This window comes from Sulfurivermis sp. (assembly GCF_059410345.1).
In genome coordinates this window covers 1-109,622 of the sequence record NZ_JBLJDO010000003.1, presented here as the reverse complement: position 1 = coordinate 109,622, position 109,622 = coordinate 1, and the positions used below count along the sequence as shown (strand labels likewise).

Below are 109,622 nucleotides of genomic sequence, written 5' to 3'. Positions count from 1 at the left end.
GCGGCAGGTCCAGTCCCTTCAGTTCGCTGCGCAGGGTGAGGTTGGTCTTGGCGGTAAACGGCCGAATTTCGCCGCGCACGTCCATGGCGGTGTATTTGCCGGCACGGCCGCTCAGTTGGAACTGGGCGGGGACATCGTGCGCGCGGTTGTCGATGCCGGTGATCTCGGCCTTGGTGATGTGCAGCGTCTGGTGGAAGGCGGGTTTGAGCGACAGGTCGCGGAAGTCGATGGTGTTGTCGCCGTCGAGAATGACGCGGGCAATGCGCAGCGCCGGCCCGGGGCGGTCTTGTGCCGGCGGCGCGGTTTCGGCCGCCTTCGTGGCCGGCAACAGCAGGCGGCCGTCGGCCGCGCGTTGCAGCATCACCTGCAATCCTTGCAGGTGCATGGTTTCGATGGCGATGTCGTCGCTGCTGCGCAGCTCGATACCGCTTGCCTCCATGCCAGACAGAGTGAGCAGCGCCTCTGCTGCCTGCGCATCGGCAAGCGCCGCTCCTTGCAGCACCGCACGGCCTTGCGCCGTTAGTACCGCCAGGCCGCCATGCTGCAGCGCGAGTGCGAGTTGGCCGTCCCATTGCAGACGCTCGCCACTGATCCGCCAGGGTTGAACGGTGACGGTGACAGCGTGCAGGCCCAACCGGCCTTGTTGCGTCAGTTGCAGGGCCTCGTTGTCGACACGGACACCGAAGTTGCTGTCGACCGCCAGCCGCGCCTGTACCGCCGGTATGCCGGCCGGGGCCAGGGCCAGGAACGGTGTCAGGTCGAGGGGTTGCAGGGTCAGGTGTGCGGCGGCCGTGATGCTGCCGGCCAGCGGCGCGGCTTCTGCGGTGAGGACGAAGCCGCTGTCATTGAGTCGTCCCTCGGCGTGCAGCCGGGTGTGCTGTTGGGGCAGCCAGGTGTAGAAATCCTCCAGCACCAGGGTATCGAGGGTGAGGCTGGTGGTGAGGTCGGGCAGCGACAGCTCAAGGCGAATACCCTCCATATCGGCCTGTTGCAGACCGACACCCCAGACCGGCGTTTGATCGCTGGCGTCGGCGGGGGATGCCGGTGGCGGCAGGTCGATGCCGGCGAGGCGCCAGCGCGCGTTCGCTGTCTGACGGATATCCAGCTGGGTACCGCGCAGCGCCAGCGATTCAATCATGAGCTGTTTTTGCCACAGCGGGCGCCAGGCCAGACGTACTTGCAGTTGTTCAACATGCAGCACCGGTCGCCCCTCGCGCTCGGCACGCAACTCCTCCAGCTTCAAACGCAGGGTGAATACATTGAAGTCGATGTTGGCGATGCTGACTGCCTCCAACCCCTGTTCGCGTAACGCATATTCGAGGCCGAAGCGCATGCCTACCGGGATCAGGGCCAGCAGGGTGGCGGCAGCGATGATGCCGAGCAGCAGGGCGCGCAGCCAGCGCGGGAAATGATGGTGGGGTACGGCAGTGGTTGGGGCGGCGGCTTCCATGGCGGCAGGGTCCTGCTTGTCCTTATTCATGTATAGAGTATATGCAAAGTGCCCCGCCTTGCTTTCCTGCCGTTCAGCCGCATAGTTTGAGCATGATACCTCGCGAGGTCCGGCCACGATGAGCGATACCCATAAACTTCACATGCCTACGCCGGAGGAGGCGCTGCCCGGGCGCGTCGTGCCCATGCCGGTGCCGATCAATCATTACGTCAGTGGCAACCGTATCATCCCGCCGTTTCCGGCCGGCACGGTGCTGGCCCTGTTCGGCATGGGCTGTTTCTGGGGCGCCGAGCGGCGCTTTTGGCAGCTGCCCGGCGTGTACTCCACCGCCGTGGGTTATGCCGGCGGCTACACGCCCAATCCCACCTATCGCGAGGTGTGCAGCGGCATGACCGGGCACAATGAGGTGGTGCGCGTGGTGTATGACCCGCAGCAGATCAGTTATGAGACATTGCTGCGGGTGTTCTGGGAGTCGCACGACCCCACCCAGGGCATGCGCCAGGGCAATGACGTCGGCACGCAATACCGTTCCGGCATCTATGTCTACGACGCGGCGCAGCGGGCCGCGGCCGAGTCCTCGCGCACGCAGTTTCAGCAGCGCCTGAACGCGGCGGGCTTCGGCGCCATCACCACCGAGATCGTCGATGCGCCGCAGTTCTACTATGCCGAGGACTACCATCAGCAATATCTGGCGAAGAACCCCGGCGGCTACTGCGGCCTGGGCGGCACGGGTGTGTCTCTCGCCTAGGGGGGCATGATGCAACAGTTTTTATTGGCCCAGGCGACGGGCGGCGACGGCCCCGCGTTGCTGGAACGTTGCCTGGCGCAACTGGGCAGTGTGCCGCCGGAGGCCAGCCTCGGCTTTGTGTATGCCAGCGATGCGCTGGCGGGACAGTTGCCGGCGGTGCTGCAACGCCTGCGTGCGGTATTGCCGCGCGTGCAATGGGTGGGCACGCTGGGCATGGCGGTGTGCGCCAGCGGACAGGAGTATTACGACACCCCGGCGCTGGTGCTGTTGGTGGGCGATGTGCCGGCAGAGGACTTTCGCCTGTTGCCGGCCTTCATCCAGCCGGAGGCGGCACTGACAGCGGAGTTGCAGGCCTGGGCTCAGCAACAGGGTTACTGTTTTGCCCTGCTGCACGGTGACCCCGCCAACACCGCGACGCCGGCCCTGGTCGAGGCGGTGGCCGCGGCGCTGCCGGCGGCCTTCGTCAACGGTGGACTCACCTCATCCAACACCATGAATCATCAGATTGTCGGCGACGCGGTGATCAGCGGCGGCGTGTCCGGCGTGCTGTTCGGTCCCGGGGTGAATGTGGTGACCGATCACACGCAGGGATGCACGCCGCTGGGCGCTTCCCATGCGATCACCGAGGCCGAGGGCAATATCGCCATCACGCTGGATTACCAGCCGGCGCTGGAGGTGATGAGGCAGGAGATCGGCGAGGTGCTGGCGCGCGATCTGCAACGCATCGCCGGTTACATCTTCGTCGGCCTGCCCATCGTCAATTCCGACACCGGAGACTACATGGTGCGCCACCTGATGGGTGTCGACACGCGCAACGGCCTCATCGCAGTGGGCGACTATCTCGACGGCCAGGAGCGGCTGATGTTCTGCCGCCGCGACGGTAACACCGCGCGTGCCGATATGCGCCAGATGCTGGAGCGGATCAAGGGCCGTGTCGGTGGCCGCGCCATACGCGGCGGCATCTATGTCACCTGTCTCGGCCGTGGCCGCCACCAGTTCGGTGACGACGCCGAGGAGTTGCGCATGATCACCGAGGTACTGGGGGATTTTCCCCTGGCCGGTTTCTTTGCCAACGGCGAGCTCTATAATGGCCGCCTGTACGGATATACCGGTGTATTGACCCTGTTCGTGTAGCGGCAAAGGAGCGGTGATGCAGGACTTTCTGACCATACTGGTGCCGCTGCTGATCATCATGGACCCGCTGGGCAACCTGCCCATCTTCCTGCTGTTTACCCGCGACAACACCCTGGCCGAACGCCGCCGCATGGCCCTGGTGGCGGCCCTTGCCAGCGCCGTGATCCTGGTTCTGTTTGCCCTCAGCGGCGATGCCCTGCTGCGCTTCTTCCACATCAGCATGCCCGCCTTCCAGCTGGCCGGCGGTTTCATCTTCTTCATCTATGCGCTGCAGATGCTGGCACTGATCCCGAGCGGGATCAAAACCAGCGCCGAAGAGGAGCAGGAGGGGATCCGCAAGGAGAACATTGCCCTGGTGCCGCTGGCGGTCCCGTTGTTGGCCGGGCCGGGCGCGATTACCACCGTGCTGGTATGGCGCCAGCAGCTCACGGCGCCGATGCAGCAGGTCGAATTGTTGGCGGCGATCCTGGTGGCCTGTGTCATCGTCTACGTCGCGTTGTTCTTTGCCGATGCCTTGCGGCGTCTGCTCGGCGTCAGCGGTATCCGTGTCGTCACCCGCCTGATGGGGCTGCTGCTGGCGGTGATCGCCGTACAGTTCATGGTGGATGGCTGGAAGCAGATCTGAGCGCCGGGGTCCGGCGATCTTCAATGCAGCATCTGGTGGATGGCTGAACTGACGGTATGGGCCTCGCGCAGGATGGCGAGGCCGTGCTGTGGATCGAACTCGCCCAGATCGAGCTTGCGGTAGGCGGGGGTGGTGTCGATGCGCGGCAGGTGCTGCATCTGCGGTGTGCCGAGATAACTGTGCAGTTGCGCCACGATGAGCAGGTCGGCATAGTCCGGCGCCTCGTGTTCATCGCGCAGCCAGTCTTCCGCCTGCTCGGCGGCAGTGATCAGATCGTCCTCGAAACCGAGCCGGCTCAACACCAGATGTCCAGTGATGCGGCGCAGGTTGCTGATGGTTTTGTCCAGCTCGGCGGCGTCGTGTTCGAGGGCGCCGTGCCGGGCGGCGAAGGTGAGGATGGGGATCACGCCGATGTCGTGCAGCAGGCCGGCCAGCAGGCCGCGCTCGGCATTGAAGCCGTGGCTGTGGCGCGCCAGCACGTAGGCGATGCTGGCCACCTGGCTGCTGTGGTTGTACAGCGCCTGCATGTGCTGTTGCAGCAGCGGGGCATCGGATTTGAACAGGTGCTTGAGCGCCAGGCTGATGGCGATGTTCTGCGCGGCGGCGAGTCCCAATCGCGTGACGGCCTGGTAGACCGTGGTGGCCGGGGTGTCGCGCCGGTAAGCGGCGCTGTTGGCCACATGGATCAGCCGGGCCGAGAGCACCGGGTCGGCCAACACCATCTTGGCCACATCCTTCACCCCGACGTTGGGGTCGCGGATGGCCTCGCGGATACGCAGGGCGATATCGGGCAGGCTGGGCAGCTCCAACTCGTCGTGTTGGTAGGCCTGGTAGATACGCTGGTAGAGCGGACTCTCTGCCGCCCCTATGCTATCCATGATGATCTCATCGTTGCCGCCGTGGGCGGCGCTGCGCTCCGCCGCCGTCAGGGTATGCTGCAGGGCGCGGCTGAAACGGACCACCACGCTGGCCACATCGGCCTCGGCGTACAGGCCGGGGGGATGGATGCGGAACAGGGGCAGGCGGGCGCGCGGCGAGTTGGCGTGTATCGCCTCCTTCTCGCCCTTGTCGGAAACCAGGGTCAGCTCGCCCCGCACCAGATAGGTAAGCCAGGCGGCATCGTCGACGGCGGCCAGGCGGGCGTGCGGCTTGAGCAGGTCGAGACGGCCCTGGTCGGCCAGGCGGCGGCGCGACTCGGCACCCAGTTCGCACACCGGATACACCGCCTCGGCGACGCGGATCAGCACACGCGGATCGTTGCTTTCCATAGCCTACCCTTTGGATTTTGAATGGATCCAAAAAAAGACACCGACCGCTTGCCGTCGGGTTCGCCGCGAAACTGATGGTGGCGAATTGGTCGTTACATTGCGTTTTCGCAAGGGCTCATCCGCTGCTATTGGCTAGAATGGCCCCGACCGTTTGGAAGCATATCACAGCGCCCGGCTCACCAAACTTTGCGCCCATTCCCACGAGGATTGCCATGCTCTACGCCATCGACGACGCCCTGAAGCGCCAGGCCCGCACCCCGCACGAGTTGCTGATGATCAATCTGGCCGCCTTTCACCTGTTGCTGGCGCCCGCCTCCATCGCCCTCGGCATCGGTGCCTGGGGCCTGCTGTTGCCGCCGCTGTTTTCCGCCCTGGTGATCGCCTACATCTATGTGCGTGCCCATCGTCCCACGGCAGATACCCCCTGGTTCGTAGTGATGCACTGGCGGCTGGCCTGGCGCCGTTGCCGCCTGCTGCTGATGGGCTATGCCGGTTCGGCCGTGATCATCGGCGGCGGTTCCCTGCTGGCGCTCACCGCGCAAAAGCACAGCATGCAGGAGATCATCTTCACCATCGCCACCCGCGTCGGCGTGATGCCCACCATCGTCATGGTGCTGGTATTGTTTGTGCTGGCCAACAGCGGCCTGGAGCTGGCCGGCAAGGGCGAAATCCCGGAAGGTCTGCTCAAGCTCTATCATCCTCCTGCCGAAACAGAGCAGAATTGACGCTGCGCCCGGCCCAGGGCGCGTCCCAGGGGGAGTCCAAACAACATGAAAAAAAGCATATTGCGCAATCTGCTCTATGCCTTTCTCGCCTTCGGTCTGGCCATGGGCCTGATCTTTCCTGTCTATGCCCAGTTCTTCGTGGAGTGGAAGGAAGGCATGCGGGCCTGGTTCATCGTCGGCTGTCTGGTGGCCGGCACCTCCATCGGCATCTTCAATTACGTGCTGGTGAGCGTGGTGCTGATGAACAAGGTACGGCGTATCGCCGATGTGGCGCAGGCCGTGAGCGAGAATGATGTATCGCATCAGTGCACCCTGGAGAGCGCCGATGTCATCGGCGAGATCGTCGCCAGCGTCAACCGCATGACCGCCAACCTGCGTGAGATGCTGGGCCAGATCAGCGGTTCCACTACCGCCCTGAGCGGTTCCATCGCGGCGTTGGGCACGACCAGTCACGATGTCAGTGCCCGCGCCCGGCACCAGCAGGCCGATACCGAACAGGCGGCGCAGGCGCTGGCCGAGATGACGGCCATGGTGCAGGCGGTGGCGCAGCAGGCGCAGCAGGCCGCCGCCGCGGCCGGTGAGGCGGATCAGGCGGCGCAGGGCGGCAAGCTGGTCATCGGCCAGACCATCGATGCCATCTTCGCCCTGGCGGAGAACGTCGAGCAGGCCGCCACGGCGTTGCAGCAACTGGAACAGCAGAGCCAGAACATCGGCATGGTGCTGGACGTGATCCGCGGCATTGCCGAGCAGACCAACCTGCTCGCCCTCAATGCCGCCATTGAGGCGGCCCGCGCCGGCGAGCAGGGCCGCGGTTTTGCCGTGGTGGCCGACGAGGTCCGTACCCTGGCCACTCGCACCCAGCAGTCCACCCTGGAAATCCAGGGCATCATCGAGCAGTTGCAACAGGGCGCGCACCGCACCGTGCAGATCATGAGTGCCGGCCGCAGCCAGGCCCAGTCCAGCGTGGATCAGGCACGCAGGGCTGCCGATGCCTTGGGCACCATCGCCGGCGCCGTCAGCGGTATCGCCCGCACCACCGGCGACATCGCCGCCGCTGCCGATGATCAACAGCGCGTTGCGGAGCACGCCAGTCGCAATGTGGCCAGCATCAGTGCCGATGCCGCCGCCACCGCCGCCGGCGTGGCGCAGCTGGCCGCGGCCGGCAGTGATCTGCAACGGCTGGCGGCGCAATTGCAGGAACTGGTGGCCCGTTTCCGCCGCTAGGCCCGGGCGGGGCGCTTGTGTCGCCCCTGCGTCGGCCCCATCTGTTTCTCTCCGCCCCACCGCCGCCGGGAGGCCGCATGGCCGAGTCCCCCCATCCCACCGAGATCGTGTTGCACCGCGAGGAGCGCCTGTTGGAGATCGCCTTCGACGACGGCGCGCGCTTCCGGCTGCCCTGTGAATACCTGCGGGTGTATTCCCCGTCCTCGGAGGTGGCCGGCTATCACCGCAAACGCCCGGCGCTGCAGGTGGGCAAGGAACTGGTGAACATCACCGACATCGTGCAGGTCGGCCATTACGCCGTGAAGCTGGTGTTCGACGACGGCCACCAGAGCGGTCTGTATACCTGGAACTATCTCTACGACCTGGGCGCCAACCAGGCCGCCCACTGGGCGGACTATCTGGCGCGCCTGGCGCGGGCCGGTCGGCAACGCCAGCGCTGATTCCTCACCTCCTTCCCGCTGGCGGGTGTTCGCTCCGACCGCTCAGTCCTGCCTCCGCGGGCCGCTGGAAGTACATGTTGACTTCTTAATGCGAATCATTATCATTTGAGACTTGTTGAAAATACACTAAGGCTACTCGGGGTGTTCCCATGAGTGACAAGCACACCCCCGCCGGGAAACGGGCAGGGGGGGAGGGGGCGGAAAGCCGCCGGCGCCTGGCCAGCAGCGAGCTGCTCGGGCGGGACAATGAACTGATCATCGCCCATGGCTCCGAGGAATACCGCCTGCGCCTGACCCGGCAGGGCAAGCTGATTCTGACCAAGTAAGTATTTACCAATCACCCGTCGCCAGCCCGACCTTCCCTTTGGGACATGGTCCAGCCAGCCAGGAAATCACCCGTTGATTCTGGGGAGCTGAACCCATGCCGTCTACGCAAAGAACCACCCTTGCCGCCCTGCTGGCCGCCGTCTGTCACGGCGCCCAGGCCGAAACCCCGTTGTTGTTGGTCGAGGCCACCCGGTTGCAGGCGATTACCGTGCACGCCGAACAGGACGACTTCGACGCCCGCCGCGCGTCCTCTTCCACCCGCCTGGTCTACGGCCGTGAGGAGTTGGACCGCATGAACGAACTGAGCGTGGGCGACTACCTGCGCCGCCTGCCCAGCGTCACCTTCACCGGTCCTCCGGGCACACCCAAGGATGTACGCATGCGCGGTATGGATAAGGGCTACACCCAGATCCTCATCGACGGTGAGCCGGCGCTGTCCGGCACCAAGGAGCGTCAGATCCAGGTGGACCGCATCCCCCTGGATATGGTGGAGCGCATCGAGATCGTCCGCGCCCCCACCGCCGACATGCCCAACGAGGGCGTCACCGGCACCATCAACATCGTTTTGCGCGAGGCGCCGGCGCAGCATATCGCCGGCGCGCGCCTGGTCTCCGGCCGGGTGTTCGGCGAGAAGACCGACATGGACACCTGGAACCTGTCTGGCCAGTACGGCGGCGCCAGCGAGCGCGTGCGCTGGCTGATCAATGCGTCCGCCGGCGAGGTAGGCGCCCTCAAGACCAAGAGCAAGAGCGAACAAAGCTTCAACGGCGGTACCGGCATGCGCACCGCCTGGAAGGACGAGTTCGAAGATGAGCGTGTCAGCACACACACCATCGACCTCGCGCCGCGACTCGACATCCGCCTCGACGATGGCGACGAACTGAGCCTGACGCCGTGGTTCACCCGGAGCGACGAACGCAAGACCAAGGCGGTGGACAAGTTCAAGTACAACGATTTTGTGGCCGGAACCGGCTACGTGGCCGATGGCCGCAAGGATGAGGCGGAGGGCAAGCTGCGCGAGACCAGCCGTCTGCGTGCCGAATGGCGCCGCCCCCTCGGCAACGATGGCCGGCTTGTATTCTACGGTGCGGACCAGCACGGTGGTGAGGACAAGGACAAGACCGTGTGGGAATACAATGCCGCTGGCGTCCTTACCAAGACCACATTGGAGACCGATCGCAAGAACGAACGCGAATGGTATGCAGGCGCGCGTATCGACCGCTCCGTTGGCCGCCACAAGCTGGGCGCCGGTGTCGAGTACAGGGACAAGGCGCGTAAGGACACCAAGACCACGCTGGAGAACGGGATGCCCAAGGCGGCGGGCCGTGGCGACAATTTCGACATCACCGAAACGCGCTGGACGCTGTGGTTGCAGGATGAGGTGGGCCTGGGCGGCGGTCACATCCTGACACCGGGAATGCGTTTGCAATGGCAGGAGCAGCATGCGGTGGACGGCCGGGGCGAAGAGCGCGGCGGCGATAGCTACACGGCTGCGCCCTCGCTGCATTATCTATGGCAGGTGAATGCGCGCAACAACCTGCGCGCCAGCGTGAGCGAAACCCTCAAGCCGCCCAAGTTCGATGATCTGTCCACCGTCACCGAGACCAAGACCGGCACCCTGGGCGACCCCGACAAATCCGGCAACCCGGAGTTGAAACCGGAGCGGGCACTGGGCGTGGAACTGGGCTGGGATCACTTCCTGCCGCGCGGCGGCGGTGTGTTAGGCGTCAACCTGTTCCACCGCGACATCAGCGACATGGTGGAGAAGCGCACAGCGCTGGAAGGCAGCCGCTACGTGGAACGTCCTTACAACGTCGGTGACGCTCGCGTGTGGGGCGCCGAACTGGATGCGCGTGCCCGCCTGGACGTGCTCGGTCTGCCAGAGGCCATGCTGCGCTTCAACTACACCTGGCTCGATTCAGAGATCAAGGACAGCGCCACCGGCCTGACCACGCGCATCAAGGATCAGTCTCCCTACGTCTACAACATCGGCTTCGACTGGCAGCTGCCCGCCTGGGATGGTGCCTGGGGTGTCAATTACAACTACACGCCAAGATATCGGAAGAACCCCACCGAGCCGCTCAAGGCCGACGACGAGGCGGAGCAGAAGCTGCTCGACATGTACGTGATGAAGCACCTCGGCAAGGGCCTGTCGCTGCGCGTCACGGCGGCCAATCTGCTCGACATGGTGAAGGAAAAGGACAAGTACGAATACAACACCGCCGGGCAGAAAACCAAGTACATCCGGGAGGAAGAGCGCGGCGGCCGCGCCATCCATGTGGCGCTGGAAGGCCGTTTCTGACCGAGGGCAAGACCATGCAACTCAATCTCAAGGCACGCGACTGGCACAATTGGACTTCGGTAATCCTGGTGGTCCCCATGCTGCTGGTAGGTTTCACCTCGTTTTTCCTGGCGCACAAGAAATCGCTGGGACTCAACGACATCGATCTCACGCCCTACGTGGCCTGGCTACCCGGCTATGGCGCCAGCGGCCTGCGCGCCCGGCAACTGGAGTTGCGCAGCGCAATCATCCTGCACGATGGTCGCCGCTATATAGGCACCAACTGGGGCCTGTTCGAGATCACCCCGGCCGGGCCGGTGGTGGTCGAGGCCATGGCCGGCATGCAGGTGCGTGATCTGGCGCCGCTGGGCGCCGGCGTGCTGGCCGCCACCAGGGAAGGGCTGTGGCTGGAACGGGACGGTCGCTGGCAGCGCGTGCTCAAGGGAGATGCGTGGAACGTCACCGCTGCCATGGACGGCAGCGTCATCGCTGCGCTGAAGGATCGTGGCCTGCTGATCAGCTACGACGGCGTGCTCTGGCACAGCGCATCATCAACCGCGGAACTGATGGCGCTGCAGCAGCTTCCAGACGACACGCTGCCCTATGAGCGTGTCACCCTCGGCAAGTTGATGATCGACATGCACACCGGCAAGGCCTTCATGGGCAAGGATAATGAATGGGTGTGGATCGATCTGCTGGCTTTGGTCTGGGTATTTCTCGGTTTCACCGGCCTGTGGCTATGGTGGCGCGCCCAGACCAAGCGCCATGACGCGGCGCGGAAGCGGGCACATGCCGTGAGCAAGGCCCATGGATGAGAAAGCCCCCTTTCTGCTGAATCTGCTAATTGGGCTCGCCGTGGTTGGTCTGTTGGCCGGTATGATCTTGCTCTGTCACGGCCTGTGGGTGCGACGGCAGACGGCAAAATGGAACCGCATCGCCCCGCCGCCGTCGAAGCGTCAGACTGACCACTGATATATTACGATAGACCGGTCACCCAGATCGCTGAGTGGGCCACGGGTAGCGCCAGGCCAATTCCTTTGGCGGCCTGCGGGTTCTTTGTGACGGTTGTTTGGAGTCGTGCCGCTGGACCGCTGGAAGTGTTGAAAATATATGGCTCTATCGAAGGTCTTGGCGTGACACGCATGACCCGCCGGGAAGCAGGCCGTGGAACAGAGGGCGGAGCGCCGTCCGCATATCTCTCACCTTCACATTTCTTTGCAATCCTTTTAGCCCGCAATCGTCTAGCCTAGGTCTGCACACGCTATAGTGGTACCACGGCCTTGCTTGCCGCCAGCCATGTCTGCGATGGGTATCGACCATGCATAAACCCAAGGCGTTTTCATGAACATGATGTCATTTCTCAAGGTGCCCCGCCGTCGCTATGCGGCCGTCATTCTGCTGCTGGTGCTCGGTGCCGGTGCCTACCTGATCTGGCGCCAGTTTTTTGCGGCTGCGGGCAGTGGCGCGGCGCAGAATGTCGTCGTGGTACAGCGTGGCGATATCGAAGAGGTGGTGACCGCCACCGGCCTGTTGCAGCCGCGCGACTATGTGGACGTGGGCGCCCAGGTGTCGGGCCAGTTGCACAGGATTCATATCGAGGTGGGCAGCGAGGTGAAGGAGGGCGATCTGCTGGCGGAGATCGACCCGACGCTGTTCATGGCGCGGGTGGATGCCAGCCGCGCCCAGTTGCGCTATCAACGGGCGCAGCTCCAGGATCGCGAGGCGCAGTTGTCGCTGGCGGAGATTCAGCACACGCGGCAGAAAAATCTGCTGGCCGAGGATGCCACCACCACCGAGTCCGTGCAGAACGCCGAGGCCGCGTTGCGTTCTGCCCGCGCCCAGATCGAAATGCTCAAGGCGCAGATCGAGCAGACCGAATCATCCCTGCGCGCCGACGAGGCCAATCTCAATTACGCGCGCATCTACGCGCCCATGTCCGGCACGGTGGTTTCCATCAGCGCGCGCCAGGGCCAGACCCTGAATGCCAACCAGCAGGCGCCGATCATCCTGCGCATCGCCGATCTGTCCACCATGACGGTGCAGACGCAGGTGTCGGAGGCGGATGTATCGCGTCTGCGCCTCGGCATGGAGGCCTACTTCACCACCCTGGGCAGCCAGGAGCGGCGCTGGTACGGCAAGCTGTACCGCATCGAGCCGACGCCCACGGTACAGAACAACGTGGTGCTGTACAACGCGCTGTTCGATGTGGACAACGCCAACCGTGCCCTGATGACGCAGATGACGGCGCAGGTGTTCTTCGTTGTCGCCCAGGCCAGGGATGCGCTGCTGGTGCCGATGTCGGCGCTGGCCATGATGCCGCGGCGTGAGCGTCCGGCCGGCGCGGATGCCGCGGCAGCCGGGCGCCCGCCGCACAAAGCCACTGTGCAGGTGCTGGCCGGTGACGGCAGCACCAGCCTGCGCGAGGTGGAGGTGGGGGTGAGCAATCGCATACAGGCGCAAGTCCTCTCCGGCCTGAACGAAGGCGAGCGCGTGGTCGCGGCGCCCATGCAAGGCGGCCAGCGCGGAGCCCAGGGTGCTGTGCCAGGCATGCCCAGAATCCGCTGATGTCCACGCCGCTCATCGAACTGCACGGCGTCACCAAGACCTTCCGCAACGGCGAGCTGGCGGTGGAGGTGCTGCATGGCATCGACCTCGCCATCCATCCGGGCGAGTTCGTCGCCATCATGGGCGCTTCCGGCTCCGGCAAGTCCACCCTGATGAACATCCTTGGCTGTCTGGACCGGCCCACCTCCGGCAGCTACCGCTTCATGGGGCGCGACGTTTCCGCCTTGGAGCGCGACGAATTGGCGCGGTTGCGGCGCGAGGAGTTCGGCTTTGTGTTCCAGAGCTACAACCTCATCGGCGGTGGCACGGCGCTGGAAAACGTCGAGGTGCCGGCGGTGTATTCCGGTATGCCGCCCGAGGAGCGTCACGCGCGCGCCAGCCGGCTGCTCACCGAGCTGGGGTTGGGCGATCGCCTGCATCACCGCCCCAATCAATTGTCCGGCGGCCAGCAGCAGCGTGTGTCCATCGCCCGCGCGCTGATGAACGGCGGCCGCATCATTCTGGCCGACGAACCCACCGGCGCGCTGGACAGCAAGAGCGGCGCCGAGGTGATGCGGCTGTTGTCGGAACTGTCGGCGCAGGGCCATACAGTGATCCTCATCACCCACGAGCGCGAGGTGGCCGAACACGCCAGCCGGGTAATCGAGATCCGCGATGGCAACATCCTGTCCGATCCCGGTCCGCGGCCACGCACCGCCTCGGCGGTCGATTTCATGCCGCATGTGGACCGTAGCTCGCGCCTTACCGATCTGGTGGAAGCCACGCGCACCGCCCTGCGCGCCTTGCGCGCCAATGTGTTCCGCGCCATCCTCACCCTGCTCGGCATCGTCATCGGCGTAGCCTCGGTGATCGCCATGCTGGCCATCGGCGACGGTGCCAAGCAAGCGGTGGTGGACAGCATCAGTGCCATGGGCAGCAACCTGCTCACCATCCGCCCCGGCGCGCCCAACATGCGCGGCCGCGGAGGCATCACCACACTGGTGCCGGAGGATGTGGTGGCGATCCGCGGGCTGCCCAACGTGTTGGCGGCGGTGCCGGAACAGGGTAGCGGCGTCACCGTGCGTTATGCCGGTGCCGATCATCGCACCGAAATCAATGCCACTTCCGCCGACTACATCCGCGCCCGCACCTGGCAGCCGGCAGTGGGTACCTTCTTCACTGTCGACGACGAGCGCAGCTACGCCACTGTCGCGGTATTGGGCCAGACGGTGAGCAAGGCGCTGTTTCCCGCCGATGACGCGCTGGGCCGCTTCATCCTCATCAACAACATTCCATTCCAGGTCATCGGCATCATGGCGCCCAAGGGGGCCACTGCCTGGGGTATGGACCAGGACGATGTGATCTTCGTGCCCTATACCACCGGCAGCCTGCGCCTCACCGGCCAGCGCCATTTGCGCAACGTCACGGTGGCGGTGGAAGACGTCAAGCGCATCGACGAGACACAAGAGGCGGTGCATGCCCTGCTGCTCACCCGCCACGGCAGCGAGGATTTCCAGATCCGCAACATGGCGGCGATCATCGACAGCGTATCGGAAACGCAGAACACCATGACCATCCTGCTCGGCTCCATCGCCGCCATTTCGCTCTTGGTGGGTGGTATCGGTGTGATGAACATCATGCTGGTGTCTGTCACCGAGCGCACGCGCGAGATCGGCATCCGCATGGCCACCGGCGCGCGCATGCGCAACATCCTGCAACAGTTTCTCATCGAGGCGCTGGTGGTCACCGCCGTGGGCGGTGTCATCGGCGTCGCCTGTGGCCTCGGTGCGGCGGCGATCGTGGCGACCTTCGATACGCCGATACAGTATTCCGTGGCGCCGGTGCTGCTGGCCTTCAGTTGTGCCTTCGCCACCGGACTCATCTTCGGCTACCTTCCGGCGCGCAAGGCGGCGCGGCTCGACCCGGTAGTGGCGTTGGCGTCGGAATGAGTGTGTGGAGTTCTAAGAGCATGAGGAAAAGGCATCTGGTTTATCTGCTGCTCGGTAGCATACTCGCGCTGGCCGGCTGCGCTACCAGCGATACCATCGAACGGCCGCAGTTGCCGATGCCCGAGAATTGGGCGGAGGTGGTGGATGTGCAGGCCATAGCAGCCAGTACCGAATGGTGGCGGCATTTCAATTCGGCGCAACTGGAGAAGTTGGTGGAAGAGGCCATGCAGACCAGCCCCGATCTCGCCGCCGCGGCCGAGAAGGTGATTCAGGCCGAGTGGCAGGTGCGCCAGAGCGGGGCCTCGCTGTTTCCATCGCTCAACCTCAGCGGCAGCACCGGACGCAGCCGCAGCGAGCCCCATGGCGGTGTCGCGTCGGAGAGTGATTCGACCCGGCTTGCCCTCGGCGCCAGCTATGAAGTGGATGTGTGGGGGCGTGTCAGTGCCGGCGTGAGCGCGGCGGAGGCAGCGCTGGCAATGGCGCAATACGACTATGAAGCCGCGCGCCTCAGCCTGGTGGCCGCAGTAGCCAACGCTTATTTCCAGACCCTCGCCCTGCGCGAGCGCCTGACCATCGCGCGCGAGAATCTCGCCATTGCCGAGCGCGTACTGCGCATCGTCGACGCGCGTTATCGCAACGGCGCCGCTTCCGCCCTGGATCTGACGCGCCAGCAGACGGCGGTGCTGACTCAGCGCACGGCGCTGCTGCCGTTGGAGGTGCAGGAGCGTCAGACGCAGACGGCGCTGGCGATCCTGCTCGGCCGTGTGCCGCAGGGATTTGCCGTGACGCAGGAAGGGTTTGCGCAATTGGACATTCCGGCGGTGGCGCCGGGTCTGCCGTCGGAACTCCTGTTGCGTCGCCCGGATCTGGCGCGTGCCGAGGCGCAACTGGCAGCCGCCGATGCCAACGTGGCGGCGGCGCGTGCCGCCCTGCTGCCGTCCATCTCGCTTTCGGCCTCCGCCGGTGTCGCCAGCAACGCACTGCTGTCATTGTCCGCCGCCACCACCAGCTACAGTCTCTCCGCCGCCGTCGTGCAGTCACTGTTCGATGGTGGCCGCCTGCGCGCCCAGGTGGGCATGGCGGAGTCGCGCCGCCGCGAACTGGTGGAGAACTATCGTGGCGCGATCCTCACCGCCCTCAAGGAGGTGGAGGATGCCCTTGGCAACGCGGAGCGTAACATTCGCCAGGAGGCGGCACAGCAACAGATCGTCGAACACGCGGCACGTACGTTGCGCCTGGCCGAACTGCGCTACCGCGAAGGCGCCGATGACCTGCTGTCGGTGCTCGACGCCCAGCGCACCCTGTTCCAGGCCCAGGACAGCCTGGTGCAATTGCGCTTGTCCCGCCTCGGCGCAGCGCTGGACCTGTACAAGGTGCTGGGTGGGGGATGGCCGGTATAACACCGACACTCCAAGGCATGGATACAAAGCGCGTAAACCACTGCGTACAGGTTTGTGCTTCACACTTCTTAACCTTTTAGCGCGGTTTTGGCGGTCCCATGTTGCCTTCGGGGGGCGTACACTTATCCCCTGCCGTAACCCCCCTGTTCGGAGCCGTCGATGAACTTGCCGCGTATTCCCCGCAAGCTGGCGCCAGCGGTAATAATTGCCGCGGCTATCCTGGTGTTTTTCCTGTTGGTGGCCACCCGTCCGGCCAAGATGCCGGCCGAGGTGCGCGAGCGTGTCTGGCCGGTAGCGGTGGAAACGGTGACACCGGCAAGTCTCGCGCCGATGCTGACGCTGTACGGTGCGGTGGACAGCCCGCGCGCCGCGGTGCTGACCGCGGCGGTGGCGGCCTATGTGGCGGAGGTGCCGGTGCGCGAGGGCGCGGTGGCGGCGCTGGGAGCGCCGCTGGTGCTGCTGGATGAGCGAGACGCGCGGCTGGTGCTGGCACAGCGCGAGGCGCAGGTCACCAGCGCCAGGCACAGCCATCGTAACGATGTGCAGGCGCTGGAGCGCGAGCGTGAACTGCTGCGCCTGGCGGAGCGCGCGGCGGAGCGGGCGCAGACCATGGTGGCGCGCAATCTCGGGCCGCAGTCGGCCCTGGACGAGGCCCATGCCGCGCTGGAGCGCCAGCGTCTTTCCCTGGCCACGCGCGAACTGGCGGTGGCCGACTATCCACAGCGCCTGGCACAACTGGAGGCACAGTTGGAGCAGGCGCGCCTGGATCTGGAGCGCACGCGCATCGTCGCGCCGTTCCGCGGTCGTGTGGCGGCCTTGCACGTGGCGCCCGGTGATCGGGTGCGGGTGGGCGATCGCATCGCCGAGATCTACGACGTGGAAGGGTTGGAAATCCGCGCCACGGTGCCTGCGCCCTGGCTGCCGGCGGTGCGCGCTGCTGTGGCCGCGGGCGAGGTGCGCGGCTCAACGTTGATCGACGGCGTCGGTTATGAACTGCAATTGACTGGTCTGTCGGGCCGTGCCGGCGCCGGTGGCGCCGGGGTGGACGCGCTGCTGCGCTTTGCGGAGGGGGCGCCGGAGCTGCCCCTGGGCCGTTTTGCCGAGGTGCAGCTGCACCTGCCGGCGGTGGAACAGGCGGTGGCGCTGCCGCACGAGGCGCTGTACGGCCGTGACCGCATCTATCGCCTGGTGGAGGGCCGCATGGCGGCGCTGCCGGTGGATCGCCTGGGCGAGACGGTGACGGCGGACGGCAGTGTGCGCCTGCTGCTGCGCAGCCCGGAATTGCGCGCCGGTGATCGCGTGATCATCACCCGCCTGCCCAATGCCCTGGAGGGATTGCGCGTGGTGGTGGCGGAGTAGCATTGATGAGCAGCGGAATGATCGGTCTGTTCGCCCGCCACCGCGTGGCGGCCAACATGCTCATGCTGTTGATGCTGCTGTCCGGCTTGTGGGCCTTGCAGAAGCTGAACACGCAGTTCATGCCCAGCTTCGATCTCAACTTCGTCACCGTGCGCGTGATCTGGCAGGGTGCCAGTGCTGAGGATGTAGAGAGCGGCATCACCGTGCCACTGGAGCAGGAGCTGCGCACAGTTGACAATTTGAAGGTGATGACCTCCACCTCTGCCATCGGTGTGTCCGCCATCACCCTGGAGTTCCGCCCCAAGACCGACATGACGCTGGCGCTGGAGCAGGTGAAGGACCTGGTGGCGCAGCAGCGCAACCTGCCGGAGACAGCGGAGGAACCGATCATCACCCGTGTTATCCGCTACGAGGACATCGGCCGCATGCTGGTGACTGGTCCGGCGGACCTGCGCGAACTGCGACCGATGGTGCGGCGCATCGAACAGGAGTTGCTGGCGCGCGGCGTGGCCCGCGTGGTGCTCAACGGACTGCCCAAGGAGGAGGTGGCGATCCAGGTGCCCACGGCACGCCTGTTGGAGCTGGGTTTGAGCCTGGACGGCATCGCCGACAGCGTCGCGCGTATGAGCCGCGATCTGCCTGCGGGCATGGCTGGCCGCGATGATGTGGCGCATCAGTTGCGCAGCCTGGATCAGCGCCGCACGTTGCAAGGCTTTGCCGATCTGCCGCTGCGCGGCGACACGCGCCACGGCCTGGTGGCGCTGGGCGACGTCGCCACCATCGAGCGCCGCCCGCGCGACGGCCAGCAGCTGATCTTCCACAAGGGCAAGCCGGCGGTGGAACTGCAATTGCAGCGCAGCGAAACCGGCGACGCCTTGCAGGCGGCGCGCATCGTTTCGGAATGGATGGCGCAGGGCCGGCCGCAGCTGCCCGCCGGTGTGGAGGTGGAGCTGTATGACCAGAGCTGGGAACTGATCGCCGAACGCATCAACCTGCTGCTCAAGAACGGCCTCGGCGGCCTGGCGCTGGTGCTGGCCATGCTGTACCTGTTCCTCAGCGGGCGCCTTGCCGGCCGGGTGGCGCTGACCATTCCGGTGTCGTTCACTGCGGCGCTGGCGGTGCTGTGGCTCATCGGCGGTTCCATCAACATGATCAGCCTGTTCGGCCTGATCATGGCGCTGGGCATCATCGTCGACAACGCCATCGTGGTGAGCGAGCACGCCTACACCCTGCACCAGCGCGGCGCCAGCACCTTGCACGCCGCGGAGGAGGCTGCGCTGCGCATGTTCGCGCCGGTGATGTCGTCGTCGCTCACCACCGTGGCCGCCTTCATTCCGCTGATGCTCATTGGCGGCATCATCGGTCAGATCATGTTCGATATCCCGCTGGTGGTGATTTGCGTGATCCTGGCCACCCTGGTGATCACCTTCCTGATCCTGCCGGCGCAACTGGGCAAAACCATGCGCAACATGGATGCCCATCGGCCCAGCCAATTTCGCCTCCGTTTCGATGCCGGCTTCGATCGTTTCCGCGACCACTATTTTCGCCCCGCCGTCACTTGGTCGGTACACAACCGTGGCATCACCCTGACAGGTACGCTGGGGCTGTTGATCATGGCCTTCGGCCTGCTCGCCGGCGGCCGCCTCGGCTTTACCTTCTTTCCGGCACCGGACAGCACCATCATCTTCGCCAACGCCACCTTCGTGGCCGGCACGCCGCCGCAGCGGGTGGATCGCTTCATCGACGATGTGCACCGCGCGCTGTGGGAGACCGATGCCCAGTTCGGCGGCGGCATCGTACAGCATGCCATCCCGCGCCTGCGCACCGTGGTGGCCGTCGGTCCCGGTACCGAACGCAGCGGTGACGCCTTCGGCTCGGTGCTAGTGGAGCTGGCCTCGCCGGATCGGCGCGAGGTGAGCAATACCGAATTCATCCGCGCCTGGCAGGCGCGCGTGGCGCGTGTGCCAGGGCTGGAAACTTTCGCCGTGGGTGCGCGCATGGGCGGCCCGCCGGGACGCGATCTGGAGGTCCGGCTCACCGGCGCCGATGCGGCCCGCCTCAAGGCGGCGGCACTGGACCTTACCGAGGTGCTGAACGACTACGCTGGCGTCTCGGCGGTGGAAGACGACATGCCCTTCGGGCGTGAACAACTCATCTACCGGCTCACGCCGGAGGGGCGCGCGGCGGGCCTGACGGTGGAGGCGGTGGGGCGGCAGTTGCGCGCCGCCTTCGACGGCCGCATCGCGCAGATCTATCAGGACGGCCTCGACGAGATCGAGGTGCGTGTGGTGTTGCCGGACCACGAGCGCCATCGCATGGCCAGCCTGGAGCGCTTCGCCATTATCCTGCCCGATGGCCGCGGCCTGCCTTTTGGCACGGTGGCGGAACTGGTGTCGCGCCAGGGCTTCGAGGCGCTGCGCCATGCGGACGGCCGCCTGGCGGTAAATGTGTTCGGTGACGTGGACCGCACGCAGAACAATGCCGGCCGTGTCATCGCCTCGTTGCAGGAAAACGTGCTGCCGGAACTGGTGGCGCGTTACGGCGTCGATTACTCGTTCCAGGGCCGTGCCGCCGATCAGGCGGAGACCATCGGTGACATGAAGATGGGTCTGGTGTTCGCATTGCTGATGATCTACGTCACCCTGGCCTGGGTGTTCGGTTCCTACGGCTGGCCGCTGGTGGTGATGGCGATCATCCCCTTCGGCCTGCTCGGCGCGGTGGTAGGGCATTGGCTGCTGGGCATGGAGCTGACCATCCTGTCGCTGTTCGGCCTGTTTGGTCTCACCGGCATCGTGGTCAACAACTCCATCATTCTGGTGAGTTTCTACCAGACCCTGCGCGAGGAAGGACTGGCCACCACCGCGGCGATCATCGAGGCCTCGTGTCAGCGCCTGCGCGCCGTGCTGCTCACCTCATTGACCACCATCGTCGGCCTGGTGCCGCTGCTGTTCGAGCGCTCCTTGCAGGCACAATTCCTGATCCCGATGGCGATATCCATCGTCTTCGGTCTGGCCTTCGCCACCGGTCTGGTCTTGGGGGTGATTCCGGCGCTGTTGTCGTGGCACGAGGAGTGGGCCGAGCGGATCGCCGCCTGGCGCGGCAAGAAATCCGCACAAGTGTAGGCGCCGTGCCCGCCCCGCCGCACGGCGCCCAGCTGCGTCAGTGCACGCCCTTGTCGCGCAGGAACTGGCTGTAACCCTGGTCGGTGCCGTTGATGTGGCCGACCAGCCACTTCTTCAAATACTGCACCGCCTCTTCGATGGTGTCGTGCGGTTTGGCGTGGTAGTTCTGCAACATCTCGTTGACCTTGGCGATCATCGCCTCATGTTCCGCCTTGTGCCCCGCGTAGGTGGGATAGCCGTGGGCCTGCATCAGGTCCTCTTCGCGTTTGAAGTGGGTCTTGGTGTAGTCCACCAGGGCGTCGAAGGCTTCCCGTTCATACTGCGGATCGGTCTGATAGTGGGCCGCGGTTTGTAATTGATTGATGAGGTTCAACAGCTTCTTGTGATCGTTGTCGATGGCCTCGATACCGACGCTGTAGGAGTCGTGCCATTCGACGAAGCGGTTGGCGACGATGCGCTTGTGGATGTAAGGCACCAGGGCCAGCAGCACGATCAGGCCCCAGGACACCGGGTTGAGTATGCTGACCATGAAGCCGAGCAGGATGACGGTAATGATGACCAGCAGCAGCAATGCCAGGCCGAACATGCTCCATTGCTTGTTCATGATGCCCCCCGGAATGATGTGGCGATGGATGACGCGGCAGGAATAACCTTTCGCACTGCCGGCCATTGTGGGTAATGGCCGGGCAGTGCGACTTGATCTGGGTCAATTCTGCACCGCCCGCGGCAACGGGGGGAAGCCGCCTTACTGGCTGGTGCGGTCGCGGTCCTGCGTTCTGTCACGATCCCTGTCACGATCCTCGTCACGGTCCTTGTCACGGTCTCGATCACGATCCCTGTCGCGGTCCTGGGCCTGATCCCGCACTTCTTCACCCAGCCCTTGCTTGTCGCGCGTCTGCTGCTGCGCCTTTTCCCTGACCTGCGCACCAATGCCCTGGCCTTTCTGCTCGGCCTCGCCCTTGGCCTTTGCCTTGGCTTTGGCCTTGTCCTTCTCGGCGTCCTTGTCGCGGTAGGTTTCACGATCCCTGTCACGGTCACGGTCACGGTCACCGCTCTGCGCCGCCATGCCGCCGCCGGCGGCCGGCGGGGACGCGAAGGCGCCCGTCGAGATGCCAAGTAACACACACAGGAATGAGGTCGTGATTAACGTCCTTTTTTTCATGGAAATGCTCCTTGAGGTGACGATAAGGATTATGAATATAGACGCGGTTTGGCAATTTTCCATCCCTGCATATGGTGAAGCCGTAATGGCTACGGCGGGAAATATTAAGGGGTGAAGCGGGACATGTTTTACCCCTGCGACTATCGCGTGACACGATAGTTGGTGATCTGCTGTCAGGTGGCTTGATTGCCCCGGCCGGCGGCCAGTGCCATGTTGATGAAGCGGGCGGTGAGGTGATCCATGGTGGCGACGTGGCGTGTCATCCAGCGCACATGTTCATCGAGCAGATGGCGGCGCAGGCGATCATCGTCGTGTCCCTGCCGCCATGCGGCGATGGTCTGGCGGACACCGTGCAGTACCTCTTGATGTTCCCCGGCATGGGCCGGATAGGGCGGAAAGCCGAGCCGGCGCATCAGGTCATCCTCCATGGTGAAATGGGACTCCATGCTGGAAACGAAGGCGGCGAGCGTGGCGTCCAGCTCCGCGGTGTTGTCGGTGCCTTGACTGTGGGCGCTGATTTGTTCCGCCAATTGCTGCAGTAACGCGGCCTCGTGTTCATGGGCGGCCTGCATCTCGGGATACTCCACGGTTTCCAGTTCGAGCATGGTCATCGGTCTATTCCACGGGTGAATTGGTTCGGTCAAATCGTTGCCGCCGCTGCCGCAGCCACCAGGCTAGTGGGGCGGTTAAAAAGGCTGCCAACAGGGCGTATTCCGCGACGGCACGCCAGGTAACGGCTGGCTGGGTTTGGGTAAGGTGGTCGACGATGAAGCCATGTTCGAGCCAGGTGAGTTCCGCTCCATGCCAGTAGCGCATGCGGACCACGGTAAAGTGCCAGCCGGGGCGCGCATGACGGGCAGACGCCACCTGTTCTGCCGGATGACAACTGCTGCAACGCGCCTCCACCAGCTGTTCCCCCAAAGGGCGGGCGGCCAGGCGCTGGCGCTCGGCTTCGAGCCGCAGTGCGGCGTCGCGCTGTTGCTGCTCCGATCGTCTGCGCTCCGCCTCCCGTTCCGCATCGAGGCGGCGCTGTACGGCGGCGAACTCCTCCTCCGTCAGACTGCGCTCCTCCACCTCCTTCTCGTGCATCATTTCGTCGAAGGACATGTCGGCGAGCAGCGGCGCGGGGGCGAGGGGCAGCAGGCCCCACAGCAGCCGTGTCAACAGCGGCAAGGTATGCACGTGGTTCAGGCGTTGCTGGCGACCTTCATGCCTGTGGCAGTGCCTTGCAGGTGTGTGGTGTCGAGCCCCGCCGCCTGCAGGCGCTCGATCATTGCCTGCATGGCCTCGGGGGTTTCGATGCCGGCGACCGTATCGGCGGCGACCGTATCGCCTTCGTGCTGGGCATAGTGCGCATCCAGCCACGCGATATCGTCCTGCACCGCCTGTTGCAGGATGCCGGCCACCGCGCGATAGATGTCGTAACGGGCGTCACGCGCCGCTTCACGGTCCAGGGCCTCCAGCAAGGTGGGCAGCCAGGGGGCGACATAGCGGCCGATGAAGTTGCGTGCGCCGTGCAATGCGGCAGCGGCCATCTCGCTGTTTCCCTCGGTTCCGGCCGTTACAGCCTCAAGCAGAAGATAGGCGATGAATTCCAGTTGCACGCTGATGTGGTCGGGCATGTTGCGGAAGTCATCGCTCTTATCCACGCCGTGTTGCAGATAGAACTCGATCATCTCAGCGGTATGCGCGGCCATCATCGCCTGGTCGAGGTAGACGCCGGCATTGAGGAACACCTTGGCCGGCGGAACCATGAACAGATCGCTGTAGGTGCGCAGCAGGCTGAGGTGATCGGTGGTATGGGTGGTGATGGCTGCTGCCAGCGCGTCGATCCGGGGCGCGGCCGCATAGCCGGCATCGGCGGCAATGGCCCGGAGATCCGTGCTCAGCCAGTCACGAAACGCTTGGTAATCGGCTTCGCTCATGGGCGCCTGCAATGCGCGCGCCAGGCACAGATAGTATTCGGCGCGATTCTGGAGTTGTGCGTTGTTCGGGTGCATGGGGCCTCCGTGGAAAAGGGAGGGCGGGACACGAATGTCCCGCCCCAAGTTCATACAGTTATGGAGTTCTTATTCATTGGGCGTGGCGGCCAGATTGAGTTTCTTCTCGCCGAAGGCGTAGAGCAGCAGGCCGATGGCGGCCGCCAGGATCACCACACCCCATTCCGTCATGGACGGGCTGTACATGATCAGGTCGTCATACCAGGCACCCTTGAACATCGGCACCAGCTGGCCGCCCACCACGTACTCGTAACGGCCGATGAACAACGCCAGGATCACCAGCAGGCCAGCCAGGGTTTGCACCTTGGCATTGGTACGCTGACTGCTCAACATCAGGGCCAGTGGCAGCACCATGCCGAGCCAGATCTCCGCCTGATACCAGAACGAGCCGACGATGTGGCGCATCGGGATGTTGAGTTCCGGGATGTTGGACCACAGGCCGGTGACGGTGCGGGCAATGGTGAACACCAGCACCAGACCCACCGCTAGACCGAAGATCGGCGGCATGTAGCGGGTCATGGCGCGACGCGCGCCCTCCGACATGTTGGACTGGTTCATGCCGTAGTCCAGGTTGATGAACAGCATGATGAAGGCCAGACCGGACAGGGCAGCGGTGATCAGGAAGTACACCGGCACCATGCCGCCGAACCAGAAAGGCCGCATGCCCATCATGCCGAACACCGAGCCCAAGGTGGCGTGGGCGAAGATCACGGTGACGAAGGAGGCGATGCCGACGAATTTGCTCTGGCCGCTACTCCAATCGCCCTTGTTCACCAGCAGGAACTTCCACACCAGGAAGATCGCATAGCTCAGATAGAACAGGCCCATCCACCACATCGGAGAACTTACCGCCATGTTGGTGGGAATGACCCAGATCATGCGCAGCGGATTGCCGATCTCCAGCCCCAGGGCGATGAAGCCGGTGAGCAGGGTGGCGATAGCGCCCCACACGCAGCGCTTGGCGATGGGATAGAAGTCTTTCATCCCGAACACCATGGCCAGCGAGGCGACGAAGGTGAGGCCGGTGGAGGTCAACACAAAGAACACGTAGGTAGCCACTGGCAGGCCCCAGGAGATGTTGCTGTTGGTGTTGAACGATGCATGGCCTTCGGTCAGTAGCCCGATGGCGGCGATGATGCCGAGCACCAGACCAATGGCGCCTGCGCCGATGCGCAGGTTGGAGATGCGCGAGACGCTCTCCGGGAACGGTACTGCTTGGCTTGAATTACTCATGTCGTTAGCTCCCTAGTCGTAATCAGGACTTGACCGGCCGGGTAAAGGCGGGCACCACACCGTGATCGCCGAGGTAGTACACCTGCGGTTTGTTGCCGGTGTGCTCCAAGAGGCGCACGCCGCGCTTGTCGGCGATGAGGCGGTTGACGGTGCTGTTGGGATTGTCCAGGTCACCGAAGTAGCGTGCCTTGGGCGCGCAGGTGCGCACGCAGGCTGGCACGTACTCCTTCAACGCCGGATTATCCTCGTCCAGGTCCGCCACGCCGGCCGGCGCCTTCGATACCTTGTGGTAGCAGAAGGTACACTTGGACACCACGCCCTTGGGCTGGATGCCGACGCCCTTGCTCCAGTCGGAGTTGGGGTTCTGATACGGCGGGCTGTACTGCTGGCCGTCCTGACCCGGATAGACCTTCTTCAGATCCGGTTCGATGAGCGGCTTCTCGTCGGTGTAGAAGCGCACGCCGTAGGGACAGGCGATCATGCAGTACTTGCAGCCGATGCACTTGTTCCAGTCGATGAGCACGAAGCCGTCCTCGGTCTTGTACGTCGCCTTGGTCGGGCAGACGTGCATGCACGACGGATTCTCGCAGTGCTGGCATGGGCGCGGGAACCACTTGATGTTGACGTTGGGATACTTGCCCTCCTTGTAGTAGAGCACGTCCTGCCAGGACTCACCGGGCAGGGTGTTGTTCTCCATGGCGCACGCGGTGCTGCACGCCTGGCAGCCGGTGCACTTTTCCAGGTCGATGACCATTCCCCATTTAGCCATTGTCATTCACTCCTTATCGGTTCGTTAGGCCCGCTCGACGGTGACTGTGCCGGTGTAATAGCAGGCCAGGCCGGAGATGGGATCGGAGACATTTTCGGTGAGGTGGCCGGAGTGGCCCGAGCCGCGGTTCTGCGTCCAGCGCGTAAGCGTGGACCAGTGGCCATGCTCGAACGGCATCACCACGGTGTCGGGGCGCGTGCCCTCGAAGTACTTGCAGTAGGCTTCGATGGAACCGACCGAGGACTTGATCTTCACCTTATCGCCGTTCTTGATGCCGCGCTTACGCGCCGTGTCCGGATGGATCTCCAGATAGACGGTGCGGTTGCCGCCATGCATCGGCTGCTGGTAGGCGATGGCATGCGGCAGGTTGGCACCGCGGCCCTCGGCGTGCATCGCCGTCTTCGGGGTGACGAAGTGCAGATCGCCGCCGCCAGTGTGCTTGGGCGGTACCCACTGGATCAGCCCGATGCGCTCTGCCGGGATACCCAGCTTCTGGCTGAAGTTGTCGGCATGTTTTTCGATGAAGGCGGACTTGAACTCGAATTTTCCGCTGGGGGTCTTGAGCAGCTTGGCCTTGACCTCATCGGCGGACATCTTTTTGTTGTAGCCCTTGCCGTCCCATTCGTAGAAGTCGCCGCGCCACTGGCGCCAGTGATAGGGCTTTTTGTACCAGACGCCTTTTTCCTTCCAGCTCTCGAAGCTGTTCACGCCGTTGTCGCCGGGGTCTTTTTCGAAACCCTTGGCGAGATGGCGCAGCACGTTCTCGGTGCTGTCGATGGCCTTGTAGTAATCGGCCATCGGTCCCTTCATGCGCTTGCCGATCTCGATGAGGATGTCGCCGTAGACCTTGGTGTCGTGCACCGGCTTCACTGCCGGCACGCGCAGCTGCGCCATGGGCCAGCCCTCGAACGGATAGGTGGGCGCATCCTGCAGGCGTTCCAGATAGGTGTGATCGGGCACGATGATGTCGGCATACATCGCCGTTTCCGCGCCGTAGGGCGAGGTGTCGATGACGAATACATCCTTCATCGCCTCTTCCCACACCTGGCCGTTGGGCGCAGTGAAGATCGGATTGGTGAGGTAGAACATTGCCGTGTCGAGCTTGTACGGATCGCCCTTGAGGTGATTCGGCCCCGCCTCCTGCATCATGGTGCCGGCGGTGGGCCAGCGGTCGGTCTTGGCCATGTCGATGCGCGGCTTGCCCTTCCAGGCGCCATTCTTCGCCCAGTCGTCCATGTAGTCGTCGGCGCTCACCGGCATGGAACCGTAGGACGGGCCCATCTGGTAATGCATGCCGCCCTCGGCGAACAGCGCGCCGGACAGGGCGTTCAAGGCATGGATGGCCATGCCGTTGTAGGTGCCGTTGGTGTGCGCGGTGGGGCCGCGCTCCATGATCGCCATGGCCGGACGGGTGCTGCCGAATTCACGCGCCACATCACGGATGTACTTGGCCGGGATGGTGGTGATTTTCTCGGCCCATTCCGGTGTGCGGTCCTTCAGCTCCTCGTTCCACCAGGCCTCCAGCCCGGAGGTCCACTTTTCGGCGAAACTGCCGGCGGGAATGCGCTGGCCGGTCTTGAACTGATTGTTGCCGTCCTTGAAGTCGCCGACGAACTCCTTGTCCCACAGCCCCTCGGTGAGCATGACGTGGGCGATGGCCAGGGCCATGGCGCCGTCAGTGCCGGGCTTGATATACAGCGCGCGGTCGGCGGCGGCGGTGGTGGTGTTGGCGTGCACGTCGATCACGGTCACCCGCGTCTTCGGGCTCTTGGTGCGCATGTGACCCCACATCTGCATCAGGTAGTTGTAGGGGCGGAATGCTTCCAGGAATCCGGCGCCGAAGATCAGCAGGTAGTTGGTGTGGCGGTAGTCGTAGGCGTTGTAGGAGTCGTTACCGTCGGTGGCCTGCTTGGCGCGCTTGGATCCCTCTGAACACATGGAGGCGTGGCCGATGGCGACATTGGGCGAGCCGTACAGCTTGCCGAAGGTGCCCTGCAGGCCGGCGCAGGAGGCGCCCCAGCCGCGGCCGTAGAACAGCGCGAAGCGGTGCGACTCGCCCTTGTCGCGCAGGTTTTGCAGGCGCCCGGCGATGGTGTTCAGCGCTTCGTCCCAGGTAATGGGCACGAAGCCCGGGTCTTCGTTGCGTCCCTTCTTGGGATTGGTGCGCTTCATCGGTCCTTTGAAACGATCAGGATCATAGAGGATGAAGGTGCCGAGATGCCCCTTGGGGCACAGCTTGCCGTTGGCGATGGGGTGGTCGGAGTTGCCGTAGATGGCGTGGACACGACCATTGGTGGTGTACACGTCGATGCCGCAGCGGGCCGGACACTGATGGCAGATGCTCTTGGTGATGGTGGTGGTGCCGCCGCTGGAGGCCGGTGCTGCCTCGGCCTTTTTCAGCGTGGTGAAGGTGCCGGCGGCGCCGAGACCGGCCGCCCCCGCCGCGCCTGCGGCGCCGCTGGCCTGCAGAAAGCGCCGGCGGGTGATCAGTGATTTAAGGATGTCCATCTGACTCCTCCTCTGGTGGTCGTTGTTGTTACAGACTCCGGTGGCCGAACAGGGCGCCGAAGGCACTCTGCGCGAACTGGTGGTTACGCCGGCAGGCAGGACAGGTGTCTCCCTCGCCGGTGAACTCGCTGCCGCACTCCGGACAATTGCGGCGGGAAAATCGGGTGACGACCTGTGCCTGCTCGGGGCGCAGGTTGTTGCCGGCGTCCTCGAGGGTGAGCGCCTCTTCCGGGCACAGGCGGGCACAGGCACCGCAAGCCACACAGGCGGCGGCAAGGAAGGCGATGCCGCCATCCCCGCCCCGTTCGTAGTCGAACAGGGCGCCGGTGGGGCAGGCGGCGACGCAGATGCGATGATCGGCACAGGCGTTGCCCACGCGCAGGGAAGGAAACAGCGCCGCGGGCAGCGGGGTGTCGGGCGCCAGCCGCCGCAGGGCGGCGAGCAGGCGGGAACGCTCCTCCGGCAGGGCGCGCTCGCGCAGCGCCGCCGGCGTGGCGTCGGCGGCGGCCTCGGCCAGGCCCAGGGGACGGAGGTGATCGGCGGTGGCCAGGGTACGGGCGGACACGGCGCCGAGAAAGGCGCGGCGATCGACGCGTTGTTCCACCGCATAGCCCTGCGGTTCTGCTATGCGCTGCGCGGTGGGCAGCGGGGCGGCGTGCAGGTGCGGATGCAGGCTTTCCGGTAGGCCCACGGCGGTGAGCAGGCGCTTGGCCTCAGCCAGGACCGCTGCCGCTGGATGGCTGTCTGCAACTCCGCCGCTGGGGCAGTCGGTGCAGAAGCCGCGGTCCAGTAGCCGGACCGGACGCTTGCCAGCGTCGGCGCAGATCTCCAGTAGCCGTGCCGTACTCAGGCCGCCCAGGCAGGGCAGGCGCAGGCCGTCGCGTGACGAGGCCTTGGCCGGGACGCGCCAGCATTCCAGATCGATGACGGTGGCTTGCGGCGCAGGCGTAACGGCAAAGCCGGGGGTGCGCAGTGCGCCGGTGGGGCAGGCGGCGGCGCAGCGGCCACAGCCGTCGCAGCCTTCCGTCAGGGCCGGGCCGCCCACCCCTAGGCTGAGCTTGCCGCCGGCACAGGCGGTGACGCAGCGGGTACAGCCCACCACCGGAGCACGCAGCGCCAGGCAGGCCGCGGCACGCAGGCCGAGCGGCGCCTCGGGGCGCAGACGGACATAGGGCAGCGGTGCGGAGGCGGTCATGGGTGGCGGTGTTCCCGGTAGTGGGTTGGCTGCACACCCGGTGCAAGAACAGGGCCATGGCCGTGTAAAGGGGGGTTACGGCAGGAAATGCCCGCTCCGCGTTACCAGGGAGTAACGTTGGATGCTATGGTGAGGTTACGGTCAGGTAACGGGCTGCCGTTTGTGTTACCAAATCCGCCCGTTAGCGAGGTCGGCCCGTTCTTTGCGTGGTAGTTCGGTCTGCCTCTTGGCCATGTGAGGGAAAGGTCCGCATGATACGTATGGTTTGCCTGGTGCTGCTGCTCGTCAGCGCGCCCTTGTGGGCGCGCGACGAGACGCCGCTACGCATCGGTCTGACGCCGGTGTTCCTCGATCACCAGACCTCGTTTCTGGAGGAGTGGCGCACCTATCTGGAGGGGAAGCTGAACCGCCCGGTGGTATTTGCCCAACGGTCCAGTTACCGCGGCGTGGTGGAGTTGATGTTGCAGGGCGAGTTGGACTTCGCCTGGCTGTGCGGCTATCCCTACGTGCGCAATCGGACCGACATGACTCTGCTGGCGACGCCGGTCTATCAGGGGGCGCCGCTGTACCGCTCCTATCTCATCGTCCCCGCTGCCGATACCACCACCCGTAGCCTGGCCGATCTGCGTGGCCGCATCTTTGCCTACTCCGATCCGGATTCCAACTCCGGCTATCTGGTCACCCAACATCGCCTGCTGGAGAGTCATCCGGGCACACAGGGATTTTTCCGCCGCACCTTTTTCACCTGGTCGCACCGCAAGGTGGTCGAGGCAGTGGCCGCCAACGTCGCCGACGGCGGCGCCGTGGACGGTTATGTGTGGGATACGCTGGCGCAACTACACCCGGAGCTGACGGCACGTACGCGGGTGGTGGAGCGTTCGGCGTCTTTCGGCTTTCCGCCCATCGTCGCGCGTCAGTCGGTTTCCAGCGCGGATAGGGCGGCGATGCGCGCGGTGTTGCTGGCCATGAACAGTGATGAGCGGGGGCGTGCCCTGCTGGCGCGCCTGAATCTGGATGGTTTCCAGGTCGCCGAGCCGGAGTTGTACCAAGGGATCGAATCCATGATGGCCAAAGTGTTGGGCGGGCGCCGTGCTGCACAACCTTAGCTTTCGCTACAAGGTGCCCATCCGCTCCAGTATCTTGATACTGGTGACGGCATTGCTGGTCACGGTCTCATTGATGTATCGCGCCTACGACGACATGCGCCGCGACCTGCTGTTCAACGCCGAGGGCATGAGCCGCGTACTGGTCCGTACCCTGGTGCCGGCGATGCTGCACGATGATGTGTGGCAGGCCTACGAGGTCATCCATGCCGCCTATCCCATGGCAGGCAGCGCCGCCGCCCTGCAGAACGAATTGATTCTGGTGCTGGACAACACCGGCAACACCTATATCGCCAATCAGCCGACGCGTTTCCCCATGTTGTCGGACCCGGCCGCGGCCGGCGCCGAGTTCGCCCAGCTCAAACGCGCGGCCTTGCGGCACCAGGAGGAAACGCCGACGGTGGTGGATCTGGACCTGGCGGAATACCTCTACCTGGTGATGCCCATCATTTCCGATCGTGTGCGCCTTGGCAGCCTGGTGCTGGGCTTCCCGCGTTCGCTGTTTCTACCGCGCTTTCTCACCATCGCCAAGCGTGCCGCCTGGATGACGCTACTCAGTCTGATGGTGCTGCTGCCCATCACCTGGTATTGGGCAGGGCGCATGGCGCGGCCCATGGTGCAGTTGGCCAACTGCATGGAACAGTTGGGTGAAACCACGCCGGAGCACATGCACTGCGACCTCTATGAGTCGCAGGATGAAATCGGCCGCCTGGGCCAGAGCTTCCGCCGCATGCTGGCGGAACTACAGGAGAAGCAGGCATTGGAGCGGCAGATCGTGGTGGCGGATCGGCTCGGTGCCATCGGCCGCCTGACCTCGTCCATCGCCCACGAAATCAACAACCCGCTCGGCGGCATGCTCAATGCCATCGATACCTTCAAGCGTCACGGCAACTGTGACAACCAGCGTACCCATCGCACCATGTCGCTGCTGGAGCGCGGCCTGCTCCAGATCCGCGACACGGTGGCTGCGCTGCTGGTGGAGGCCAAGGCGGGCAGTCACACCCTGAAGCCGGTGGATATCGAGGACATCCATACCCTGGTAGCGCCGGAGGCGGGGAAAAAATCGGCGCGCATCGAGTGGCACAATGAGCTGGAACATCCCATCGACCTGCCGGCCACGCCGGTACGCCAGACCCTGATCAACCTGTTGCTCAACGCCGTGCATGCGGTGGAGGAGGGTGGCGTCGTGCGCTGTCTGGTATGGGCGGACGACTATCGCCTGCACATGCAGGTAGCCAATGATGGCCGTCATATTCCTGCCGACAAGCTTGAGCACCTGTTCGAGCCGTTCTCGCCGCTGTCGGAGTCCGGTCACGGCCTGGGGCTGTGGGTGTGCTATCAGATCGTGCAGCAGCTGGGCGGCGACATTCATGTGCACAGTGAACCGGAGTACACCGTGTTCACCGTGGCCTTGCCTTACGGAGAGCGAGCGTGAGTAAACTGTGTCTGGTGGAAGATGACGCCATCATGGGCGAGTCCCTGTGTGACCGCTTCGAGCTGGAGGGCTTCGATGTCGACTGGTTCCAGAATGCGCAGGATGCCCTCGACGCCATCGGCCGCATGCCCTATGGTCTGGTGATCAGCGACATCCGCATGCCCGGCATGAGCGGCGAACAGTTGTTCGAGCAGGTGTTGGAGCGCTACGCGCAGCGGCCGCCGTTTCTGTTCATCACCGGTTATGGCGCCATCGACAAGGCCGTGCACCTGCTCAAGCTGGGCGCCGCAGACTACATCACCAAGCCCTTCGATCTGGATCAGCTGGTGCAGAAGGTGCGCGAGTTGAGCGCCGCCGGCGCGCCGGGTGAACAGCTGGACGCAGCGGCCCCGGCCCTGGGTGTCTGCCCGACCATGCGTCACATGGAGGAGTCCCTGCCGCACCTGGCGCAGCGCGCCAGTACTATCCTGCTCACCGGTGAATCCGGTGTGGGCAAGGAGCACGTGGCGCGCCTGATTCACCACTACGGCAGCGGCGATGCCGCGCCCTTCGTGGCGGTGAACTGCGGCGCCCTCACCGAATCCCTGCTGGAGGCCGAGCTGTTCGGCTATGAGAAGGGTGCCTTCACCGGAGCCATGCGCACCAAGAAGGGCGTGTTCGAGCTGGCGCACGGTGGCACGCTGTTGCTGGATGAGATCGGCGAGATGCCGCTGGCCATGCAGGTGCGCCTGCTGCGTGCCATCCAGGAGCGTACGGTGGTGCGCGTCGGTGGCGAACAGCCGATTCGGGTGGAGCTGCGCCTGATCTGCGCCACCAACCGCGATCTCAAATGCATGGCGGAGCAGGGGCAGTTCCGTGAGGACCTCTACTACCGCGTGAATGTGATTCATCTGCGCATTCCGCCGCTGCGCGAGCGTAAGGAGGATGTGTTGTGGTTCGCGCGCCGCTTCCTGCAGGAGTTCACTGCCGCCCACCCCGGCGAGGGCAAGGTGCTGCACCCCGACGCCGAACGGGCGATGCTGGATTATCCCTGGCCGGGCAATATCCGCGAGCTGCGCCACGCCCTGGAGCGGGCCTGCATCCTCACCCGCGGCGAGATACTGATGCCGCAGGATCTGTTCGAGGGCGCCATCGAGGAACCAGCGCCGGCGCCGTTGCCCGGGGAGCCTGCCTGCGATGAGCTGGGGCAATACATGCGCGCGTGCGAACGCGCCTATATCCTGCGCGCGCTGGATGCCCATCAGTGGCAGATCGGCAATACCGCCACCTATCTCGGCATCAGCCGGAAGAATCTGTGGGAAAAGATGAAGAAGTACGCCATCCAGGCGGAGACAGGGGACGATGAGGTCTGAGGCATGACCCAGCGGCACCGATCTTGCTTGTGTTTTGGCAGGCAATCACCGCGAGAACAGCCATGCAAGCGCTGACCGACAACTTTGGCCGCCGCATCACCTATCTGCGCCTGTCGCTGACCGACCACTGCAACCTGCGCTGCCGCTATTGCATGCCGGAGGAGGCGCATGGCAGCGGCCGGGCCGGTCAGCTGACGCAGGAGGAGACGGTGCGCCTGATCGGACTGTTCGCCCGCCTGGGTGTGGACAAGGTCCGGCTGACCGGCGGCGAGCCTCTGCTGCGTCGTGATTTGGTAACACTGGCCGGCGCCATCGCCGCGCTGCCCGGGGTGCGCGACCTGTCCCTGTCCACCAATGCGCTGCTGCTGGAAAAGAATGCGGCGGGGTTGGCCGCGGCTGGCGTCCGGCGCCTCAATGTTTCCCTCGACTCCCTGCAGGCGGATCGTTTTGCCGAGATAACCGGTGGCGGCGACCTGGCGAGCGTACTGCGCGGTATCGAGGCCGCGCGGGCCGCCGGCATGACGCCCATCAAGCTCAACATGGTGGCGCTGGCCGGCATCAACGACGATGAAATCACTGCCATGGCCGAGTTTGCCCAGACACGCGGTCTGGAGCTGCGCTACATCGAAACCATGCCGGTGGGCAGCCAAGGCGAGTGGAGCATGCGTCACCATCTGCCCGCCGAGCAGATCATGGTGCGGCTGCAACGCCACTACGGCACCGACCTGCTGCCGCAGCATGAAGGCGCGGGCGGCCCGGCGCGCATGTACCGCATCGGCGCCACGGGGCCACGTATCGGCGTCATCTCCGCTGTGTCGCGCCACTTCTGCGCCACCTGCAACCGCGTCCGCCTCACCGCCGCGGGCGATCTGGTACTCTGTCTGGGCAACGAAAACAGCGTGTCGCTGCGCGAGCCGCTGCGGGCCGGGATGAACGACGAGAGTTTGTGTGAATTGATTCGCGCCGCCATCCTGCATAAGCCGGAACGGCATGACTTCAATGCTCCCCAGGTGGCGCCGCTGCGGCCGATGCACGCGCTGGGTGGCTGAAACAACCAACAAGGAAACATGATGCCTACTCCACAACACCTCGGCGAGCTGACGCCGCGCCAGGCCTGGCAGATGCTGCAGGATGATCCGCGCGCGGTACTGGTCGACATCCGCTCCGCCATGGAGTTTCTGTTCGTCGGCCATCCGGCCGGCGCGGTACACATCGCCTGGATCGACGAACCGGACTGGACCGTGAACCCCCACTTCGTCACCGAGGTGCGCAAGCTGCTGCTCGGCGGCGTGGTGTGCGACGGCGAGGAGGGTTGCGCCCCGGTGATTCTGATCTGCCGCAGCGGCAAGCGCTCCAAGGAGGCGGGCAAGGCGTTGCTGGAGGCCGGTCTGAAGAACGTCTATCACGTCGACAGCGGTTTCGAAGGCGAGCTGGACGAACATCACCATCGCAGCACGGTAAATGGCTGGCGTCACGACGGCTTGCCGTGGGAGCAGTGCTGAACGCAAGCACCCGCGCCCTTGAGGCTCGACGCAATAGATAGGTAGTCACGTAGGCCCACCCCCTTCCCTTATGGTTCCCACGCTGAGCGTGGGAACTCCTCCCCGGTCGCTCCGCGTCCACCACGCCCGCGCGGCAATCTGGTTTGTTCAAACGACAAAATTCAACGAGGCATAAAAAAACCGGTATGAACTTGCGTTCGTACCGGTAAGGGCCCACGGAGGGGTGGGGTGCAAAGCAAAAAATTCCGGCCCGGCAATGGCGCCGGACCGGCGTTCCAAGGAGACGTTTAGAAGTCGTAGACGAAGCCGAGGGAGAAGCCCGACGGATCCTTGCCTGGCGCCGCGGCGCCGGGATTGGCGCCATGCCCCCAATTGAACGGATGAGCGCTGGCGCCGGCACTGTTGTCCACCTTGGCATAGGCGGCGTAGACCGTGGCGTTCTTGAACAGCGGATAGTCGTAGCCCACCGCCAGCATGGTGGCCTTGTCATCTGCGCCGCTCAGGCCCTCATCGGCACTGGAATACTGAATTTTCGCCGTACCGCTGCCGGCCTTCATGGCCGCGCCGACGGTGAAGATGTTGCGGTCCGCGCCATCCACGCCGTCCTCGTTCTTGTTCTGTACCACCATGGCCTTGATGTCGGCGATACCGAAGTCGTAACCGGCGCTCACGGCGATGACGGACGCAGCTTCTCCGCCGCCAAATACTGCTTTGCCAAATCCCAGCCAGGTCGCGCCCAGGGCCAGTTTGTCGATGTTGAAGGTGACGCGCACGCCGTTGGCACTGCCGTCCTTGGTGCCCTGCTCCAGCACATGGGTCAGCGCGATGGTGGCGTTACCGAGGGCCGGGGAGACGTAGTGCAGCGCATTGTTGGCGCGACCGGGCCAGGCGGCGCCGGTGAAATTGCCGGCGTCACCGATCTGATCGGCGAACAGGTTGGCGTCGTATACGTACTGGTTGGCCGCAGGCAGGCGACCGGCGAGGAAGGTGCCGAAATCACCCTGCAGGCCGAGGAAGCTGTCGCGGGTGGTGCCCCATGCGGTGGTATCTTCCATGGTAACGCCACCTTCCAGCTGGAACATGCCGGTGAGCCCGTTGCCGAAGTCAGTGGAACCACGCACACCGAAGCGCGAGGAATTACTGGACAGGTAGCTGCTGCTGGTATCGCCATCGTTCAGGCTGTCCACCGACAGATGTACCTTGCCGTAGATGCCGACGTCGGCACTGGCAGCAAAGGGAAGCAGTGCGGCGGCGACGGCCAGTGACGTGATGGTTCTGTTCATCTTAATCCCCCCAAAAAATTTGTGCAGGCTAAGGTGCCCGGAGCGTTGCATGCAGGTGGTGGTTAGCGGGTGGCGTAGTCGACGCATTCCGCAGCCGTTGCATGTCCCAGAACCATGGCAATTTGCGGGCCAGGAGAGACGAGTGAATAGAATCAACAACTTGATTGTGGGATGTGCGGATAATACCGATGTGGTGTGTTACCGCGTTGTGACCTCGCCTGTAGCCGAAACATTACCTGCCGGTAACGGCAACAGGCGGATAGGGTCACAAGGCTGCATGTTAATGAAGCAATGCTGTGTGGCCTGATTCATGCAGTGGATGTGTTCGCCGCATCGGGCGGCGACATCTACGTAATGGGAGCCTGCACGCGATTATGAGTAGCGCAGAAACATGTTTGATTGAGGGACAGGCGCATGCATGCAATGTGGTACACGCCGCTGGCCAGCGCCAGGATGCACGACACGGTACGTGCGCGATAGCGAGGCGCGGCGCCATCATCAAAGGGGTTACCGGTGCGGGACAGGTGTTTCGTCCCAGCGACTGGGCGCAGCGCATGGCGGCCGCGGCGACGGTGAACTGCAATTACTGCGGCAGCCGCGGCGAGGGACGTTACAACCCCCATGTGCGGGTGTTGCATGTGGATGGTGTGACCTGTCTGTGGCTGGCGGACGCGTTGCTGGAGATCGATGCGCCGCTGCATGCATTCATCATGCGTTTCGCGTTGGACAATCACCTCAAGGTGATCGAGGCGACCAGCTAAGGAAGGTCTGAATAAGTCCATCCTAAATTTCTCAGCCCACGCGCATCGAAAAGTGTGATTTTCGATTTGCTTCATTTTCCAACGACATATCATCGTTGGAAAATGGCGGCACATCCCTGTGCCGCGGAAGCTCTGAACTTATTCAGAGCTTTCCTAACAGATTTATCCAGCAGTCACGCACACCGTGGCGAAGCCGCCCCCGGGGGTGCGGAAGTTGGTGGTCTGGCCGCGATAGAGGCGGGCGGCGATGAGCTGGATGGTGCCGTCGTAGACGTAGCAGCGCACGTCGGCTTTCAGCTCCACCACCTCGTTGTCCACCACTGCGTGGCGCAAGGACGGCGCCACCATCTCCTGCGCCACATAATCCTCGTGCAGCAGTTTCTCGAACACCGTGCGCGTCAGCTTGGCGCCCTCGTAGGCGCCATGGCTGCCGTAGGCCGCCACCGGTTTGAAGAACAGGCGGCGGCGGTTGCGCCACAGTTCCTCGGCCAGTGCTGGCGTGACGCGCCGGGTCGGCGGCACGTGGGCGGTGATCTGCGCAATGTCCTGTGCCGGCGCGCCCAGGGCTGCCAATAATGCCGCATCGGACAAGCGCGCCAGATGGCGCTTGTCGGCGTAGAGCGCGTGACTGCGCGGGTGCGGTGTCAGCAGTACCCGGCCGGCGAGATACGCCGTGCGCAGGGCGGAAAGGTGCGGCGCCTCCAGATAGAAATCGGTCAGGCGGTTGTAGATCAGATCGATGGGGGCGCCGTTCACGGCGAGGCCGCTCGCTCCGGCCGCCAGGTCACGCGGGCCGCAGATCACCGCCTCGATGCCGGCACGGCCGAACAGCTCGACGAAGCGCAGGAACTCCGGGAACAGATATTGCTGTTGCGGATTTTCATCGACGATGGCGATGCGGCGCAACGGCTGCTCGCCATGCACCTGACGCCATTCGCGCAGAAAGCTGTCGAGGATCGCCTGTTCCGCCGCTGCCGCTTCCTGGGCCGGAATGACGCCGTGCAATTCGCGGCAGCAGGAATTCTGTGCCGCCAGTAGAGCGGTGCTGATGAGCGCGCCGCCGGCGTTGCTGTTGATCTCGATGAGTTGCGGCCGATCGGCGCCGAGGTGGAAGTCGTAGCCGTACAGCACACCGGGATGGCCGGGGTTGAAGGCGGCGATGGCCGGTGCCTCCGCCAGGGCCTGTGCCTGCCAGTCCGGCAGGGCGGCGATGCGCTGGATGGCGGCAATGGTGTCACGCATGGCCTCGTAGGCACCCTGCGCAATATACAGCGGTGCCGCCGCCACGCGCGGAAAATCCGTATCGACCTTCAATTCCTGTTGCGGGCACAGGCAGAAACGGTTCAGACGCGAGGCGACGCGCACGGTACTGGCGGCGCCGGTGATCGGGGTGAGATCGTGGGGCAGGGCAGCCATGATGGCTTGGTTAGCTCGATGAGTTGGTCAGCCAGGATTCCACCTGTTTGCGGTCTGGCACGCCGCCGGCATGTATCACCTTGCCGTCGATGACGACGCCAGGAGTGGACATCACGCCATAACCCATAATCTGGCCGATATCCTCGATCTTCTCAAGCTGGATCGCGATACTTTTTTCTTCCGCCGTCCTGCGGATCAGTTCGTAGGTGGTCTGGCAGTTGCGGCAGCCGGTACCGAGTACCTTGATGTTTTTCATGTGTATCTCCTGGTTAGCAGCAGGACTGGCCGTTCTTGGTGGTGGAGCAGCCGCAGCTTTGCGCCGGTGCCGCCGCGATACTGAAGGTGGGTCGCACCTGGGAGGCATTTTCGTCGAAGGCGGCATCCAGTTTCTGCGCCGCCTCATCGCGGATGTGGCGCGCAATCTCGATCACGGCATTGAGCTGGTGTTCGGGCACCTTCATGTCACGCAGGCGTTGCAGCTGGCACTGGCCCATGGCCGGGTGGTTGGCGGCGATACCGGCGGCCAGCGATACCATGGCGACGATGGAGGAATGCAGTGGCGGTTGTTCGGTCATGGCATGTCCCTCAGGTAAACAGATTGAAGCCCCAGCCGACCAGCATGAAGGCGATGGCCAGGACGCCAGAGAAGGCCGCCAGGCCCGGCCACTTGATCACCTTGCGCAGGATGATCAGTTCCGGCAACGACAGGGCGGCGATGCTCATCATGAAGGCCAGGGTGGTGCCGATGGCAACGCCCTTGCCCAGCATGGCCTCGGCCACCGGGATCACGCCGGTGGCATTGGAATAGAGGGGCACGCCGAGCAATACGGCGCCGGGTACGGCCCACCAGTTGTCCTTGCCGCCTAGGTGTTCGGTGACCCAGCCCTCGGGCACGTAGCCGTGGAACAGCGCACCGACGGCGATACCGGCCACCACCCACTTCCACAACCGGCCGACGATCTCCTTCACCTCGTTCCAGGCGTAGCGGTGCCGCCCGGCCAGTGAGGTGTCGGGCTCCGGCAGCGCCACCTGGCCCATGTGGATCTTCCACACGTAATCCTCCACCCAGCGCTCCGGCTTGAAACGTTCCATGATCATGCCGCCGGCGTAGGCCACGGTGAGGCCGGCCGCCACATACATCAGGGTCAGTTCCCAGCCGAGGATGCCGATGAGGAGTACCACGGCCACCTCGTTGATCATCGGCGAGGCGATGAGGAAGGAGAAGGTGACGCCAAGGGGGATGCCGGCCTCGACGAAGCCGATGAACAGCGGTACCGAGGAGCAGGAACAGAACGGTGTGATGGCACCCAAAGTGACGGCGGAGCTGCGCGCCATCCACTTCGGCTTGCCGCGCACGTAATCGCGCACCTTCTCCGGCGACAGCAGCGCGCGCAGCAGGCCCATCACGTAGATGATGATCGCCAGCATGACGAAGATCTTCACCGTGTCCATGACGAAGAAGTGCACGGCGGCGCCCAGATGGCTGGCGGGGTCGAGGCCCATCCACCGGTAGACGACGAGATTGGCCAAGGCATCAAACATGGGGCATTCCGTCTACGGTCAGCATCAGAATGGTCAATATTTACAGCGCGTATTCCGCGTCGTAGGGTTCTTCACCCATCACCGTCGGCAAGGTCAGCTCGTTGCCCCAGTGCGACCAGCCGCCGTTGTACAGACGCACGTCCTTGTAGCCCAGGCTCTTCAGCTGCATCCAGGCCAGGCCCATGCGGAAGCCGTCGTGGCAGTAGACGTACACGGTACTGTCCTTGGGGATGGATTGGTACATGGCCGCCAGGCGCTCCGCGTCGTGCCACTTCTGGCTCTGGGCGTCGGTGCCGTCCAGACTGACGATATTGATGGCGCCGGGGATGTGGCCGCCCTGGATGGAGTGGCGGATCACCTCACCGGTATACATGTCGTGCGGGCGCGCATCGAGCAGCACCACTTTGGCATCGCGGCGCGATACTACGTCGTCATACACGTTGCTCCATTCCACGTACAGCCTCTTGTCGGCCTCCTTGAGGGTGACATTGCCGGGCTTGCGCTTGACCGGTTCGGTGGACAGTTCGTTGAACGCGCTCCACTCGCCGGTGCCGCCGTCTAGTACCTTCACGCGTTGCATGTCGTAGCCGTACAGGGCGAGCAGGTAGTACAGGCGCGAGGCCAGGGCGGTGCGCGAATCGTCGTAGATGACGATGAGTGAGTCGTTGTTCACGCCCCAGCTGCGCAGGGTGGCCTGGAAGGTGGCCTTGGAGGGGAAGCGCATGATGGGTGAACCGTGGTTGTCGCCCAGATCCTTGAAGCGCTGTACCTGCACAGCACCCTCGATGTGTCCCACGGTGTAGTAGCGGTGCGGGTGATAGCGCACTTCAAGCACCACGGTCTTGGGGTCGTTGATGTGTTGCTCCAGCCAGGCGGCATCAACCAGGAAGTCGCGCGCGTGGACCGCATGGGCGCTGATGAGCAGGCTGAGCGCCAGCAGGAGTTTGGGCAGAATATGCATGTAAGGTTCTCCGTTATAGGGGGTGTGAGATTCACACTAGGTAGATGATGTTGCCAGCTGTTTCATTCCGCCCGCTGTGGCCGTTCGTACCAATCCTTGCTGGCATTGACGATCTTCACCACCGACAGCATCACCGGCACCTCGATGAGCACGCCGACCACGGTGGCGAGCGCGGCGCCGGAATGGAAGCCGAACAGGGCGATGGCAGCGGCAACCGCCAGCTCGAAGAAATTGCTGGCGCCGATCAGCGCCGACGGGCCGGCCACGCAGTGCGCCACCTTAAACTGGCGGTTGAGCAGATAGGCGAGTCCCGAGTTGAAATACACCTGGATCAGGATCGGCACCGCCAGCATGGCGATGACGAGCGGCTGCGCCAGAATTTGCTCGCCCTGGAAGCCGAACAGCAGCACCAGGGTAGCGAGCAGGGCGACAAGAGAGATGGGGTGCATGCGCTTGAGCAGCGCATCCAGGGCCTGCTGGCCACCGTGCTGCAGCACGCGCCGGCGCCACCACTGGGCGAACAGCACCGGAATGACGATGTACAGCAGCACCGACAGCAGCAGCGTGCTCCACGGCACGGTGATGGAGGCGAGGCCCAGCAGCAGGCCGACGATGGGGGCGAAGGCGAACACCATGATGGTGTCGTTGAGCGCCACCTGGGTCAGGGTGAAATGCGGCTCGCCCTTGGTGAGGTGACTCCACACGAACACCATCGCCGTGCAAGGCGCGGCGGCGAGGATGATCAGGCCGGCGATGTAGCTGTCATGCTGATCGGCGGGCAGCGCGTCGGCGAACACGCCGCGGATGAAGAACCAGGCCAGCAGCGCCATGGAGAAGGGCTTCACCGCCCAATTGATGAACAGCGTGACGCCGATGCCGCGCCAGTGCTCCTTCACGTGCGACAGGGCAGTGAAGTCGATCTTAAGCAGCATCGGGATGATCATCAGCCAGATCAGCACTGCCACCGGCAGGTTGACCTGGGCCACCTCCAGAGCGCCGATGAAATGAAACGGCGCAGCGAAGAAATGGCCCAGTGAGATGCCGGCGATGATGCACAGGAACACCCACAGCGTCAGATAGCGCTCGAAAAAACCCATCGGACTGCCGGCGGCCTTCTTGGCGGTGGTTTCGCACTGTGCGGACATGTGGTCTCCTCAAACCAAAAGTTATCGTTGTTCGAATTCGACATAGGTACGGCTGATGTTGGTGCGGTGCCAGCCGTCGTAGTGTTCCAGGTGCTGGAACTGCGGCGCCTTGCCCAGCCGTTGCACCACTTCATCCAGTGGCTCCCACGCCGCCACCGCCGCGCCGATTTCGTCGGTGAGGAAGTCCAGGTAATCGCCGGTGTCACGCCGTGCCTTGGCCATGTCGCATACGCCACCGTGACCGGGCACCACCTTCTCGGCGCCGAGCTGTTCCAGCGCGCGGAAGGCATCGCGCCAGGCGGCGGTGCGGGTGCCGGGCAGCACGCCGAGCATGCGGTCGACGTAGACCAGGTCGCCGGTGAAGACGATCTTGTCCTGCGGCAGCCACAGCGCGGCATCGCCAGCGAAGTGGCCGTCGCCGAACCAATGCAATTCAAACGTCACGCCGCCGAGGGTGAAGGTCTCATGGTCGCCGGCCAGCGGCGCCGGGGCGTGGTAGGGTTCGGTGCCTGTAAAGCGATCCCGCAACGTCTCCTGCAGGGCCGCCATCTGTTGGGCGGCAAAGGTACGCTGGCCCTGCACAGTGCGTTCTAGGGCGATCACCTCGGCGCCGCGCCGGGCGAACCAACCATTGCCCAGCCAGCGATGATCCTGAATGCCGACGTTGATCACCCAGCGTACCGGCTGCCTGGTTATCCTGGCGATGGTTTGTTCGATGAGCTGCGCACCGCTGTTGGACGCGCCGGAGTCGATCAGCACCACGCCGGCATCGGTGACCACGAAGCCGACATTGTTGTTGAGGCCGTAGTTGTCATAGGTGCGCGGCCCGATGGGGCCGACCAGCGCCCAGACCCGTTCATTCAATTGCACTGTCTGCAAGGCAAAATCGCCAGCAAAGGCCGGCAGCGACAGACTCAACAGCAACAGGGCACGGAACAATTGGTTCATCTCCTGCTTAATAAAGCAGCCTGCCGCAGAGACGCGGAGGCGCAGAGTAAAGACAAATGTCGAACACACATCACTCTGCATCTCTGCGGCAAGGGCTGAAATATTTATTCACGCCCTAGTCAACTCATCCACCAGTGCGCGCACGCGGTCGCGGATATCGTCGCGGGCGGCGCGGAACACGGCCATGATCTCCTCTTCCGTGCCGGTGGCCTTGGCCGGGTCGTTGAGCGGCCAGTGGATCTTGCGGATGGAGGCGGGCAGGGCCGGGCAGTGTTCGTCGGCGTGGCCGCAGACGGTGACCACCACGTCGGCGGCGTCGATCATCGCCTGGGTCACCTTGGTGGACTCCTGGCCGGAGATGTCGATGCCGGCCTCGGCCATCACCTTGATGGCGCGCGGGTTCTTGCCGTGGGCCTCGATGCCGGCGGACTGCACCTCGATGCGGCCGGCGCCGAAGTGTTTGCCCCAGCCTTCGGCGATTTGCGAGCGGCAGGAGTTGCCGGTGCAGAGGAACAGCAGGTTGAGTTTCTTGCTCATGGTTGGATCCGTGGATTGTGTTGTTGAAGGAAGCGGTGTCAGGCGCAGCAGACGGCGCCGGGCCGGTTGGGCATATCCGCCAGGGCCTGCCGATCGGCGGCATAGGGTGCCTGGTCGGCGACACCTTCCGCAGTGATGCGCAGCACCTCCTGCGCCCAGGTGGGCAGCTCGGTGTGCAGGCGGTAGTACACCCACAGGCCCTGGCGGCGGTCGCTGACGATGCCGGCCTCGCGCAGCTGGGCCAGGTGGCGGGAAATCTTCGGCTGGATCTCGCCCAGGGCATGGGTCAGCTCACACACACACAGCTCGCCCTCGGCGTGCAGCAGCAGCAGGCAGCGCAGGCGGGTAGGGTCGGCGAGGGCGCGGAACAGGGACTCGGTGCTCAGTGACATGGGCCAAAACATACGCCTGTCCGTATATATGGTCAAGCGTATGTAGTGCGCGCTGGAGGGCAGGTGCCCGCATCCGGTATAGTAGCCGCCTGTTTTCCTTGATGATTCCCGCGCATGAAGACGTTACACGTTGACCTGGGGGCACGCAGCTACCCCATCCATATCGGCCCCGGCCTGCTCGGCCGGGCCGACCTGGTCATCCCCCACCTCACCGGCACCCAGGTGATGATCGTCAGCAACGAGACGGTGGCTCCGCTGTACCTGGAACGTACCCGGGAAGCCTTCAAGGGCGTGCGCACCGAGGCGGTGATCCTGCCCGATGGCGAACAGTACAAGACCCTGGAGACGGTCAATTCCATCTTCGACGGCCTGCTATCCAATCGCTTCGACCGCAAGTGCACCCTCGTCGCCCTGGGCGGCGGCGTGGTGGGCGATATGACCGGCTTCGCCGCCGCCTGCTACCAGCGCGGCGTGTCTTTCATCCAGATCCCCACCACCCTGCTGTCGCAGGTGGACTCCTCGGTGGGCGGCAAGACCGGCGTGAACCATCCGCTGGGCAAGAATATGATCGGCGCCTTCCACCAGCCGCGCTGCGTGCTGGCCGACACCGACACCCTCAATACCCTGGACGACCGCCAGCTACGCGCCGGCATCGCCGAGGTGATCAAGTACGGCCTGATCAACGACCCGGAATTCTTCACCTGGCTGGAGCAGAATATGGGCGCGCTGCTGGCGCGTGAGGCTGAGGCACTGAGCTACGCCATCGAACGCTCCTGCCGCGACAAGGCGGCCATCGTTGCCGCCGACGAAACCGAGGGTGGCGTGCGCGCCCTGCTCAACCTGGGTCACACCTATGGCCACGCCATCGAGACCGGCATGGGCTACGGCGAGTGGCTGCACGGCGAGGCCATTGCCGCGGGCATGGTGATGGCGGCGGAGCTGTCGCAGCACCTGGGCTGGATGGCGGCTGACGAAGTGGCGCGGGCGCGCAATCTGCTGAAGGCCGCCGGCCTGCCGGTGCAGGCGCCGGCGGAACTGGATGCCGCCCGCTTCCTGGAACTGATGGCGGTGGACAAGAAGGTGCTGGCGGGCAAGCTGCGGCTCATTTTGCTGCGCGGCATCGGCCAGGCGGTGATCAGCGACAGCGCCACGCCGGAACAGATTAGCGCCGGCATCGCCCTGCACCGCAGCGGAGCGTAAGACATGGACGGTCTGGCCCCCTACGCAGCAGTGTGCACCCGCTCCCGCGGCCGCCGTCTTCCCGAATCCGCCCCGCAGTACCGCAGTGAGTTCCAGCGCGATCGTGATCGCATCGTGCATTCGTCTGCCTTCCGCCGCCTGGAATACAAGACCCAGGTGTTCGTCAATCACGAAGGCGACATGTTCCGCACCCGCCTCACTCATTCCATCGAGGTGGCGCAGATCGGCCGCGCCATCGCCCGCGCCCTGCATTTGAACGAAGACCTCACCGAGGCCATCAGCCTGGCCCACGATCTGGGCCATACCCCCTTCGGTCATGCCGGCCAGGACGCCCTCAACGAGTGCATGCGCGACTACGGCGGCTTCGAGCACAACCTGCAATCGCTGCGCGTGGTGGATGAACTGGAGGACCGCTACGCCGAGTTCCGCGGCCTCAACCTCACCTTCGAGACGCGCGAGGGCATCCTCAAGCACTGTTCGCTGGAAAATGCGCGCCAGCTCGGCGAGCTGGGCCGGCGATTTCTGGACAAGGGCCAGCCCAGCCTGGAGGCGCAGATCGCCAACATCGCCGACGCCATCGCCTACAACAACCACGATGTGGACGACGGCCTGCGTGCGGGCCTGCTGACAGTGGAACAGCTGTGCGAGGTGGAACTGTTCGCCGCGCAGCACGCCGCCGTGCGTGAGCGCTATCCCGACCTGGACGGCCGCCGCCTGATCCATGAGATCATCCGCCGCATGATCAACCGCCAGGTGGTGGACCTGCTCGATACCAGCGCCCGTCTCATTGATGACGCCGCCCCTGCCGACATCGACGCGGTGCGCGCCCTCGGCGAACCGCTGCTGCGCTTCAGCGAGGCGATGCAGCAGCAGCACCAGACCCTCAAGCGCTTTCTGCGCGTCAATCTGTACCAGCACTACCGCGTGCACCGCATGACGGTGAAGTCGCAGCGCATCGTGCGCGACCTGTTCGGCGCCATCTTCGACGATCCGCGCCTGCTGCCGGTGCCGCACCAGCACAACGTCGCCGTGCTGGAGCAGCAGCATGGCCCCGCCGGCCGTGCCCGCGCCGTGGCCGACTACATCGCCGGCATGACCGACCGCTACGCCATCGCCGAGCACAGCAAGCTGTTCACCCCCAGCGAGCTGACCTGAGCCGGGGGGCGGGGGCGCTCTCCCTCCAATTTGTGAAGCGAGCGCCCACCAACACACCTTTTGGTGTTCATCGCCTCTCCGTGGCACCACATCTTGTGCGTTTGTTTACGTTTCCTCCTTGAGAAATCAGCGTCTTGGCGGCATACTTTGGGCCAACCGCAGGCGGCCCTCCGGGGCCAGACATAACAACACACAGGGAACCCGCGTCATCGGCACATGCGTATCTACATGCAGACACCCGTCACCGATGACAGCCCGCCGCGCTACTACCACCTGTTTCTGCAGGAAGACCTGCTTGGTGGCTGGAGCGTGGTGCGCGAATGGGGTTTCCAGGGATCTTCCGGGCGCGTGGTGCGCGACCATTTCGCGACCCGGGAGGCGGCCGAGTCCGCTGTCATCAGCGGGCGCGATGCGCAGCTTAAACGGGGATATCGCGTGATGTTCATGCAGGGTGACGCCTACAGGGATGATCGGGCGGACCAGGAGCGACCCACATGATTCGGGCCCTACGCCGTAGCAAGGACCCGCTGGCCGCCCCACCCTATCTTTCCCGGTACAAACTGCGCGAGTCCCCCTTCGCCAACGGCGCCCGCTTCTTCTACGCCGACCCCGAGCGCGCGCAAACCCTCAACATGCTGCAACACCTCACCCAGTACAGCGAGGAGCTGTTGCTGGTGAGCGGCCCGGCCGGCAGCGGCAAGAGCACCCTGCTGGAGCAGTACCTGGCACGCGCCGACGATGACTGGAAGGTGTGTCGTGTCAGCGCCAGCGAAACCCCTGATCCCGGCCAGTTGTTCCTCGCCGCGGCCCGTTGCTTCGGCCTGCACACCGATGGCGTGGCTGGCGACGCCCTGCTCGGTGCATTGCAGGAACACCTCAACCATCTGCAGCAGACCATGACGCCGGTGCTGGTGGTGGATGATGCCGACAAGCTGTCCGACGACGCCCTGGAGATCGTGGTGCGCCTGGCCGAGCTGCCCGGTGAACACGGTAAGCTGGTGCGCACCATTTTGTTTGCCGACAGCGCGATCCTGCCGCGTTTCGACAGCGCGCGTTTTGCCTCGGGTCCCAAACCGCACCGTCTCGATCTCAAGCCGCTGGACGAGGCGCAGACCATCGCCTATCTGCAGCACCGTCTGGCCACCGCGGGTTTCGCCGGCGGCCCGGTGTTTCTGCCGCGCGACCTCAAGCGCATCCACAAGCAGTCGTTGGGTTGGCCCGGCGGCATCAACCTACAGGCCCACGAGGTACTGATGAGCAAACGCAGCGGCAGCAGCATCCCCTGGTCCTATGTCGTCGCGGCACTGGCGCTGGCCGCGGCGGTCGGTACTTGGCTGCAATTCTCCGGCGGCAGCTTGCCCACCGCGAACGTCGCACCGGCGCCCCAGCCGGTGGTAGCGATGCCGGAACGGCCCATCGTGCGCTATGCGGAGCAGGGGGCGGCGGCCACCTCCTCCCTGGTGGTGCGCGGCGGCGAAACGGTGCAGATCACCTGTCTGGCCCCCGCGGCGGCCGAGCCGCCGGCGCCCCTGCCGCCACCCCTCGTGCGCGAGGTCCCGCCGCCCGCCGAATCGGTCGCGGTGTCGGAACCGGTGGTGAGCCTGCCGCCGTTGCCGCAGCCCGAGCCCGAACCCCAGCCTGAACCCGCGGCCCCGGCGGCGACGGTTGCGCTGCCGCCCCTGCCGGCGCCACCCGCCGAAGCCGAGGCCGCGCAGCCTGCTGCGGCGGCACAGCCCGAACCGGTCCCGGCCGAACCCGCGTCCGCCCCGGTGGCGGAGGCCGCCCCTGTCCTGCCGGCGCCGGTGGTCGAGCGGGTCGAGCCGGACCCGGTTCCGGGCAGCCGTCAGACGCAGACCCTGACCCTGCACGGCAAGCACTTCACACCCGACAGCCAGGTCACCGTGAGTTGGCGCGGCCAGCGCAAGACCCTGGCCGCCGGTCAGGTCCAGGTGCTGGACAGCGAGCGCATCGCCATCACCGTCAGTGTCGGCACCACCCCGGAGACCTGGTCGGTGGCGGTGGCCGGCAGCGACGGCCAGGTGTCGTTGCCGTTCCAGTTCAAGGTGAGCGCTCCGGTCAAGGCCGCGGCGGTGCCCGCCCCGGTGGCCGCACCACCTGCCGCCCCGGCGCCGCAGCCGGCCGTGGCCGGTTTCCGCGATGCCGCCTGGCTGTGGGCCCAGGACCCGCGTCACTACACCGTGCAGTTGGTCGGCGCCAGCACCGAAGAGGCAGTGCGCGCCCACCTGCGTGGCTACGATGTCAGCGGCAACATCGCGCTGCTCACTACCCGCCGCGACGGCAAGCCCTGGTTTGTGTTGTTCTGGGGCGATTTTGCCGATCGTCCCGCCGCCGAGCGCGCCGTGGCTGCCCTGCCGGCCCCGCTGAAGCGGGTCGCGCCCTGGATCCGGCCCTTTGCCGATGTGCATGGCGACCTCACCGCCGCCGGGGTGGAAAGGTAAGGGCGCACCCTCCTTTCCCGCCGGCGAGTGAAGCCCCGCTAACCTCCCGCCCCGCATGGCTTCTTCGCATTGAACCTCCCCCCCGAGGGCAGTATACTTCTTGACCCTTTTTGCCCGGGGTCCGGGCAAATCGCCATTTTTCGCCCGGTTTTCCGCGAGAACCTCACTTAAGACTTGTGGCCGTGAACGACAGACAAAGCATGCTCGGCGGGCTGTACCGCCCCGAATTCGAAAAGGACAACTGCGGCTTCGGCCTCATTGCTCATATGGATGGCGCCGCCAGCCACTGGCTGGTGGACACTGCCATTGGCGCGCTGGCGCGCATGACTCACCGCGGCGCTATTGCCGCCGACGGCAAGACCGGGGACGGTTGCGGCCTGCTGATGAAGAAGCCCGATGCGTTCATGCGCGCCGTGGCCGCCGCACAGAAGATCACCCTCGCCGACAGCTATGCCGTGGGCATGGTGTTCCTCAACCAGGATGCCGCGCTGGCCGACAAGGCGCGCCGGCAGCTGGAGCAGGAGGTCACCAGGGAGGGCTTGCAGGTGGCCGGTTGGCGCGTGGTGCCGACCGACAGCAGCGCCTGCGGTGCCGAGGCACTGAAGACCCTGCCGCGCATCGAGCAGATTTTCATCAATGCCGCGGCCGGCATGGATGAGGCGGCCTTCGAACGCCATCTGTACATCGCACGCCGTCGCACCGAGAAGGTCATCGAGTCCAACGACCCGGTGTTCTATCTGCCCAGCTTCTCCAGCCGCGTGGTGTCGTACAAGGGGCTGGTGATGCCGGCCTATCTGCCGGTGTTCTACACCGATCTGAACGACAAGCGCCTGGCCTCGGCGCTGTGCGTATTCCACCAGCGTTTCTCCACCAACACCTGGCCGCAGTGGCGCCTGGCGCAGCCATTCCGCTATCTCGCCCACAACGGAGAGATCAACACCGTGCAGGGTAACCGCTACTGGTCGGTGGCGCGTGGTCACAAGTTCGAGACGCCGCTGATCCCCAACATGGACGATGTGCGTCCGCTGGTGTCCATGACCGGTTCCGACTCCAACAGTCTGGACAACATGCTGGAAGCGTTGCTCGCCGGCGGCATGGACATCTTCCGCGCCATGCGTCTCTTGGTGCCGCCCGCCTGGCAGAACGTGGAGACCATGGACCCGGATCTGCGCGCCTTCTATGAATACAACTCCATGCACATGGAGCCGTGGGATGGTCCGGCCGGCATCGTACTCACCGACGGCCGCCACGCCGCCTGTACCCTGGATCGCAACGGCCTACGTCCGGCGCGCTGGGTGATCACCCGTGGTGAAAATGCCAAGGATCCGGAGAGCGGCGACTACCGCGGCTGCATCATCACCCTGGCCTCGGAGATCGGCGTGTTCGACTACCAGCCCAGCGATGTGGTGGCCAAGGGCCGCCTCAAGCCGGGTCAGATGCTGGCGGTGGACACCATCGCCTGCAAGCTGCTGCTGCCGCAGGATGTGGACACCATGCTCAAGGGCCGCCAGCCCTACAAGCAGTGGATGAGCGCGCACGTCAAGCGTCTGGAGTCCGAATTGAACGAATCCGCCAACGGCGCCGAGCTGGAGCAGGATGCACTCCATGTGCACCAGAAGATGTTCCAGGTCAGTTTCGAGGAGCGCGATCAGGTGTTGCGTCCGCTGGCCGAGGCCGGCCAGGAGGCCATCGGCTCCATGGGCGACGACACGCCGATGGCGGTGCTGTCCACCCGCGTGCGTTCGCTGTATGACTACTTCCGTCAGCAGTTTGCCCAGGTCACCAATCCGCCCATCGACCCGCTGCGCGAAGCCATCGTCATGTCGCTGGAGACCTGCTTCGGCCGCGAGAAGAATCTGTTCACCGAGACGCCGGAACATGCCGCGCGCCTGCTGGTGGATTCGCCGGTGCTCTCGCGCGGCAAGTTCGCGCGCCTGCTGGCGCTGGACAACGCCGACTACGCCCATGCGCGCATCGATCTGAACTACGCCAAGGGCACCGACCTCAAGGCCGCCATCACCGCCATATGCGACAGCGCCGTCGCTGCGGTGAAGGCCGGCAAGGTGATCATCGTGCTGTCCGATCGCGCCCTGTCCGAGGACAAGCTGCCGATCCACGCCCTGCTCGCCACCGGCGCGGTGCACCATCGCCTGATCAAGGAAGGCCTGCGTTGCGATGCCAACATCGTGGTGGAGACCGGCACGGCGCGCGACCCGCACCATTTCGCCGTGCTCATCGGTTATGGCGCCACCGCCGTGTATCCGTACCTGGCCTATGAAGTGCTGCATGACCTGGTGCGCAGCCACGAGATCAGCGGCAAGGACCCGGCCAAATTGATGGAGTCCTATCGCAAGGGCATCAACAAGGGGCTGTACAAGATCATCTCCAAGATGGGTATCTCCACCATCGCCAGCTACCGCGGCTCGCAGCTGTTCGAGTCGGTGGGCCTGCACGAGGATGTGGTGGAACTGTGCTTCAAGGGCACCACCAATCGTCTGTCCGGCACCCACTTCGCCGATCTGGAAGAGGATCAGCAACTGCTGGCCAAGGAGGCGTGGAATCCGCGCAAGCCGATCCAGCAGGGCAGCCTGCTCAAGTATCTGCACAACGGCGAGTACCACGCCTACAACCCGGATGTGGTGCAGGCGCTGCACAAGGCCGTACGCAGCGGCAAGTACGAGGACTACCTCGAATACGCCCGGCATGTGAACGAGCGCCCGGTGGCGATGCTGCGCGACCTGCTCAAGCTGCGCAGCGATCTCAAGCCCATCCCCATCGAGGAAGTGGAGTCGGAAGAGGCGATCATGAAGCGCTTCGACTCCGCCGGCATGTCGCTGGGTGCGCTGTCGCCGGAGGCGCACGAGGCGCTGGCCACGGCGATGAATCGCCTCGGCGGCCGTTCCAACTCCGGTGAGGGCGGTGAAGACCCGGCGCGCTACGGCACCGAGAAGATGTCGAAGATCAAGCAGGTGGCCTCCGGCCGCTTCGGCGTCACGCCGCACTACCTGGTCAACGCCGAGGTGTTGCAGATCAAGGTGGCGCAGGGTGCCAAGCCCGGCGAAGGCGGCCAGTTGCCCGGCGACAAGGTGGACAAGCTGATCGCCAAGCTGCGCTACGCCATGCCCGGCGTGGCGCTGATCTCGCCGCCGCCGCATCACGACATCTATTCCATCGAGGACCTGGCGCAGCTGATCTTCGACCTCAAGCAGGTCAATCCGCAGGCGCTGGTGTCGGTGAAACTGGTGGCCGAGGCCGGTGTCGGTACCATCGCCGCCGGTGTGGCCAAGGCCTATGCGGACCTCATCACCATCTCCGGTTATGACGGCGGCACCGGCGCATCGCCGCTCGCCTCGGTGAAGTACGCCGGTTCGCCGTGGGAACTGGGCATGACCGAGACCCACCAGATCCTGCGCGCCAACGATCTGCGCGACAAGGTGCGCGTACAGACCGACGGTGGCCTCAAGACCGGCCTCGACGTGGTCAAGGCGGCGATGCTGGGCGCCGAGAGCTTCGGCTTCGGTACCGGCCCGATGGTGGCGCTGGGCTGCAAGTTCCTGCGCATCTGCCATCTGAACAACTGTGCCACCGGCGTTGCCACCCAGGACAAGGTGCTGCGTTCCGAGCACTTCATCGGCCTGCCCGAGATGGTGATGAACTACTTCAAGTTCATCACCCGCGAGACGCGCGAATGGATGGCCCGCCTCGGCGTGCGTTCCATGGAGGAGCTGATCGGCCGCACCGACCTGCTGGAGATCATGCAGGGCACCACCTCCAAGCAGCAGCGCCTCAATCTGCAGCCTCTGTTGTCCGACGGCGGTGTGCCGGCGGACAAGCCGCGCTTCTGCACCGCGCCGAAGAACCAGCCCTTCGACAAGGCCGAACTGGCCGAGCAGATGGTGCGCGACTGCCTGCCCGCCATCGAAGGCAAGAAGGGCGGCGAATTCCACTACGCGGTGCAGAACGTCAACCGTTCCATCGGTGCGCGCCTGTCCGGCGAGATCGCCAGGCGCTACGGTAACCTGGGCATGAGCGATGCCCCCATCACGCTGCGCCTCACCGGCACCGCCGGCCAGAGTTTCGGCGTGTGGAACGCCGGCGGCCTGCACATGGTGCTGGAAGGCGATGCCAACGACTATGTCGGCAAGGGCATGGCCGGCGGCAAGCTGGTGATCTATCCGCCCAAGGGCAGTCGCTTCCAGAGCCAGGAGACCAGCATCATCGGCAACACCTGCCTGTATGGCGCCACCGGCGGCACGCTGTATGCCGCCGGCCTGGCCGGCGAGCGCTTTGCGGTGCGCAACTCCGGCGCTGCGGCGGTGGTGGAAGGCGTCGGCGATCACGGCTGCGAATACATGACCGGCGGTGTAGTGACGGTACTGGGCCAGACCGGCCTCAACTTCGGTGCCGGCATGACCGGCGGCTTCGCCTATGTGCTGGACCTCGATAACGGTTTCGTCGATCGCTACAACCACGAACTGATCGATATCCATCGCGTCGGCACCGAGAAGACCGAGGCGCACCGCGCCCACCTGCGCCAGACGATCGAGTCCTTCGTGGCTGAGACCGGCAGCGCCTGGGGCCAGTACATCCTGGACAACTTCGCCGACATGGTGGGCAAGTTCTGGCTGGTGAAGCCCAAGGCATCGGAGATCGACAGCCTGCTGGGCACGCTGTTGAGCGCGGCGTAACTGATACGGGATTAGCGAATAGTCATGGGTAACGTTTTCCAATTTCTGCAAGTGCCGCGTATCGATCCGGAGAAGAAGTCCGTCGAGGTGCGCATCAAGGAATACGCCGAGATCTACGGGCAGTTCGACACGGACGGCGCCGCCTCCCAGGCCGATCGCTGCCTGGCCTGCGGCAATCCCTACTGCTCATGGAAGTGCCCGGTGCACAACTACATTCCGCACTGGCTCAAGCTGGTGGCGGAGGGCAACATCAACGAGGCCGCCGAGCTGTCGCACCGCACCAACTCGCTGCCGGAAATCTGCGGTCGCGTCTGTCCGCAGGATCGCCTGTGCGAAGGCGCCTGCACGTTGAACGACGGCTTCGGTGCGGTGACCATCGGCGCAGTGGAGCGCTACATCTCCGACACCGCCTTCGCCCAGGGCTGGCGCCCGGACCTGTCGCGCGTCAAGGACACCGGCAAGCGCGTGGCGGTGATCGGTGCCGGTCCTGCCGGCCTCGGTTGCGCCGACGTGCTGGCACGCAACGGCGTCAAGGCGGTGGTGTACGACCGTCATCCGGAGATCGGCGGCCTGCTCACCTTTGGCATTCCCGAGTTCAAGCTGGAGAAGACCATCGTCAAGCGTCGCCGCGAGGTGATGGAAGGCATGGGCATCGAGTTCCGCCTCGGTATCGAGGTGGGCAAGGACATCCGCTTCGAGCAGTTGATGGGTGAATACGATGCCGTGTTCCTCGGCATGGGCACCTACAACTACATGAAGGGTGGTTTTCCCGGCGAGGACCTGCCCGGCGTGCACGCCGCGCTGGACTTCCTCATTGCGAACGTCAATCACTGCCACGGCTATGAAAAGAACCCGGCCGATTACATCAACATGAAGGGCCAGCGCGTGGTGGTGCTGGGCGGTGGCGACACCGCCATGGACTGCAACCGCACCTCCATCCGCCAGGGCGCCAAGGCAGTGACCTGCGCCTACCGCCGCGATGAGGCCAACATGCCCGGTTCCAAGCGCGAGGTGGCCAATGCCAAGGAAGAAGGCGTGCAGTTCCTGTGGAACCGGCAGCCGGTGGAGATCGTCGGCGAGGAACGCGTCGAGGGCGTCAAGGTGGTCACCACCGAGATGGGGCCGCCGGACGCGCGCGGCCGCCGCACGCCGCAGGTGGTGGCCGGTTCGGAAGAGATCATCCCCGCCGATCGCGTGCTCATCGCCTTTGGTTTCCGCCCCAGCCCGCAGCCCTGGTTCGCCCAGCATGGCATCGAGGTGGACGAGCGCGGCCGCGTCAAGGCACCGGCCAACGGCCAGTACAAATACCAGACGACCAACGCCAAGGTGTTTGCCGGCGGCGACATGGTGCGCGGCTCCGACCTGGTGGTCACCGCCGTATGGGAAGGTCGCCAGGCCGCCGAAGGCATCCTGGACTACCTGAACGTCTGATTCAAACCGTCGCGGAGACGCAGAGACGCAGAGCAAATTATTGCGACACGATCGCGGCAATTGCCGTGATGGTTGCCGAGCGATAAAACCCTCTGCGTCTCCGCGTCCCTGCGACAGAGGGTTTTAGTTGATGGCTGAACTGAAAAACGATCGTTTCCTGCGCGCCCTGCTCAAGCAGCCGGTGGACGTGACCCCGGTATGGATGATGCGCCAGGCCGGGCGTTATCTGCCCGAGTACCGCGCCACCCGCGCCCAGGCGGGCAGCTTCATGGACCTGTGCAAGAATCCAGAGCTGGCCTGCGAGGTCACCATTCAGCCGCTCGACCGCTTTCCGCTCGACGCCGCCATCCTGTTCTCCGACATTCTCACCGTGCCCGACGCCATGGGTCTCGGCCTGCGCTTTGCCGAGGGTGAGGGGCCGATCTTTGACCGCCCGGTGCGTAGCGCCGCCGATGTGGCCAAGCTGTTCGTGCCGGACCCTGAAGGGGAGTTGAAGTACGTGATGGATGCGGTGCGCACCATCCGCCGCGATCTCAACGGCCGCGTGCCGCTGATCGGTTTTTCCGGCAGCCCCTGGACCCTGGCCACCTACATGGTGGAGGGCGGTTCGTCCAAGGAGTTTGCCCATGTGAAGGGCATGCTGTACGACCAGCCCGCGCTGATGCACCAGTTGCTCGATGTGACCGCCCAGGCGGTGACGCAATACCTCAACGCCCAGGTGGATGCGGGCGCCCAGGCGCTGATGATCTTCGATACCTGGGGCGGCGCCCTCACCCCGCGCGACTACCAGGAATTCTCCCTGCGCTACATGGCCCAGATCATCGCCGGCCTCAAACGCGAGGCCGACGGCCGCCAGGTGCCGGTGGTGTTGTTCACCAAGGGCGGCGGCCTGTGGCTGGAGGCGATGGCCGAGGCCGGCGCCGATGCGCTCGGTCTGGACTGGACGGTGGACATCGGCACGGCGCGCCGCCGCGTCGGCAGCAAGGTGGCCCTGCAGGGCAACATGGACCCTTGCGTGCTGTATGCCTCGCCCGAACGCATCCGCGCCGAGGTAGCCGCCATCCTTGCCGCCTACGGCCAGGGTTCCGGCCATGTGTTCAACCTGGGTCATGGCATCCATCAGCATGTGAACCCGGAACACGCCGCCGCCTTTGTCGAGGCCGTGCACCAGTTGAGTGTGCCATACCATCAATAAGGTGGGGATACGCGACTGAACCGAAAACCCGGCTCTTGCCGGGTTTTTACGTTTTAGCATTTACGCAGTTTCTAATAGTGTTGCGCAAATCTACGGCGCGCCTTAGTGTTAAGCACGAATGATCCGCGGCGCGGCAGTGATGCGGCAGAACACGTGTGACGTTCGAGCGGGGGGCTATGTACAGTTAAGGAGGAACGCACATGCGGATGAAGACGGCGGGGCAACTTTTGTTGTTGCTGGCCGGCATCGGGATGGTTGCCGTTTCCCATGGTGCGGATGACGATTACCTCAAGGCGCTAAAGGCGGAGACCCAGGCGCTGAGCGGCGGCGAGGCAGCGCGCACGGCGCCGGCACCGGCGGCGCAGGAATCGAAACCGCAACAGGGATGGTCGGCGGCGGGGCAGGGGTTGGGCGAGGAGTTGCCTCCCAATCTGTCGCAGGAACAGTTCGAGGCGGCGCTGAAGAGCAGCTACTTCGGCACCTATATGTTCTATTCAAAGTTGAATGACAAGGACAAGGCCAAGGTATTCGAGTCCTATCAGGGCAATGGCCAGATATCCAACATTCGCGAAACGACTACCAGCCTGCTGAAGAAATAGCGGCAGGCGAAGGGTCCGGGGGACGATGATGAAAATGAAACATATATTGACAGTCTGTGCCATGGTGCTGGCAAGCGGATGGTGGGGCAACGCCCTGGCCGTGGACGTCAAGATCGCCGAGGGCCGTGATACCGTGACGGTGCTGCACGAGGGCAAGCCCTTTGTGATCCAGCGCGATCAGGATCCCAACCATATTGTCGATGCGGCCTGGGGCAAGACCTCGCGCAAGTGTCCGCCCTTCTGCCTGCAGCCCAACGTGCCGTTGCCGGGCATCCATGCGGTGGGCGAGCTGGAGTTGCTGGACTTCATGGAACAGATGGTGAACACCGGCAAGGGCGTGCTCATCGATTCGCGCCTGCCCTCCTGGTACATGGCCGGCACCATCCCTGGCTCGGTCAATATCCCGTTCACCGTGTTCGGCGAGATCCCCACCGCCGCCGACGTCGAAAAGGCCTTCAAACTGCTCGGTGCAGTACGTCGCCCCAATGTCGGTGGCTTCCGTCGTTCGCTGGAGCGTAACTTTGGCGACTGGTTTGGTGAGCACAAGACGGCCTACTGGGATTTCACCGATGCCAAGGAGATCGTGCTGTGGTGTAACGGCCCTTGGTGCGGCCAGTCGCCGCGCGCCATCAAGAATCTGGTGAATCTCGGTTATCCGGCAGAGCGCATCCACTACTATCGCGGCGGCATGCAGATGTGGAAGGTGCTTGGTTTCCCCACCGTAGTGCCTGATCCGGGCAGCGTGATGTTCGAGGTGAGCGGCGGCGAATAAGCGTTGCCGGGAGCGTTAAATGACAAAGGCCGGGGCAACCCGGCCTTTGTTTTTGCAGGGGCCAAGCAGGCTCTCGCAGTTTGCTACTGAATCACGAAGTCGGTGAAGTAGACGGCCTCGAGACTGTCGCGCTTGAGACCGGCATGGGTTTCCAGCACGGTGCGCAGGTCGTCCAGCGCCTGTTGCCGCACCTGCTCTCTAACCTGTACATCGTGCATGCCGTCGACGCTCTGCGCCGACAGGAGGGTGATGAGGGTATGACGTACCGGGCCGGTATGTTCCTTCAGTGCGGCGAGCACTTTGGGATCGCGGCTCATGGCCTGTACCTTCACCTGCATGAAGCGCACCCGGCCGGCGCTTTGCAGGTTGACCACGATGGCCGGCTCCAGGGCCAGGTAGGGGCCGGCGGGGGCGCCGCCGCCGGCAGCCAGCACGGGTGGGGCGATGAAGGTGGCACACAGCAGCAGGGCGGGCAACAGTCGTTTCATGGGTGGCTAATCGGTAAGGGTCAGTGCGCCAATGATGCCATGAATGCATGACAGCGGCGAGGCACGGTCTAGCTAGTGCCCTTCTTCTTCGCCCGCGGATGGGCGGCATCGTACACCTTGGCCAGGTGCTGGAAGTCCAGGTGGGTGTAGATCTGGGTGGTGGCGATGTTGGCGTGGCCGAGCAGTTCCTGCACCGCGCGCAGGTCGCCGCTGGATTCCAGCATGTGGCTGGCAAAGGAGTGGCGCAGCATGTGCGGGTGCACGGGTACGGCGAGGCCCTGGGCCAGGGCATGGCGGCGCAGGCGCTCCTGCACCGTGCGGGCGGCGATGCGCCGGCCGCCGCGGCCGAGGAACAGGGCCATGGTGGCGGCGGCGCCGGGCTGCAGGTGACGGCGTTGCAGCCAGGCCTGCAGGGCGGCGAGGGCCTTGCGACCGACGGGCAGGATGCGGGTCTTGGCGCCCTTGCCGGTGACGCGCACGGTGGCGTCCGCCATGTCCACGTCGCTGCAGTCCAGGCCGACCAGTTCGGCCAGGCGCAGGCCGGAGGAATACATCAGTTCCATGATGGCGCGGTCGCGCACGGCGTCATCATCGTCGCCCGGGATCTCCACCAGGTGCGCCGCCTGATCCACTTCCAGGGTCTGCGGCAGTTTGCGCGGACTCTTCGGTGCCGGGATGTCCTGTGCCGGATTGTGGCCGGCGATGCCCTCGCGCAGCAGGTAATTGAAGAAGCTGCGGATGGCGGACAGTTCCCGTTGCAGGCTGCTGCCGCCGATGCCGGAGCGGTGGCGCCAGGCGACGTAGGCGCGCACCTGCGGGGCGCTCAGAGCGGACCAGTCGGCAATGCCCTGGCGCGCGCAGAAGTCGCTCAGGTGGCGCAGATCGCGCAGGTAGTTGTCCAGGGTGTGGGGCGACAGGCGGCGTTCGTGGCGCAGGTGCTGCGCGTAGCGCTCGATCCATGCCAGCGCCGCGTCGTGCATCGGACTAGGCCATGCTGTCCAGACGCAGCAGGCGCGCCACCACGGCGCCGAGATAGCGCAGGAAGGTGGTGCCCATTTCGGCATGGAAGCGGCGCGGGTCGACGCTGCCGATGCCGAGCATGCCGAGGCATTGCCCACTGTCTGGTGCGAACAGTGGAATCACCGCGCCGGAGGCCAACTCATCCGCCGCCTTGCCGAACAGGAACTGCGCCTGTGCCGGGGCGATGTGGCCGCATACCGGTTCACCGCGTTCGATCACCTTGGTAAACGATTCGCGCGCCTTCGTGCCGTCACCGGCAAACAGCTTCAACTCCACCGCATCGGCATGGAAATCTTCGCGCAGGCCCTCGCGCAGGCGGCGCAGCAGCGCCTCGCTGCCGCGGCTTTCCAGCAGGCCGAGGATCAGTTGCTCGATACGCTCCAGCAGGTGCTCGTTGTCGCGCGCCGTTTGGGTCAGATGTTGCAGCTTGCGCTTGAGCTCCTGGCGCTGTTCACGCAGGACCGCGACCTGGCGTTCGATGAGCGACACCGCGCCCTTGGCATCGTGCGGCAGTTCCAGGTCGGTGAGCAGGTAGTCGTGGCGCAGGAAAAAATCGGGATGGCGGCGCAGGTAGTCGGCGACGGTGGCGTCGCTCAGTGTGACGGCATTGGTTTCCAGTGGTTGTGTGCTCACAGATCGATCTCCCCCTTGAATACCCGTGTCGCCGGCCCCGTCATCCACAGCGGCGCAGCGCCGCCCTCCCAATGGATGGTGAGACTGCCCCCCGGCAAGTCGACGCGCACGGTGTCGTCCAACTCTCCCCAGCGCCTGCCCACCGCCACTGCGGCGCAGGCACCCGTGCCGCAGGCCAGTGTTTCGCCGGCGCCCCGTTCGAATACGCGCAGGCGGATGTGGCCGCGGTCGACGATTTGCATGAAGCCGACGTTGACGCGGCGCGGGAAGCGCGCATGAGATTCCAGCAGCGGCCCGAGCCGTTCCACCGCAGCGGTGGTCACGTCCTCCACGCGCAGCACGGCGTGGGGATTGCCCATGGATACCGCGCCGAGGGTGAGCGGTTCGCCGCCGACCTCCAGCGGATATTTGTCGGCCTCGGCCTCGGCGGTGAACGGAATCTGCGCCGGGTCGAAGCGCGGCGCGCCCATGTTGACGCGGATCTCGCCGTTGCCCTCCACGTACAGGGTGATCACCCCGGAGGCGGTTTCCACCACGATGGCGTCCTTGGCGGTCAGCCCCTCGTCGCGCACGAAGCGGGCGAAGCAGCGCGCGCCGTTGCCGCACTGTTCCACCTCGCCGCCATCGGCGTTGAAGATGCGGTAGCGGAAGTCGACGCTGGCCTGGGTCGGCTGCTCCACCAGCAGCAGTTGATCGCAGCCGATGCCGAAGCGGCGGTCGGCAAGGAAGCGTACCTGTTCGGCACTGAGTTGAACGTCGCGGCGGTAGGCATCGATGACCACGAAGTCATTGCCCAGGCCGTGCATTTTGACGAAGGGAAGGTGCATGGAGGTTCAGGTTACCCTTAGTCGCCAGTGTTGGAAAGGGCGCTGCCGCAGGCCAGATAGTCCTTGTAGATGCAGCGGTCCATCACCACCCAGATGCCGGCCGCCTGCGCCCGCCGCGCCGCCGCCTCGTTGACCACCCCCTCTTGTAGCCACAGCGCCGGCACCTTGCGGGCGATGCAGATATCGACGATCTCATCCACGTATTCCGGCGCACGGAACACATCCACCAGGTCGACGGTGCCGGGTACGGCGTGCAGGTCCGGGTAGGCGCGCTCGCCCAGCACCTCGGCGACGGCCGGGCGCACCGGCACGATTCGGTAGCCATACTGTTGCAGGGCCTGCGCCACGCCGTAGCTGGGACGGTCGGCCTTGGGCGACAGGCCGACTACGGCGACCGTGCGGATCTGGCGCAGGCGCCGGCAGATTTCTTCATGGGACGGATTTTCAAAGCGTTCGCTCATGGCAGGTATCCGCTGACGGTGTAGTGGCGATCGCTGACCACGGTGACGGCAAGGTGCAGGCCGCTGGCGGCGAGTTGTGCGGCAACCTCGTCCGGCGTGTAGGCGGCGAGCAGCGAGTGATAGAAATCCTGGCGCAGCACCTCAGGCTCACCAACGGCGTACCGCTCCACCATGGCGGCGGCCGTGGCACGGCTGTCCGGGCGCATCAGGTCCATGACGAATACCGCCGCATGGGGCGCCGCGTGAGCGCGGATGCTTTGCCACAGCACCAGCGGATCGGCCAGGTGATGCAGCAGGCTGTTGCTGATAATGGTCGCGTAGCGCGCGTGTGGCAGCTTCGCGCCAGGCAGATAGCCGTGGATGTAACGGATGCGCGATTCCAGCGCCGTGCCGCGTTGCAGCGCTGCGGCATGGCGCAGCATGGTTGCCGCGCCATCGACGCCATGCAGGGTGCAGGCGGGAAAGGCCTGGGCGAAGCGGCGGGTGATGTCGCCGGGTCCGCAACCGAGGTCGAGCACGGCGCCCTGCGGCGCCAGCCCGGGGAATTGCATGCGGAACAGCTCGATGAAGCGCTGGTGCGGCGCGCTGAAGTCGGCCTCGGCGTAGGCATGCGCCTGTGCCGCTTCGTCCATCAACTCGGGTTCGGCAACCCGCTCCATCATTCCGGCAGCAGGCTCTCGCCGGCGTACAGCGCGGCCAGGGTTTCGCGCTGGCGCACCAGATAGCTCTTGTCGCCGTCCACCATGACCTCGGCGGCGCGTGGCCGGGTGTTGTAGTTGGAACTCATGGAGAAGCCATACGCCCCGGCGGAGCGTACGGCCAGCAGGTCACCCTCGCTTAGCGCCAGTTCGCGGTCCTTGCCGAGGAAGTCGCCGGTTTCGCAGATGGGGCCGACGATGTCGTAGTGCTGAACCGGGGCATCATTGCGCGCCACGGCGGGAACGATGGCCATCCAGGCCTCGTACAGGGTGGGGCGGATGAGATCATTCATCGCCGCGTCCACCACGGCGAAATTCTTGTGCGGCGTATGTTTGAGGTATTCGACGCGGGTGAGCAGGACACCGGCGTTGCCGATGATGGCGCGGCCCGGTTCGATGATCACCTTGAGGTCGCGGCCGGCGAGGCGGTCCAGCAGCGGTGCGGCATAGTCGCCGGGCAGCGGCGGGGTCTCGTCGCGGTAGGTAATGCCGAGGCCGCCGCCCAGGTCGAGGTGGCGCACGGCGATGCCGCGCTGACACAGGGTATCCACCAGCGCCAGCACGCGCTCCAGCGCATCGACGAAGGGGCGGGTCTCGGTGATCTGTGAGCCGATGTGGCAGTCCACGCCGATGATTTCTATGTGGGGCATCTCGGCAGCGCGGGCATAGACCGCGGGTGCAGCCTGGATATCGACACCGAACTTGTTTTCCTTCAGGCCGGTGGAGATGTAGGGATGGGTCTTGGCGTCCACGTCGGGATTGACGCGCAGCGATACCGGCGCGCGTAGCCCCATTTCACCGGCGACACGGTTGAGCCGTTCCAGTTCGGCTTCCGATTCGACATTGAAGCAGTGGATGCCTACCTCCAGCGCGCGGCGCATTTCATCGGCGCGTTTGCCGACGCCGGAGAACACCACCTTGGCCGGGTTGCCGCCGGCGGCCAACACCCGCTCCAGTTCGCCCACCGAGACAATGTCGAAGCCGGCGCCGAGGCGCGCCAGCACATTGAGCACGCCGAGGTTGGAGTTGGCCTTTACCGCATAACAGACCAGATGTTCGGTGCCGGCGAGGGCCGCATCGAAGGCGCGGTAGTGGCGTTCGATGGTGGCGCGGGAATAGACGTAGCAGGGCGTGCCATAGCGCTCCGCCAGGGTGGTGACATCGATCTCTTCGGCAAACAGGCGGCCGGCGCGGAAAGTGAAATGGTCCATGATCTCGCAGGGGTTATTTTTGCTGCTGTTGTTGGCTGTCCTGCGGCAGGTAGAGATCGCCGCGCGCGCCACAACCGCTCTGCATGCTCATGATGCCGAGCACGGCGATGACGGCCCACAGGGCGTATTGTCCCCAGCAAAAGCGCATGGCAGAGGAGCCTCGACAGGATAAGAAGCGCTAGTATACCCGCAACAGTCAGCCGATTTCAGGAGTCTTCCCCATGGAAAGCATGAGCGAATCCACCTTCAACCGCCGCATCGACGATACCCTGCGCGCCATCGAGGAGGCGCTGGATGCGGCCGGCAGCGATATCGATTATGAAAGCAGCGGCGGCATCCTGACCCTGCATTGCAGCGGCGGCTCGCAGCTGATCCTCAACCGGCAGACGCCGGTACGTCAGTTGTGGCTGGCGGCGCGCAGCGGCGGTTTTCATTTCAATTGGGACGCGGCGGCGGGCGGCTGGGTGCGGGACAGCGACGGCGCGGGGCTGGTGCCGGTGCTGACCGAGCTGCTGGCCACGCAATGCGGTGAAACCGTGGCCCTGTAGGGCGTGCAGCCTAGGGCAGTTTGCACCACACCAGGGTGTGGTTGTCCGCCGGCATGTCATAGTCGCGCCACAGGGTCATGCCCGCAGCGCAGGCCAGCCTGTCCAGGGCCTCGAAATCGCGCACGGCGCTGGCCGGGTCGCGCTGGCGCAGCCAGGCGTCGAAACGGGCGTTGCTGGCGGCGGTGTACTGACCGCCATAGTTGAATGGCCCGTACAAGGCAAATACCCCGCCCGCCTCCAGTATCCTGCCTACCCCGGCAAACATGGCCTCGACTGCGTCCCAGCCCATGATGTGGGCGGTATTGGCGCTGAACACCGCATCCACCTGGAGTTCAGGCCACGGGCTGCGGCGTACGTCCAGTGCCAGTGGCGGCAGGATGTTGGGGGTGCCTTCGTCGGCCAGCCAGGCATGAATGACGGGATGATTTTCCGCCAGGTCGCTGGTCTGCCAGGTGAGCCCGGGAAATTGGGGGGCGAAATAGACGGCGTGCTGACCGGTGCCGCTGCCGATCTCCAGCAGGCGGCTCCGTCCTGCCAGGACCTCGCGCAGCACGGCGAGGAGCGGGGCACGGTTTTGCAGGCAGGACTCCGCTATGGGTTTCATCGGCTTGTATCCCTGGTTGCTGATGTTCGACAATGGGTGCCCCAGGGAGATAACTCAATGCCTGTCGCCGCTGCCGGCCGGACAGGCACGATACGAAAAAAGCGGGGAAGAAGTGATGCGGGTAGTCTTGTTGCTGCTGTTGAGTCTGCTGACCTTGCCGTCGATGGCCGCCCCTGGCGGTGCCGAGCTGTATGCCCAGAACTGCGCTGTTTGCCACGGTGCCGACGGTCGCGGTGGCGTGGGCGTGCCGCTGGCCCTGCCCAGTTTTCTGCCCAGCGTCAGCGATGAGTACCTGGCGGCCACCATCCGCCATGGCCGCCCCGGCCGCGTGATGCCGGGTTTCAGTCATCTGCGCGATGCCGAGGTCAAGGCCATCATCGGCCACCTGCGCAGCTGGATGCCGGCGGGCAGCAAGGTGGTTGCCCTCGCGGCCAAGCCGGTGCAGGGGGATGCGACGCGCGGCAAGGCGCTGTTTGCCGAACGCTGTGCAGTGTGCCACGGCGCCAACGGCGAGGGCGGGCACGGTACCGGCGTCACCTTTTCGCGCCCGCGCGACCTGCCCATCATTGCCCCGGCCCTGAACAATCCCGGCTTTCTCACCGCGGCGTCCGATCAGATGATCAAGTCCACGCTGATGAACGGTCGTGACGGCACCCCGATGATCTCATTCATCAAGCAGGGGCTGAGCGAACGCGACATCGACGATGTGGTTGCCTATGTGCGTTCCTTTGCCGCCACCCCGGGCTGGAAACCCGGCAACGACGATACGCCGGTGCTGGAGATGGAGTCGCCCTACAGTTTCGACGAAACCGTGGAGGCGGTGAAGCGCTCGGCCGTGGGCAAAAACTTCCGCATCATCCGTGAGCAGTCGCTGGAGAATGGCCTGTTTGCCGCAGCGGAGGAGAGCAGGGAGGCGCACATCGTCTATTTCTGCAATTTCAATTTCATCAATCAGGCGCTGCAGCTCGACCCCCGCGTCGGCCTGTTTATGCCGTGCCGCATCACGGTGGTGGAGCGCGAGGGACAGGTCAAGATGATGAGCATCAACCCGAAATATCTGAGCCGCCTGTTCAATAACGCCGAACTGGATAAGCCCTGCGAAGAGATGTACCAGCTTTATCTCGGCATCATGGAGGAGGCCTCGCTATGACGCTGCGCGCCACCTTGTTGTTATGCACCTTGTGGCTGGGTTGGTCGGCCGCGGCCCTGGCCGATGAATTGTTCATGGTGCGCTCCAGTCACGCCTTCCCCGAAACCATGGCCACATTGCAGGAGGTCATCACGCGTCATGGCTACACCGTATCGCGTGTGCAGCGCGTGGATATCGGCTTGACCGACAGCGGCTTCACGACGGACATGTATCGGCTGGTGTTCTTCGCCAAGCCGGATGAGCTGCGCGAACTGTCGCAGCGCTATCCGCACCTCATCCCCTATCTGCCCTGGCCCGTTACCATCTTCGCCGAAGGCGAGGAAACCCTGCTGGTCACGGCGAATCCGGCAGAGCTGCATGCGCTGGCGCACAACGACGAATTGAAGCAGTTGTTTCGGCGCTGGAGTGTGGAGTTCCGTGCCATTCTGGAAGAGGTGCGGCGGGGGAACTGATGTGGCAGCCGAGTCCTTTCGGCGCACGACGTGAGGATTCGGCTGCTACGCCTGTTCGAGCAGCACCCGATTCAATTCGTTCTCGATGCGGCGCTTGTAGCTGAGGAAGTGGATGGTCTGCACCTTGTTCACGCCCTGCTCGCCCAGCACGGCGCGTGACATGCCGATGTCGGTGATGTAGATGGGATACTGCTGGCCACTGCGGCGTAGTTCCAGCACATGGCGCACCACTGCGGAGAACAGATCGGCGCCGTATTCAAGCGTGGAAAATTCGCGTTCGCCGCAGTACAGGGTAAACATGGTCTTGCCATTTTCGTCATGGTCGACGATGACCTGCAAGCTGACATACTGCTGATAGGCGCTGCGGAACTCCGGCATCTGCCGTTCCAGCTTGAGACGGTTCTCGCTGTCGCGGCCGATGAGATGGAACTCGACGCCGTCGGCGCCGCTCATCTGCTGGCCTTCCTGCATCAGGAAATTGATGCGATTGAGTATGGCGTCGAAGAAGCGGCTGTATTGGCTGAGCAGCAGCTTGGCGTCGTAGAACGGCAAGGTTTCATGGAACAGCGAGCCACGCTCGTCGATCACGTACACCTCCACCACGTCTCCCAGCGGGCGGTAGAAAAACTGTACCCAGCCGCTGCGATTGCGGCTGTAGATCAGCGGCAGTACCGAGTCGCTCAGCGTATGCGGGTCCAGCACCACCGGCCGGAAGCTGGTGCTGGGACGGCCAAGGGCAGAGAGCAGATTGCTTTCGGCAGGCAGGGCCTCGTATTGCAGCACATCCCCTTCGAAGGACAACAGATAATAGCCGCGCCCCACTGCTACCACGTAGCGGGCCCCTTGCAACGCCTTGGCGCCGTACCAGGCGGCCACCAGATCATGGAACAGCTTATCGATGCGCTGCGCCGCGATATGGCCGCGCTGGGCGCTGGTACCGAATACCTGGACGCGCGGCGGCGCCTCGCCGCGTGAGGGTGGCGCCCACTTGAAGTATTCGCAGAAGAAATCCATCAGGCCCTTGCCGCGGCGGTAGTGGTAGGTGAGCACCTCACGCCAGCTGGTGACGATCACCAGATCCATGGTCTGCACCAGATTCTTGCCGGTGCCGCCGTAGCTGAGCGCATCGGGGCGGCCGCTGGAGATGGACTGCCCAAGACTCGCCGAGGTGAATGAATCCAGTTCGTTGTTGACGAACAGGGCGCTGTGCACGATGCGCGCCGGGCCGGCGTATTCCTCCAGGGATCGGGTGTCGAGACAACCGGCAGGAAACAACGTATGCATACGCTCGACGATGGCCTTCAGCTCGTTGGATGTGAGCTGGGTAATCTTGGGATAGAGCACCACCACGGTGTGGCGGTCGATGATGCCGTTGAAATAGCACCAAGCCACCAACTCGATGATGTTGCGCGCCCGCTTGAGCGGCGTCGCCTGGCGCATCTCTTCTGAGGTGAGGGTGCCGCGGTACAGCTGCCAGCCGGCCTGCTGCTGATCATCCAGCAACTCTTCGACGGTGATCGCGGCCTCGCGCAGATCGGCATTGATGCCACGGTTGAGAAGCTCCACCTTGCCGGCCTTGCGTTCGAAGGCGGCATAGAGCTTGCGGCCGAGTATGGTCAGGTCGCGCTGGCTGATCAGCGATAGGCCGGCATAGCGGCGTGCGAAGTCGGACAGGAAGCGGTAGCTGACGGTGAGGGCATCGAACAGCAGGCGCCGTTCCTCTGCGACTCTCTGCACCTTCCAGGTGCTGCGCGAATCCATCAGGGTCAGATCCGCCTGGCGCCAGCCCCAGCCGCGCACCAGTGGCAGCAACAGCTCGCGTTGCCAGGTGTCGTCACGGCGCTCCTCGCTGAGGCGTTCGCCGGCCTTGAAGTAGAAGGCGCGGCGTGCCAGCTCCAGCCGCGGAGTATCGTTCCGCTTCTGTAGATACTCCTCCACCTTCTCCAGCATCATCAGATAGGGATCGAGGCGGCTGACGTTTTCCTCGCCGCGATACAAGGCCTGTTTGAAGCGCAGGCTGAGCAGGTCGATGTGCGGATACTCGTTGGCATAGCACTCCACCAGCAGCAACTTGAGGGCGGCTTTATAGGGGGAGTCGATGCCCTTGTAGATGTGCCACAGCGCCGCGCCGAAGAATTCCTCGGCCGGGACATGGGTAAGGCCGCCGAAGTTGAGATGATCGCGCGCATGCAGGAAGCGCTTGTCCTGCAATTCACGCACGTAATTGTCGTAATCGCCTTCGCGCGACGGCGGCACCAGCCACCATAGCGGGGCCTGTCCCGCGATGAGGATGGCGGTGCGGTAAAACTCTTCCAGCAGCAGGTTGTGCTGGGCCGAGCCCGAACTTTCCTCCGACAGCGGCAATACCTCGCCGCTGCGGAAACGATCCACATTGACCAGGTAGAAATGCACCTCCAGGTCCAGCGTGGCCGCCCAGGCCTCGATGGCGCTGGCCTTCTGCTGCAGCTGGGTGAGCTGCGCGCTGCTCAGCGCCGGGTCGTGGCACACCCAGATGTCGAAGTCGCTTTCTTCCGAATAGGCAATGCTGCCCGGGCTGCCGATCATGTAGAGGGCGAGGATGGGGAAGTGGCGCTGGCGCAGGCGCTTGTATTCAAAGCTGCGCGCCAGACGCCGGGCAACCTCCAGCTCACGCCGGGCCGGTTCGTGGCCGGCCAGCCCTGCCGGGGCATCCTTGGACGCAAAACCCGGCAGCATGGGGTGATTGATGTGGAACAGCAGCGGCAGTACATCGAGCACGTCGCGCTGGCGCTCGCGCAGGGCGTCCCGGGCGCGCTCCAGGCGTGCGTGGTTGAGCTTCAGGAAACGGTGGCGTACCGCCTTGAAGTCGATTTCGTTGTCGGAGTGGGCCGCTGTGTTGTCGCCGCTCATGATGCCTGTCAGGGGTTCACGGGATCGCAGGAGCCCAAGCGCAGCCAGAAACCATCCTGGCAACGCAGCAGCTCATCGCCGCTGCACACATAATCGCCGCGCTGGGAGGCGATGCCGTTGAACTGGCACATCGCCGCTTCGCCCAGCTGCTGGACGCCTTCCGCGTAGCGCTCGTCGGCTTCTTCCAGGATGGGTGAGGTGCGCTGTTCCGGATCAGGCGCACCGACATGGGGCGCTGCTATGCGTTCAGACATGGCCTCCCTCCCGCAAGTTACTCCGAAAGGATACCGGCAGATGAGCGGAAACGCTATGTATCAGGGGCAGTTACACGGCGGCGTGCAGGATGGCAATCGCGTTGGTCCGAAAAATGCTTTGTAAAACCCGTTGTTAGCATGTTGTTAACGGCGGAGGAACAGCGATGGCGGAACATTGGCTACAGATCAAGGGCGACCCGTCCGTGCGCCGCTTCGTCTTCGAACAGACCCGGACGGCCAGCCTCTTCGATACCCGCATCGATGACCTGATGGCGACGGTGGCGGCCCTGCTCACCCGCCACGGCGTGTTCCACGCCAAGATCCACTTCTCCAGCAACCAGCTCACCTGCTGGTTGTACAACGACCCCTACCGCTATCGGGTATTCGTCGGCGAGGAGGTGTTTGCCGCGGACTTCCTGGCAGGCTTCGATCAGGTGGTGGCCATCGATCGGCCGCTGATCGCCGCCGCCATCGTGCCGGCGATTCTGGCGGAGTTCCGCCGCCTGCGCCTCAAGGATCAGTCGGTCTACCTACGCAACGGCTCGCTGAATCTCATCAACGGCCTCATCGGCATGACCTTTTCCTGCGATGGCAGTCACTACATACCGGTGGGGGAGTTCTTCGAGACGGTGCGGAATTTGTGACGGCCTGGCAACAGCCCCCCGCGCGATGATTTACGGAAGCTCTGAATAAGTTCGGAGCCTCCTTACTTGTATTCTTCTGCCCGCCTGGCACTCCCCTTGACCTTGTCCACCGGATAGCGCTGTTCGTTGCGTGCCATCTTGTCCTCCACGGCGCGGATCAGATCGACGTGGAGACGGTCGGCGATGCGGATCAGATAGATCTGGATATCGGCCAGTTCCAGGCGCACCTCTTCCAGCTTCTCCGCGCTCAGGGTTTCGCTCTGTTCGGCGGTGAGCCACTGGAAATGCTCGACCAACTCGGCGGCCTCGGCGATGAGGGCCATGGCGAGGTTCTTGGGGGTGTGGAACTGCTCCCAGTCGCGCGCCTGGGCAAAGCGGGCGAGGCGTTGGCGCAGGTCTTCCAGGCTGTCGCTCACGGCGTGGTTCTCCTCATCTTATGCGCCAGTTATCGGTGCTCACCTGCAATTGCCGCAGGCGCGCCAAGAGCAGGCTGGGAAAGCGCTTGTACCAGGTGGCATTGAGTGGTGAGGGATGCGGCAGCGGATGCAGGCGCAGGCGGCGCCGGGTGCCGTCGCGGGCGGCGAGCATGATCTCCGTGTGCTGCTCGAAGCGGTCCTCGCGTTCCCAGTACGCTTCCAGTTGCGCCTGCACCGCCTTGTCCTGATTGAGGGCGAACCAGAGAAAGGCCTCGCGCCCGAGCGTAATCATGTCCTGGCCCTGCCAGGTGTGCAGCAGCAGGTCGGCCACCAGGGGCTGGAACTGTTTCTTTACCTTGGTCGACCAGGCCTTGTTGCCGATGGGCTTGTAAGGAACGGTGTTGGCCCAGAAGAACATCTTGCCCACTTCCACCGAGGCAGCGAAGTCGGGCAAGGGCTTGCCGTACAGGTGTTGGTACAGCGCGCCGCGCACCTTCTGGCCGCCGGCGCCGATGAAGGGCAGGCCGTGCTGCACCTCGTCGCGGCCGGGGTCGCGGCCGAAGAAGGCGACGCGCACGTCGGAGGCGCCGAGGCCGATGATGGGCTCAAGCGGGTTTTTGCCGCAGTCGTCATATACCGGGGTGTCGATCCCGTTCAGTTCACGGGCCAGGGGCACGAAGGCGTGGTGCAGGTCGGAGGCGTTCATGGTCGGCAATTTTGCCACAGCGACGGCGGTTAGCGGCGAAAGCGATAGTAATAGTCGTAGCAGGGCTGGCACAGGGAGTGACTGGTGCGCGGCGGCTGCTTCGCCACCCAGTCCGGCACCCAGTCCCAGTGCCCCGGTTGTGCCGCCCGCTGTACACGGCGGCAATGGCTGCACTGCACGAGCAGGCCGTGACTGTCGCGGTAACGACTTTCATCGGGGGCCTGCGGGCCTGCATCGGCGGCCGGGTGTGGTTGTTCGATGGTCAGGCTGTTGATGACGATCACGGCTGTGTGGTTGGTCAGCGGGTAGCTGTTTTGATGAAAGCGACGCAAGACTTCCGCACTGGAGCATTCGTAGTCGTGCTGCCAGGCACTGCCCTCACGCAGCACCTGTGTATAGGCCTCCACATAAAAGTGCTGCAACGGGCCGCTGATGGCATGCTGCAGCGTGGTGCCCAGGCCGAAGCGGGTGGAGATGGCCGGCTCCCCCATGTTCTGCGCCGCAAACTCGAACCAGGCCGGATTGAAGTAGCACAGCCGCAACTCCTGATCGAGGGCATACACCGCACCAGGCTCATTCTCCAGCGTACTCAGGTCGAACTTGTCCAGCGCCGCGGCAAAGCCGGGTGTGATGCGTGTCGGGAGAGGCTGCTGGGGGGCGGTGGGCATGGGGTCGGTACCGGCTTGGTGGCGACGCCTAATTATCGGCGCCTACGGCGGCTTTCGCCAGCGTCACGCCAGAGAAGTCTCAGCGGGCGATGGCGGCGAACACGCCCTGTGTGAGTGCCGCGAGATCGTGCGGCGCCAGCTCGATCTCCAGACCGCGGCGCCCTGCGCTGACATACACCGTGGCCTGTCCGAGTGCCGAGTCGTCGATGACGGTGCGCAGGCGCTTCTTCTGGCCCAGCGGGCTGATGCCGCCGACCACATAGCCCGTGGCGCGCTCGGCTTCGACCGGCTTCGCCATCTCCGCGCTGCGGGCATGAAGTGCGGCGGCGAGCTGCTTGAGGTTGAGCTGCTGCGCCACTGGCACGACGGCAACGACCAGCTCCTTTCTGTCCAACTGCGCCAACAAGGTTTTGAACACCTGCGCCTTGCTCAGACCCAGCTTGTCCGCGGCCTCTTCGCCGTAGGAGGCCGCGGCCTTGTCGTGTGCGTAACTGTGCAGGGTATAGGTGATGCGCGCGGCCTTGGCGGCCTTGATGGCCGGCGTCACGGCGACAGTCCTGCGAGACAGCGCGCCACGTCGGTCATGGCCGTGTACTCGGCGACATCGATGCCGGCCTTGTGGAAATCCATGGCGTCGGGAAAGCCGCTGGCCTGTTCGCCACGCTGCCGTGCCTGCGCCACCCACTGCCGTGACCAGTGGGCCAGCGTCGCAAGCGTCGTATCGTCGAAGGTAGCGGCACAGCGGCTCAGTATCTCCCAGAAGCCACTGCGCGATAGCGGACGATAAAGTGCGGCGATGGCCGTCACCTCCTGTTGCAACAAGGCTTGTGTCAGCCGTTGCATGTTTTGCTGCAACAGGGTCGCGCGCGCCTGCTCGATATGCCGTTCCAGTAACTGGCGGATTGCCATGTAGACCGGGCGCGCCTGCACGCCGGCGTCGGCGCCAGTAGCGATGAAGGTCTGCAAGGCAGTAAGGGCGGCGAGGTGTTGCTCGCTGCCCAGGGCGTGGGTGGCGAGGTGGCGGCAGAAGTGTTCCATCTGCTCCGGTGTGTACCGCAGCGTCAGGGTGTCGTCCGTACTCATGAGATCAGCACCGCCTCGATCTGTGCCTCGCTCACCGGATAGGTGAACACGGCATGCAGGGGATGTATGGCATTGAGTTTAGTCACGTGCGGCAGGTCGTCCTTGCCGGCCAGCACGATGACCCGGGCCTGCGGCGCATACTTCACCAGCGAATGCAGCAGCACGTCCAGGTTGCTGATGTTGGTGGCCTGATAGTAGGTGCTGAAGGCGTAGATGAAGTCGGCCACCACATAGGCCGGCGGCTGCTGCTTGAGTGCGGCGATGGCCTTGCGTTGGCTGTCGAAGCGCAGTTCGGCGAAACCCATGCGCGCATACATGGCGCTGCACTGGGGATGTTGTGGGGCTTCGACGATGGAATAGAGCCGGGGCTGGGTCATGATGCGGTCGTGCCTTGTGCCAGCGCCAGCTTCGCGCTGCGGCTTAAGTGGCGGATCGCCGCTTCGCGCTTGCAGGCCGCCGAGCGATTATCGGTGGCCTCGCAGTACAGCAGCTCCACCGGACGGCGGGCGCGGGTGTAGCGCGCGCCCCGTTTGTCGCTATGGTTGTGCTCGTCGACACGGCGTGCCACGTCGGTGGTCACGCCGGTATACAGCGTGCCGTCGGCGCAGCGCAGCAGGTAGACGAACCAGGGGGCAGACATGATGGGGGAGTATACCAAGCGCGGGCGGATGTGCGCTCTGAAACGCCGCTGAGTCAAGGTGCGCTGCGCGCAGATTTTGACGGGGGCGGAACCCCGACCCAAATAATCCGCGCGCAGCGCACAAGTCCTAAGGCAATTCAGACGGCATACTACCCAACAGATATCACTCGATCGCCTGACTCCGCAGGTAGTCCTCATAGGTGCCGCTGAAGTCGACGATGCCATTGGGCGTCAACTCGATGATGCGCGTGGCCAGCGAGGAGACGAACTCGCGGTCGTGGCTGACGAAGATCAGCGTGCCATCGTAGTTCTCCAGCGCCAGGTTGAGCGACTCGATGGATTCCATGTCCAGATGGTTGGTGGGTTCGTCCATGATCATGATGTTGGGGCGCTGCAGCATCAGCTTGCCGAACAGCATGCGGCCCTGTTCGCCACCGGAGATCACCTTTACCGATTTACCGATATCGTCCTGCGAGAACAGCAGGCGGCCGAGGGTGCCGCGGATCACCTGCTCGTCGTCGCCGGGTTTGGCCCAGTGGCTCATCCAGTCGAATAGGGTCATGTCGTTGGCGAAATCGGCGGCATGGTCCTGGGCGAAGTAGCCGATGGCGGAGTTCTCCGACCATTTGATGTGGCCGCGGTCGGATTCGAGGTCATTGACCAGGCAGCGCAGCAGGGTGGTCTTGCCGATGCCGTTGGGGCCGATGACGGCAATGCGCTCGCCCACTTCCACCAGCAGGTTGAGATTGTCGAACAGCGGCTTGCCGTCGTAGCCCTTGGACAGGCCCTCGACCTCGAGCACGTTGCGGTACAGCTTCTTTTCCTGGTTGAAGCGGATGAACGGGTTCTGCCGGCTCGATGGCTTGACCTCTTCCAGCTTGATCTTGTCGATCTGCCGCGCGCGCGAGGTGGCCTGTTTGGCCTTGGAGGCGTTGGCGGAGAAACGGCTGACGAAGGTCTGCAGTTCGGCGATCTGCGCCTTCTTCTTGGCGTTGTCGGCCAGCAGGCGTTCGCGCACCTGGGTGGCGGCGGTCATGTACTCGTCGTAGTTGCCGGGATAGACGCGCAGCTCGCCGTAGTCCAGGTCGGCCATGTGGGTGCACACCGAGTTCAGGAAGTGGCGGTCATGGGAGATGATTACCATGGTGCTGTTGCGGGCGTTGAGCACGTCTTCCAGCCAGCGGATGGTGTTGATGTCCAGGTTGTTGGTGGGCTCGTCCAGCAGCAGGATGTCCGGATCGGAGAACAGTGCCTGTGCCAGTAGCACGCGCAGCTTCCAGCCCGGCGCCACGGCGCTCATCGGTCCGCTGTGCTGCTCGATGGGGATGCCGACGCCGAGCAGCAGCTCGCCGGCGCGCGCCTCGGCGGTGTAGCCGTCATACTCGGCGAACTGCACCTCCAGGTCGGCTACCTTCATGCCGTCCTCTTCGCTCATCTCCGGCAGGGCATAGATGCGATCGCGCTCGTGCTTGATCTGCCACAATTCGGCATGGCCCATGATCACCGTGTCGAGCACGCTGTACTGCTCGAAGGCGAACTGGTCCTGGCGCAGCTTGCCCAGGCGTTCATTGGGGTCGAGGCTGACATTGCCGGCGGAGGGTTCGAGGTCACCACCGAGGATCTTCATCAGCGTCGATTTGCCGCAGCCGTTGGCGCCGATCAGGCCGTAGCGGTTGCCATCGCCGAATTTGACGGAGATGTTTTCAAACAGGGGCTTGGCCCCGAATTGCATGGTGATGTTGGCGGTGGTAAGCACGGCGGTGTTCCAGTAACTGTAGTGAACAAGGCAGCAGGCTGGCGTTGTTGCGGCCAGTGGAGCAATGTCCCGGGGTTCGATCAGGTTTGTCTCCGGCGGGCGGGAAAGCGGTTGCCGGAGCGGCGCTATTGTCGCACAGGCGGCGAGCAGTCGCATCATGCACGGGAAATGATGGGTTGCGCTGCGTTCCACCCTCCTAGGTGGAGACCTTGCCCCGCAATGCCTTTACCGCGCCGCGGCGGCTCTTGCCGTCCATGCGCCGGGTCTGCGACGCGCGCGTGGGCTTGGTGGGTTTGCGCGCCTTGGGGGAGGCGGCGACGCTGCGGATCAGGGTCTGGAGGCGGGCCAGGGCGGCCGCGCGGTTCTGTTCCTGGCTGCGGTACTCCTGCGCCTTGAGCACGATGATGCCGTCGGTGCTGATGCGCTGATCACTCAGGGCCAGCAGGCGCTCCTTGTAGTATTCAGGCAGCGATGAGGCGCGGATGTCGAAGCGCAGGTGGATGGCGCTGGCGACCTTGTTGACGTTTTGCCCGCCGGGTCCGCCGGAGCGGATTGCGTCGAGGTCAATTTCATGCAGCGGGAGGGCGACGCGGGCGGAGATGGGCAGGGCGTCTTCCGTCATGTCCTACTTGTCGCCGTCTTTCTTCAGCATGTCCTTCAAGTTGGCGAAGGGATTGAAAGTGGCGGCCTCCTGCTTGGCAGGGGCCAGTCCGTCGTAGCCGCGCACCTTGTCGACGTAGCGCTGGTGTTCGTTGTCATGGCAGTACAGGCAGAGGTTTTCCCAGTTGCTGCCGTCGGGCGGGTTGTTGTCGTGGTTGTGGTCCTTGTGGTGCACCGTCAGCTCGTGCAGGTTGGCCTGGGTGAACTCGCGGCCGCAGCGGCCGCAGATCCAGGGGTGCAGGCGCAGCGACTGTTCACGGTAGCCCTCCAGGCGCTTGTCACGTTCCTTGTGCGCACTGGCCACGATCTTGTCCAGTTTGTTGTGGTCGATGGGCTTGCCCGGGGTGCGGCGCGGATCGGACATGACGGTTTCCTGCGGTGGGACGGTTGTTCGGTAGATTCTATACGGCAAAAACAGTTCACCGCAAAGACCATAAAAGATCGTGGCAGAAATGTAGGGTGGATGCGTTGCGCTTATCCACCCTACAAATGCCCTGCGCCTCTGTGACAGAGGGGGCTTATGCCGCTGCGGTCTGCTGCGCCTGTGCCCGGTTCAGCGCCGACAGCACCGCCTTGAGCGAGGCGCTGACGGTGTCGTGGTCCAGCGCCGCGCCGCTGTAGCGGCGGCCACCGACGTTGAGCTGGATATAGGCCGCGGCCTCGGCGTTGGTACCGCTGCCGATGGCGTGTTCGCTGTAGTCGACCACGTTGACCTGCGCGCCGCTGTGCCGCGTCCAGGCGTCGACGAAGGCGGAGATGGCGCCCTCGCCGCGGCCAGTGAGGGTGCAGGCATCGCCGCGCTCCACCACGTCGGCGGCGATGCTGTCCACGGCGCCCTCGCGGTCGAGGCGGTAACCGTGCAGGCGCACCGGCGCCTGATCGGCAACGAAGTGGGCGAGGAACAAGTGATGGATCGTCGCACTGTCGATCTCGCCGCTGCGCCGTTCGCTCTCGCGCTGCACCACCTGCGCCAGCTCCACCTGCATCCAGCGCGGCAAGGATAGGCCGTAGTCGCGCTCCAGCACGAAGGCCACACCGCCCTTGCCCGACTGGCTGTTGACGCGGATCACCGCCTGGTAGTCGCGGCCGAGGTCACGCGGATCGATGGGCAGATAGGCCACCTGCCAGGGCTCGTCCGGCTGTTGCAACTTGAGGCTCTTGCGAATGGCGTCCTGATGGCTGCCGGAGAAGGCCGTATAGACCATTTCGCCGATCCAGGGATGACGCGGATGCACCGGAAGCCCGGTGCATTCGGTGTAGGTTTGGATGATGGCATCCGGATTGGACAGATCCAGCTGCGGATCGATGCCTTGGCTGTAGAGGTTCATCGCCATGGTGACGATGTCCATGTTGCCGGTCCGCTCGCCATTGCCGAGCAGGGTGCCCTCGACGCGGTCGGCGCCGGCGAGCAGCGCCATCTCCGCCGCCGCCACGGCGCAGCCACGGTCGTTGTGGGTGTGCACCGAGACGATGATGCTGTCGCGCCGGCTGACGTGACGGCAGAACCACTCCACCTGATCGGCGAACACGTTGGGCGTGGCGCTCTCCACCGTGGCCGGCAGATTGATGATGCAGCGATGTTCGGGCGTCGGTTGCCACACGTCGATCACCGCATCGCATACCTCCACCGCGTAATCCATCTCGGTGTTGGAAAAGCTCTCCGGCGAGTACTGGAAGGTCCATGCGGTGGCCGGATATTTGGCCGCCTCGCGCTTGAGCAGTTCCGCGCCGCGCACGGCGATGGCCTTGATGCCTTCGCGGTCCATCTGGAACACGCGCTCGCGCTGCACCGTGGAGGTGGAGTTGTAGACGTGGACGATGGCCCGCTTTGCTCCGCGCAGGGCTTCGAAGGTGCGCGTGATGAGGTCCTCGCGCGCCTGCACCAGCACCTGCACGGTGACATCGTCGGGGATCTGCCGCGCCTCGATGAGCCAGCGCACGAAGTCGTAGTCCGGCTGCGAGGCGGAGGGAAAACCCACCTCGATCTCCTTGAAGCCAAGCTGCACCAGCAAGGCCCACAGCGTGCGCTTCTGCGCCACGTCCATGGGCTCCAGCAACGCCTGGTTGCCGTCGCGCAGGTCGACGCTGGCCCAGATGGGGGCGCGTTCGATGACGCGGTTGGGCCACTGGCGGTCGGCCAGGGCCACCGGCGCGGCGGGGCGGTACTTGCGGTGGTCGAAGGCTTTCATGGTTGCTCCTGGTGTCGCAGTGACAATAGGGGCGCGGGTAGCGCCGGACAGCTTGGGCGGCCCTTGTGGGGCGTTGCCGTTGCCCTTTCCTTGTGGGATTGGGCAGGTTTGGCCCGATGTTGGCGGGTTGGTGAAAGATTACGCCTGCGACGGCGGCAGGTGCTTGCGAAGTTTGGTGTTAATCTGGCATGTCGGGCAATAATGTTGCGCAAAATAATGATGTGGCGCCATAATCAGCCTGTACTTGTCACTCGGAACCGACCTCATGGAACTGGACCGCTACGACCGCCGCATTCTCGAGGCCCTGCAACAGGACGGCCGCATCAGCAACCAGGAGCTGGCCGAGCGCATCGGCCTGTCGCCCTCGCCCTGCCTGCGCCGGGTGCGCGCCCTGGAGGAGGCCGGGCTGATCGTCGGCTATCGCGCCCTGCTCGACGCCAAGGCCCTGGGCCTGACCCTGATGGCGCTGATCCACATCTCCATGGACCGCCACACGCCGGAGCGCTTCGCCAATTTCGAGGCGAAGGTCGCCGCCCTGCCGGAGGTGCTGGAGTGTCTGCTCATCACCGGCCAGGATGCCGACTACCAGCTCAAGGTGGTGGTGCGCGACATGGAGGCCTACCAGGAGTTGCTGCTCAACAAGATCACCCGCATCGAAGGGGTGAGCGGGGTGCACTCCAGCTTCGTGATGCGCCGGGTGGTGGACAAGACGGCCTTGCCGGTTTGAGGCTCGGTTTCGAGTTTCGCGCGAGGTATCGCCACCCTACATGTGATCCCGGCGTTTCAGCGTGAACTTCTCGCCGAACAGCACCGGCCGGTAGCTCATCTTCACCCGGCGCAGGTTTTCCAGGCCGAGGTCGTCGCCGACGTTGATGTAGTCGCAGGCGGCGAAGGTGCGGGCAAATTCGCGGAACAGGTATTGCGCCGCGCCGGGGATGGCGAAGTTGGTCTTCTCCACCAGCACGCTGGCCATGGTCTTGCTGATGCGCTCGCCGAAGGTGTAGCCCTCGATGCGCCCGTCGACGATGAGGCACAGTCCAGTCAATCCCAAGGCGTCGTAGTGGGCTAGGGCGCGCTCGATGCCCTGCCGTTCCAGTTCCACGCTGGCGATGAAGTCGGCCACGGCGGTGCCGTGCAGCCCTTCCAGGCGCGCGCGCATCCACTGGCTGAGCAGCTCGCGCATGCCGTTCCAGTGGCCGCGGTGCAGCGGCTCGATGCGATGGTTGGGATGGGCGCGGCAGAACTGGTTGATCTCGCTGCGCTTGGTCTTGTAGCTGTTGCCGCGCAGTTCGATCAGATCGGTGGTGCGGTAGATGTAGTCGGGGAAGGCCGGTTCCAGTTGCCACAGGCCGTCGAGGTGCGGCGAGCGGCCATCGCTATCCAGCTCCAGCAGGCGGGCAAATTCCGGGCTGACGAAGTCCACCCGGCCGTCGTCAGCCGTGTGGTTGTAGCTGTCCATGATGTCGATGCAGGTGCGCAGCGCACGCACCTGATTCGGTGCTGCGCCGATGGGTGGCAGCAGCATGCCGAGCTGGTTGCCGTTCAGGCTGAACAGGCAGAAGCAGTCGTCGATGACCTGGTAGAAGCCGCTCATGCGCGACAGCCACATGAAGTTGTTGCTGAAGCTGAGGTCGGCGACGAGGAAGTCGCAGGCGCTGACGTGGCTGTCGAACAGCGGCTTGGCGTCGATGGTCAGCGGGAGCAGGCGGTGTGTGCCGGCGGAGAGAAAACGCTGTGTTGCCGGGGTGCTGACGGGGAGGGGAACGACGGGCCGGGCGGCGGGAGAAGGCGCGGGGCCGAATATATGGGGTTCCGAAGTTTCGCTACTGCCGATCTCTAGGTTTGCGCGCATACACGCTCCGCAAAGGACCTCTTGTTGCTTGTGGGGTTGTCGAGGGTAGACCGGAAGGTCTGTCAGGAGGGGCCTCGCGGCATCCTGCCCCGGACGCCGCTTTTATAGCGGAGCGCCGGGGGGAAAAGAAGGGGGGGCAGAAAAAATTATTTTGCCGGGGGGGATTGCGGGCGCAAGGCTAGCGCCAGTGCAGGAACGGCGCCAGGGTGAAATACAGGATCACCAGGATGATGGCGGCGTACACCAGCAGGCGCACGGGGTCGTGGCGGAAGCGGTCGGCGAGGGTCTCCGCTCGGCCTTCCCGCTGCCGGGCCGCGTAGTCGGCGCGGGCGGATTGGCTGCGTCGTTCCTGGTAGTCGTCGATGAGGCGGCGGGCCTCCTCCTCGCGGTGGTCGTCAGCGTCGCGCAGCCAGATGGCGGCGACGGAGATGCCCCAGCGCCCGGCCTGGGTCTCGTAATAGTCGATGTGGTGGGCCTCGAGCAGGGCGCGCACCTCGCTCGCCTCGTCCTCGGGCACGCCGTTCAGCCTGAACAACAGGATAGGCATCAGGGGGGCGCCTCGTAATGCACCATGATGCGCAGGGTCAGTGCCTGCGTCGCGTCACCGTGCAGGTAGTCCTGGCAGACCAGTTTGCTGCTGTCGGACTCCAGGCGCTCCTGCGCCTGGCCGGAGTAGCCGGTGGTGGCGTCTGCCGCCGTGGCCGCGGCCTGGGGTGCGTCCTCGCCGCGCCGGAGGAAGCGGGACACCTGGCTGACCGTGGCGTTTGCCGGCACGCTGGCGCACAGGGTGATGCGTTCGGGCGGCTGTTCGTTGCATGGGCCGCAGGGCGGCAGGGTGACCGTGGCGGTGGCGACACCCGCGCCATTCCCGCTGCCCGGGCCGGCGCGCTCCAGCCGTTCGGCGGCGGCATTGAGCTGATCCAGCTTGGCGTTGAATTCGCTGCGCAGCAGGTCGGCCTCATTTTTCTTGCCGGTGTGCAGGTATTGCGCCAGTACAAAGCCGCCCACCGCCGAGGCGATGAGCAGCACGGTGATGGCGACCACCGGGCCGCGTCGCGCCTGTTTGGTCACCGGCTGACCGCGCTCGCGCGCCTTCATCTCCTTCTTCCAGGCCATGCGTAATTGGATCAGTGTCGCGGTGATGGTGGCGGTGGCGCCGATGAGCGAGGCCAGCAGGGCGGCCACCGGCATGGTGATGTTGCTGAGTTGAAAATCCATTCCGTGCCCCGGTTAGGCAGAGATGCGCCCGCCGCGCGGGCTCTCGTTGATGGGGTGCACTATACAACGAGACGGCGCGCGGCGGTGAGACGGCGGTGTGTGATGGCTTTGGCGTTTCGGCGGATTTCAGGTCCGTAGCCGCTCGACACTGGCGACCTTGTCATGCAGCGACTGTTCGCGATCGGTGCGCGTGCCCACGGAGATGAAGGTCTGGATGCGGGGTGCCCCCAGCGCGTGCACCGCCTCGTGGCAACGGCGGATGGCGGCAAAGACCGCGTCCCATTCACCCTCGATGTTGGTGCCGTTGGCGTGCAGTTCGTGATGCAGGCCGGCGGCCGTCAGCACCTGTCCGCAGGCCACCACGTAGCGCGACACCGACACCTCGGTGCCGATGGGCACCACCTGCAGGTTGACCAGTACCTTCATCCCCTCTTCTCCTGTCGCGCGCTGGGCCGGCTGACTATTTTCCGCTCAGGTAGCGTGCCAAGGCTTCGATCTCCATCTCCGTCAACTTGGAGGCGATGGAGTGCATGACGGCGTTGTCGTTGGTGCGCTCGCGGCTGGTGAAGTCATGTAACTGGGTGACCAGATAGCGCATGTGCTGGCCGGCGATGCGTGGCAGCTTATCCGTGCCGGCGCCGTCCGGGCCATGGCAGGAGGCACAGTCCGCCACGCCCGACCACTTGTTGCCGTTGTGATAGAGGTACTTGCCCACACCGGCCAGCTCGGGGTCGGAGACGCGATGGGCCTGCGGCGGCTTGCTGCTGAAGTATTGCCCCAGCGCGACCATCTCGTCTTCGGTGAGATCGGCGGCCATTTCATTCATGGTGCCCTTGCGCCGGCCGCTCTTGAAGTCGGCCAGTTGCTTGGCGATATAGGCGGCGTTCTGGCCGGCAAGGCGTGGATAGATGGCGTTGGAGCTTTCGCCCTCCATGCCATGACACAACTGGCACTTGTTGGCGACGATGGTCTGGGCGCGGGCCAGATCGGCAGCGTGCGCACCGCTCACGGCCAGGCAGGTCAATGCAGCGAGACAGAGTGGGCGAAACATGATGCAACTCCTGGCATAAAGGATTACGTAGGCTCAGTTTAGCCGTAATCGCCGCCGGCGCGATCAGCGGAACAGGGTAACGAAGGTGTTGAACAGCTGGCGGTCGAAGTGGTTCGGCATTTTGTCGCGCATCAGGGTCAGGGCGTCGAAGGGCGTCATCGCCTTTTTGTAGGAGCGCTCGGCAGTGAGCGCATCGAACACGTCGGCGACGCAGCAGATGCGGCCATAGATGTGAATCTGATCGCCCTTGATACGCTTGGGGTAGCCGCCACCGTCAATCAACTCGTGATGTTCCATGACGATGATGCGGCACTCCTCGGTGAGGGCATCGGCATCGCGCAACAATTTGTAGCCCTGATAGGGATGGATGCGCATGCGGCGCATCTCGCCTTCATCCAGTCGCGCCGGCTTGTTGATGATCGCCGGGTCCACCATCACCTTGCCGAGGTCATGCAAAAAGAAGCCGGCGCCCAACTCCTGCATGTCATGGCCGTCGGAGCCCCTGAACAGCGTCTTGGCCAGCATCAGGCTGAGGATGCCGACGTTGACCGAGTGGGTATAGGTGTAGAAGTCGTGCGCCGTGATGCGCAGCAGGTTTTTGGCGGTTTGATCATCGCGCAGAATCAGATCGCTGACCGAGCTGAGCGCCTCCTTGCTGGCACGGATATTCTCGGCGCTGGGCGCGTCGAGCATGCGCAACATCATCTCCCGGCTGTGGTGGTATACCGCCTTGGCCTTTTGCTCCGGCGCCAGGCGCCTGTCATGCACGGCCTCGCGCAGTTCCACCGGCACCAGGGTGGCGGGATTCCAGATCGGCGGCGGCGCCTGATCCGTGGGGTCGACAATGGCGTCGCTGTGGCTGACATACTCCAGTTGGCCCAGGGCATCTGGCGCGGCCGGCGGCGGTACGTCGCTGCGCGCGAAATCCACCGGCACCTCGCGCAGGCCATGGGCGCGGATCGCGGCGATCTGTTCCGGCGAGGTGAGCTTGAATTTGCTGCGCAGGAAGTTGTGCTCGGTCCATGACAGCGGCAGCTCGACATACATGCCGACGCGCAAATCACCCACCGGGACGTTCTGTTTCATGATCTGTCGGCGCGCTGGCCGCTACTCCTCGGTGATCAGGATGAAGGCGGCCTTGGTGGCGCCACACTCGGGGCAAACCCAGTCATCGGGGATGTCTTCCAGGCGCGTGCCCGGAGCGATGCCGCCGTCCGGGTCGCCCAGGCGCTCGTCATAGATATAGCCGCAAACGTCGCACAGGTAGCGCCGCATGATGAACCTCGGAGTAGGGCGGGAAGACAGCCAGCGTCTAATCTAACAGGCTTACGGTGTGAGTAAAACACTGACAGCGGGGCGTGATGGCTACGCGAGGGTTATGGGACTTATGGCAGCCATAAGTCGGGAGCCGTGCCGCCGCCATGCGGCCGTTCAGTGGCATATCAGCGGCAGGAAACCACACAGGAAATGATAGAAACCTATTGATGTTGAAAGTAATATCGAAATCCAGCGCGGGCATGCGGTCCGCATATGCGGCGGATGATTCGCCGAATAATAGTTGGGCAGCCGGAGAACCGCTTGCGGCTGTCGATTGACGTAGAAGAAGAAGGAGAAGAAGAAATGGCAGTAAATTCGTTCTGCCCCAAAAAGTACGAAGACCATGAAATCGTGGATGGCGATGGCAAGGTCGTGGGTCATATTCGCGTGAAGCCGAGCGGAGTGCTTTGGTCGCCAAAGAACGGCAAGAATTGGTACGGAGTTTCGCTCGCGCAGTTTGCCGCCTTCGTTGAGAAAAACGGCAAGAAGCAGGCAAAGTAGGCGTCCAACAAAGCGCTCCAGCCGACGCCGAAAAGGCTAGCGCCTTTCCGGCTCGGCTGAGCTTCGCATTAGGCCTATTTGATGAACATACTTACCCTGCGTTTGATATATCTCGTATTCGCCGTCGCCATCGTGTCGGCCTCAGGCGTCTCACTGGGCAGTGCCTTGGCCGCAGAGGTGAGGGTCGTTGAGACTTGGCCTGCGGGTGATGAGGTGGTGCTGCCACGCAACCAGAATTTCTACCTGCGTTTGGCCTATGACACGGCCACGCCTGTTGGTATCTGGGTGGCACCGTATTTCCAGGGCAAGCGGGTGAATGTCGGTAGCAGCCCTTCGCCGCGCTATTCGGGCAGCGGTGAGGCCATGGTCTGGTTCTTCTTCATGCAGCCCGGCGAGGAGGTCGATGAAATCCGCATCACGGCAGGGGATGGTCGTGCCCAGAGCACACCTGTCGTCGCCACCTGGCGCGGATACCTGACGGCGGGTAGCGCGGCCGATGCAACGGCATCCCCACCGGAATGGGTAACGCGGATGAACGCGCAAGCCAAGGCCGCACAGGAACAGGCCTATCGCGAGCGCATGGCGGAACCGGTCAGTGCGGGTGACGTCGCATTGCTCAACGGATTCATGCTGGGCATGCTCGCCCTGGGCCTGGCCGGCTTTGCCGCGCCGGCATGGGGGCTGTGGCGCTGGCGCGGCGGTTGGCGGTTGGCGGCAGCGGTGCCTGCGGCGATGATGGCGTTCGTGGTACTGCGTCTGATAGTCGATGTGGCGCGCGATCCCACATCGCACAATCTGTGGCCATTCGAAATCCTGATGACGGGTGCGCTCAGCGTCGCAGTGATGATTGCGCTGGGGTGGGGGCGCAGGCACTTTGGGCAGGAGCGCTGAGCGTATGCCCGCATCCATCGGTGCGTTGATTCTGCTGGCACTGGGCGCGGGGGTGCTTGCAGTGGCGTATCGCGGCTGGCAACACGGCGAGCTGCCAGCCGGTTCACGGGGATTCTCGGCGTACCGCCCCAATCGCGTGGACAATCCGCTGGCCTTCCATTTCTATCTGGTGCTGTACCTGTGCGGCGGTACGGCGCTGACTGTGTGGGGCTTGCTGTCGCTGATCGGGTTGGCGCCGCCTTTGGCGCTGCGCTAGGGAAGCTCTGAACCTTCCCTGGATGATGTGTGACCGAGCCTGACCCTGCGTTCCAGACGCCCCGCCACAGCGTGCTTCGCCCTATTTATTGAGCGTGCCGAACCAGAACCCGGTGTTGCGCTCCAGAAATTCATCCCAGCGCATGTAGTGGGAGCCGTCGCAGGAGAAATTGAGGCCGACCATGCCGTTGACGATGTTGAGCGAACCGGCGCGCAGGTAGATGTTTTCATCGGCGAAGCGCAGGGTGCGGAACATCTCGAATACCGGCATGACGTCGGCGCGGGGCACGATGGCGCGCGGGTGGTAAGGGCGGCGCGGGTAGGCGAGGCAGGTATTGGGATCGGTGAGCTGATCGATGGTGAGCAGGCGGTAGACGAAGGGGTCGTCCACATGCCAGAGGGTGCCGCGGCTGGAAGAGAAGTGCAGCTTGCCGTGGTATACCCCGTGCTCGAGGATCAGCTCGCTCACGATGGGCAGCACCTTGTCCAGCTGCCGGTCCATCGCACTGTCGGCGCGCTGGTGCAGGAAAATGCCGCTGCGGATCGCCGGGTCGCCCTTGATCTGGCGCCAGGTGTCCGGCTCGCGGTAGAGGTCGCCGGTGAGCGGCAGTTCGCGCAGGTCGTAGTCGGCGCCGAGAAAGCCGATGCGTTGGCCGGTCGCATCACGAATGACCTGAATGGCGGTGAGTGACGGCCGCTTCTTGTTGCGGCTGATGTAGGCCTCGGAAAGTTTGAAGTCGGTCGTGCCGATGATGCCCTGCATGTAGGGCCGATCCATGCGGTGGCGAGCGTAATGTTCGGCATCATGGCCGTGGGCGGTGATGTTGTCAGTGAGCTGCACGCCGTTGGCATCGAGTACATACAGATATTTGCAGTGCGCCAGGTCGGGCAGCGCCTGTTCCAGCACGCGCTCCAATTGCACGCGGTCAGTCATCATGGCCGCACAACGCAGCGCCAGCGCATGCATCGCCTCGGCCAGCAGGCCGGTGAGCATCTCGCGTTGCAGGCGGATATTTTCTTCCAAAGTCGGCGTGGTCAACGGGATGCTCCTCTACGCTGCCCGTTCGGCGATGCATTCGGCACCGCCCATCTCATAATCGCGGCACACCCCCGGGCGCGCACCATAGATGGTGCAGAGCAAGGTGTCGCGGTTCAATGCGGTACACCAGCCGTCGGCCAGACGGCGCATCACGGTGCCGTCCCAAGCGCTGGCCTCGGTCATGCGTGCAGGGACTGCGTCGTCGCCGAACAACAGGACTTGCAGCCGGCAACAGCGCGCGGCGCAGTTGGCACAGGTGATGATCGGATCGCAGGCAGTGTGGTGGCTGGTCATCGGCGCATTGTAGCAAGCTTCCTGTGCCGGCCGGGCGCCGGCACAGGAACTGACGAGTGTCAGGGACCGCGCCCGGCCAGCCAGATGGTATGGACTGCGCCCTTGCGTGTGGCGTGGGCGCGGACGCGGCGCTCCTCCACCTCGAAGCCGAGCTGGCGCAGCCGCTCGCCGAAGGTGGCGTCGGGTCCGGCCGACCAGACCGCCAGCACGCCATCGGGCCGCAGCGCCTGAAAGGCGGCCTCCAGACCGGCGACGGAATAAAGCCAGTTGTTGTCGTGACGGGTCAGTCCCTCCGGGCCGTTGTCCACATCGAGCAGGATGGCGTCATAGGCATGGGCCGAGGTCTTCAGCAGCAGCGCCACATCGCCTTCATGCACGCTGACGCGCGGGTCGCGCAGCGGATGGCCGGCGTGGTGCCCGAGCAGCGTGCGATTCCACTGCACCACCGCGGGCACCAGCTCAGCCACCTGCACCTGAGCGTTTCCTCCCAGATGGTGCAATGCGGCGGCGAGGGTGAAACCCAAGCCCAGCCCGCCGATCAGCACCGTTGGCGCCGGGCTGTGCGCAATACGCGCACAGGCCAGCTGCGCCAGGGCATCTTCCGAGCCGTGCATGCGGCTGCCCATCAGTTCGCCGCTGCTGCCGGCGATGGTGATGGAGTGCTCGTCGCCGCGCACATACAGACGCAGTTCGGTGCCGTCGCCGGGGATCTCGGCGCTGTCGAGCAGTTGCCAGGGGCGCAAGGGGCTACCAGATCAGGTCGTCGGGGACTTGATAGGCGGCGTAGGGATCATCGGCGGCCGGCTCCTCCTGGGTGTCCGTCGCCGGCATGATGATGCGCGAGGGATCGCGCGCGCGGATCTTTTCCGCCACGTCTGGGCGCACCAGCTCGTGGCGCTGACCCAGCTTGGCCAGGTACAGCGTGCCTTTGAGCAACTGGGCGTGCAGTTCCGCCGTGACGTAGATGCGGCGGATCTTGGTGCCGTCGGTGAAGTTGTAGGGGATCTCGCCCGCGGTCTTGTCGAGGCGGTTGGCCTCGATGAGCTGGCGAATGGCGGCGGCGTTGGCCTTGCGCTCGGCCTCTTCCTGACGCTGACGGTTCAATTCCCGATCGCGCTCTGCCTTTTGTTCGGCCGCACGGCGTGCGGCGTCGGCGGCCGCCTGCTGCTGCTTGTCACCGTCCTTGTTCTTGCGCTTCTCGTGCGCGGCCTTTTTGACCTGCTGCTGGCTGACCAGGCCGGCCTTGAGCAGTTGATCCTTGAGTGAGCCTGCCATGATGGGGTCCGTGGTGCGTGAATTCAGTGGCCGGCCGTCTGGCCGGCATGATAGGCCTCGAGCAAGGCCTGCTTGAGGGCAGGCTGGCTGTCGAGGTCGTCAATGTGCAGCAGGCGCTTGGCGATGGGCGCCAGGATGGCCGCGTCCCGTTGGGCGCGGCGCCGTGCCTGGAAGCAGGCGACGTCAAACACGCCGTCGTGCAGGCACTCGGCCGCAAGGCCGCTGGCGTTGCTGAACGCGAGGTCGCAGGATTCAAGCACCTCGTACATGTAGGAATAGGTGTCGATGCCGTTGGCCTGGGCCAGCAGATGATGAAAGTCCGGCAAGGTGTCTTCGTCCAGCGGCAAGGCGTCCAGGTTCAGGGTCGTGGACAGCGTGTAGTGCTCGCCTTTGAAGGAAAATTCGAGGTGGGCGTCGATGGCATTTTTCACATGTAGTCTCCTGGCGTGGATTGTACCGGATCGCCGCCGCGGCCCGCCCCTACTGGTTGTGGGGTTGTGGGGCGGGCCACGGGCCGCCTAGCGGCGTCCCTGGCGCTGCTTTTCCTTGACGACCGCGCGTACCAGGCGACCGAAGGCCCGTTCCTGCTGGTGGCGTTCGTGGGCGGCGATGTTGTGGCGTTCCTCGGCCAGCAGCTTGCGATAGTGTTGCCACTCGTCTTCATCCAGCTCGCCGCGCTCACGCGCCGCCTGTACGGCACACCCTGGCTCGTCCTGGTGGCCGCAGTCGGCAAAGCGGCACTGGCCGGCCAGTTCATGCAGGGTGCGAAACTGCGTTTCCACACCCCCGGCGCTGGGTGGCAGTCCCACCTCGCGCATGCCCGGCACGTCGATGATGCAGGCGCCGCCGGGCAGACGGATCAGTTCCCGGGCCGTGGTCGTGTGACGGCCCTTGGCGTCGCGCCGCGTCGCCTGGGTCGCCTGTAGCGCCGTGCCGGCCAGGTTATTGATCAGCGTGGATTTGCCGACACCGGAGGAACCAGCCACCACCAGCGTGTTGCCGACGCCGAGCCAGGGCGCGAGCAGGTCGGTCAGCGGTGCGTGCAGCGCATCGAGGGCGAACACCTCCCCGCTTGGCGGCAGACGCGGCCGGACCGCGGCGAGTGCCGATTCTGCGTCCGGGTAGAGGTCGGCCTTGGTCAATAGCACCAGGGGCGTCACGCCCGCCTGCGCCGCCAGCACCAGATAGCGTTCGATGCGGTGCAGGTTGAACTCCGCGTCCAGACCGCTGACGATGAGCAGCACGTCGACGTTGGCGGCGATGGCCTGCGGTGCGCTGCCGCCGGCGCCGCGCCGTTGCAACAGGGTGCGCGGTTCGAGCCGTTCGACGATGCTGGGCGCCTCGGCCGTCAGCAGCACCCAGTCACCGATGGCGGGTTGGGTGAGGGCAGCGGTGTGGTCGTGCCGAAAGCGGCCGGCCAGGGTGGCGATTTCAATATCGGTGCCGGTATCCACACGGAAGTGGCCACGCTCGACGCCAATGACGCGTGCCGGGCGCAGGGTTTCCAGTTGCTCCAGGCTGAGCTGGCGGGTGAACTCGTTGTTCCAGCCGAGCGGCTGGAGCAGGGAAAGATCGCTGAACATGGTGTGTCATCCTCTCAACAGGGAAGTGCTGTGACCGGCGCAGGAGCGCGCCCGTCACGGACGTAACGGTGGTGATGTTGAGATGGGCCGCGCCTGCGGCCAGACCGGGCAGGCGGTCTAGCGGGGCAGCAGGCCGGCGCTGATGACGGTATCCATCGAGCCTCCGGCTGAGAAATGACAGGGACAATGTAGCGGGGGGATTCTACTCCCGTTGGTGTGCCACGGGAAAGGGCGATGGGCAGTGTTCAGCGCACCAGGCGCAGGCCGTCGTCCTCGATGGTGATCAGGCGTTCGCGGTACAGGGCGGAGACCGCCTGCTTGAATGCCTTTTTGCTGACGCCGAAGCGGGCGTAGATGATCTCCGGCGCGCTCTTGTCGGTGACGTTGATGAAGCCGCCCGCAGCCTTGATCTTCTCCAGCAGCTCGCCGGCGATGCCTTCCACCTTGGCATAGCCCGGCGGTTGCAGCACCAGATCGATCTTGCCGTCCTCGCGCAGCTTCTTGATGTAGCCGGTGAGGCGCTGGCCGTAGCGCAGCGGCTGGAACACGTCGGTGTCGTGCAGCACGCCCCAGTGGCGCTGGTTGATGATCGCCTTGTAGCCGATGTCGGTGTGCTCGCACATCAGCAGGTCCACCGCTTGGCGCGGTGTGTAATCCACCGGCGTGCGGTCGAGGAACTTGTCCAGCCGCGCCGAGCCGACGATACGGCCCGTGCGCTTGTCGCGGTAGACGCGCACCACATAGGAACGGCCCACGGTCATGGTGCCGTTCTGCTCGGCAAACGGCACCAGCAGATTCTTGTGCAGGCCCCAGTCGAGGAAGGCGCCGTACTCGGTCATGGACGCCACCTTCATCAGCGCGAACTCGCCCACCTGGGCCAGCGGCCGCTGCGCGGTGGCGACCACGGTATCGTCGGAGTCGATGTAGACGAACACCTCCAGGCTGTCGCCGACGGCGCACGGCTCCGGCGCCTCGCGCAGCGGCAGCAGCACATCGCCCAGTGCGCCGCCGTCGAGGATCACGCCGTAGCTGCCCTTGCGCAGTACGGTCAGCGTGTTGAGGATGCCGAGTTCCGCCATGATTCAACCGACCACGTTGATGGGTGTGTTGCGCAGGTACGCGCCGATGGTGTCGATGACCTGCCCGCAGATGCGCGCGGCCTGCGCGGCGTCCGCCGGATTGGCGCCGGGGAGGTGACAGACGGTGATGCCGCGCTCGCGCGCCGCGGCGTGATCGATATGGCTGGCGTCATCACCGGCCGCGACGATCAGCGCCAGCTTGAAGGCCTTGTCGATGACGGCGTGATCGATGGGTGTGCTGACCGTGACGATCACATCGGAGCGCCAGCAGCGTTCCGCCAGCTCCGCGCCCTCCAGGGCAGGAAACTGCAGCCAGCCGTACTTGGGCACGTCGAGCATGGGGAAGTCGGCCTCGCCGGCGAGGCGGGCGGCATCTACGACGACGATGTTCATGAGGTTTTCCAGCGATGACAGGCGGCCAAGTTTACGCCAATCACCGGCACGGGGCCATGTTCCGACGACGATAAGTCGTTGGAAAATGAAGCGAATCGAAAATCACATTTTTCGGTTCGCGTGGGCTGAGAAGTCCAGGATGGACTTATTCAGACCTCCCTTAACATGAGCAGGCCGACGCCAAAGACGATGGTGGTCATGCCCAGGGCCTGTGTGCCGGTAAGTTTTTCGCCGAGAAAGAGGTAGGTGAGGAGTGCGGCCACCAGCGGATAGGCGCCTGAGATGGCCAAGGCAACCCCCGAACTGATCCCCGGCGCCGCCATGGCCTTGACCAACAAGATGTTCCCTACCGCACCGCTGAAGGCGGCCAGAGCAAGCCAGGGCAGGTTTTCGCCTATCTTTGCCAGAGGCAAGGGCTCCGACCGCGCCAGGGCCAGGGCCGCCGAGATGATCGCGCCAAACAGCATGATCAGTGCCACCACCCATTCACCCTGTATCTGTTTGAGAGACAGCAGCTTGTACGAAAAGCCCCATGCCCCATAGAACAGCAGGGCAAGCAGGGTCAGCATGATTCCGTGGGTCATGGATGTAACTCAGTCGGGGGGGTAACGCAGTGGTCGAGGACAGTGATGTTCTATAAAGATTGGATGTGGCGGAAAGCATGTCAGGAGCATCCCCGGCGGCTCCCTGGGTTCGGGGAAGAGCCCAGGGCCTCCTATCAGGTCCCGGGCTTTTTCCTATCTGTGCAGCAACTCCCTTGCCTGCACTACCGCCATCCGCACCCGCTCCGGCGCGGTGCCGCCGATGTGGTTGCGCGCGGCAACGGAACCTTCCAGCGTCAGGTAGGTGAACACGTCTTCCTTGATGGCCAGGCTGAATTGCTGCAGCTCGGCCAGGGTCATCTCGGACAGGTCCTTGCCGGTCTGGACGCCGTAGGCAACGGACTTGCCGACGATCTCGTGGGCGTCCCTGAAGGCGACGCCATTGCGCACCAGGTAGTCGGCCAGGTCGGTGGCGGTGGAGAAGCCGCGCAGGGCGGCCTCGCGCATGACATCCTTGCGCGGCACGATGTGGTATTTCTTGCTGCCGTCATCCTGCTCGGCGTAGCCCAGCATGTCGGCATAGACGCGCAGGCAGCCCTTCACCGTGTCGATGGTGTCGAACAGCGGTTCCTTGTCTTCCTGATTGTCCTTGTTATAGGCCAGCGGCTGGCCCTTCATGATGGTGAGCATGGAGATCAGCGCACCGAACACGCGGCCGGACTTGCCGCGCACCAGCTCGGGCACGTCGGGGTTTTTCTTCTGCGGCATGATGGAGGAGCCGGTGCAGAAGGCGTCGGAGATTTCCACGAAGCGGAACTGCGCCGAGGCCCACAGGATCAGCTCCTCGGAGAAGCGCGACAGGTGCATCAAGAGCAGCGCGGCCCAGCTCATGAATTCGATAGCGAAGTCGCGGTCGGAAACGCCATCCAGTGAGTTGCGGCAGATGCCCGCAAAGCCCAGTTCGCGCGCGGTGAACTCGCGGTCGATGGGATAGGTGGTGCCGGCCAGGGCGGCGGAGCCGAGTGGCATCCAGTTGACGCGCTGGCGGCAATCCTGCAAACGCTCGGCATCGCGTTGCAGCATTTCGTTCCAGGCCAGCAGGTGATGGCCGAAGGTGATGGGCTGCGCCGTTTGCAGATGGGTGAAGCCGGGCATGATGGTGTCGGCCTCGCGCGCGGCGTGGTCGAGGATGTTGCTCTGCAGGCGCCTCAGCTCCTTGGCGATCACGTCGATCTCGTCGCGCAGGTAGAGGCGCACGTCGGTGGCGACCTGGTCGTTGCGCGAGCGGCCGGTGTGCAGCTTCTTGCCGGCGATGCCGATGCGGTCAGTGAGGTGCTTCTCGATGTTCATGTGCACGTCTTCCAGGGCGATGGACCACTGGAATTCGCCGCGCTCGATCTCGTCGCGTATCTGGTTCAGCCCGGTGATGATGGCATCGCGCTCGGCGGTGCTGAGCACACCGACATGGGCCAGCATCTTGGCGTGGGCGATGGAGCCCTGAATGTCCTGGCGGTACATGCGCTGGTCGAAGCCGACGGAGGCGCCGAAGGCCTCGACGAAGGCGTCGGTGGGTTCGGTGAAGCGCCCGGTCCAGGGCTTTTCGACGGTTTTTTCGTTGCTCATGATGGCTCGGGGGTGGAAGCGTGAAGTGGGCCGCAGTATATCACCGCCGGGCGGGGTGACGGGGGATGCCCGCTCCGGCTCGATGGGGCTATGATGGTGGCCATTCATCCACGACAGGGAATGCCTGTGGCCCCCATGCCTTCCGTACCGCGCAACGACAATTTCTTCCTGCCGGATTTTTGCAGCTTGCCGGCGGTATTTGCCGTGGTGGTGCTGTCGGAGTTGTTTGCCTTCATCCTCACCCTGGCCCAGCTCGGTCAGGGCGCCACTTGGTGGGACACCCTGGCGCTCACCTCGCTGTTCATGCAGTGGGCGGGCCTGACCGGCGCCGCGGTGCTGTGCGCCAGCCGGCGCGCGCTGGAGCGTCTGAACGACCGTGCTGCTGCGCTGGTGAGCTATGGTCTGCTGCTGCTGGTGATCCTGCTGCTGTCGGAACTGGCCTGGCGCTTCATCCTCGAACCTGGCCTGCACGGCGGCAGCCATGCGGGCTTCGTGCTGCGCAATTTCGCCATCGGCGCCATCGTCAGCGCCCTGGCGCTGCGCTATTTCTACGTCAGCCATCAGTCACGCCGCCGCCTGGTGGCGGAGAGCGAGGCGCGCTTTGCCGCCTTGCAGGCGCGCATCCGGCCGCATTTCCTGTTCAACAGCATGAATACCATCGCCAGCCTCACGCGCAGCGATGCGGCGCGCGCCGAGGCGGCCATCGAGGACCTCGCCGATCTGTTTCGCGCCAGTCTGGGCGACGGCCGCCGCCTGATCCCGTTGCAGGAGGAACTGGCGCTGACGCGGCGTTACCTGCACATGGAGGAGTTGCGTCTGGGGCCCCGCCTGCGCCTGGACTGGCAGGTGGACGGTGTGCCGCCGGATGCGGCCATCCCGCCGCTGACCCTGCAACCGCTGGTGGAGAACGCCATCTATCACGGTGTCGAGCAGTTGCCCGAGGGTGGCACCGTCACCATCGGCGGTGCGCTGGAACAGGCCACGCTCACCCTCACCGTGAGCAATCCCTGCCCGGCGCAGGGGCGCGAACGCAGCGGTAACCGCATCGCGGTGGAGAATATCCGCCAACGTCTGGCCTTTCATTTTGGCCCCGCGGCCGCGCTGGAGGCCGGCGAGGAAGCGGGGCACTACCGTGTGCAGTTGCGGCTGCCTTACCGCAAGGTCGAACAGTGATGCGCGTGCTGATCGTCGACGACGAGCCGCTGGCCCGCGAGCGCCTGCGTCGCATGGTGGCGGAGGTGCCGGGCACCGAGGTGGTGGGCGAGGCCGCCGACGGTCGTGCCGCGCTGGAGGCCTGCTCCCGCCTGCATCCGGAAGTGGTCCTGCTCGACATCCGCATGCCGGGCATGGACGGCATGGAGGCGGCGCGGCATCTCGCCAGGCTGCCGGAAGGGCCCGCCGTGGTATTCGTCACCGCTTATGGCGACTATGCCTTGCAGGCCTTCGAGGCGCAGGCGGTGGACTATCTGCTCAAGCCGGTGCGCGCCGAACGGCTGGCTCAGGCGCTGGAGAAGGCGCGGCGTCTGAGCGCGCCGCAACTGGAGGCGGTGGCCGCCGCCGATCCGGAGCCACAGGGACGCAGCCACCTGTCCAGTACCCTGCACGGCAACCTCACCCTGATCCCGGTCGGCGACATCATCTACCTGCGCGCCGAACAGAAGTACGTGGTGGTGCGCCACGCCCGTGGCGAGGCGCTCATCGAGGACTCGCTTACCGCGCTGGAGGCCGAGTACGGACCGCGTTTCGTGCGCATCCATCGCAACGCCCTGGTGGCGCGCAGTGCACTGGAGGGGTTGGAGAAGGAGAGCAATGGCGCGGCGCGGGTGAGGCTGAAGGACTGTGCGGAGCGGCTGGAGATCAGCCGACGCCATTTGCCGGAGTTGCGCAGGTTGTTGCGTTCGGGGGAGATCGACGTGTAGGCCGGACTGGCGCGGCAGTGCGGGTCCGGCCCAATTCCATTAGCAGGCAACCCGCGTAAGGGCGTCCTTGCAGGCGAAGGTAGTGCCGCTGCGGGTGTGGTTGTAGGCGGTGGTGATGGCGTCGTCCAGATAGCCGCCGAAGAAGTCCGGCGTGGTGAGGCCGACCATCTTCTGCGCCATGGGCTTGCCCTGGTAGTCGATGAACACCAGGGTGGGGGTGACACGCACCTGGTAGCGGTCGGCAAACTCCCACACGTTGACCTTCTTGCCGTCGAAGTCGATGACGTCGGCACCGGCGCGCAGTTCCAGCACGCGGAACAGGATCTTCTTGTCGTAGTCGCCGCTGAACATCATCGGCTTGAGGAAGTCGTTCTTGACCACCGAGCAGTAGGGGCAGTAGTCGGAGGAAAACATCACCAGGATCGGCAGACGCTGCGCGCGGGCCTGGCTGGCCTCCTGGCGTAGGTCGGTGATCTGCGGGATCACCACGCCGGTGGCGTCGTTGTGGTGGGCCGGGGTCTCCAGATCGGACCAGGCCGCGACGGGCAGGGTGGCGCTCAGCAGCAGCAGGGCCAGGACGCGATACGCTGTGTTCATGCAAAAACCTATCAATGAATGCGGAATTTTTCCCAGGATAAGTACGCTACCGCCTTCCGTGCAATAGGCCGCCCCGTGCCGGGCGTGTATGATCAGACGCTCAATTGAGACTTCTTATTCCATCGGTCGGTTCCCGCCCTTGTCGGGGGCGGCCGCACCAGAATACAAGGGTTTGATTCCATGGCAAAAAACCTGATCCGTATCGCGACCCGCCAGAGCCTGCTGGCGCTGTGGCAGGCGGAGTACGTGGCCGCGCGGCTCAAGGAGTGCCATCCCGGCCTCCAGGTGGAGCTGGTGAAGATGGTGTCGCAGGGCGACAAGATCCTCGACACCCCGCTGGCCAAGATCGGCGGCAAGGGGCTGTTCGTGAAGGAGCTGGAGGAAGGGCTGCTGCGCGGCGACGCCGATATCGCCGTCCACTCCATGAAGGATGTGCCCATGGCCTTTCCCGAGGGGCTGCACCTGTCGGTGATTTGTGAGCGCGAAGACCCGCGCGATGCCTTTGTCTCCAATACCTACAAGTCGTTTGATGCCCTGCCGCAGGGCGCGGTGGTCGGCACCTCCAGTCTGCGCCGCCAATGCCAGTTGCTGGCACGCCGCCCCGATCTGCAGGTGAAGTTCCTGCGCGGCAACGTGCAGACCCGCCTGAAGAAGCTGGACGACGGCGAATACGACGCCATCATCCTCGCCAGCGCCGGCCTCATCCGCCTGGAGCTGCGCAACCGCATCACCGAGCTGCTCGACATCACCGTCAGCCTGCCCGCCGTGGGTCAGGGCGCGGTAGGCATCGAGTGCCGTGCCGATGATGCCGAGGTGAATGCCCTGCTCGCCCCGCTCAACCATGCGCCGACGGCCACCCGCGTCAAGGCGGAGCGAGCGATGAACACGCGGCTGGAAGGCGGCTGCCAGGTGCCCATCGGCGGTTATGCCGAGCTGGACCACGGCGTCGTCGTGCTGCACGGCCTGGTGGGGCGGCCCGACGGCGGCGAGGTGGTGCGCGGCTCCATCAGCGGCAAGCCGGAAGATGCCGAAGAGCTGGGCCGCGTGCTGGCGGAAGACCTGCTGGCGCGCGGCGCCGATGTGATCCTGCGCGAGGTGTATGCCTCAGCCTGACGGACAGGGGGATGGCGTTTTGCTGGCAACAGGGTAACGTGGCCCTGTCCGTTTCCCCCTCCCTGGCCTCCCCCGCGCACGGGGGAGGGGACAAGGAGTCGCCAAGCGACATGATTATTGATTTGCATGGGCGGGGCGTATTGGTGACACGCCCCGCGCATCAGGCCGACACGCTGTGCCACATGATCGAGCAGGCCGGTGGTCGCGCGATCCGCTTTCCCGTGCTGGCCATCGCGCCGCCGCACGACATGACGGCGCCTCTGGCGACGGTGGCGCGGCTGGCGCACTATGATCTGGCAATCTTTGTCAGCCCCAATGCAGTGGAGTACGGCCTCGATCTGATCGGGGCGCAGGGTGGTCTGCCTGCGGGGTTGCGTCTGGCGGTGGTGGGCGAAGGCAGTGCGCGCGCCTTGCGGGCGCGCCTCGGACGCGGGCCGGACCTGCAGCCGAGCGAGCGCTACGACAGCGAGGGGCTGCTCGCCTTGGCCGAACTGCAACAGGTCGCCGGCCGGCGCGTGGTGATCTTCCGCGGCGACGGTGGGCGCGAACTGTTGGGGCAGGCGCTGCGCGAGCGCGGCGCCACGGTGGATTACGCCGAGGTGTATCGGCGCGTACGGCCGGCGGTGGATGTTGCGGCGCTGGCGGCGCAACTGGCGGCCGGCGCGGTGGATATCGTGACGGTGACCAGCAGCGAGGGTTTGCGTAATCTGCTGGAGCTGGCCGGGGCCGATAACGCGGCGCGGCTGAAGAAGTTGCCATTGGTGGTGGTGAGCGAACGCACCGCGGCACTGGCGCAGGAGTTGGGATTTTCACAGCCGGCCCATGTCGCCGCCCTGGCGAGCGATGCGGGATTGGTGGAAGCGGTGGCCCGCTGGGCGGGCCGCGCGGGAGAAGGGCGATGAGCGAAATGGAACAGAAGCCGGACGAATCTACCCAGGCCGAGGCACAGACCCCGGCGGAAGAAATGGCGGCAGCCCCGGCCGCGGAGCCGCAACGCGGCGGCCAGGGCCTGGCCTGGCTGGCGGTGGTGCTGGCGCTCGGTGCGCTGGGTGGCGGCTATGCAGTGTGGACCCAGTTGGACAAGCAGCGCACCGCGGCCTTGCATGAATACCAGCTGTTGCACACCCGGCTGGAGCAGTTGACGGCGCAGCAGCAGGATATGGCGGCACGCCTGGCCCGGGACAGCAGCGCACTGGAGCAGTTGCGCGGCGATACCCGGCTGCTGGGCGATGCGCTGGACAAGATAAACGAGCGTCTCGGCCGTGACCGTCACGCCTGGGTGCTGGCCGAGGCGGACTATCTGTTGCAGATGGCCAACCGCCGCCTGCTGCTGGAGCGTGATGTGGTCGGCGCCATCGCCGCCATGAGTGCGGCCGATCAGCGCCTCGCCCTGCTCAACGACCCCTTGCTGACCCGGGTGCGTGCCCAGCTCAGCGAAGAGTTGCAGGCCCTGCGCGCCCTGCCTGTGCTGGACGTGGATGGCATCACCCTGGAACTGGGCGCCCTGAGCAAGGGGGTGGACGACCTGGTGCTGGCCGGTGCGCCGCGCGAGGAGCAGGAGGCCGTGGCGACCGAGGAGGAGACGGCCGGCTGGCGCAGTTTTGTGCGCAGCGTGTGGTCCGATATCCGCAGCCTGGTGGTGATCCGCCGCCATGACGCCGGCAGCCTGCCGCTGACCACGCCGGATCAGCGCCTGCTGCTGCGGCAGAACCTGCGCCTCAAGCTGGAAACGGCGCGCCTGTCCCTGTTGCGCGGCCACGGTCAGGCCTATCGCGCCGCGTTGCAGGAGGCGGACGGCTGGGTGGAGCGTTTCTATGACGCCAAGTCGCCCGCCACCCTCGCCATGCGTGAGGCCCTGGGACGCCTCGCCGCCATCGACATCGCGCCGCCATTGCCGGCCATCGATCAGTCGCTGCATGCCCTGCGCGAGGTCAGCGTGCGTCTTGAGCGGAGTGCGCGTCCATGAAGCTGTTGTTCTTCGTCATCGTCGTCCTGGTCGGCGCCGTGGGCCTGGCCCTGCTGGCGCAGAGCGAGTCCGGCTATGTGCTGATCAACTACGGACCGTGGAGCGTGGAGACCTCCTTCACCTTCGCGGTGCTGGTGGCGCTGCTGGGCTTCGTGGTGTTCTATGCCACCCTGCGCCTGGTGGCCGGCGCGCTGGCCCTGCCGGGACGGTTACGCGCCTGGCGCCGCGGCCGGCGCACCTTGCGTGCGCGCCTGGTCACCACGCGTGGTCTCACCGCCCTGGCCGAAGGTCACTGGCTCAAGGCCGAACGCGACCTCTCGCGCTACGCCGAGCGCAGCGAAACGCCGCTGCTCAATTATCTGGGGGCGGCCCGCGCGGCGCAGATGCTGGGCGATGAGGAGCGGCGCGATTACCACCTGTCCATGGCCCATCGCAGCTCTGCCGAGGGCGAACTGGCGGTGGGCGTGACGCAGGCCGAATTGCAGATGGCCAGCGGCCAGCTGGAACAGGCGCTGGCTACCCTGCGGCATCTGCACGGCAAGACGCCGAAGAATGTGCGTGTGCTGCAACTGCTGCAGCAGGTGTACGAGCGCCTGGGCAGTTGGAACGAACTGGTGGAGCTGCTGCCGGAGCTGCGTAAGCGCCGTGCGCTGGAAGAGGACGCGGCGGAGCTGCTGGAGCGCCGCATTTGGGAGACCCTGCTGCGTCAGGTCCATGAGCACGGTCAGTTGGACAAGCTGCGCGAGCTGTGGGAGCGCATCCCACGCCATCAGCGTCAACAGGCGGTGCTGCTCGCCGCCTATGCGCGTGGATTGCTTGCCCTGGGTGGCGGCGACGAGGCGGAGAGTCTATTGCGCGAGGCGGTGCGCCGGCAGTGGGATGCGGAGCTGGTGCGTCTGTACGGTCTGGCGGAAAGCAAGAATCCCACTCAGCAGCTGGCCGCGGCGGAAGAGTGGCTCAAGCGCCACCAACGCCACCCGCTGTTACTGCTGACCCTGGGGCGTCTCGCCATGCGCGCCCAGTTGTGGGGCAAGGCCCGTGCCTACCTGGAGGCCAGCGCCGGCATGGAGGCGCGCGCCGAGACCTACCGCATGCTGGGCGAATTGCTGGAGCGGCTGGGGGAAGAGGCTACGGCCCGCGACTACTACCACAAGGGCCTGGCCCTGGTGACCGGCAATGGCCGTTCGGGACCGGTGGTGCCGTTGAAGCGCTTTCCGCTGGTGACGCGGAACACGAAGAAACCGTAGCAGCGGCACGCCGCGATTAGGTGCTGAGCCGGTCGACACACCCCATCGCGGCAGAGCCGCTCCGCGCACAGGTCAGTCCTTGGCCCACTCGAAGGCGTCGGAGTAGCAGTGCTCCGGGTCGAGGCCGCGCTCCGTCAGCGCCTTCTTGGCGCCGAGCACCATCTCTGGCAGACCGCAGGCATAGACCTCGAAACCGGTGACGTCGGCAAAGTCGGTCAACACCGCCTCCTGCACATAACCGGTGCGTCCCTCCCACTGGTCCTCCGCCGCCGGGCGTGACAGCACCGGGTGGTAGTGCACGTTCACATACTCCCGATCCCAGCGCAGGGCGCGCTCATGCATGTACAGGTCGGCCTTGGTGCGGGCACCCCAGTAGATGTGGATGGGGCGCTGCACACCCTCGGCCAGGGCGTGTTCGACGATGGCCTTCACCGGGCCGAAGCCGGTGCCGGTGGCGAGCAGGATGATCGGGCGGTCGGAATCCTCGCGCAGGAAGAAACTGCCGTGCGGACCTTCGATGCGCACCAGATCCTTTTCATGCATCTCGCTGAACACCTGTTCGGTGAAGCGGCCGCCGCGCACCAGGCCGATATGGAATTCCAGGAACTCGTCGTCGTGAGGCGGGTTGGCGATGGAGAAGGCGCGCTTCTTGCCGTCGGCCAGGATGAAATTGACGTACTGGCCGGCCAGATATTGCAGGCGGTCGCCCTCCGGCAGCTTGAGCCACAGGCCCATCACGTTGGGGCTGAGCTGCTCCATGCGGCCGATCTTGGCCGGCAGCGTGCGGATCGGGATATCCTTGGTGGCGGTGACTTCCTTGATCTCCAGCACCAGGTCGGAGCTGGCTTTGGCCACGCAGGGCAGGGCCATGCCTACCGCCAGTTCCTGCTCGGTGAGCGCGCCCGGCTCCTCGTCGCCGTAGTCGACCTCGCCGCTGACCACCTTGCACTTGCAGGCACCGCAAAAGCCATTGCGGCAGCCGTAGGGGAAGGCGAGGCCATGGCGCAGGGCTGCATCGAGCACGGCTTCACCCTGCTCTACCGGGAATTCGTGACCACTGGGTTCAACCTGAACTTTGAAGCTCATTAACTCTACCTTGCCACTGGGTTATTGTTGACCATAAAGGTATGGATTATCCGTTAAACGGTTAAGGAGATAAACCGTGAATTTGATATTTATCATCGGTTGCGGCGATATCGGCCTGCGCGTGGCCCGTCTGTGGCAGGCGCGCGGCGCTGCGGTACAGGCCCTAGCGCGCAGCGCAGAATCTGCTGTCCGTCTGAGCGCCGCCGGCATCAGCCCGATCAGCGGCGATCTCGACGACCCCGCCTCCCTCGCCACCTTGCCCATCAATGGTGCAACAGTCTACTACTTCGCGCCGCCGCCCGGGCAGGGCGAGACCGATCCGCGCATGCGCGCCTTCGTCGCGGCGGGCCTGCGCCCGGCGCGGTTGATCTATATCTCCACCTCCGGCGTATACGGTGATCGCGACGGCGCCTGGGTGGACGAAGACACGCCGCCGGCACCCGGCACCGATCGCGCCCGCCGTCGTCTGGATGCCGAAACGGTGCTGCGCACCTGGGGACGGGAGAGCGGGGTGCTGGTGAACATCCTGCGCGTGGGCGGCATCTACGGCCCCGGCCGCTGGCCGCTGGAGCGGCTGCGGGCCGGCACACCGGTGCTGCGCGAGGAGGAGTGCGGCTACACCAACCGTATTCACGCCGATGATCTGGCCGCCACCTGCGTCGCCGCCGCCGATCGTGGCGGCGCCGACCGCATCTACAACGTCAGCGACGGCCGCAACGGCACCATGACGCAATACTTCTATGCCGTGGCCGATCGCTTCGGCCTGCCGCGCCCGCCGGCGCTGACCCTGGCGCAGGCCATGCAGCAGCTGAGCCCGGCCATGCTGTCCTATCTCACCGAGTCGCGCCGCATGGACAACCGGCGGATGTTGGTGGAACTGGGGGTGACGTTGCGCTATCCGGATCTGGCGGCGGGTCTGCAAGACGTTTGACCCGCAGGGCCGTTACTGCTGCGCCAGCCAGCGCAGGATCGGCTGCCACTGTTCGAGATCAACTTCCACCAGCGCCGGCGGCAGTTCGGCGAGCCCCAGGCCGCGATCCGCGGCGCGGATGTAGTTCTGGCTGTCGCGCAGGGTGGTGAGGAAGGGGATGCCCAGGCTGGTAAGAAATCGCTGCAGGGTGTGATAGATGAGGGTGTGTTCCTTCACTCGGTTGGCGATGACGGCGATGCGCGTCTCCTGGCGCGAGACGCGGCCCACCAGCAGCAGTTCTTCCACGAAGCGGGCGGCGGCGCGGATGTCGATAGGTGAGGGCAGCACCGGGATGAGCAGGGTCTGCGCACGCTTCACGTGCCGCTTGAGGTCCTTGCCATGCACGGCGGCGGGGGCGTCCATGATCACGTAATCCATCCCCAACGGCAGCAGCAGCTTTTCCTTCTCCTCGTCCAGCGAGACGTGATAGATGGTGGGCCGTTCCGCTGGGCGCACCGCCAGCCAGTCGATACTGCTACCCTGCGGGTCGAAGTCGGCCAGCGCTACTTTGTTGCCGGACTGGGCCAGGAAACTGGCCAGGTTAGTCGCCAGGGTGGTCTTGCCGCAGCCGCCCTTGGGGTTGAGCACCATGATCTTCTGCATTGCCATTCCGTCCGTTGCTCGTGTTACCCGTGCAGGATACGACAAGTTGGCGCGCGTTACTCCTCTTCCAGGCGCTGGCGCAACGTGTGGAGTAGTTCCAGGGCGTCGGCCAGGCGCTGTGCCGGGATCCCCTTGGCGCATTCCGCCGCCCAGGCGGCCTGTTGTTCGTCCAGCGTGCGGTAGGCACGCGCGCCCGTCTTGCTGAGCCGGTGCAGGGGCGCGCGACGGTGGGCCGGGTTGTCCTCGCGCAACAGCAGCCCTTCTTCCACCAAGGCATCGGTCAGGCGCTGTACGCTCTGCCGCTTCAGGCCCATGCGGCGGGCGATGTCGGCCACGGTGAGCGGCTGGCCCTCCAGCGCAATGGCGCCCAGCACCTGCCAGCGTGCGCTGGTCAATTTCAGCGGTGCGCTCATGGCGTCGCCGGCGGCGATGAGGCGGCCGTTGAAGCGGAAGGTTTCCAACACCAGTTCGGTGAACAGGCCGCTGGCACGGCTGTGGGTAGTGGCGTTTTTCATATTGACAGCATGCTGTCAAATAGGCAGGATCGTGTCAACCAGCCACGGGAGCCTGTGTCATGAAATCCATTCTGCATGCCATCGCCGGCGGCATCGCCTTTGTCACCATCCTGATGTTCTTTGTGGCCACGCTGGTGGTTGAGCTGGGTGGCGATCCTGGCGCCATCGCCCGCGTCAAGGCGGCCATCGTGCAAGGGCTGTGGTTGCTGATCCCGGCGCTGATGCTCACCGGCGCGAGCGGCTTTGTGCTGGCGCGTAACCGTAGTGGCAGGCTGCTGGCGGCAAAGCAACGGCGCATGCCGTTCATCGCCGGCAACGGTTTGTTGATACTGCTGCCGGCGGCATTGCTGCTGGATCGCTGGGCGGCGGCCGGTCAGCTCGATGGGATGTTTTACACGGTGCAGGCGGTGGAGCTGCTGGCCGGCGCAGCCAATCTGACGTTGATCGCCCTCAACATCCGTGATGGGGTGCGCCTGCGGGCAGGCAAGTAATCATTTTCATATCCCCAGCTGATCCCACAGCGCATCGACACGGCGCTTCACCTCGTCGCTCATGCGGATCGGCGTGCCCCATTCGCGGCTGGTTTCGCCCGGCCACTTGTTGGTGGCGTCGAAGCCGATCTTCGATCCCAAACCCGAAATAGGCGAGGCGAAGTCGAGGTAGTCGATGGGGGTGTTCTCGATGGTGGTGGTGTCGCGCGCCGGATCCATGCGCGTGGTCATGGCCCAGATCACGTCCTTCCAGTCGCGCACGTTGACGTCGTCGTCGGTGACGATGACGAACTTGGTGTACATGAACTGGCGCAGGAACGACCAGATGCCGAGCATTACGCGCTTGGCGTGGCCGGGATACTGCTTTTTGATGCTCACCACCGCCATGCGGTAGGAGCAGCCCTCCGGCGGCAGGTAGAAATCGACGATTTCCGGAAACTGCTTCTGCAGGATCGGCACGAACACCTCGTTGAGCGCCACGCCAAGCACCGCCGGTTCATCGGGCGGGCGGCCGGTGTAGGTGCTGTGGTAGAGCGGACTCTTGCGCTGGGTGATGCGCTCGATGGTGAACACCGGGAAGCGGTCCACTTCGTTGTAATAGCCGGTGTGATCGCCGTAGGGGCCTTCCTCCGCCATCTCGCCCGGATGAATGAGACCTTCCAGCACGTACTCGGCGGAGGCGGGCACCTGCAGATCGCTGCCGATGCACTTGACCACCTCGGTCTTGCCGCCGCGCAGCAGGCCGGCGAAGGCGTATTCGCTCAGGGGATCCGGCACCGGTGTTACGGCACCGAGAATGGTGGCCGGGTCGGCGCCGAGAGCCACCGCCACCGGGAAGGGCTGGCCGGGAAATTTCTGCTGGAAGTCGCGGAAGTCGAGGGCGCCGCCGCGGTGCGACAGCCAGCGCATGATCACCTTGTTGCGGCCCAGCACCTGCTGACGGTAGATACCGAGATTCTGCCGCTCCTTGTGCGGGCCGCGCGTCACCACCAGTCCCCAGGTGATGAGCGGGGCGGCATCGCCCGGCCAGCAGGTCTGGATCGGTAGCTGGCCCAGGTCGACATCGCCGCCTTCCAGAACGACCTCCTGGCAGGGCGCATCCTTCACCACCTTAGGCGCCATGTTGAGCACCTGCTTGAACTTGGGCAGCTTGTCGAGGGCGTCGCGCAGGCCCTTGGGCGGCTCCGGCTCCTTGAGGAAGGCGAGCAGCTGGCCCACCTCGCGCAAGGCGCTGACCGATTCCTCGCCCATGCCGAGGGCGACGCGCTCGGGCGTGCCGAACAGGTTACCGAGCACAGGTACGCTGTGGCCCTTGGGCTTCTCGAACAGCAGGGCCGGGCCGCCGGCGCGCAGGGTGCGGTCGCAGATCTCGGTCATCTCCAGGTAGGGATCGACCTCGACGGTGATGCGTTTCAGTTCGCCGCGTTGCTCAAGCAGGGCGACGAAGTCGCGCAGATCCTTGTATTTCATGGCCGGCCTTTGGGGAGGAAAAGAGGCATCCGCAAATGAACGCCAATTAGTGCAAATATAACCCGTGTAGCCATCCTCATTCCAACAACCATGCCGCCATCCTGGGTATGCCCGACCAGGCGGCTGGTGACGCAGGTAATCGCGATAGGCGAGTGTGACTAGAGAAAGTCTGAATGAGTCCATACTGGACTTCTCAGACCATCGCGGCACATCCCTGTGCCGCGGAAGCTCTGAACTTATTCAGAGCTTCCCTAGGTGTGAGCCGGCATTCCATTTACGTGGATTTGCGTTCATTTGCGGGCCGAAGTTTTGCGGAATGCGGAGGGAAAATGGACTAAGATGCTCCCTTCCATCCATCGCTCCGTGTTCCATGACGCCAGCCACAACCTTCGACCCCCGCCGCTTCCAGCAGGTGCGCTGGGCCATCTACGCCGTTCTGATCCTGGCCTACATGTCGGTGTTCTTTCACCGCATGGCGCCGGCGGTGGTCTCCGCCGAATTGATGACGGCCTTTCATACCACCGGTGCGGCACTCGGTTCGCTGGCGGCGATGTATTACTACATCTACACCGCCATGCAGATCCCTTCCGGTGTGCTCGCCGACACGGTGGGTGCACGCACCGTGGCGACGCTGGGCAACTTCGTCGCCGGCATCGGCTCGATCCTCTTCGGGCTGGCCGAGACCATGGAGATGGCGATGACGGGGCGCTTTCTGGTGGGGCTGGGCGTGTCGGTGATCTTTGTAGCGCTGATGAAGAGCAACACGGTGTGGTTTCGCGAGCGCATCTACGGCCTGATCAGCGGCGTCACCCTGCTGCTCGGCAACATCGGCTCGATACTGGCCGCCGGCCCGCTGGCCTGGCTGCTGGGCCATGTCTCCTGGCGAGCGGCCTTCGTCGGCATTGGCGTGTTCTCCTTGTTGCTCGCCGTGTTGTCGCTGCTCATCGTGCGCAACCGGCCGGAGGAGGCCGGCTTTCCCTCGCTGCGCGCCATGGAGGGCAAGAGCGCCCATGCCGAGCGCGAGCGGCACTGGTTGCACGACATGCGCGCGGTATGGACCAATCTGCGCGTGTGGCCGGGCTTCTGGTTCAACTTCGGCATGGCCGGTGGCCTGTTCGCCTTTGCCGGCCTGTGGGGCGTCCCGCTGTTGCGCGATGTGCACGGCCTCAGCCGTGACGAGGCGGCGCAGTACACCACGCTGACTCTGCTGGCGATGGCGGTCGGTACGCTGCTGCTGGGCTGGATTTCCGATCGGTTAGGACGGCGCAAGGCGGTGATGACGGTGAGTGCCGGACTCTATCTGCTGGCATGTGCGGCGTTGCTGTGGCTGCCATGGAAGCCGGGTCTGAGTGGCATGCTGCTGTTTGCACTGCTCGGTCTGTGCGGCAGCGGCTTTGTGCTCAGCTATGCCTGCGCCAAGGAAGTGTGCGCGCCGGCGCTGTCGGGTATGGCCATCAGTGTGGTCAACACCGGGCTGTTTCTGGGGGCGGCGATCATGCAGCCACTGTTCGGCTGGGTGCTGGATCAGGGCTGGGACGGCGCCATGCGCGAGGGCGTGCGCCTGTACAGCGGGGCTGACTATCATGCTGCCCTGTGGCTGATGCTCGGCTTTGCCACGGTGGCCCTGCTGGCGGCGCTGCGCCTCACGGAAACCCGCGGCAGCAATATCACGCTGAACAGCCGCTGATCGGTAATCAGGCGTTGTTGAACGCGGTGGCCGCCAGATTGGCCGCCAGCCCATGGTCTTCGCTCTCTGTTTGCCAGGCGGCTGCCAGTTCGTGCGCCGGCATCGCCTTGCCGTAGAGATAGCCTTGCAGGCATGCGCAGCCGGTGTTGCGCAGGAACTGCGCCTGGTGCGTGGTTTCCACGCCTTCTGCCACCGTGACGAAGCCCAGGCTGCGGGACAGCTCGACTACGGCGCGGATGATCGCCTCGTCACCAGGGCTGACACCGATGCCGTTGACGAAGCTGCGATCGATCTTGATGGTCTGAATCGGCAGGGCCTTGAGATAGGTGAGCGAGGAATAGCCGGTACCGAAATCATCCACCGACAGGGTGACCCCCAAAGCCCGCAGGCGATGCAGTACGCCCAGGGCATCGTCTACGGACATGATGATCGACTCGGTGATTTCAAACTCGATGCGTTTCGGGTTGACGCCGGTGTCAAGCAGGATGGCAGAGACATGTTCGATAAAGTCGCTGCGCTCCATCTGCTTGACCGAGAGATTCACCGACAGTGTCGGCACATAAAATCCCGCTGCATCCCATTGCGCCAATTGTTGGCAGGCCGCGCGTAACACCCAGGTGCCCAGTTCGACGATCAACCCGCAGTCTTCAGCCAGGGGGATGAAGCGCCACGGCGGCACATGGCCTAGTTCGCCATTGCTCCAGCGCAGCAAGGCCTCCGCACCGATGAGTTGGCCGGTTCTGGCATCCACCTTGGGCTGGTAGTGCGCGTTCAGTTCCCGGCTGTCGATGGCGTGGCGCAGCAGGGTCTCCATACGGACGCGCTGCTGTGCCTCCTGCGTCATTTCGGCCGTATAGAAGTGGTAACGGTTGCGGCCGTGGGACTTGGCCTGGTACATGGCGGCATCGGCATTGCGCACCAGAATATCGACATCACTGCCGTCGTCGGGGGCGATGCAGATGCCGATGCTGGCCGAGAGGAACAGTTCGTTGTCGCTGACCGTGAACGGCTGTCGGAACAAGGCCAGTAGTTTGTCGGCGACCTGACGTGCCTCGTCCGGCTCGCGTATGTCCTCCAGGATGCAGATGAATTCATCACCGCCCTGGCGCGCCAGGGTGTCGCTGGTGCGCACGCAGGTCTTGATGCGGCGTGTCACGGCAACCAGCAACTCGTCGCCGATAGAGTGGCCCAGGGTATCGTTGACATCCTTGAAACGGTCGAGGTCGATGAACAGGATGGCGAGGCGGCTCTTTTTGCGCGCCGCGCGGGAGAGGCCGTGGGTGAGGTGCTCCTTGAACATCAGCCGGTTGGGCAGGCCGGTGAGTACGTCGTGATAGGCGAGGTGGTCCAGGCGGCGTTCGGCATGCCGGCGTTCGGCGATCTCCGCCTCCAGCGCGGCAGTGCGCTCCTGTACCCGCCGATCCAGCGCCAGGTTGGCATGCTCCAGTTCCTGCGCCTGGCGGCGCAGGATGCGCTGAGCGCGGCTTACCACCAGCAGTTGCAATAGATACAGCAGGGTCAGGGCGAGGGTGGCGGCCGCTGCCACCTGCCACAGCGTGGTGCTGACACGCTGCACCAGCGGTGTTACATCGCGGTAGATCTCGAACACGCCAAAGATATCGCCGTCGGCATCACGCATGGGCACATAGCTGGCGATGAAGTCGATATTGGAGCGCACGCCGTCGTGGGCATTGAATACATCACGCGAGTGCATATCGCTGGCAATACCGCCTTGGCTGGCGACCTGGAACCCGGGTTTGTGCGCAATGTTTTCGCCGACGTTGGTCAGGTCGGTGGAAAAGACGGTCAGGCCGTGGCGATTGTAAACCTTGACCTTGATGACATCGCTGTTCTTGAGCAGGGTGAGTACATGGGGCAACAGGTCGCCGGCCGCGGTGTGCCTTCGGGCGAGGTCGTGTTCGACATAGGACGCGGTGACCTGGGCCGCAAACTCCTGCCGCAAGGTGTTGTGCACCAGGCGCGTCAGGGCGACGTTGTCGTGTTCGGCCTGGCTGATCAGATGGTGGGTGGAAAAACGGTGGAAGTAGCTGCCCAGCACGACGCCCACAGCTAGGATGAGAAACAGCGACAGCGCGGAAAAATACCGCGTCAGGTTGAACATCCGGGTGTTCTCCGCGTGCTCCATAACCCTGGCCTGGGTAGGGGTTCAGCCGGAGTGTAACCCAGCCGTGGCGAATAAGTGAAATACCTATCCTAAAGCGAAAATTCCGCTACAACGGGTGCGTGATCCGAGGGGCGCTCCAGTTTGCGCATCTCTTTGTCGATGACGGAACTGATGCACTGCGCCGCCAGCGGCCGGCTGGCGAGGATGTGATCGATGCGCAGGCCGAGGTTGCGGCGAAAGGCATTCATGCGATAGTCCCACCAGCTGTAGGTCTTCTCCGGCTGCTCGAACAGGCGGAAGGTGTCCACCAGGCCGGTGTCCAGCAGGCGTTGGAAGGCGGCGCGCTCCGGCGGCGAGAACAGCACGCTGTTTTCCCAGGCCGCCGGGTCGTAGACGTCGCGTTCGTCGGGGGCGATGTTGAAATCGCCCAGCACCACCAGATTGGGGGTGCGCTCAAGCTGTAGCGCGATGAAGGCCTGTAGCTTCTCCAGCCAGTCCAGCTTGTAGGTGTATTTGTCCGACCCGACCTCCTGGCCGTTGGGCACGTAGAGGTCGAGCACGTAGACATCGCCGAACTGTGCGCCGAGCACGCGCCGCTGCGGGTCGTCGAGGCCCGGCAGATCGGTGACGAGGGTGCCGCCGGCGGGTTCACGGCTCAGCAGCGCCACGCCGTTGTAGGTCTTCTGCCCGGAGTACAGCACCTGATAACCGGCCGCCTCGATCTCCGCGCGAGGAAACTCGGCATCCGGCATCTTGGTTTCCTGCAATGCGAGCACGTCCGGTTGCCGGGCGGCGAGCCAGTCCAGCACCTGGGGCAGGCGCACACGCAGCGAGTTGACGTTCCAGGAGGCGATTTTCATAAGGGCAGATATGAGATGAAGAAATGGCTACGGGACGAGTGTTGCTGGCGCGACAGAACGCAGGGGGTGAGTTTAGAGCCTGAAGCCACCATGGCGTTCGCGGATGCGCCAGTCCAGCCACATGATGCCGAGGATGAAGCCGGTCACCAGCGAGACCAGCACGGCGAAAAACATCCACCACGAGCGCGACACCTGATGGTTCTGTTGCGCGGCGCGGGTCTGCTCGGCCAGCTGGCGGCGGGTGTCATCCAGTTCCTTGGTGGTGCGCTCGTGTTGCTGCGCCAGCGACAGCAGCAGCACCTGGGCCGGCATGTCTTCCTGCAGCTGACGCTGGTGGATCCAGCCTTCGCTGCCATCCCGGGTGCGCACCCGCACGAAGTCGCCCTGCACGGTGAGCACCTGCAAGACCGTGCCGGTGGGCAACTGCTGGATCGGTTTGCCGGCGGCGCGGGGCGCCGGATACACATCGGCGGCGAGGCGATCAGTGACGTACAGCGTGTCGGCGGCGCCGGCCTGAAACGGCAACAGCAGACAGAGCAGCAACAGCGCCGCGCCTCGCCGATGTCTCATCCAATGGTTCAGGCCAAGTAAGCGTTTCATTGCGAGTAGCTTACTATCCCGGTGGAGTTTTCGGCAAACCGGAGTGCACCCCGCGGCCTCCCTGTCTGACGGCGGTGTGATGTTGCGCGCTGCCGGTGCCCAATGCGACGTGCAGACTCAAGGA

Annotated in this window: 115 protein-coding genes (1 of these 115 running past the window's edge); 47 read left to right on the top strand and 68 right to left on the bottom strand. The window is 64.7% G+C overall.

All coding sequences use genetic code 11. The annotated features are described in order from the left end of the window. Positions 1-1,480: the 5' portion of a DUF748 domain-containing protein gene (locus tag ACMV8A_RS03880; protein ID WP_495324429.1), read on the bottom strand. The gene continues 758 nt to the left of window position 1, outside the view; only the first 1,480 of its 2,238 coding nucleotides appear in the window; the start codon lies at positions 1,478-1,480; its stop codon lies off the left edge, out of view. 88 nt (positions 1,481-1,568) lie between these two features. Here ACMV8A_RS03880 and msrA point away from each other — a divergent pair, with 88 nt between their 5' ends. Genes msrA through ACMV8A_RS03865 form a run of 3 tightly spaced genes read left to right on the top strand, consistent with a single transcriptional unit; the run spans position 1,569 to position 3,957 of the window. Continuing rightward, positions 1,569-2,198 (top strand): peptide-methionine (S)-S-oxide reductase MsrA, encoded by a 630-nt coding sequence (gene msrA, locus ACMV8A_RS03875; protein ID WP_495324428.1) that lies wholly within the window; start codon positions 1,569-1,571, stop codon positions 2,196-2,198. Positions 2,199-2,207: 9 nt separating this feature from the next. After that, the gene (locus tag ACMV8A_RS03870; protein ID WP_495324427.1) at positions 2,208-3,332 is read left to right on the top strand and encodes an FIST signal transduction protein; all 1,125 of its coding nucleotides are present in this window, start codon (positions 2,208-2,210) and stop codon (positions 3,330-3,332) included. Positions 3,333-3,348: 16 nt separating this feature from the next. Then, positions 3,349-3,957: a MarC family protein gene (locus ACMV8A_RS03865; RefSeq protein ID WP_495324426.1), complete on the top strand. Its 609-nt coding sequence runs from the start codon at positions 3,349-3,351 to the stop codon at positions 3,955-3,957. 20 nt (positions 3,958-3,977) lie between these two features. On the opposite strand, the gene ACMV8A_RS03860 is transcribed toward ACMV8A_RS03865, so the two are convergent. Beyond that, positions 3,978-5,225: an HDOD domain-containing protein gene (locus ACMV8A_RS03860; protein WP_495324425.1), complete on the bottom strand. Its 1,248-nt coding sequence runs from the start codon at positions 5,223-5,225 to the stop codon at positions 3,978-3,980. Positions 5,226-5,437: 212 nt separating this feature from the next. Here ACMV8A_RS03860 and ACMV8A_RS03855 point away from each other — a divergent pair, with 212 nt between their 5' ends. From ACMV8A_RS03855 to ACMV8A_RS03800, 12 genes are all read left to right on the top strand, one after another. Continuing rightward, complete coding sequence (locus ACMV8A_RS03855; RefSeq protein ID WP_495324424.1) at positions 5,438-5,950, top strand: hypothetical protein; 513 nt, start codon at positions 5,438-5,440, stop codon at positions 5,948-5,950. A 45-nt stretch (positions 5,951-5,995) separates the two neighbouring features. After that, the gene (locus tag ACMV8A_RS03850; RefSeq protein WP_495324423.1) at positions 5,996-7,174 is read left to right on the top strand and encodes a methyl-accepting chemotaxis protein; all 1,179 of its coding nucleotides are present in this window, start codon (positions 5,996-5,998) and stop codon (positions 7,172-7,174) included. Between the two features lie 77 nt (positions 7,175-7,251). After that, positions 7,252-7,614, top strand: a complete 363-nt coding sequence (locus tag ACMV8A_RS03845; protein ID WP_495324422.1) for a gamma-butyrobetaine hydroxylase family protein — start codon at positions 7,252-7,254, stop codon at positions 7,612-7,614. A 149-nt stretch (positions 7,615-7,763) separates the two neighbouring features. Further along, entirely contained in the window at positions 7,764-7,940 is a 177-nt protein-coding gene (hemP, locus tag ACMV8A_RS03840) for a hemin uptake protein HemP (RefSeq protein ID WP_495324421.1), read from the top strand. A gap of 95 nt (positions 7,941-8,035) precedes the next feature. After that, positions 8,036-10,243 carry a TonB-dependent receptor plug domain-containing protein gene (locus ACMV8A_RS03835; RefSeq protein WP_495324420.1) on the top strand — a complete coding sequence of 736 codons (2,208 nt, stop codon included), beginning with the start codon at positions 8,036-8,038 and terminating at the stop codon, positions 10,241-10,243. Positions 10,244-10,257: 14 nt separating this feature from the next. Further along, complete coding sequence (locus tag ACMV8A_RS03830) at positions 10,258-11,037, top strand: PepSY domain-containing protein (RefSeq protein WP_495324419.1); 780 nt, start codon at positions 10,258-10,260, stop codon at positions 11,035-11,037. Further along, on the top strand, positions 11,030-11,194 hold the full coding sequence (locus tag ACMV8A_RS03825) for a hypothetical protein (RefSeq protein WP_495324418.1): 165 nt from the start codon (positions 11,030-11,032) through the stop codon (positions 11,192-11,194). The genes ACMV8A_RS03830 and ACMV8A_RS03825 overlap by 8 nt, the downstream gene beginning before the upstream one ends. Before the next feature lie 369 nt (positions 11,195-11,563). Then, a complete protein-coding gene (locus tag ACMV8A_RS03820; protein ID WP_495324417.1) occupies positions 11,564-12,787 on the top strand; it encodes an efflux RND transporter periplasmic adaptor subunit in 1,224 nt (407 codons plus the stop codon). Next, positions 12,787-14,715 (top strand): MacB family efflux pump subunit, encoded by a 1,929-nt coding sequence (locus ACMV8A_RS03815; RefSeq protein ID WP_495324416.1) that lies wholly within the window; start codon positions 12,787-12,789, stop codon positions 14,713-14,715. The genes ACMV8A_RS03820 and ACMV8A_RS03815 overlap by 1 nt, the downstream gene beginning before the upstream one ends. 20 nt (positions 14,716-14,735) lie before the next feature. After that, on the top strand, positions 14,736-16,115 hold the full coding sequence (locus ACMV8A_RS03810) for an efflux transporter outer membrane subunit (RefSeq protein WP_495324415.1): 1,380 nt from the start codon (positions 14,736-14,738) through the stop codon (positions 16,113-16,115). Positions 16,116-16,274: 159 nt separating this feature from the next. Further along, a complete protein-coding gene (locus ACMV8A_RS03805) occupies positions 16,275-17,474 on the top strand; it encodes an efflux RND transporter periplasmic adaptor subunit (protein ID WP_495324414.1) in 1,200 nt (399 codons plus the stop codon). A 5-nt stretch (positions 17,475-17,479) separates the two neighbouring features. After that, a complete protein-coding gene (locus ACMV8A_RS03800; RefSeq protein WP_495324413.1) occupies positions 17,480-20,596 on the top strand; it encodes an efflux RND transporter permease subunit in 3,117 nt (1,038 codons plus the stop codon). A gap of 37 nt (positions 20,597-20,633) precedes the next feature. Here ACMV8A_RS03800 and ACMV8A_RS03795 read toward each other — a convergent pair whose 3' ends face one another. From ACMV8A_RS03795 to ACMV8A_RS03755, 9 genes are all read right to left on the bottom strand, one after another. Beyond that, positions 20,634-21,200 (bottom strand): bacteriohemerythrin, encoded by a 567-nt coding sequence (locus ACMV8A_RS03795; protein ID WP_495324412.1) that lies wholly within the window; start codon positions 21,198-21,200, stop codon positions 20,634-20,636. Between the two features lie 141 nt (positions 21,201-21,341). Beyond that, positions 21,342-21,758: a hypothetical protein gene (locus ACMV8A_RS03790; RefSeq protein WP_495324411.1), complete on the bottom strand. Its 417-nt coding sequence runs from the start codon at positions 21,756-21,758 to the stop codon at positions 21,342-21,344. Positions 21,759-21,931: 173 nt separating this feature from the next. Then, positions 21,932-22,369 carry a bacteriohemerythrin gene (locus ACMV8A_RS03785; RefSeq protein WP_495324410.1) on the bottom strand — a complete coding sequence of 146 codons (438 nt, stop codon included), beginning with the start codon at positions 22,367-22,369 and terminating at the stop codon, positions 21,932-21,934. A 4-nt stretch (positions 22,370-22,373) separates the two neighbouring features. Continuing rightward, entirely contained in the window at positions 22,374-22,940 is a 567-nt protein-coding gene (locus ACMV8A_RS03780) for a hypothetical protein (protein ID WP_495324409.1), read from the bottom strand. Between the two features lie 5 nt (positions 22,941-22,945). Continuing rightward, positions 22,946-23,758: a TorD/DmsD family molecular chaperone gene (locus ACMV8A_RS03775; RefSeq protein WP_495324408.1), complete on the bottom strand. Its 813-nt coding sequence runs from the start codon at positions 23,756-23,758 to the stop codon at positions 22,946-22,948. Between the two features lie 69 nt (positions 23,759-23,827). Further along, the gene (gene nrfD, locus ACMV8A_RS03770; protein ID WP_495324407.1) at positions 23,828-24,991 is read right to left on the bottom strand and encodes an NrfD/PsrC family molybdoenzyme membrane anchor subunit; all 1,164 of its coding nucleotides are present in this window, start codon (positions 24,989-24,991) and stop codon (positions 23,828-23,830) included. Positions 24,992-25,013: 22 nt separating this feature from the next. Then, the gene (locus ACMV8A_RS03765) at positions 25,014-25,760 is read right to left on the bottom strand and encodes a 4Fe-4S dicluster domain-containing protein (protein WP_495324406.1); all 747 of its coding nucleotides are present in this window, start codon (positions 25,758-25,760) and stop codon (positions 25,014-25,016) included. A gap of 24 nt (positions 25,761-25,784) precedes the next feature. After that, entirely contained in the window at positions 25,785-28,268 is a 2,484-nt protein-coding gene (locus ACMV8A_RS03760; protein WP_495324405.1) for a molybdopterin-dependent oxidoreductase, read from the bottom strand. A gap of 28 nt (positions 28,269-28,296) precedes the next feature. Continuing rightward, complete coding sequence (locus tag ACMV8A_RS03755; protein WP_495324404.1) at positions 28,297-29,463, bottom strand: DUF362 domain-containing protein; 1,167 nt, start codon at positions 29,461-29,463, stop codon at positions 28,297-28,299. A gap of 251 nt (positions 29,464-29,714) precedes the next feature. On the opposite strand from ACMV8A_RS03755, the gene ACMV8A_RS03750 reads away from it, so the two are divergent. The 5 genes from ACMV8A_RS03750 to ACMV8A_RS03730 all read left to right on the top strand — a co-directional run bounded on the left by ACMV8A_RS03750 (position 29,715) and on the right by ACMV8A_RS03730 (position 34,855). After that, positions 29,715-30,569, top strand: coding sequence for a substrate-binding domain-containing protein (locus tag ACMV8A_RS03750; protein WP_495324403.1), 855 nt, complete (start codon positions 29,715-29,717; stop codon positions 30,567-30,569). Beyond that, positions 30,553-32,001 carry a sensor histidine kinase gene (locus ACMV8A_RS03745; protein WP_495324402.1) on the top strand — a complete coding sequence of 483 codons (1,449 nt, stop codon included), beginning with the start codon at positions 30,553-30,555 and terminating at the stop codon, positions 31,999-32,001. Before ACMV8A_RS03750 ends, ACMV8A_RS03745 begins: the two co-directional genes overlap by 17 nt. After that, positions 31,998-33,353 carry a sigma-54-dependent transcriptional regulator gene (locus ACMV8A_RS03740; RefSeq protein ID WP_495324401.1) on the top strand — a complete coding sequence of 452 codons (1,356 nt, stop codon included), beginning with the start codon at positions 31,998-32,000 and terminating at the stop codon, positions 33,351-33,353. Before ACMV8A_RS03745 ends, ACMV8A_RS03740 begins: the two co-directional genes overlap by 4 nt. Before the next feature lie 62 nt (positions 33,354-33,415). Beyond that, the gene (gene moaA, locus ACMV8A_RS03735; protein WP_495324400.1) at positions 33,416-34,402 is read left to right on the top strand and encodes a GTP 3',8-cyclase MoaA; all 987 of its coding nucleotides are present in this window, start codon (positions 33,416-33,418) and stop codon (positions 34,400-34,402) included. Between the two features lie 21 nt (positions 34,403-34,423). Next, positions 34,424-34,855 (top strand): rhodanese-like domain-containing protein, encoded by a 432-nt coding sequence (locus ACMV8A_RS03730; protein WP_495324399.1) that lies wholly within the window; start codon positions 34,424-34,426, stop codon positions 34,853-34,855. A 287-nt stretch (positions 34,856-35,142) separates the two neighbouring features. Here ACMV8A_RS03730 and ACMV8A_RS03725 read toward each other — a convergent pair whose 3' ends face one another. After that, positions 35,143-36,138, bottom strand: a complete 996-nt coding sequence (locus ACMV8A_RS03725; protein WP_495324398.1) for a porin — start codon at positions 36,136-36,138, stop codon at positions 35,143-35,145. Between the two features lie 374 nt (positions 36,139-36,512). Between ACMV8A_RS03725 and ACMV8A_RS03720 the strand changes: the two genes are divergently transcribed. After that, complete coding sequence (locus ACMV8A_RS03720; protein WP_495324397.1) at positions 36,513-36,899, top strand: DUF3579 domain-containing protein; 387 nt, start codon at positions 36,513-36,515, stop codon at positions 36,897-36,899. A 162-nt stretch (positions 36,900-37,061) separates the two neighbouring features. On the opposite strand, the gene ACMV8A_RS03715 is transcribed toward ACMV8A_RS03720, so the two are convergent. The 9 genes from ACMV8A_RS03715 to ACMV8A_RS03675 form a co-directional block, all read right to left on the bottom strand. Next, positions 37,062-38,315 carry a hypothetical protein gene (locus ACMV8A_RS03715; RefSeq protein ID WP_495324396.1) on the bottom strand — a complete coding sequence of 418 codons (1,254 nt, stop codon included), beginning with the start codon at positions 38,313-38,315 and terminating at the stop codon, positions 37,062-37,064. A gap of 10 nt (positions 38,316-38,325) precedes the next feature. Beyond that, the gene (locus ACMV8A_RS03710; protein WP_495324395.1) at positions 38,326-38,571 is read right to left on the bottom strand and encodes a thioredoxin family protein; all 246 of its coding nucleotides are present in this window, start codon (positions 38,569-38,571) and stop codon (positions 38,326-38,328) included. A gap of 13 nt (positions 38,572-38,584) precedes the next feature. Beyond that, positions 38,585-38,890: a hypothetical protein gene (locus ACMV8A_RS03705; protein WP_495324394.1), complete on the bottom strand. Its 306-nt coding sequence runs from the start codon at positions 38,888-38,890 to the stop codon at positions 38,585-38,587. Positions 38,891-38,900: 10 nt separating this feature from the next. After that, complete coding sequence (locus ACMV8A_RS03700) at positions 38,901-39,857, bottom strand: permease (protein WP_495324393.1); 957 nt, start codon at positions 39,855-39,857, stop codon at positions 38,901-38,903. A 40-nt stretch (positions 39,858-39,897) separates the two neighbouring features. After that, complete coding sequence (locus ACMV8A_RS03695; RefSeq protein ID WP_495324392.1) at positions 39,898-40,818, bottom strand: sulfurtransferase; 921 nt, start codon at positions 40,816-40,818, stop codon at positions 39,898-39,900. Between the two features lie 62 nt (positions 40,819-40,880). Further along, positions 40,881-41,915, bottom strand: a complete 1,035-nt coding sequence (gene arsB / locus ACMV8A_RS03690; protein WP_495324546.1) for an ACR3 family arsenite efflux transporter — start codon at positions 41,913-41,915, stop codon at positions 40,881-40,883. Between the two features lie 69 nt (positions 41,916-41,984). Further along, complete coding sequence (locus tag ACMV8A_RS03685) at positions 41,985-42,911, bottom strand: MBL fold metallo-hydrolase (RefSeq protein ID WP_495324391.1); 927 nt, start codon at positions 42,909-42,911, stop codon at positions 41,985-41,987. A 108-nt stretch (positions 42,912-43,019) separates the two neighbouring features. Next, the gene (gene arsC / locus ACMV8A_RS03680) at positions 43,020-43,448 is read right to left on the bottom strand and encodes an arsenate reductase (thioredoxin) (RefSeq protein WP_495324390.1); all 429 of its coding nucleotides are present in this window, start codon (positions 43,446-43,448) and stop codon (positions 43,020-43,022) included. Between the two features lie 38 nt (positions 43,449-43,486). Further along, entirely contained in the window at positions 43,487-43,840 is a 354-nt protein-coding gene (locus ACMV8A_RS03675; protein ID WP_495324389.1) for a metalloregulator ArsR/SmtB family transcription factor, read from the bottom strand. A 114-nt stretch (positions 43,841-43,954) separates the two neighbouring features. Between ACMV8A_RS03675 and aroB the strand changes: the two genes are divergently transcribed. The 9 genes from aroB (at position 43,955) to ACMV8A_RS03630 (ending at position 57,339) form a co-directional block, all read left to right on the top strand. After that, positions 43,955-45,040: a 3-dehydroquinate synthase gene (aroB, locus tag ACMV8A_RS03670; protein WP_495324388.1), complete on the top strand. Its 1,086-nt coding sequence runs from the start codon at positions 43,955-43,957 to the stop codon at positions 45,038-45,040. Positions 45,041-45,043: 3 nt separating this feature from the next. Then, on the top strand, positions 45,044-46,195 hold the full coding sequence (locus tag ACMV8A_RS03665; protein WP_495324387.1) for a deoxyguanosinetriphosphate triphosphohydrolase: 1,152 nt from the start codon (positions 45,044-45,046) through the stop codon (positions 46,193-46,195). A gap of 216 nt (positions 46,196-46,411) precedes the next feature. Further along, complete coding sequence (locus ACMV8A_RS03660; RefSeq protein WP_495324386.1) at positions 46,412-46,693, top strand: WGR domain-containing protein; 282 nt, start codon at positions 46,412-46,414, stop codon at positions 46,691-46,693. Then, on the top strand, positions 46,690-48,654 hold the full coding sequence (locus ACMV8A_RS03655) for an AAA family ATPase (RefSeq protein ID WP_495324385.1): 1,965 nt from the start codon (positions 46,690-46,692) through the stop codon (positions 48,652-48,654). The genes ACMV8A_RS03660 and ACMV8A_RS03655 overlap by 4 nt, the downstream gene beginning before the upstream one ends. Positions 48,655-48,854: 200 nt before the next feature. Continuing rightward, complete coding sequence (gene gltB, locus ACMV8A_RS03650; protein WP_495324545.1) at positions 48,855-53,342, top strand: glutamate synthase large subunit; 4,488 nt, start codon at positions 48,855-48,857, stop codon at positions 53,340-53,342. 24 nt (positions 53,343-53,366) lie between these two features. Further along, positions 53,367-54,773 (top strand): glutamate synthase subunit beta, encoded by a 1,407-nt coding sequence (locus ACMV8A_RS03645; RefSeq protein WP_495324384.1) that lies wholly within the window; start codon positions 53,367-53,369, stop codon positions 54,771-54,773. A 130-nt stretch (positions 54,774-54,903) separates the two neighbouring features. Then, a complete protein-coding gene (gene hemE / locus ACMV8A_RS03640; protein WP_495324383.1) occupies positions 54,904-55,968 on the top strand; it encodes a uroporphyrinogen decarboxylase in 1,065 nt (354 codons plus the stop codon). A 200-nt stretch (positions 55,969-56,168) separates the two neighbouring features. Then, positions 56,169-56,567 (top strand): hypothetical protein, encoded by a 399-nt coding sequence (locus ACMV8A_RS03635; protein ID WP_495324382.1) that lies wholly within the window; start codon positions 56,169-56,171, stop codon positions 56,565-56,567. A gap of 34 nt (positions 56,568-56,601) precedes the next feature. Continuing rightward, positions 56,602-57,339 carry a rhodanese-like domain-containing protein gene (locus ACMV8A_RS03630; protein ID WP_495324381.1) on the top strand — a complete coding sequence of 246 codons (738 nt, stop codon included), beginning with the start codon at positions 56,602-56,604 and terminating at the stop codon, positions 57,337-57,339. Between the two features lie 83 nt (positions 57,340-57,422). Here the strand turns inward: ACMV8A_RS03630 and ACMV8A_RS03625 are convergent, their stop codons facing one another. The 8 genes from ACMV8A_RS03625 to ACMV8A_RS03590 form a co-directional block, all read right to left on the bottom strand. Then, positions 57,423-57,827, bottom strand: a complete 405-nt coding sequence (locus ACMV8A_RS03625) for a flagellar basal body-associated FliL family protein (RefSeq protein ID WP_495324380.1) — start codon at positions 57,825-57,827, stop codon at positions 57,423-57,425. A gap of 68 nt (positions 57,828-57,895) precedes the next feature. Beyond that, positions 57,896-58,807, bottom strand: a complete 912-nt coding sequence (gene xerC / locus ACMV8A_RS03620; protein ID WP_495324379.1) for a tyrosine recombinase XerC — start codon at positions 58,805-58,807, stop codon at positions 57,896-57,898. A 4-nt stretch (positions 58,808-58,811) separates the two neighbouring features. Then, positions 58,812-59,480 carry a DUF484 family protein gene (locus tag ACMV8A_RS03615; RefSeq protein ID WP_495324378.1) on the bottom strand — a complete coding sequence of 223 codons (669 nt, stop codon included), beginning with the start codon at positions 59,478-59,480 and terminating at the stop codon, positions 58,812-58,814. Further along, the gene (gene dapF, locus ACMV8A_RS03610) at positions 59,477-60,307 is read right to left on the bottom strand and encodes a diaminopimelate epimerase (RefSeq protein ID WP_495324377.1); all 831 of its coding nucleotides are present in this window, start codon (positions 60,305-60,307) and stop codon (positions 59,477-59,479) included. Before dapF ends, ACMV8A_RS03615 begins: the two co-directional genes overlap by 4 nt. A 17-nt stretch (positions 60,308-60,324) precedes the next feature. Then, positions 60,325-60,768, bottom strand: coding sequence for a CoA-binding protein (locus ACMV8A_RS03605; protein ID WP_495324376.1), 444 nt, complete (start codon positions 60,766-60,768; stop codon positions 60,325-60,327). Further along, positions 60,765-61,430, bottom strand: coding sequence for a class I SAM-dependent methyltransferase (locus ACMV8A_RS03600; RefSeq protein ID WP_495324375.1), 666 nt, complete (start codon positions 61,428-61,430; stop codon positions 60,765-60,767). The genes ACMV8A_RS03605 and ACMV8A_RS03600 overlap by 4 nt, the downstream gene beginning before the upstream one ends. After that, positions 61,427-62,677: a diaminopimelate decarboxylase gene (gene lysA / locus ACMV8A_RS03595; protein WP_495324374.1), complete on the bottom strand. Its 1,251-nt coding sequence runs from the start codon at positions 62,675-62,677 to the stop codon at positions 61,427-61,429. The genes ACMV8A_RS03600 and lysA overlap by 4 nt, the downstream gene beginning before the upstream one ends. Positions 62,678-62,690: 13 nt before the next feature. Continuing rightward, complete coding sequence (locus ACMV8A_RS03590; protein WP_495324373.1) at positions 62,691-62,825, bottom strand: lipoprotein; 135 nt, start codon at positions 62,823-62,825, stop codon at positions 62,691-62,693. 73 nt (positions 62,826-62,898) lie between these two features. Here ACMV8A_RS03590 and cyaY point away from each other — a divergent pair, with 73 nt between their 5' ends. Further along, a complete protein-coding gene (gene cyaY / locus ACMV8A_RS03585) occupies positions 62,899-63,225 on the top strand; it encodes an iron donor protein CyaY (RefSeq protein WP_495324372.1) in 327 nt (108 codons plus the stop codon). 10 nt (positions 63,226-63,235) lie between these two features. Here the strand turns inward: cyaY and ACMV8A_RS03580 are convergent, their stop codons facing one another. After that, positions 63,236-63,829, bottom strand: a complete 594-nt coding sequence (locus ACMV8A_RS03580; RefSeq protein ID WP_495324371.1) for a DUF938 domain-containing protein — start codon at positions 63,827-63,829, stop codon at positions 63,236-63,238. Between the two features lie 115 nt (positions 63,830-63,944). On the opposite strand from ACMV8A_RS03580, the gene ACMV8A_RS03575 reads away from it, so the two are divergent. Together ACMV8A_RS03575 and ACMV8A_RS03570 are read left to right on the top strand one after the other, a co-directional pair. Then, on the top strand, positions 63,945-64,979 hold the full coding sequence (locus ACMV8A_RS03575; protein WP_495324370.1) for a c-type cytochrome: 1,035 nt from the start codon (positions 63,945-63,947) through the stop codon (positions 64,977-64,979). After that, the gene (locus ACMV8A_RS03570) at positions 64,976-65,431 is read left to right on the top strand and encodes a DUF302 domain-containing protein (protein ID WP_495324369.1); all 456 of its coding nucleotides are present in this window, start codon (positions 64,976-64,978) and stop codon (positions 65,429-65,431) included. The genes ACMV8A_RS03575 and ACMV8A_RS03570 overlap by 4 nt, the downstream gene beginning before the upstream one ends. 45 nt (positions 65,432-65,476) lie before the next feature. On the opposite strand, the gene ACMV8A_RS03565 is transcribed toward ACMV8A_RS03570, so the two are convergent. Both ACMV8A_RS03565 and ACMV8A_RS03560 read right to left on the bottom strand, forming a co-directional pair. After that, on the bottom strand, positions 65,477-68,320 hold the full coding sequence (locus ACMV8A_RS03565) for a class I adenylate cyclase (RefSeq protein ID WP_495324368.1): 2,844 nt from the start codon (positions 68,318-68,320) through the stop codon (positions 65,477-65,479). Between the two features lie 8 nt (positions 68,321-68,328). Beyond that, positions 68,329-68,574 carry a hypothetical protein gene (locus ACMV8A_RS03560; protein WP_495324367.1) on the bottom strand — a complete coding sequence of 82 codons (246 nt, stop codon included), beginning with the start codon at positions 68,572-68,574 and terminating at the stop codon, positions 68,329-68,331. Between the two features lie 164 nt (positions 68,575-68,738). Between ACMV8A_RS03560 and ACMV8A_RS03555 the strand changes: the two genes are divergently transcribed. Continuing rightward, positions 68,739-69,218: a hypothetical protein gene (locus tag ACMV8A_RS03555; RefSeq protein ID WP_495324366.1), complete on the top strand. Its 480-nt coding sequence runs from the start codon at positions 68,739-68,741 to the stop codon at positions 69,216-69,218. Between the two features lie 62 nt (positions 69,219-69,280). On the opposite strand, the gene ACMV8A_RS03550 is transcribed toward ACMV8A_RS03555, so the two are convergent. The 11 genes from ACMV8A_RS03550 to leuA form a co-directional block, all read right to left on the bottom strand. After that, complete coding sequence (locus ACMV8A_RS03550) at positions 69,281-69,634, bottom strand: nucleotide pyrophosphohydrolase (RefSeq protein ID WP_495324365.1); 354 nt, start codon at positions 69,632-69,634, stop codon at positions 69,281-69,283. A gap of 13 nt (positions 69,635-69,647) precedes the next feature. Further along, complete coding sequence (locus ACMV8A_RS03545; protein ID WP_495324364.1) at positions 69,648-70,340, bottom strand: uracil-DNA glycosylase family protein; 693 nt, start codon at positions 70,338-70,340, stop codon at positions 69,648-69,650. Between the two features lie 29 nt (positions 70,341-70,369). Further along, entirely contained in the window at positions 70,370-71,008 is a 639-nt protein-coding gene (locus ACMV8A_RS03540) for a hypothetical protein (RefSeq protein WP_495324363.1), read from the bottom strand. A gap of 79 nt (positions 71,009-71,087) precedes the next feature. Next, positions 71,088-71,555 (bottom strand): Cys-tRNA(Pro) deacylase, encoded by a 468-nt coding sequence (gene ybaK / locus ACMV8A_RS03535; RefSeq protein ID WP_495324362.1) that lies wholly within the window; start codon positions 71,553-71,555, stop codon positions 71,088-71,090. Continuing rightward, positions 71,552-72,091, bottom strand: coding sequence for a hypothetical protein (locus tag ACMV8A_RS03530; protein WP_495324361.1), 540 nt, complete (start codon positions 72,089-72,091; stop codon positions 71,552-71,554). Before ACMV8A_RS03530 ends, ybaK begins: the two co-directional genes overlap by 4 nt. After that, positions 72,088-72,468 (bottom strand): hypothetical protein, encoded by a 381-nt coding sequence (locus ACMV8A_RS03525; RefSeq protein WP_495324360.1) that lies wholly within the window; start codon positions 72,466-72,468, stop codon positions 72,088-72,090. Before ACMV8A_RS03525 ends, ACMV8A_RS03530 begins: the two co-directional genes overlap by 4 nt. Then, positions 72,465-72,731 (bottom strand): GIY-YIG nuclease family protein, encoded by a 267-nt coding sequence (locus ACMV8A_RS03520; RefSeq protein WP_495324359.1) that lies wholly within the window; start codon positions 72,729-72,731, stop codon positions 72,465-72,467. Before ACMV8A_RS03520 ends, ACMV8A_RS03525 begins: the two co-directional genes overlap by 4 nt. Positions 72,732-72,894: 163 nt before the next feature. Next, complete coding sequence (locus tag ACMV8A_RS03515; protein WP_495324358.1) at positions 72,895-74,487, bottom strand: ABC-F family ATPase; 1,593 nt, start codon at positions 74,485-74,487, stop codon at positions 72,895-72,897. A 196-nt stretch (positions 74,488-74,683) separates the two neighbouring features. Next, positions 74,684-75,109 carry an alternative ribosome rescue aminoacyl-tRNA hydrolase ArfB gene (arfB, locus tag ACMV8A_RS03510; RefSeq protein ID WP_495324357.1) on the bottom strand — a complete coding sequence of 142 codons (426 nt, stop codon included), beginning with the start codon at positions 75,107-75,109 and terminating at the stop codon, positions 74,684-74,686. Between the two features lie 3 nt (positions 75,110-75,112). After that, positions 75,113-75,511 carry a YajD family HNH nuclease gene (locus ACMV8A_RS03505; RefSeq protein WP_495324356.1) on the bottom strand — a complete coding sequence of 133 codons (399 nt, stop codon included), beginning with the start codon at positions 75,509-75,511 and terminating at the stop codon, positions 75,113-75,115. 154 nt (positions 75,512-75,665) lie between these two features. Beyond that, positions 75,666-77,336 (bottom strand): 2-isopropylmalate synthase, encoded by a 1,671-nt coding sequence (gene leuA, locus ACMV8A_RS03500; protein WP_495324355.1) that lies wholly within the window; start codon positions 77,334-77,336, stop codon positions 75,666-75,668. 265 nt (positions 77,337-77,601) lie between these two features. Here leuA and ACMV8A_RS03495 point away from each other — a divergent pair, with 265 nt between their 5' ends. Continuing rightward, entirely contained in the window at positions 77,602-78,063 is a 462-nt protein-coding gene (locus ACMV8A_RS03495) for an Lrp/AsnC family transcriptional regulator (RefSeq protein ID WP_495324354.1), read from the top strand. Between the two features lie 36 nt (positions 78,064-78,099). Here ACMV8A_RS03495 and ACMV8A_RS03490 read toward each other — a convergent pair whose 3' ends face one another. From ACMV8A_RS03490 to ACMV8A_RS03460, 7 genes are all read right to left on the bottom strand, one after another. After that, on the bottom strand, positions 78,100-79,188 hold the full coding sequence (locus ACMV8A_RS03490; RefSeq protein WP_495324353.1) for a DUF2156 domain-containing protein: 1,089 nt from the start codon (positions 79,186-79,188) through the stop codon (positions 78,100-78,102). 178 nt (positions 79,189-79,366) lie between these two features. After that, positions 79,367-79,735 carry a DUF6164 family protein gene (locus ACMV8A_RS03485; protein WP_495324352.1) on the bottom strand — a complete coding sequence of 123 codons (369 nt, stop codon included), beginning with the start codon at positions 79,733-79,735 and terminating at the stop codon, positions 79,367-79,369. Beyond that, positions 79,735-80,406, bottom strand: a complete 672-nt coding sequence (locus ACMV8A_RS03480) for a hypothetical protein (protein WP_495324351.1) — start codon at positions 80,404-80,406, stop codon at positions 79,735-79,737. The genes ACMV8A_RS03485 and ACMV8A_RS03480 overlap by 1 nt, the downstream gene beginning before the upstream one ends. 126 nt (positions 80,407-80,532) lie before the next feature. Continuing rightward, positions 80,533-80,832, bottom strand: a complete 300-nt coding sequence (locus ACMV8A_RS03475; RefSeq protein ID WP_495324350.1) for an MTH1187 family thiamine-binding protein — start codon at positions 80,830-80,832, stop codon at positions 80,533-80,535. Positions 80,833-80,866: 34 nt separating this feature from the next. Then, on the bottom strand, positions 80,867-81,457 hold the full coding sequence (locus ACMV8A_RS03470) for a c-type cytochrome (protein ID WP_495324349.1): 591 nt from the start codon (positions 81,455-81,457) through the stop codon (positions 80,867-80,869). Positions 81,458-81,520: 63 nt separating this feature from the next. Then, positions 81,521-82,543, bottom strand: a complete 1,023-nt coding sequence (locus ACMV8A_RS03465; RefSeq protein ID WP_495324348.1) for a cyclic di-GMP phosphodiesterase — start codon at positions 82,541-82,543, stop codon at positions 81,521-81,523. A gap of 21 nt (positions 82,544-82,564) precedes the next feature. Then, positions 82,565-82,732, bottom strand: coding sequence for a rubredoxin (locus tag ACMV8A_RS03460; protein WP_495324347.1), 168 nt, complete (start codon positions 82,730-82,732; stop codon positions 82,565-82,567). 303 nt (positions 82,733-83,035) lie between these two features. Here ACMV8A_RS03460 and ACMV8A_RS03455 point away from each other — a divergent pair, with 303 nt between their 5' ends. The 3 genes from ACMV8A_RS03455 (at position 83,036) to ACMV8A_RS03445 (ending at position 84,422) form a co-directional block, all read left to right on the top strand. Then, positions 83,036-83,275, top strand: coding sequence for a hypothetical protein (locus ACMV8A_RS03455; RefSeq protein ID WP_495324346.1), 240 nt, complete (start codon positions 83,036-83,038; stop codon positions 83,273-83,275). A gap of 81 nt (positions 83,276-83,356) precedes the next feature. Then, positions 83,357-84,166: a hypothetical protein gene (locus ACMV8A_RS03450; protein WP_495324345.1), complete on the top strand. Its 810-nt coding sequence runs from the start codon at positions 83,357-83,359 to the stop codon at positions 84,164-84,166. A 4-nt stretch (positions 84,167-84,170) separates the two neighbouring features. Further along, a complete protein-coding gene (locus ACMV8A_RS03445; RefSeq protein WP_495324344.1) occupies positions 84,171-84,422 on the top strand; it encodes a hypothetical protein in 252 nt (83 codons plus the stop codon). A gap of 81 nt (positions 84,423-84,503) precedes the next feature. Here the strand turns inward: ACMV8A_RS03445 and ACMV8A_RS03440 are convergent, their stop codons facing one another. The 10 genes from ACMV8A_RS03440 to argH all read right to left on the bottom strand — a co-directional run bounded on the left by ACMV8A_RS03440 (position 84,504) and on the right by argH (position 92,249). After that, positions 84,504-85,460 (bottom strand): PDC sensor domain-containing protein, encoded by a 957-nt coding sequence (locus ACMV8A_RS03440; protein ID WP_495324343.1) that lies wholly within the window; start codon positions 85,458-85,460, stop codon positions 84,504-84,506. 12 nt (positions 85,461-85,472) lie between these two features. Then, positions 85,473-85,754 (bottom strand): YkgJ family cysteine cluster protein, encoded by a 282-nt coding sequence (locus tag ACMV8A_RS03435; RefSeq protein ID WP_495324342.1) that lies wholly within the window; start codon positions 85,752-85,754, stop codon positions 85,473-85,475. Positions 85,755-85,813: 59 nt separating this feature from the next. Beyond that, the gene (locus ACMV8A_RS03430; protein WP_495324341.1) at positions 85,814-86,497 is read right to left on the bottom strand and encodes a spermidine synthase; all 684 of its coding nucleotides are present in this window, start codon (positions 86,495-86,497) and stop codon (positions 85,814-85,816) included. A gap of 4 nt (positions 86,498-86,501) precedes the next feature. Next, the gene (locus ACMV8A_RS03425; protein ID WP_495324340.1) at positions 86,502-87,029 is read right to left on the bottom strand and encodes a DUF2058 domain-containing protein; all 528 of its coding nucleotides are present in this window, start codon (positions 87,027-87,029) and stop codon (positions 86,502-86,504) included. A gap of 23 nt (positions 87,030-87,052) precedes the next feature. After that, positions 87,053-87,460 carry a hypothetical protein gene (locus tag ACMV8A_RS03420; RefSeq protein ID WP_495324339.1) on the bottom strand — a complete coding sequence of 136 codons (408 nt, stop codon included), beginning with the start codon at positions 87,458-87,460 and terminating at the stop codon, positions 87,053-87,055. 87 nt (positions 87,461-87,547) lie between these two features. Then, the gene (rsgA, locus tag ACMV8A_RS03415) at positions 87,548-88,612 is read right to left on the bottom strand and encodes a ribosome small subunit-dependent GTPase A (protein WP_495324338.1); all 1,065 of its coding nucleotides are present in this window, start codon (positions 88,610-88,612) and stop codon (positions 87,548-87,550) included. A gap of 245 nt (positions 88,613-88,857) precedes the next feature. Next, entirely contained in the window at positions 88,858-89,691 is an 834-nt protein-coding gene (locus ACMV8A_RS03410) for a CvfB family protein (RefSeq protein ID WP_495324337.1), read from the bottom strand. 3 nt (positions 89,692-89,694) lie between these two features. Continuing rightward, a complete protein-coding gene (locus ACMV8A_RS03405; RefSeq protein WP_495324336.1) occupies positions 89,695-90,084 on the bottom strand; it encodes a hypothetical protein in 390 nt (129 codons plus the stop codon). A 149-nt stretch (positions 90,085-90,233) separates the two neighbouring features. Beyond that, on the bottom strand, positions 90,234-90,668 hold the full coding sequence (locus ACMV8A_RS03400) for an EamA family transporter (protein ID WP_495324335.1): 435 nt from the start codon (positions 90,666-90,668) through the stop codon (positions 90,234-90,236). Between the two features lie 153 nt (positions 90,669-90,821). After that, positions 90,822-92,249 (bottom strand): argininosuccinate lyase, encoded by a 1,428-nt coding sequence (gene argH / locus ACMV8A_RS03395; protein ID WP_495324334.1) that lies wholly within the window; start codon positions 92,247-92,249, stop codon positions 90,822-90,824. A gap of 135 nt (positions 92,250-92,384) precedes the next feature. On the opposite strand from argH, the gene ACMV8A_RS03390 reads away from it, so the two are divergent. Next, complete coding sequence (locus tag ACMV8A_RS03390; protein ID WP_495324333.1) at positions 92,385-93,422, top strand: sensor histidine kinase; 1,038 nt, start codon at positions 92,385-92,387, stop codon at positions 93,420-93,422. Continuing rightward, positions 93,422-94,168, top strand: a complete 747-nt coding sequence (locus tag ACMV8A_RS03385; RefSeq protein ID WP_495324332.1) for a LytR/AlgR family response regulator transcription factor — start codon at positions 93,422-93,424, stop codon at positions 94,166-94,168. The genes ACMV8A_RS03390 and ACMV8A_RS03385 overlap by 1 nt, the downstream gene beginning before the upstream one ends. A gap of 39 nt (positions 94,169-94,207) precedes the next feature. Here ACMV8A_RS03385 and ACMV8A_RS03380 read toward each other — a convergent pair whose 3' ends face one another. After that, on the bottom strand, positions 94,208-94,765 hold the full coding sequence (locus ACMV8A_RS03380) for a thioredoxin family protein (protein ID WP_495324331.1): 558 nt from the start codon (positions 94,763-94,765) through the stop codon (positions 94,208-94,210). A gap of 180 nt (positions 94,766-94,945) precedes the next feature. On the opposite strand from ACMV8A_RS03380, the gene hemC reads away from it, so the two are divergent. The 4 genes from hemC to ACMV8A_RS03360 all read left to right on the top strand — a co-directional run bounded on the left by hemC (position 94,946) and on the right by ACMV8A_RS03360 (position 99,091). After that, positions 94,946-95,878, top strand: coding sequence for a hydroxymethylbilane synthase (gene hemC, locus ACMV8A_RS03375; protein WP_495324330.1), 933 nt, complete (start codon positions 94,946-94,948; stop codon positions 95,876-95,878). A gap of 110 nt (positions 95,879-95,988) precedes the next feature. Then, entirely contained in the window at positions 95,989-96,780 is a 792-nt protein-coding gene (locus ACMV8A_RS03370; protein ID WP_495324329.1) for a uroporphyrinogen-III synthase, read from the top strand. Further along, positions 96,777-97,844, top strand: a complete 1,068-nt coding sequence (locus ACMV8A_RS03365) for a uroporphyrinogen-III C-methyltransferase (RefSeq protein ID WP_495324328.1) — start codon at positions 96,777-96,779, stop codon at positions 97,842-97,844. The genes ACMV8A_RS03370 and ACMV8A_RS03365 overlap by 4 nt, the downstream gene beginning before the upstream one ends. Next, positions 97,841-99,091, top strand: a complete 1,251-nt coding sequence (locus ACMV8A_RS03360; protein WP_495324327.1) for a heme biosynthesis HemY N-terminal domain-containing protein — start codon at positions 97,841-97,843, stop codon at positions 99,089-99,091. The genes ACMV8A_RS03365 and ACMV8A_RS03360 overlap by 4 nt, the downstream gene beginning before the upstream one ends. 72 nt (positions 99,092-99,163) lie before the next feature. Here the strand turns inward: ACMV8A_RS03360 and ACMV8A_RS03355 are convergent, their stop codons facing one another. Next, positions 99,164-100,177: a CDP-6-deoxy-delta-3,4-glucoseen reductase gene (locus ACMV8A_RS03355; protein WP_495324326.1), complete on the bottom strand. Its 1,014-nt coding sequence runs from the start codon at positions 100,175-100,177 to the stop codon at positions 99,164-99,166. 76 nt (positions 100,178-100,253) lie between these two features. Between ACMV8A_RS03355 and ACMV8A_RS03350 the strand changes: the two genes are divergently transcribed. After that, positions 100,254-101,108: an SDR family oxidoreductase gene (locus ACMV8A_RS03350; protein ID WP_495324325.1), complete on the top strand. Its 855-nt coding sequence runs from the start codon at positions 100,254-100,256 to the stop codon at positions 101,106-101,108. Between the two features lie 12 nt (positions 101,109-101,120). Here ACMV8A_RS03350 and ACMV8A_RS03345 read toward each other — a convergent pair whose 3' ends face one another. Both ACMV8A_RS03345 and ACMV8A_RS03340 read right to left on the bottom strand, forming a co-directional pair. Next, positions 101,121-101,750, bottom strand: coding sequence for a nucleotide-binding protein (locus ACMV8A_RS03345; RefSeq protein WP_495324324.1), 630 nt, complete (start codon positions 101,748-101,750; stop codon positions 101,121-101,123). A 56-nt stretch (positions 101,751-101,806) separates the two neighbouring features. Beyond that, a complete protein-coding gene (locus ACMV8A_RS03340) occupies positions 101,807-102,265 on the bottom strand; it encodes a MarR family winged helix-turn-helix transcriptional regulator (RefSeq protein WP_495324323.1) in 459 nt (152 codons plus the stop codon). A gap of 59 nt (positions 102,266-102,324) precedes the next feature. Between ACMV8A_RS03340 and ACMV8A_RS03335 the strand changes: the two genes are divergently transcribed. Beyond that, complete coding sequence (locus ACMV8A_RS03335) at positions 102,325-102,756, top strand: hypothetical protein (RefSeq protein WP_495324322.1); 432 nt, start codon at positions 102,325-102,327, stop codon at positions 102,754-102,756. Positions 102,757-102,762: 6 nt separating this feature from the next. On the opposite strand, the gene ubiD is transcribed toward ACMV8A_RS03335, so the two are convergent. After that, complete coding sequence (gene ubiD / locus ACMV8A_RS03330) at positions 102,763-104,226, bottom strand: 4-hydroxy-3-polyprenylbenzoate decarboxylase (protein ID WP_495324321.1); 1,464 nt, start codon at positions 104,224-104,226, stop codon at positions 102,763-102,765. 370 nt (positions 104,227-104,596) lie between these two features. Between ubiD and ACMV8A_RS03325 the strand changes: the two genes are divergently transcribed. Beyond that, positions 104,597-105,913 carry an MFS transporter gene (locus tag ACMV8A_RS03325; RefSeq protein WP_495324320.1) on the top strand — a complete coding sequence of 439 codons (1,317 nt, stop codon included), beginning with the start codon at positions 104,597-104,599 and terminating at the stop codon, positions 105,911-105,913. 7 nt (positions 105,914-105,920) lie between these two features. Here the strand turns inward: ACMV8A_RS03325 and ACMV8A_RS03320 are convergent, their stop codons facing one another. From ACMV8A_RS03320 to ACMV8A_RS03310, 3 genes are all read right to left on the bottom strand, one after another. After that, a complete protein-coding gene (locus ACMV8A_RS03320; protein WP_495324319.1) occupies positions 105,921-108,035 on the bottom strand; it encodes a putative bifunctional diguanylate cyclase/phosphodiesterase in 2,115 nt (704 codons plus the stop codon). Positions 108,036-108,127: 92 nt separating this feature from the next. Then, positions 108,128-108,898: an exodeoxyribonuclease III gene (gene xth, locus ACMV8A_RS03315; RefSeq protein WP_495324318.1), complete on the bottom strand. Its 771-nt coding sequence runs from the start codon at positions 108,896-108,898 to the stop codon at positions 108,128-108,130. Between the two features lie 72 nt (positions 108,899-108,970). After that, entirely contained in the window at positions 108,971-109,468 is a 498-nt protein-coding gene (locus tag ACMV8A_RS03310; protein WP_495324317.1) for a TIGR04211 family SH3 domain-containing protein, read from the bottom strand. Positions 109,469-109,622 lie beyond the last annotated feature (154 nt).

What these genes read in the sequence shown, in the direction of transcription:
- ACMV8A_RS03480 (WP_495324351.1), bottom strand. Translation starts at nt 80,406, where the DNA reads ATGGATTTTCAACTCAGCAACATCACCATGCCGGTGGCCGCCCTGCTG.
- xth (WP_495324318.1), bottom strand. Translation starts at nt 108,898, where the DNA reads ATGAAAATCGCCTCCTGGAACGTCAACTCGCTGCGTGTGCGCCTGCCC.
- ACMV8A_RS03475 (WP_495324350.1), bottom strand. Translation starts at nt 80,832, where the DNA reads ATGAAGGTACTGGTCAACCTGCAGGTGGTGCCCATCGGCACCGAGGTG.
- ACMV8A_RS03775 (WP_495324408.1), bottom strand. Translation starts at nt 23,758, where the DNA reads ATGCACCCGAACAACGCACAACTCCAGAATCGCGCCGAATACTATCTG.
- cyaY (WP_495324372.1), top strand. Translation starts at nt 62,899, where the DNA reads ATGGAAAGCATGAGCGAATCCACCTTCAACCGCCGCATCGACGATACC.
- ACMV8A_RS03720 (WP_495324397.1), top strand. Translation starts at nt 36,513, where the DNA reads ATGAGTAGCGCAGAAACATGTTTGATTGAGGGACAGGCGCATGCATGC.
- ACMV8A_RS03800 (WP_495324413.1), top strand. Translation starts at nt 17,480, where the DNA reads ATGAGCAGCGGAATGATCGGTCTGTTCGCCCGCCACCGCGTGGCGGCC.
- ACMV8A_RS03310 (WP_495324317.1), bottom strand. Translation starts at nt 109,468, where the DNA reads ATGAGACATCGGCGAGGCGCGGCGCTGTTGCTGCTCTGTCTGCTGTTG.
- ACMV8A_RS03390 (WP_495324333.1), top strand. Translation starts at nt 92,385, where the DNA reads ATGCCTTCCGTACCGCGCAACGACAATTTCTTCCTGCCGGATTTTTGC.
- ACMV8A_RS03540 (WP_495324363.1), bottom strand. Translation starts at nt 71,008, where the DNA reads ATGCCCACCGCCCCCCAGCAGCCTCTCCCGACACGCATCACACCCGGC.
- ACMV8A_RS03685 (WP_495324391.1), bottom strand. Translation starts at nt 42,911, where the DNA reads ATGAACCAATTGTTCCGTGCCCTGTTGCTGTTGAGTCTGTCGCTGCCG.
- hemC (WP_495324330.1), top strand. Translation starts at nt 94,946, where the DNA reads ATGGCAAAAAACCTGATCCGTATCGCGACCCGCCAGAGCCTGCTGGCG.
- ACMV8A_RS03555 (WP_495324366.1), top strand. Translation starts at nt 68,739, where the DNA reads ATGGCGGAACATTGGCTACAGATCAAGGGCGACCCGTCCGTGCGCCGC.
- ACMV8A_RS03465 (WP_495324348.1), bottom strand. Translation starts at nt 82,543, where the DNA reads ATGAAACAGAACGTCCCGGTGGGTGATTTGCGCGTCGGCATGTATGTC.
- ubiD (WP_495324321.1), bottom strand. Translation starts at nt 104,226, where the DNA reads ATGAAATACAAGGATCTGCGCGACTTCGTCGCCCTGCTTGAGCAACGC.
- argH (WP_495324334.1), bottom strand. Translation starts at nt 92,249, where the DNA reads ATGAGCAACGAAAAAACCGTCGAAAAGCCCTGGACCGGGCGCTTCACC.
- ACMV8A_RS03795 (WP_495324412.1), bottom strand. Translation starts at nt 21,200, where the DNA reads ATGAACAAGCAATGGAGCATGTTCGGCCTGGCATTGCTGCTGCTGGTC.
- gltB (WP_495324545.1), top strand. Translation starts at nt 48,855, where the DNA reads ATGCTCGGCGGGCTGTACCGCCCCGAATTCGAAAAGGACAACTGCGGC.
- ACMV8A_RS03820 (WP_495324417.1), top strand. Translation starts at nt 11,564, where the DNA reads ATGAACATGATGTCATTTCTCAAGGTGCCCCGCCGTCGCTATGCGGCC.
- ACMV8A_RS03715 (WP_495324396.1), bottom strand. Translation starts at nt 38,315, where the DNA reads ATGGCTGCCCTGCCCCACGATCTCACCCCGATCACCGGCGCCGCCAGT.
- arsC (WP_495324390.1), bottom strand. Translation starts at nt 43,448, where the DNA reads ATGAGCAAGAAACTCAACCTGCTGTTCCTCTGCACCGGCAACTCCTGC.
- ACMV8A_RS03560 (WP_495324367.1), bottom strand. Translation starts at nt 68,574, where the DNA reads ATGTCTGAACGCATAGCAGCGCCCCATGTCGGTGCGCCTGATCCGGAA.
- ACMV8A_RS03445 (WP_495324344.1), top strand. Translation starts at nt 84,171, where the DNA reads ATGCCCGCATCCATCGGTGCGTTGATTCTGCTGGCACTGGGCGCGGGG.
- ACMV8A_RS03630 (WP_495324381.1), top strand. Translation starts at nt 56,602, where the DNA reads ATGAAACATATATTGACAGTCTGTGCCATGGTGCTGGCAAGCGGATGG.
- ACMV8A_RS03850 (WP_495324423.1), top strand. Translation starts at nt 5,996, where the DNA reads ATGAAAAAAAGCATATTGCGCAATCTGCTCTATGCCTTTCTCGCCTTC.
- ACMV8A_RS03845 (WP_495324422.1), top strand. Translation starts at nt 7,252, where the DNA reads ATGGCCGAGTCCCCCCATCCCACCGAGATCGTGTTGCACCGCGAGGAG.
- ACMV8A_RS03760 (WP_495324405.1), bottom strand. Translation starts at nt 28,268, where the DNA reads ATGGACATCCTTAAATCACTGATCACCCGCCGGCGCTTTCTGCAGGCC.
- arfB (WP_495324357.1), bottom strand. Translation starts at nt 75,109, where the DNA reads ATGACGGAAGACGCCCTGCCCATCTCCGCCCGCGTCGCCCTCCCGCTG.
- moaA (WP_495324400.1), top strand. Translation starts at nt 33,416, where the DNA reads ATGCAAGCGCTGACCGACAACTTTGGCCGCCGCATCACCTATCTGCGC.
- ACMV8A_RS03320 (WP_495324319.1), bottom strand. Translation starts at nt 108,035, where the DNA reads ATGTTCAACCTGACGCGGTATTTTTCCGCGCTGTCGCTGTTTCTCATC.
- ACMV8A_RS03340 (WP_495324323.1), bottom strand. Translation starts at nt 102,265, where the DNA reads ATGAAAAACGCCACTACCCACAGCCGTGCCAGCGGCCTGTTCACCGAA.
- aroB (WP_495324388.1), top strand. Translation starts at nt 43,955, where the DNA reads ATGAAGACGTTACACGTTGACCTGGGGGCACGCAGCTACCCCATCCAT.
- ACMV8A_RS03730 (WP_495324399.1), top strand. Translation starts at nt 34,424, where the DNA reads ATGCCTACTCCACAACACCTCGGCGAGCTGACGCCGCGCCAGGCCTGG.
- ACMV8A_RS03665 (WP_495324387.1), top strand. Translation starts at nt 45,044, where the DNA reads ATGGACGGTCTGGCCCCCTACGCAGCAGTGTGCACCCGCTCCCGCGGC.
- ACMV8A_RS03855 (WP_495324424.1), top strand. Translation starts at nt 5,438, where the DNA reads ATGCTCTACGCCATCGACGACGCCCTGAAGCGCCAGGCCCGCACCCCG.
- ACMV8A_RS03705 (WP_495324394.1), bottom strand. Translation starts at nt 38,890, where the DNA reads ATGACCGAACAACCGCCACTGCATTCCTCCATCGTCGCCATGGTATCG.
- ACMV8A_RS03580 (WP_495324371.1), bottom strand. Translation starts at nt 63,829, where the DNA reads ATGAAACCCATAGCGGAGTCCTGCCTGCAAAACCGTGCCCCGCTCCTC.
- ACMV8A_RS03675 (WP_495324389.1), bottom strand. Translation starts at nt 43,840, where the DNA reads ATGTCACTGAGCACCGAGTCCCTGTTCCGCGCCCTCGCCGACCCTACC.
- ACMV8A_RS03830 (WP_495324419.1), top strand. Translation starts at nt 10,258, where the DNA reads ATGCAACTCAATCTCAAGGCACGCGACTGGCACAATTGGACTTCGGTA.
- ACMV8A_RS03405 (WP_495324336.1), bottom strand. Translation starts at nt 90,084, where the DNA reads ATGAACATCGTCGTCGTAGATGCCGCCCGCCTCGCCGGCGAGGCCGAC.
- ACMV8A_RS03385 (WP_495324332.1), top strand. Translation starts at nt 93,422, where the DNA reads ATGCGCGTGCTGATCGTCGACGACGAGCCGCTGGCCCGCGAGCGCCTG.
- ACMV8A_RS03815 (WP_495324416.1), top strand. Translation starts at nt 12,787, where the DNA reads ATGTCCACGCCGCTCATCGAACTGCACGGCGTCACCAAGACCTTCCGC.
- ACMV8A_RS03860 (WP_495324425.1), bottom strand. Translation starts at nt 5,225, where the DNA reads ATGGAAAGCAACGATCCGCGTGTGCTGATCCGCGTCGCCGAGGCGGTG.
- ACMV8A_RS03700 (WP_495324393.1), bottom strand. Translation starts at nt 39,857, where the DNA reads ATGTTTGATGCCTTGGCCAATCTCGTCGTCTACCGGTGGATGGGCCTC.
- ACMV8A_RS03470 (WP_495324349.1), bottom strand. Translation starts at nt 81,457, where the DNA reads ATGTTTCGCCCACTCTGTCTCGCTGCATTGACCTGCCTGGCCGTGAGC.
- ACMV8A_RS03360 (WP_495324327.1), top strand. Translation starts at nt 97,841, where the DNA reads ATGAAGCTGTTGTTCTTCGTCATCGTCGTCCTGGTCGGCGCCGTGGGC.
- ACMV8A_RS03575 (WP_495324370.1), top strand. Translation starts at nt 63,945, where the DNA reads ATGCGGGTAGTCTTGTTGCTGCTGTTGAGTCTGCTGACCTTGCCGTCG.
- ACMV8A_RS03530 (WP_495324361.1), bottom strand. Translation starts at nt 72,091, where the DNA reads ATGAGTACGGACGACACCCTGACGCTGCGGTACACACCGGAGCAGATG.
- ACMV8A_RS03750 (WP_495324403.1), top strand. Translation starts at nt 29,715, where the DNA reads ATGATACGTATGGTTTGCCTGGTGCTGCTGCTCGTCAGCGCGCCCTTG.
- dapF (WP_495324377.1), bottom strand. Translation starts at nt 60,307, where the DNA reads ATGCACCTTCCCTTCGTCAAAATGCACGGCCTGGGCAATGACTTCGTG.
- ACMV8A_RS03810 (WP_495324415.1), top strand. Translation starts at nt 14,736, where the DNA reads ATGAGGAAAAGGCATCTGGTTTATCTGCTGCTCGGTAGCATACTCGCG.
- ACMV8A_RS03370 (WP_495324329.1), top strand. Translation starts at nt 95,989, where the DNA reads ATGATTATTGATTTGCATGGGCGGGGCGTATTGGTGACACGCCCCGCG.
- ACMV8A_RS03460 (WP_495324347.1), bottom strand. Translation starts at nt 82,732, where the DNA reads ATGCGGCGCTACCTGTGCGACGTTTGCGGCTATATCTATGACGAGCGC.
- ACMV8A_RS03725 (WP_495324398.1), bottom strand. Translation starts at nt 36,138, where the DNA reads ATGAACAGAACCATCACGTCACTGGCCGTCGCCGCCGCACTGCTTCCC.
- ACMV8A_RS03495 (WP_495324354.1), top strand. Translation starts at nt 77,602, where the DNA reads ATGGAACTGGACCGCTACGACCGCCGCATTCTCGAGGCCCTGCAACAG.
- hemE (WP_495324383.1), top strand. Translation starts at nt 54,904, where the DNA reads ATGGCTGAACTGAAAAACGATCGTTTCCTGCGCGCCCTGCTCAAGCAG.
- ACMV8A_RS03490 (WP_495324353.1), bottom strand. Translation starts at nt 79,188, where the DNA reads ATGCGCGCAAACCTAGAGATCGGCAGTAGCGAAACTTCGGAACCCCAT.
- hemP (WP_495324421.1), top strand. Translation starts at nt 7,764, where the DNA reads ATGAGTGACAAGCACACCCCCGCCGGGAAACGGGCAGGGGGGGAGGGG.
- ACMV8A_RS03525 (WP_495324360.1), bottom strand. Translation starts at nt 72,468, where the DNA reads ATGACCCAGCCCCGGCTCTATTCCATCGTCGAAGCCCCACAACATCCC.
- ACMV8A_RS03755 (WP_495324404.1), bottom strand. Translation starts at nt 29,463, where the DNA reads ATGACCGCCTCCGCACCGCTGCCCTATGTCCGTCTGCGCCCCGAGGCG.
- ACMV8A_RS03365 (WP_495324328.1), top strand. Translation starts at nt 96,777, where the DNA reads ATGAGCGAAATGGAACAGAAGCCGGACGAATCTACCCAGGCCGAGGCA.
- ACMV8A_RS03380 (WP_495324331.1), bottom strand. Translation starts at nt 94,765, where the DNA reads ATGAACACAGCGTATCGCGTCCTGGCCCTGCTGCTGCTGAGCGCCACC.
- leuA (WP_495324355.1), bottom strand. Translation starts at nt 77,336, where the DNA reads ATGAAAGCCTTCGACCACCGCAAGTACCGCCCCGCCGCGCCGGTGGCC.
- ACMV8A_RS03825 (WP_495324418.1), top strand. Translation starts at nt 11,030, where the DNA reads ATGGATGAGAAAGCCCCCTTTCTGCTGAATCTGCTAATTGGGCTCGCC.
- ACMV8A_RS03355 (WP_495324326.1), bottom strand. Translation starts at nt 100,177, where the DNA reads ATGAGCTTCAAAGTTCAGGTTGAACCCAGTGGTCACGAATTCCCGGTA.
- ACMV8A_RS03325 (WP_495324320.1), top strand. Translation starts at nt 104,597, where the DNA reads ATGACGCCAGCCACAACCTTCGACCCCCGCCGCTTCCAGCAGGTGCGC.
- xerC (WP_495324379.1), bottom strand. Translation starts at nt 58,807, where the DNA reads ATGCACGACGCGGCGCTGGCATGGATCGAGCGCTACGCGCAGCACCTG.
- ACMV8A_RS03865 (WP_495324426.1), top strand. Translation starts at nt 3,349, where the DNA reads ATGCAGGACTTTCTGACCATACTGGTGCCGCTGCTGATCATCATGGAC.
- ACMV8A_RS03605 (WP_495324376.1), bottom strand. Translation starts at nt 60,768, where the DNA reads ATGAGCGAACGCTTTGAAAATCCGTCCCATGAAGAAATCTGCCGGCGC.
- ACMV8A_RS03790 (WP_495324411.1), bottom strand. Translation starts at nt 21,758, where the DNA reads ATGAAAAAAAGGACGTTAATCACGACCTCATTCCTGTGTGTGTTACTT.
- ACMV8A_RS03645 (WP_495324384.1), top strand. Translation starts at nt 53,367, where the DNA reads ATGGGTAACGTTTTCCAATTTCTGCAAGTGCCGCGTATCGATCCGGAG.
- lysA (WP_495324374.1), bottom strand. Translation starts at nt 62,677, where the DNA reads ATGGACCATTTCACTTTCCGCGCCGGCCGCCTGTTTGCCGAAGAGATC.
- ACMV8A_RS03505 (WP_495324356.1), bottom strand. Translation starts at nt 75,511, where the DNA reads ATGTCCGATCCGCGCCGCACCCCGGGCAAGCCCATCGACCACAACAAA.
- ACMV8A_RS03400 (WP_495324335.1), bottom strand. Translation starts at nt 90,668, where the DNA reads ATGACCCACGGAATCATGCTGACCCTGCTTGCCCTGCTGTTCTATGGG.
- ACMV8A_RS03625 (WP_495324380.1), bottom strand. Translation starts at nt 57,827, where the DNA reads ATGAAACGACTGTTGCCCGCCCTGCTGCTGTGTGCCACCTTCATCGCC.
- ACMV8A_RS03520 (WP_495324359.1), bottom strand. Translation starts at nt 72,731, where the DNA reads ATGTCTGCCCCCTGGTTCGTCTACCTGCTGCGCTGCGCCGACGGCACG.
- ACMV8A_RS03565 (WP_495324368.1), bottom strand. Translation starts at nt 68,320, where the DNA reads ATGAGCGGCGACAACACAGCGGCCCACTCCGACAACGAAATCGACTTC.
- ACMV8A_RS03785 (WP_495324410.1), bottom strand. Translation starts at nt 22,369, where the DNA reads ATGACCATGCTCGAACTGGAAACCGTGGAGTATCCCGAGATGCAGGCC.
- arsB (WP_495324546.1), bottom strand. Translation starts at nt 41,915, where the DNA reads ATGGGTTTTTTCGAGCGCTATCTGACGCTGTGGGTGTTCCTGTGCATC.
- nrfD (WP_495324407.1), bottom strand. Translation starts at nt 24,991, where the DNA reads ATGAGTAATTCAAGCCAAGCAGTACCGTTCCCGGAGAGCGTCTCGCGC.
- ACMV8A_RS03435 (WP_495324342.1), bottom strand. Translation starts at nt 85,754, where the DNA reads ATGACCAGCCACCACACTGCCTGCGATCCGATCATCACCTGTGCCAAC.
- ACMV8A_RS03660 (WP_495324386.1), top strand. Translation starts at nt 46,412, where the DNA reads ATGCGTATCTACATGCAGACACCCGTCACCGATGACAGCCCGCCGCGC.
- ACMV8A_RS03345 (WP_495324324.1), bottom strand. Translation starts at nt 101,750, where the DNA reads ATGCAGAAGATCATGGTGCTCAACCCCAAGGGCGGCTGCGGCAAGACC.
- ACMV8A_RS03600 (WP_495324375.1), bottom strand. Translation starts at nt 61,430, where the DNA reads ATGATGGAGCGGGTTGCCGAACCCGAGTTGATGGACGAAGCGGCACAG.
- ACMV8A_RS03835 (WP_495324420.1), top strand. Translation starts at nt 8,036, where the DNA reads ATGCCGTCTACGCAAAGAACCACCCTTGCCGCCCTGCTGGCCGCCGTC.
- ACMV8A_RS03335 (WP_495324322.1), top strand. Translation starts at nt 102,325, where the DNA reads ATGAAATCCATTCTGCATGCCATCGCCGGCGGCATCGCCTTTGTCACC.
- ACMV8A_RS03765 (WP_495324406.1), bottom strand. Translation starts at nt 25,760, where the DNA reads ATGGCTAAATGGGGAATGGTCATCGACCTGGAAAAGTGCACCGGCTGC.
- ACMV8A_RS03425 (WP_495324340.1), bottom strand. Translation starts at nt 87,029, where the DNA reads ATGGCAGGCTCACTCAAGGATCAACTGCTCAAGGCCGGCCTGGTCAGC.
- ACMV8A_RS03655 (WP_495324385.1), top strand. Translation starts at nt 46,690, where the DNA reads ATGATTCGGGCCCTACGCCGTAGCAAGGACCCGCTGGCCGCCCCACCC.
- ACMV8A_RS03635 (WP_495324382.1), top strand. Translation starts at nt 56,169, where the DNA reads ATGCGGATGAAGACGGCGGGGCAACTTTTGTTGTTGCTGGCCGGCATC.
- ACMV8A_RS03805 (WP_495324414.1), top strand. Translation starts at nt 16,275, where the DNA reads ATGAACTTGCCGCGTATTCCCCGCAAGCTGGCGCCAGCGGTAATAATT.
- msrA (WP_495324428.1), top strand. Translation starts at nt 1,569, where the DNA reads ATGAGCGATACCCATAAACTTCACATGCCTACGCCGGAGGAGGCGCTG.
- ACMV8A_RS03870 (WP_495324427.1), top strand. Translation starts at nt 2,208, where the DNA reads ATGCAACAGTTTTTATTGGCCCAGGCGACGGGCGGCGACGGCCCCGCG.
- ACMV8A_RS03710 (WP_495324395.1), bottom strand. Translation starts at nt 38,571, where the DNA reads ATGAAAAACATCAAGGTACTCGGTACCGGCTGCCGCAACTGCCAGACC.
- rsgA (WP_495324338.1), bottom strand. Translation starts at nt 88,612, where the DNA reads ATGTTCAGCGATCTTTCCCTGCTCCAGCCGCTCGGCTGGAACAACGAG.
- ACMV8A_RS03485 (WP_495324352.1), bottom strand. Translation starts at nt 79,735, where the DNA reads ATGCCTATCCTGTTGTTCAGGCTGAACGGCGTGCCCGAGGACGAGGCG.
- ACMV8A_RS03545 (WP_495324364.1), bottom strand. Translation starts at nt 70,340, where the DNA reads ATGAACGCCTCCGACCTGCACCACGCCTTCGTGCCCCTGGCCCGTGAA.
- ACMV8A_RS03410 (WP_495324337.1), bottom strand. Translation starts at nt 89,691, where the DNA reads ATGGCGGAACTCGGCATCCTCAACACGCTGACCGTACTGCGCAAGGGC.
- ACMV8A_RS03570 (WP_495324369.1), top strand. Translation starts at nt 64,976, where the DNA reads ATGACGCTGCGCGCCACCTTGTTGTTATGCACCTTGTGGCTGGGTTGG.
- ACMV8A_RS03450 (WP_495324345.1), top strand. Translation starts at nt 83,357, where the DNA reads ATGAACATACTTACCCTGCGTTTGATATATCTCGTATTCGCCGTCGCC.
- ACMV8A_RS03695 (WP_495324392.1), bottom strand. Translation starts at nt 40,818, where the DNA reads ATGCATATTCTGCCCAAACTCCTGCTGGCGCTCAGCCTGCTCATCAGC.
- ACMV8A_RS03590 (WP_495324373.1), bottom strand. Translation starts at nt 62,825, where the DNA reads ATGCGCTTTTGCTGGGGACAATACGCCCTGTGGGCCGTCATCGCCGTG.